The organism is Actinomadura litoris (genome assembly GCF_009733595.1).
GTDB lineage: Bacteria > Actinomycetota > Actinomycetes > Streptosporangiales > Streptosporangiaceae > Spirillospora > Spirillospora litoris.
This window is the reverse complement of the sequence record NZ_WOFH01000018.1, coordinates 56,175-142,086: the sequence shown is the minus strand read 5'-3', so window position 1 is coordinate 142,086 and position 85,912 is coordinate 56,175. Positions and strand designations below refer to the sequence as shown.

At 73.1% G+C, this 85,912-nt stretch carries 88 protein-coding genes, 1 tRNA gene and 1 riboswitch (1 of these 90 running past the window's edge); of the genes, 28 read left to right on the top strand and 61 right to left on the bottom strand.

Annotation, left to right across the window (positions count from 1 at the left end; all coding sequences use genetic code 11):
- Positions 1–795: 795 nt before the first annotated feature.
- From GNZ18_RS37040 to GNZ18_RS36995, 10 genes are all read right to left on the bottom strand, one after another.
- The gene (locus GNZ18_RS37040; RefSeq protein WP_173391000.1) at positions 796–1,143 is read right to left on the bottom strand and encodes a hypothetical protein; all 348 of its coding nucleotides are present in this window, start codon (positions 1,141–1,143) and stop codon (positions 796–798) included.
- A 90-nt stretch (positions 1,144–1,233) separates the two neighbouring features.
- The gene (locus GNZ18_RS41605; RefSeq protein WP_216651567.1) at positions 1,234–2,145 is read right to left on the bottom strand and encodes an LURP-one-related/scramblase family protein; all 912 of its coding nucleotides are present in this window, start codon (positions 2,143–2,145) and stop codon (positions 1,234–1,236) included.
- Positions 2,146–2,541: a hypothetical protein gene (locus GNZ18_RS37030; protein ID WP_216651566.1), complete on the bottom strand. Its 396-nt coding sequence runs from the start codon at positions 2,539–2,541 to the stop codon at positions 2,146–2,148.
- A gap of 1,378 nt (positions 2,542–3,919) precedes the next feature.
- The gene (gene groL / locus GNZ18_RS37025) at positions 3,920–5,548 is read right to left on the bottom strand and encodes a chaperonin GroEL (RefSeq protein ID WP_156221571.1); all 1,629 of its coding nucleotides are present in this window, start codon (positions 5,546–5,548) and stop codon (positions 3,920–3,922) included.
- Positions 5,549–6,067: 519 nt separating this feature from the next.
- On the bottom strand, positions 6,068–6,673 hold the full coding sequence (locus GNZ18_RS37020; protein ID WP_156221569.1) for a DUF4760 domain-containing protein: 606 nt from the start codon (positions 6,671–6,673) through the stop codon (positions 6,068–6,070).
- 229 nt (positions 6,674–6,902) lie between these two features.
- On the bottom strand, positions 6,903–7,163 hold the full coding sequence (locus tag GNZ18_RS37015; RefSeq protein ID WP_156221567.1) for a hypothetical protein: 261 nt from the start codon (positions 7,161–7,163) through the stop codon (positions 6,903–6,905).
- A gap of 55 nt (positions 7,164–7,218) precedes the next feature.
- Complete coding sequence (locus GNZ18_RS37010) at positions 7,219–7,824, bottom strand: nucleotidyltransferase domain-containing protein (protein ID WP_156221565.1); 606 nt, start codon at positions 7,822–7,824, stop codon at positions 7,219–7,221.
- 43 nt (positions 7,825–7,867) lie between these two features.
- Positions 7,868–8,146, bottom strand: a complete 279-nt coding sequence (locus GNZ18_RS37005; RefSeq protein WP_156221563.1) for a MoaD/ThiS family protein — start codon at positions 8,144–8,146, stop codon at positions 7,868–7,870.
- 43 nt (positions 8,147–8,189) lie between these two features.
- Positions 8,190–9,434, bottom strand: coding sequence for a threonine synthase (gene thrC, locus GNZ18_RS37000; protein ID WP_156221562.1), 1,245 nt, complete (start codon positions 9,432–9,434; stop codon positions 8,190–8,192).
- A gap of 16 nt (positions 9,435–9,450) precedes the next feature.
- A riboswitch (SAM riboswitch) is annotated at positions 9,451–9,592 on the bottom strand.
- A 187-nt stretch (positions 9,593–9,779) separates the two neighbouring features.
- Positions 9,780–10,742 carry a cation diffusion facilitator family transporter gene (locus tag GNZ18_RS36995; protein ID WP_156221560.1) on the bottom strand — a complete coding sequence of 321 codons (963 nt, stop codon included), beginning with the start codon at positions 10,740–10,742 and terminating at the stop codon, positions 9,780–9,782.
- A gap of 99 nt (positions 10,743–10,841) precedes the next feature.
- Here GNZ18_RS36995 and GNZ18_RS36990 point away from each other — a divergent pair, with 99 nt between their 5' ends.
- Complete coding sequence (locus GNZ18_RS36990) at positions 10,842–12,326, top strand: alpha,alpha-trehalose-phosphate synthase (UDP-forming) (protein ID WP_156221558.1); 1,485 nt, start codon at positions 10,842–10,844, stop codon at positions 12,324–12,326.
- Here the strand turns inward: GNZ18_RS36990 and GNZ18_RS36985 are convergent.
- Positions 12,309–13,391, bottom strand: coding sequence for a sulfotransferase family protein (locus tag GNZ18_RS36985; RefSeq protein WP_156221556.1), 1,083 nt, complete (start codon positions 13,389–13,391; stop codon positions 12,309–12,311). The genes GNZ18_RS36990 and GNZ18_RS36985 overlap by 18 nt on opposite strands.
- Before the next feature lie 120 nt (positions 13,392–13,511).
- Positions 13,512–14,063: an RNA polymerase sigma factor gene (locus GNZ18_RS36980; protein ID WP_131761458.1), complete on the bottom strand. Its 552-nt coding sequence runs from the start codon at positions 14,061–14,063 to the stop codon at positions 13,512–13,514.
- Positions 14,064–14,118: 55 nt separating this feature from the next.
- Here GNZ18_RS36980 and GNZ18_RS43460 point away from each other — a divergent pair, with 55 nt between their 5' ends.
- Positions 14,119–16,311, top strand: coding sequence for a serine/threonine-protein kinase (locus tag GNZ18_RS43460; protein ID WP_312874956.1), 2,193 nt, complete (start codon positions 14,119–14,121; stop codon positions 16,309–16,311).
- A gap of 241 nt (positions 16,312–16,552) precedes the next feature.
- Complete coding sequence (locus tag GNZ18_RS36970) at positions 16,553–17,134, top strand: PadR family transcriptional regulator (RefSeq protein ID WP_156221552.1); 582 nt, start codon at positions 16,553–16,555, stop codon at positions 17,132–17,134.
- 124 nt (positions 17,135–17,258) lie between these two features.
- Here the strand turns inward: GNZ18_RS36970 and otsB are convergent, their stop codons facing one another.
- The gene (gene otsB / locus GNZ18_RS36965) at positions 17,259–18,068 is read right to left on the bottom strand and encodes a trehalose-phosphatase (protein ID WP_312874955.1); all 810 of its coding nucleotides are present in this window, start codon (positions 18,066–18,068) and stop codon (positions 17,259–17,261) included.
- A 20-nt stretch (positions 18,069–18,088) separates the two neighbouring features.
- On the bottom strand, positions 18,089–18,436 hold the full coding sequence (locus GNZ18_RS36960; protein WP_156221548.1) for a DUF3263 domain-containing protein: 348 nt from the start codon (positions 18,434–18,436) through the stop codon (positions 18,089–18,091).
- Positions 18,437–18,771: 335 nt separating this feature from the next.
- Here GNZ18_RS36960 and GNZ18_RS36955 point away from each other — a divergent pair, with 335 nt between their 5' ends.
- Positions 18,772–19,416 carry a MarR family winged helix-turn-helix transcriptional regulator gene (locus GNZ18_RS36955; RefSeq protein WP_156221546.1) on the top strand — a complete coding sequence of 215 codons (645 nt, stop codon included), beginning with the start codon at positions 18,772–18,774 and terminating at the stop codon, positions 19,414–19,416.
- Between the two features lie 37 nt (positions 19,417–19,453).
- On the opposite strand, the gene GNZ18_RS36950 is transcribed toward GNZ18_RS36955, so the two are convergent.
- The 6 genes from GNZ18_RS36950 to GNZ18_RS36925 all read right to left on the bottom strand — a co-directional run bounded on the left by GNZ18_RS36950 (position 19,454) and on the right by GNZ18_RS36925 (position 26,896).
- Positions 19,454–19,786, bottom strand: coding sequence for an SHOCT domain-containing protein (locus GNZ18_RS36950; protein WP_216651565.1), 333 nt, complete (start codon positions 19,784–19,786; stop codon positions 19,454–19,456).
- 133 nt (positions 19,787–19,919) lie between these two features.
- Positions 19,920–22,070 carry a S8 family peptidase gene (locus GNZ18_RS41600; protein ID WP_216651564.1) on the bottom strand — a complete coding sequence of 717 codons (2,151 nt, stop codon included), beginning with the start codon at positions 22,068–22,070 and terminating at the stop codon, positions 19,920–19,922.
- Between the two features lie 248 nt (positions 22,071–22,318).
- Complete coding sequence (locus tag GNZ18_RS36940) at positions 22,319–23,986, bottom strand: monocarboxylic acid transporter (protein WP_214616541.1); 1,668 nt, start codon at positions 23,984–23,986, stop codon at positions 22,319–22,321.
- Complete coding sequence (locus tag GNZ18_RS36935) at positions 23,983–24,360, bottom strand: DUF485 domain-containing protein (RefSeq protein ID WP_156221544.1); 378 nt, start codon at positions 24,358–24,360, stop codon at positions 23,983–23,985. The genes GNZ18_RS36940 and GNZ18_RS36935 overlap by 4 nt, the downstream gene beginning before the upstream one ends.
- A gap of 99 nt (positions 24,361–24,459) precedes the next feature.
- The gene (locus GNZ18_RS36930) at positions 24,460–26,403 is read right to left on the bottom strand and encodes a TerD family protein (RefSeq protein WP_156221542.1); all 1,944 of its coding nucleotides are present in this window, start codon (positions 26,401–26,403) and stop codon (positions 24,460–24,462) included.
- A 148-nt stretch (positions 26,404–26,551) separates the two neighbouring features.
- Complete coding sequence (locus GNZ18_RS36925) at positions 26,552–26,896, bottom strand: VOC family protein (RefSeq protein WP_156221540.1); 345 nt, start codon at positions 26,894–26,896, stop codon at positions 26,552–26,554.
- Between the two features lie 84 nt (positions 26,897–26,980).
- On the opposite strand from GNZ18_RS36925, the gene GNZ18_RS36920 reads away from it, so the two are divergent.
- The gene (locus GNZ18_RS36920; protein WP_156221538.1) at positions 26,981–27,841 is read left to right on the top strand and encodes a sigma-70 family RNA polymerase sigma factor; all 861 of its coding nucleotides are present in this window, start codon (positions 26,981–26,983) and stop codon (positions 27,839–27,841) included.
- Between the two features lie 8 nt (positions 27,842–27,849).
- Here GNZ18_RS36920 and GNZ18_RS36915 read toward each other — a convergent pair whose 3' ends face one another.
- The 7 genes from GNZ18_RS36915 to paaZ form a co-directional block, all read right to left on the bottom strand.
- A complete protein-coding gene (locus tag GNZ18_RS36915) occupies positions 27,850–28,137 on the bottom strand; it encodes a GlsB/YeaQ/YmgE family stress response membrane protein (protein ID WP_214616539.1) in 288 nt (95 codons plus the stop codon).
- 66 nt (positions 28,138–28,203) lie between these two features.
- Positions 28,204–29,304, bottom strand: coding sequence for a 1,2-phenylacetyl-CoA epoxidase subunit PaaE (gene paaE, locus GNZ18_RS36910; RefSeq protein ID WP_214616538.1), 1,101 nt, complete (start codon positions 29,302–29,304; stop codon positions 28,204–28,206).
- On the bottom strand, positions 29,305–29,802 hold the full coding sequence (paaD, locus tag GNZ18_RS36905; RefSeq protein ID WP_156221619.1) for a 1,2-phenylacetyl-CoA epoxidase subunit PaaD: 498 nt from the start codon (positions 29,800–29,802) through the stop codon (positions 29,305–29,307).
- Entirely contained in the window at positions 29,796–30,665 is an 870-nt protein-coding gene (gene paaC, locus GNZ18_RS36900) for a 1,2-phenylacetyl-CoA epoxidase subunit PaaC (RefSeq protein WP_156221534.1), read from the bottom strand. The genes paaD and paaC overlap by 7 nt, the downstream gene beginning before the upstream one ends.
- Positions 30,666–30,671: 6 nt before the next feature.
- On the bottom strand, positions 30,672–30,956 hold the full coding sequence (gene paaB, locus GNZ18_RS36895; protein WP_156221532.1) for a 1,2-phenylacetyl-CoA epoxidase subunit PaaB: 285 nt from the start codon (positions 30,954–30,956) through the stop codon (positions 30,672–30,674).
- Positions 30,956–31,885 (bottom strand): 1,2-phenylacetyl-CoA epoxidase subunit PaaA, encoded by a 930-nt coding sequence (gene paaA, locus GNZ18_RS36890; protein WP_312874954.1) that lies wholly within the window; start codon positions 31,883–31,885, stop codon positions 30,956–30,958. The genes paaB and paaA overlap by 1 nt, the downstream gene beginning before the upstream one ends.
- Before the next feature lies 1 nt (position 31,886).
- Positions 31,887–33,938 carry a phenylacetic acid degradation bifunctional protein PaaZ gene (gene paaZ, locus GNZ18_RS36885; RefSeq protein ID WP_156221530.1) on the bottom strand — a complete coding sequence of 684 codons (2,052 nt, stop codon included), beginning with the start codon at positions 33,936–33,938 and terminating at the stop codon, positions 31,887–31,889.
- A 143-nt stretch (positions 33,939–34,081) separates the two neighbouring features.
- Between paaZ and GNZ18_RS36880 the strand changes: the two genes are divergently transcribed.
- The gene (locus tag GNZ18_RS36880; RefSeq protein WP_312874953.1) at positions 34,082–34,717 is read left to right on the top strand and encodes a TetR/AcrR family transcriptional regulator; all 636 of its coding nucleotides are present in this window, start codon (positions 34,082–34,084) and stop codon (positions 34,715–34,717) included.
- Here GNZ18_RS36880 and GNZ18_RS36875 read toward each other — a convergent pair.
- The 3 genes from GNZ18_RS36875 to pdhA are packed head-to-tail and all read right to left on the bottom strand — an operon-like array spanning position 34,704 to position 38,190.
- Positions 34,704–35,999 carry a dihydrolipoamide acetyltransferase family protein gene (locus tag GNZ18_RS36875; protein WP_312874952.1) on the bottom strand — a complete coding sequence of 432 codons (1,296 nt, stop codon included), beginning with the start codon at positions 35,997–35,999 and terminating at the stop codon, positions 34,704–34,706. The genes GNZ18_RS36880 and GNZ18_RS36875 overlap by 14 nt on opposite strands.
- Complete coding sequence (locus tag GNZ18_RS36870; RefSeq protein WP_156221611.1) at positions 35,996–36,991, bottom strand: alpha-ketoacid dehydrogenase subunit beta; 996 nt, start codon at positions 36,989–36,991, stop codon at positions 35,996–35,998. Before GNZ18_RS36870 ends, GNZ18_RS36875 begins: the two co-directional genes overlap by 4 nt.
- Before the next feature lie 38 nt (positions 36,992–37,029).
- The gene (pdhA, locus tag GNZ18_RS36865) at positions 37,030–38,190 is read right to left on the bottom strand and encodes a pyruvate dehydrogenase (acetyl-transferring) E1 component subunit alpha (RefSeq protein ID WP_156221528.1); all 1,161 of its coding nucleotides are present in this window, start codon (positions 38,188–38,190) and stop codon (positions 37,030–37,032) included.
- Positions 38,191–38,300: 110 nt separating this feature from the next.
- On the opposite strand from pdhA, the gene GNZ18_RS36860 reads away from it, so the two are divergent.
- Positions 38,301–38,801, top strand: a complete 501-nt coding sequence (locus GNZ18_RS36860; protein WP_156221526.1) for an Lrp/AsnC family transcriptional regulator — start codon at positions 38,301–38,303, stop codon at positions 38,799–38,801.
- 182 nt (positions 38,802–38,983) lie between these two features.
- Here the strand turns inward: GNZ18_RS36860 and GNZ18_RS36855 are convergent, their stop codons facing one another.
- From GNZ18_RS36855 to GNZ18_RS36845, 3 genes are all read right to left on the bottom strand, one after another.
- On the bottom strand, positions 38,984–40,531 hold the full coding sequence (locus GNZ18_RS36855) for a M4 family metallopeptidase (RefSeq protein WP_308165912.1): 1,548 nt from the start codon (positions 40,529–40,531) through the stop codon (positions 38,984–38,986).
- A gap of 326 nt (positions 40,532–40,857) precedes the next feature.
- Positions 40,858–41,415: a DUF4303 domain-containing protein gene (locus GNZ18_RS36850; protein ID WP_156221525.1), complete on the bottom strand. Its 558-nt coding sequence runs from the start codon at positions 41,413–41,415 to the stop codon at positions 40,858–40,860.
- 34 nt (positions 41,416–41,449) lie between these two features.
- Positions 41,450–41,525 (bottom strand) — tRNA-Thr (locus GNZ18_RS36845).
- Between the two features lie 157 nt (positions 41,526–41,682).
- On the opposite strand from GNZ18_RS36845, the gene GNZ18_RS36840 reads away from it, so the two are divergent.
- On the top strand, positions 41,683–42,030 hold the full coding sequence (locus GNZ18_RS36840; protein WP_156221524.1) for a YciI family protein: 348 nt from the start codon (positions 41,683–41,685) through the stop codon (positions 42,028–42,030).
- On the opposite strand, the gene GNZ18_RS36835 is transcribed toward GNZ18_RS36840, so the two are convergent.
- The 8 genes from GNZ18_RS36835 to GNZ18_RS36800 form a co-directional block, all read right to left on the bottom strand.
- Positions 41,927–42,928 carry a DMT family transporter gene (locus GNZ18_RS36835; protein ID WP_156221523.1) on the bottom strand — a complete coding sequence of 334 codons (1,002 nt, stop codon included), beginning with the start codon at positions 42,926–42,928 and terminating at the stop codon, positions 41,927–41,929. The two genes, GNZ18_RS36840 and GNZ18_RS36835, sit on opposite strands and share 104 nt — an antisense overlap.
- A gap of 424 nt (positions 42,929–43,352) precedes the next feature.
- Positions 43,353–44,264, bottom strand: coding sequence for a 23S rRNA (guanosine(2251)-2'-O)-methyltransferase RlmB (gene rlmB, locus GNZ18_RS36830; RefSeq protein WP_156221522.1), 912 nt, complete (start codon positions 44,262–44,264; stop codon positions 43,353–43,355).
- A 148-nt stretch (positions 44,265–44,412) separates the two neighbouring features.
- Entirely contained in the window at positions 44,413–45,810 is a 1,398-nt protein-coding gene (gene cysS, locus GNZ18_RS36825) for a cysteine--tRNA ligase (RefSeq protein ID WP_312874951.1), read from the bottom strand.
- A gap of 64 nt (positions 45,811–45,874) precedes the next feature.
- On the bottom strand, positions 45,875–46,738 hold the full coding sequence (locus tag GNZ18_RS36820; RefSeq protein ID WP_156221521.1) for an alpha/beta fold hydrolase: 864 nt from the start codon (positions 46,736–46,738) through the stop codon (positions 45,875–45,877).
- 2 nt (positions 46,739–46,740) lie between these two features.
- A complete protein-coding gene (locus GNZ18_RS36815) occupies positions 46,741–47,991 on the bottom strand; it encodes an RNA polymerase sigma factor (protein ID WP_312874950.1) in 1,251 nt (416 codons plus the stop codon).
- Positions 47,988–48,344 (bottom strand): YciI family protein, encoded by a 357-nt coding sequence (locus GNZ18_RS36810; RefSeq protein ID WP_156221604.1) that lies wholly within the window; start codon positions 48,342–48,344, stop codon positions 47,988–47,990. Before GNZ18_RS36810 ends, GNZ18_RS36815 begins: the two co-directional genes overlap by 4 nt.
- 171 nt (positions 48,345–48,515) lie before the next feature.
- Entirely contained in the window at positions 48,516–49,280 is a 765-nt protein-coding gene (locus GNZ18_RS36805; protein WP_156221520.1) for a DUF6585 family protein, read from the bottom strand.
- Positions 49,281–49,323: 43 nt separating this feature from the next.
- Complete coding sequence (locus tag GNZ18_RS36800; protein WP_156221519.1) at positions 49,324–50,508, bottom strand: homogentisate 1,2-dioxygenase; 1,185 nt, start codon at positions 50,506–50,508, stop codon at positions 49,324–49,326.
- A gap of 224 nt (positions 50,509–50,732) precedes the next feature.
- Between GNZ18_RS36800 and GNZ18_RS43455 the strand changes: the two genes are divergently transcribed.
- Positions 50,733–51,791: a DUF2637 domain-containing protein gene (locus GNZ18_RS43455; protein WP_156221517.1), complete on the top strand. Its 1,059-nt coding sequence runs from the start codon at positions 50,733–50,735 to the stop codon at positions 51,789–51,791.
- A gap of 117 nt (positions 51,792–51,908) precedes the next feature.
- Positions 51,909–53,126, top strand: coding sequence for a fumarylacetoacetase (fahA, locus tag GNZ18_RS36790; protein ID WP_156221515.1), 1,218 nt, complete (start codon positions 51,909–51,911; stop codon positions 53,124–53,126).
- 78 nt (positions 53,127–53,204) lie between these two features.
- On the opposite strand, the gene GNZ18_RS36785 is transcribed toward fahA, so the two are convergent.
- Both GNZ18_RS36785 and GNZ18_RS42805 read right to left on the bottom strand, forming a co-directional pair.
- A complete protein-coding gene (locus GNZ18_RS36785) occupies positions 53,205–54,389 on the bottom strand; it encodes an MFS transporter (RefSeq protein ID WP_173390998.1) in 1,185 nt (394 codons plus the stop codon).
- Entirely contained in the window at positions 54,386–54,877 is a 492-nt protein-coding gene (locus GNZ18_RS42805; protein ID WP_242891340.1) for a GNAT family N-acetyltransferase, read from the bottom strand. Before GNZ18_RS42805 ends, GNZ18_RS36785 begins: the two co-directional genes overlap by 4 nt.
- Positions 54,878–54,902: 25 nt before the next feature.
- Between GNZ18_RS42805 and GNZ18_RS36775 the strand changes: the two genes are divergently transcribed.
- Positions 54,903–55,421: a CGNR zinc finger domain-containing protein gene (locus GNZ18_RS36775; protein WP_156221513.1), complete on the top strand. Its 519-nt coding sequence runs from the start codon at positions 54,903–54,905 to the stop codon at positions 55,419–55,421.
- Positions 55,422–55,527: 106 nt separating this feature from the next.
- Here the strand turns inward: GNZ18_RS36775 and ispF are convergent, their stop codons facing one another.
- Entirely contained in the window at positions 55,528–55,998 is a 471-nt protein-coding gene (ispF, locus tag GNZ18_RS36770; protein WP_312874949.1) for a 2-C-methyl-D-erythritol 2,4-cyclodiphosphate synthase, read from the bottom strand.
- A gap of 22 nt (positions 55,999–56,020) precedes the next feature.
- Positions 56,021–56,503 (bottom strand): CarD family transcriptional regulator, encoded by a 483-nt coding sequence (locus GNZ18_RS36765; protein ID WP_067459337.1) that lies wholly within the window; start codon positions 56,501–56,503, stop codon positions 56,021–56,023.
- 421 nt (positions 56,504–56,924) lie between these two features.
- On the opposite strand from GNZ18_RS36765, the gene GNZ18_RS36760 reads away from it, so the two are divergent.
- Both GNZ18_RS36760 and GNZ18_RS36755 read left to right on the top strand, forming a co-directional pair.
- Positions 56,925–57,764, top strand: coding sequence for a hypothetical protein (locus GNZ18_RS36760; RefSeq protein WP_214616522.1), 840 nt, complete (start codon positions 56,925–56,927; stop codon positions 57,762–57,764).
- Positions 57,765–57,887: 123 nt separating this feature from the next.
- Positions 57,888–58,928, top strand: a complete 1,041-nt coding sequence (locus GNZ18_RS36755) for a hypothetical protein (protein ID WP_156221511.1) — start codon at positions 57,888–57,890, stop codon at positions 58,926–58,928.
- A 64-nt stretch (positions 58,929–58,992) separates the two neighbouring features.
- Here the strand turns inward: GNZ18_RS36755 and GNZ18_RS36750 are convergent, their stop codons facing one another.
- Together GNZ18_RS36750 and GNZ18_RS36745 are read right to left on the bottom strand one after the other, a co-directional pair.
- Positions 58,993–59,664 carry a winged helix-turn-helix domain-containing protein gene (locus GNZ18_RS36750; protein ID WP_504913435.1) on the bottom strand — a complete coding sequence of 224 codons (672 nt, stop codon included), beginning with the start codon at positions 59,662–59,664 and terminating at the stop codon, positions 58,993–58,995.
- A gap of 94 nt (positions 59,665–59,758) precedes the next feature.
- Positions 59,759–61,018 carry a sensor histidine kinase gene (locus tag GNZ18_RS36745; protein ID WP_214616519.1) on the bottom strand — a complete coding sequence of 420 codons (1,260 nt, stop codon included), beginning with the start codon at positions 61,016–61,018 and terminating at the stop codon, positions 59,759–59,761.
- A gap of 268 nt (positions 61,019–61,286) precedes the next feature.
- Here GNZ18_RS36745 and phoU point away from each other — a divergent pair, with 268 nt between their 5' ends.
- Together phoU and GNZ18_RS36735 are read left to right on the top strand one after the other, a co-directional pair.
- Complete coding sequence (gene phoU, locus GNZ18_RS36740) at positions 61,287–61,946, top strand: phosphate signaling complex protein PhoU (protein ID WP_156221509.1); 660 nt, start codon at positions 61,287–61,289, stop codon at positions 61,944–61,946.
- Between the two features lie 135 nt (positions 61,947–62,081).
- Entirely contained in the window at positions 62,082–62,519 is a 438-nt protein-coding gene (locus GNZ18_RS36735) for a hypothetical protein (protein WP_156221508.1), read from the top strand.
- 55 nt (positions 62,520–62,574) lie between these two features.
- On the opposite strand, the gene GNZ18_RS36730 is transcribed toward GNZ18_RS36735, so the two are convergent.
- Positions 62,575–64,491 carry an AfsR/SARP family transcriptional regulator gene (locus GNZ18_RS36730; protein WP_312874948.1) on the bottom strand — a complete coding sequence of 639 codons (1,917 nt, stop codon included), beginning with the start codon at positions 64,489–64,491 and terminating at the stop codon, positions 62,575–62,577.
- Positions 64,492–64,564: 73 nt separating this feature from the next.
- Here GNZ18_RS36730 and GNZ18_RS36725 point away from each other — a divergent pair, with 73 nt between their 5' ends.
- Positions 64,565–65,437 carry an alpha/beta fold hydrolase gene (locus GNZ18_RS36725; RefSeq protein ID WP_156221506.1) on the top strand — a complete coding sequence of 291 codons (873 nt, stop codon included), beginning with the start codon at positions 64,565–64,567 and terminating at the stop codon, positions 65,435–65,437.
- A 4-nt stretch (positions 65,438–65,441) separates the two neighbouring features.
- Here the strand turns inward: GNZ18_RS36725 and GNZ18_RS36720 are convergent, their stop codons facing one another.
- Genes GNZ18_RS36720 through mshA form a run of 3 tightly spaced genes read right to left on the bottom strand, consistent with a single transcriptional unit; the run spans position 65,442 to position 68,102 of the window.
- Positions 65,442–66,209 carry a phosphoglyceromutase gene (locus GNZ18_RS36720; RefSeq protein WP_156221504.1) on the bottom strand — a complete coding sequence of 256 codons (768 nt, stop codon included), beginning with the start codon at positions 66,207–66,209 and terminating at the stop codon, positions 65,442–65,444.
- Between the two features lie 28 nt (positions 66,210–66,237).
- Positions 66,238–66,783, bottom strand: coding sequence for a type III secretion system chaperone family protein (locus tag GNZ18_RS36715; protein ID WP_156221501.1), 546 nt, complete (start codon positions 66,781–66,783; stop codon positions 66,238–66,240).
- The gene (gene mshA, locus GNZ18_RS36710; protein WP_214616511.1) at positions 66,780–68,102 is read right to left on the bottom strand and encodes a D-inositol-3-phosphate glycosyltransferase; all 1,323 of its coding nucleotides are present in this window, start codon (positions 68,100–68,102) and stop codon (positions 66,780–66,782) included. Before mshA ends, GNZ18_RS36715 begins: the two co-directional genes overlap by 4 nt.
- A 98-nt stretch (positions 68,103–68,200) precedes the next feature.
- Here mshA and GNZ18_RS36705 point away from each other — a divergent pair, with 98 nt between their 5' ends.
- Entirely contained in the window at positions 68,201–68,965 is a 765-nt protein-coding gene (locus GNZ18_RS36705; protein ID WP_156221497.1) for an SDR family NAD(P)-dependent oxidoreductase, read from the top strand.
- Here GNZ18_RS36705 and GNZ18_RS36700 read toward each other — a convergent pair.
- Complete coding sequence (locus tag GNZ18_RS36700; protein ID WP_156221495.1) at positions 68,962–69,771, bottom strand: class I SAM-dependent methyltransferase; 810 nt, start codon at positions 69,769–69,771, stop codon at positions 68,962–68,964. The genes GNZ18_RS36705 and GNZ18_RS36700 overlap by 4 nt on opposite strands.
- Before the next feature lie 80 nt (positions 69,772–69,851).
- Between GNZ18_RS36700 and GNZ18_RS36695 the strand changes: the two genes are divergently transcribed.
- Positions 69,852–70,319, top strand: coding sequence for a universal stress protein (locus GNZ18_RS36695; protein ID WP_156221493.1), 468 nt, complete (start codon positions 69,852–69,854; stop codon positions 70,317–70,319).
- Between the two features lie 7 nt (positions 70,320–70,326).
- Here the strand turns inward: GNZ18_RS36695 and GNZ18_RS36690 are convergent, their stop codons facing one another.
- A complete protein-coding gene (locus tag GNZ18_RS36690) occupies positions 70,327–70,836 on the bottom strand; it encodes an O-acetyl-ADP-ribose deacetylase (RefSeq protein WP_156221491.1) in 510 nt (169 codons plus the stop codon).
- Positions 70,837–71,086: 250 nt separating this feature from the next.
- Between GNZ18_RS36690 and GNZ18_RS36685 the strand changes: the two genes are divergently transcribed.
- Entirely contained in the window at positions 71,087–71,920 is an 834-nt protein-coding gene (locus GNZ18_RS36685) for an NAD-dependent epimerase/dehydratase family protein (RefSeq protein ID WP_156221489.1), read from the top strand.
- A 25-nt stretch (positions 71,921–71,945) separates the two neighbouring features.
- Here the strand turns inward: GNZ18_RS36685 and GNZ18_RS36680 are convergent, their stop codons facing one another.
- Positions 71,946–72,707, bottom strand: a complete 762-nt coding sequence (locus tag GNZ18_RS36680) for a dioxygenase family protein (RefSeq protein ID WP_156221487.1) — start codon at positions 72,705–72,707, stop codon at positions 71,946–71,948.
- Between the two features lie 87 nt (positions 72,708–72,794).
- Here GNZ18_RS36680 and GNZ18_RS36675 point away from each other — a divergent pair, with 87 nt between their 5' ends.
- Entirely contained in the window at positions 72,795–73,277 is a 483-nt protein-coding gene (locus GNZ18_RS36675; protein ID WP_156221485.1) for a MarR family winged helix-turn-helix transcriptional regulator, read from the top strand.
- Here GNZ18_RS36675 and GNZ18_RS36670 read toward each other — a convergent pair.
- Positions 73,218–74,474 (bottom strand): MFS transporter, encoded by a 1,257-nt coding sequence (locus tag GNZ18_RS36670; protein ID WP_156221483.1) that lies wholly within the window; start codon positions 74,472–74,474, stop codon positions 73,218–73,220. The two genes, GNZ18_RS36675 and GNZ18_RS36670, sit on opposite strands and share 60 nt — an antisense overlap.
- Before the next feature lie 80 nt (positions 74,475–74,554).
- Between GNZ18_RS36670 and GNZ18_RS36665 the strand changes: the two genes are divergently transcribed.
- The gene (locus GNZ18_RS36665) at positions 74,555–75,154 is read left to right on the top strand and encodes a CGNR zinc finger domain-containing protein (RefSeq protein WP_156221482.1); all 600 of its coding nucleotides are present in this window, start codon (positions 74,555–74,557) and stop codon (positions 75,152–75,154) included.
- On the opposite strand, the gene GNZ18_RS36660 is transcribed toward GNZ18_RS36665, so the two are convergent.
- Positions 75,151–76,242 (bottom strand): winged helix DNA-binding domain-containing protein, encoded by a 1,092-nt coding sequence (locus GNZ18_RS36660; RefSeq protein WP_156221480.1) that lies wholly within the window; start codon positions 76,240–76,242, stop codon positions 75,151–75,153. The genes GNZ18_RS36665 and GNZ18_RS36660 overlap by 4 nt on opposite strands.
- Positions 76,232–76,870: a TetR/AcrR family transcriptional regulator gene (locus tag GNZ18_RS36655; protein WP_173390999.1), complete on the bottom strand. Its 639-nt coding sequence runs from the start codon at positions 76,868–76,870 to the stop codon at positions 76,232–76,234. Before GNZ18_RS36655 ends, GNZ18_RS36660 begins: the two co-directional genes overlap by 11 nt.
- A 136-nt stretch (positions 76,871–77,006) precedes the next feature.
- On the opposite strand from GNZ18_RS36655, the gene GNZ18_RS36650 reads away from it, so the two are divergent.
- Positions 77,007–77,507, top strand: a complete 501-nt coding sequence (locus GNZ18_RS36650) for a MarR family winged helix-turn-helix transcriptional regulator (protein ID WP_216651563.1) — start codon at positions 77,007–77,009, stop codon at positions 77,505–77,507.
- Positions 77,508–77,522: 15 nt separating this feature from the next.
- Here the strand turns inward: GNZ18_RS36650 and trpS are convergent, their stop codons facing one another.
- Positions 77,523–78,581, bottom strand: a complete 1,059-nt coding sequence (gene trpS / locus GNZ18_RS36645; RefSeq protein ID WP_156221478.1) for a tryptophan--tRNA ligase — start codon at positions 78,579–78,581, stop codon at positions 77,523–77,525.
- Between the two features lie 226 nt (positions 78,582–78,807).
- Here trpS and GNZ18_RS36640 point away from each other — a divergent pair, with 226 nt between their 5' ends.
- The 3 genes from GNZ18_RS36640 (at position 78,808) to GNZ18_RS36630 (ending at position 81,340) form a co-directional block, all read left to right on the top strand.
- Positions 78,808–79,296 (top strand): MarR family winged helix-turn-helix transcriptional regulator, encoded by a 489-nt coding sequence (locus GNZ18_RS36640; protein WP_156221476.1) that lies wholly within the window; start codon positions 78,808–78,810, stop codon positions 79,294–79,296.
- 76 nt (positions 79,297–79,372) lie between these two features.
- Positions 79,373–80,860 (top strand): MFS transporter, encoded by a 1,488-nt coding sequence (locus GNZ18_RS36635; protein WP_156221474.1) that lies wholly within the window; start codon positions 79,373–79,375, stop codon positions 80,858–80,860.
- A 12-nt stretch (positions 80,861–80,872) separates the two neighbouring features.
- A complete protein-coding gene (locus tag GNZ18_RS36630; protein ID WP_156221472.1) occupies positions 80,873–81,340 on the top strand; it encodes a pyridoxamine 5'-phosphate oxidase family protein in 468 nt (155 codons plus the stop codon).
- Between the two features lie 30 nt (positions 81,341–81,370).
- Here GNZ18_RS36630 and GNZ18_RS36625 read toward each other — a convergent pair whose 3' ends face one another.
- Positions 81,371–82,279 (bottom strand): M56 family metallopeptidase, encoded by a 909-nt coding sequence (locus tag GNZ18_RS36625; RefSeq protein WP_156221470.1) that lies wholly within the window; start codon positions 82,277–82,279, stop codon positions 81,371–81,373.
- The gene (locus GNZ18_RS36620; protein WP_308165909.1) at positions 82,276–82,659 is read right to left on the bottom strand and encodes a BlaI/MecI/CopY family transcriptional regulator; all 384 of its coding nucleotides are present in this window, start codon (positions 82,657–82,659) and stop codon (positions 82,276–82,278) included. The genes GNZ18_RS36625 and GNZ18_RS36620 overlap by 4 nt, the downstream gene beginning before the upstream one ends.
- Positions 82,660–82,751: 92 nt before the next feature.
- On the opposite strand from GNZ18_RS36620, the gene GNZ18_RS36615 reads away from it, so the two are divergent.
- The 3 genes from GNZ18_RS36615 (at position 82,752) to GNZ18_RS36605 (ending at position 85,571) form a co-directional block, all read left to right on the top strand.
- Positions 82,752–84,128, top strand: a complete 1,377-nt coding sequence (locus GNZ18_RS36615; protein WP_246251140.1) for a cytochrome ubiquinol oxidase subunit I — start codon at positions 82,752–82,754, stop codon at positions 84,126–84,128.
- Positions 84,125–85,009 carry a cytochrome d ubiquinol oxidase subunit II gene (locus GNZ18_RS36610; protein ID WP_214616500.1) on the top strand — a complete coding sequence of 295 codons (885 nt, stop codon included), beginning with the start codon at positions 84,125–84,127 and terminating at the stop codon, positions 85,007–85,009. The genes GNZ18_RS36615 and GNZ18_RS36610 overlap by 4 nt, the downstream gene beginning before the upstream one ends.
- Before the next feature lie 73 nt (positions 85,010–85,082).
- Positions 85,083–85,571 carry a hypothetical protein gene (locus GNZ18_RS36605; RefSeq protein WP_156221468.1) on the top strand — a complete coding sequence of 163 codons (489 nt, stop codon included), beginning with the start codon at positions 85,083–85,085 and terminating at the stop codon, positions 85,569–85,571.
- A 152-nt stretch (positions 85,572–85,723) separates the two neighbouring features.
- Here GNZ18_RS36605 and GNZ18_RS36600 read toward each other — a convergent pair whose 3' ends face one another.
- Positions 85,724–85,912, bottom strand: the 3' portion of a protein-coding gene (locus GNZ18_RS36600) for an NAD-dependent epimerase/dehydratase family protein (RefSeq protein WP_156221466.1). The gene runs 726 nt beyond the window's last position; only the last 189 of its 915 coding nucleotides appear in the window; its start codon lies beyond the right edge, outside the window; the stop codon is at positions 85,724–85,726.

Below are 85,912 nucleotides of genomic sequence, written 5' to 3'. Positions count from 1 at the left end.
GTGTTAAGCACGCCGCCAGCGTTCGTCCTGAGCCAGGATCAAACTCTCCATCAAGGCCACACGACCACCCAGGGGGCGAACCCCGAGCAGCCAAACCTCAGAAGAAAATCCCAGCAAACACCAACCCAAAAAGGGTTGGCATATTGCCTCAAAGAAATCCCCAGCCCCAACCACCCTCCCGAAGAAGGACGAACAGGGCCACGGGGCGACCCGACCGCATCACGGCCGGGCCGATAAAGGCACTGGCTTTTAACACGCTGTTGAGTTCTCAAGAAACGGACACCCACCGCGCCGAACCCGCTTCCGCGAGCCCCGCTCCGGGGCGACTCCTTTACTTTATCGGATCCGCCCGGCTTGTCAATTTCCGGGCTTTTCCGATAACGCCTTTCCGTTCCGCTCACGCGGCCCTTCCAGGCGGTGAAGCCATTTCACCAGATTCGGCGCGATTGTCAAAATCGAACCGGTTCCGGCCCACCGCCGTACAGCAGACACGACGAAGCCGCGTCGGCTGGTTCGGTGGTGGATTCCCCATCCGGGCCGGCCGCCTTTCGGCGTCCCGCTCCCCGTGGGGCGAAGTGAACAGTATGCCCAGGAGGGTGCGGCGTCAAACCGGCACGCGCGTGTCAGTGCGGCCGGTTCGGTCGTCGACCCCGGTCAGGGGGCGCTTCTTCGGCCGTCCGACCTCGGGTTTTGTCCCGGATCACCCCGACGGAACGCCCCATTCGGCGCGTCTCGAACCATCCGAAGTTTCTTCGAGGATGCTCTCGTGCCCGTGCGATCCGGATCAGGCGCGGCTCACGGTTGCGCGAGGTACCCACCGACGAAGAGGACTCCCTCGGCCAGCACCCACACGACCGCCGCGGTGGTGAGCAGCGCGTCGAGCCGTCCCGGATGGTGGCGGACGGTCCGCGTCGCCCAGGCCGTCACCGCGAGGACGGCCGCAACCGCGGCGACCGGCACGGAGAACACGACCGCGTCCTTGAAGGCGGCACCGCAGCCGGGGTCGTGGGCGTCATCGTCACCGCAGAACGCGGCGTCGCCCCACCCGCCCAGGGCCGAGAAGAACCAGAGCAACGCCAGCACGCAGTTCGCGATCGTCGGGATGGCCGGCGAGATCCACCAGCCGTTCGAGCGTCCGCGCATGGCCTGCACGATCGGAACGTACCTCCGGGCGGGCCGAGCGGGAACCCCTGGGCACGAACCTCGGGCGGCGATGCACGCGCCGGGCCTCGGTCAGGTGATCTCCTTCGACTCGTGGAGGTTCAGGTCCATGACGATCGCCGTTACCGCCGCGATCGTCCGCAGTGGCTCGGGGACGGGGTCGTAGATCTCCGCGCTGTACTTGTCCGCGGTCGTCAGCAGGTGCGTGGCGAGTCCCGCCCACTTCTTGCGCACATGGGCGACCTTGCCGCCCCCGGCGTCGGCGACCTCGAAGTTGTTGCGCGGCAGATCGACCGCGACCGCGCCGATCACCGCGTCGGCTCCGTCGCGGATCACATAGCGGCGGCCGACCCGCTCGGTGACGAAGGTGCCGATGATGTCGCCCTCGGGCTCACGCACCTCGGTGATCTCCCGCCCCCGCCGCTTGTCGATCACCAGCAGCGGCTCACCATCGGGTGTCGTCAGCAGGACGGCGCGCGCGTCCAGGTCCGACTTTCCGGGGAAGACCTGCCGGAAGGCCTCACCGCGCCCCTTCTCGCTGGTCTCACCCGCGATGGCGAGGAGGGTGCCGTCACCGTCGAGCACCTTGTACCGCGACTTGGCGATCGGTCCCCTGCGAGGCTGTTCGATCTTGAGGGTCGAGGAGCTGAACACTTCGCGCACGCGTTCTCCTGCCTTGTCGGTGGCCGGACGAGCCACCTCAATCGTCGCGTATCGGGCGTCACCCATCTTCGCCGCTGCACCCACCCAACCGGCGATCCTGCCAAGCCCGGTCCCCGAGGGGAAGGTCTTCTTCAAGGCGACGTCCCAGCAACCGCGCTCACTCGGAGAGGAAACCTGCCTGGCCTGGCGACATGCCCGCTCGGGTCGGGGCGCGGCAAGCATCTTCTTCCCGTCAGGACCCCCTTTCGAGCACCACCACACGCCCTTGTCCGGTGGAGCCGGATCGCCACCGAGCCGGCCGCTGCCGTCCAGGTGGCTCACCTATGGTGCGTCGTCCCCGTTCAGCGCTCCATCCCCGATGAGCCGGGCGCGATCGAGAAGTCGGCTGACCGGCAGGCCCTCGTCGCGTGAAGTCACCGTTCTCAGAGGGGTGAAGTCCTCGGGCAGGACGTCCAGGAGGCACAACCCGTGGCCTCCCGCAGAAAGCGCGAGCAGCAGCTCGCACCGCAGTTGCCGAGGGACATCGGGCCGGTGGAACAGGTCGTGCCACAACGCAGGCCACAGGTAGTGGTCCCCGTCGGGCGCCGCGTTCGTGCGCACCCACTCCAGGTCCTGGCGTCGGCTGAGGCCGAGATCATGTGCCCGCCCCTCCAGCCTGAGCAACGAAGCCGTGTCGACGGCCTTCAACTCCCGAGGCACAGGCTGGTCCGAGGTCACCACCCCATGCTGCCCAGCCGCTCCCGAGTCCGGAAGCCCTTCCCCGCCGTCACATCCCAGGAATCGGTGGAACAGGCACCAAGCCGCCTGTGACCACCGAAACGAAACCCCAGGAAAACGCACGTGGAGGACGTGCCACGCCCGGCCCATCGCGTCTGGAACGGTGAACGACATGTTCGAGCCCCCGCAGCAGCGCCCCTGCCCCACACTCTAAGGACTGCTACGCGACAGGCGCGAGGTTCCGGCGATGGACGCTGCTCAACGAATGCCGTCGGGAGCATCAAGCTTGGAATGTCGGGGCAGAAGCGAAGCCGGTAGCACTGGCCCGCCCTTGGGACGGCGAGAAGCGACTACCGATGTCGTCCACCGAACGAGGCCGCCACTCCTTCAAGGAGCCGGACGCCCCCGCGTTGTCGACGGCGGCCAGGGCCCGCCGCTTCCTCAAAAGCCCGGACGCCTCTCACCGAACTGCCGCCCACAAGGGGCTCCGACACCAGGGAGGCGCACCGTTGGAGGCTGCACCGTCTACGCCAGCCTCGGCCTCACCGCGTACCGACGCGAGATCCGCCAGGCGACCGGGGGCCTCATGGCGAAGGCGGCGCGGCCTTCGCACTTTCGGCCAGACGGAGAGGACCCACCAAACGCGGGCGCCGCGCTCCCCTGCCTCAGCGCTCCGGCGCACCGGACCACCCAAGCACCGGACCACCAACCCACCGGCACTTCAGGCCATCTGCACACCGGCACATCAGCGCTCCGAATCATCGGCCCACCGGCCCACCGGCGCGTTGGCGCGTCGACACACCAGGGCGCCAGCCCACCCAAGCACTGGGCCACCAGGCCACCGGCGCTTCCGGCTATCTGCACGGCGGCACATCGGCGCTTCGAATGATCCGCGCACCAGCCCATCGACGCGTTGGGGCATTGGGGCGTCGGCCCCATCGAAGCACCGGGTCGACAGGCCACCGGCACTTCAGGTCATCTGCACGGCGGCACATCAGCGCTTCGAATCATCGGCGCGTTGGCGCACCCAAGCACCGGGTCGACAGGCCACCGGGCTATCGGCGCTTCGGGCCATCCGCACAGCCACGCATCGGCGCACCGAACCATCGGCCCGTCGGCGCTCCGGAGCGTCAACACACCGGGGTGCCGGGCCGCCATCGGCGTACCGATGCGTCAACACTTCAGGGCACCGGGCCACCGGCGCTTCGCGGTATCGGGGCGGAGCGTTAGCAGGCCCGGTGGGGCTACGCCTGGGGCGTGCCTCACCGGGCCTGAACGCGGAGCGTTGTGACGCTCGCGCGAGCCCGGCCCGAAGGGACGAGCCGCCGCGAGGCGGGCCCCCTGGGCCGAGATCACGATGAACTCGGAATGGACCTGCTCAGAAGTCCATGCCGCCGGCGTCGGGCATGCCGCCCGCGGGAGCCGGGTTCTTCTCGGGCTTCTCGGCGATGACGGCCTCGGTGGTCAGGAACAGCGCGGCGATCGACGAGGCGTTCTGCAGCGCGGACCGGGTCACCTTGGCCGGGTCGAGGATGCCCGACTCGAACATGTTGACGTAGTCGCCGGTGGCGGCGTTCAGGCCCTCGCCCGGGGTGAGCGAGCGGACCTTCTCCACCACGACGCCGCCCTCAAGGCCGGCGTTGACGGCGATCTGCTTCAGCGGCTCCTCCAGAGCGCGCTTGACGATGTTGGCACCGGTGGCCTCGTCGCCCGCGAGCTCCAGCTTGTCGAACGCCTTGGTGCCGGCCTGCAGCAGCGCGACGCCGCCACCGGGGACGATGCCCTCCTCGACCGCGGCCTTGGCGTTGCGGACGGCGTCCTCGATGCGGTGCTTGCGCTCCTTGAGCTCCACCTCGGTCGCGGCGCCGGCCTTGATGACCGCGACACCGCCCGCGAGCTTGGCCAGGCGCTCCTGGAGCTTCTCGCGGTCGTAGTCGGAGTCGGTGTTGTCGATCTCGGTGCGGATCTGGTTGACCCGGCCCGCGATCTCGTTGGCGTCACCGGCGCCGTCCACGATCGTGGTCTCGTCCTTGGCGATGACGATCTTGCGCGCGCGGCCGAGCATGTCGACGCTGGTGTTCTCCAGCTTGAGGCCGACGTCCTCGCTGATGACCTGGCCGCCGGTGAGGACGGCGATGTCGTTCAGCATGGCCTTGCGGCGGTCGCCGAAGCCGGGGGCCTTGACGGCCACGGACTTGAAGATGCCGCGGATCTTGTTGACGATCAGCGTGGCCAGGGCCTCCGCCTCGACGTCCTCCGCGATGATCAGCAGCGACTTGCCGGACTGCATGACGCCCTCAAGGACGGGCAGCAGGTCCTTGTTGGCCGACACCTTGCCCTGAACGATCAGGATGTACGGGTCTTCGAGAACCGCCTCCATCCGCTCGGGGTCGGTCACGAAGTAGTGCGAGATGTAGCCCTTGTCGAAGCGCATGCCCTCGGTCAGTTCGAGCTCCAGACCGAAGGTCTGGCTCTCCTCGACCGTGATGACGCCTTCCTTGCCGACCTTGTCCATCGCCTCGGCGATCATCTCGCCGATCTGCGGGTCGCCGGCGGAGATGGAGGCGGTCGAAGCGATCTGCTCCTTGGTCTCCACGTCCTTGGCGAGCTTGGACAGCTCCTCGCTCACCCGCTCGACCGCGGCCTCGATGCCCCGCTTGAGGGACATCGGGTTCGCCCCGGCCGCCACGTTCCGCAGGCCCTCGCGCACCAGCGCCTGGGCCAGGACGGTCGCGGTGGTGGTGCCGTCACCGGCGACGTCGTCGGTCTTCTTGGCTACTTCCTTGACGAGCTCGGCGCCGATCTTCTCCCAGGCGTCCTCAAGCTCGATCTCCTTGGCGATCGACACACCGTCGTTGGTGATCGTGGGGGCGCCCCACTTCTTCTCCAACACGACGTTGCGGCCCTTGGGACCAAGGGTCACCTTCACGGCGTCGGCGAGCTGGTTCATGCCGCGCTCAAGACCCCGGCGGGCCTCCTCGTCGAACGCGATCATCTTTGCAGCCATAGGCTCCAGTCCTCCCGGAACAAGGTGGCTAAAAAAGGATCGAGCCGACGCCCGCGACGGACGGCCCCCGCCGACGGCTGCCATTCCGCCGCCGAACTGAGGCCTCATCGCCCCGACCCAGACTGTGAAGCTGTCACTCTCCACAGTAGAGTGCCAACCGTTTTTTAGCACTCTACCCCGCCGAGTGCAAGCGCCACACCTCACCGCCGGGGACAGGTCGATCTACCTGACCCAAGTCGGCCTCACCTGCGATGGCGCCTCATCAAGCCTGGTCAGACGTGTCGAGCCAGAGCCCGATACCGGGGTGACCGTGCCACGGCCTGCTTCCCGAGCGGTGACGGCGTTCGGGCCGGGGGCGAGGAGCGGCCGCCGAGGACGGCGTCCTGGACGACCGCACTGACCCCTGGTCGACTCCCCGGCGGCCCTGAATGCGGGTGATGAGAACGATGCCTAGGCGTGCGTCGATGTCATTGGCGGCCTGAAGGTGGATGCCGAGCATGCGCCGGTGTCGACGGTTGTTCAGGATTCTGAGCCCTGCTGTTGGCGGGCGCGTTCCGCTTGCGCGCGTTCAAGGTAGGTGAGCCGCCAGTGCTTGGGGAGAAGACGCTGCCTGGTCCAACGTCCGCGCCTGCTCCACTGGAGGGCCAGGGTCCCTTGGCCGGGCGGTAATGTTCGCGCGTGGGCGGCTAGCGCTTCGAGGAACGAGAACGTTCCCGCCGAGGGATTCAATTCCTGCTCGCGGACGATGTAGGGGGCGATGGCATCCCACACCGCGGTGACGCGGCGCCGAACCAGGGCGAGCACCTCGCGCTCGTTGAGAATGCCCAGCCCCACCAGGGTCGCGAAGTCCATGTAGTGGTAGACGATGTCATAAACGGCCTCTTGCGCATCCTCGGGGAGGCCGCTGAGGCCGAGGTCGGGAGAGTGCTCCTGAGCGAGCCGTCGACAGACGTACTCGTAGCGCTTGTGGAACGCGGGCGATCGATATTCTGAGAGAAGGGTGAGGAGCGCGGGTGACGCGTTGGCCCTCTCTTGCAGGAGGGACTGCCGAAGGGCGATCAGGGTCGAGAGAATCAACGCGCAGGCGGCGATGATGAGGGCCGCGACGTTCAAGAGGGTCGACAAACCGGTAGCACCTGCTTCCGAGGAGCCGTCCGCGCGTGGCTGCTCCGCGCGGCCTGGGGCGATTGTGGATTGCCTCCCGCGGTGTCGTCACGATGGGGGAAGTCGCTGACCGTTCCCGAACTTGGACGGTGACCGGCTCCGCACGGTTTCTGGCCGGCGCGACCGATACTCGATCCGCGTGACACCGGGCGGTTCGGCGCGGCGGCACGAGCGGCAGCCGGGCTTCGACCTAGTCCCGGGACCAGTAGTGGTCCATGTCGGGCGGGTCGTTTTCAGGGGGTGGTTCTTCGCTCCGGCGGCCGCGCCATGAATTGCGCAGGATTATCGCAGTGATCATTATGAGGCTGCCGCCTACCGCGAAGACGCCCATCCGTATGCAGGCCGGGTCGCCCAGTCCGGTGGCCGCTCCCGCCGCGTAGCCGAGGGCGAAGAGGAAAAGGAGAATCAGCGTCCAGATGAGGAGTTCTGCCATGACGAGCAGGACCTGCATGCTCTGACGCTACGCATCCCGTCGCGGGACCCCTCACGGGCGGGACACCGCCCTACTACGAGGCCAGGCCGGTCGGGCGGTAGAGGACGAGGGGTAGCACCTCCTGTTCCAGGCGGCGGGACAGGCGCAGGCGGTAGCGCGCCTCCAGGCGGTCGCGGGCGCGGATGTAGTGGGTCGCCGCCTCTTCCAGAGTGGGCGGGATGGAATGGACGCCCAGCGGTTCCAGAATGTGCAGGCTCATGCGGAGGAGTTCGCCTCGGACGCGGTCCTTCATTCCATGGCGGCGTTTGCTGACGAGCCACAGCGACCAGTCCCAGAAATGGGCGTCCATGGCGGCGAGGGTGTCGGGACCCGCGCGCCAGGGCGGGTTGGAGCGGCGCGGGACGTCCGGGAAGAGCAGATCGACCTTGGTGGGGCCGGGGAAGATCAGGAGGTAGCCCGCGACGTCGCCGAGGCGGTCCCACTGGGCGGCGAGCGGACGCCAGGGCGCGACGAGGGCGGGCAGGTCGGAGGCGATGCGGCCGAAGTCGTCGGCGGTGACGTGGTAGTCCCAGTCGGACAGTTCGGTCGCGGTGCCGCGCGCCCGGGAGCCGACGAGCTCGATCCGGCGCACCGTGGGGTGCGCCAGGATCGAGCCCTCGATGTCGTCAGCTATGCCCATGCTGGGGCTTTACCCGGGTTCAGCAGGGGAAAAGCCCCGGTCATCAGCCGCCCGCGACGGCGGGGATGATCGAGATCTGGGCGCCGTCGGGGGTGGTGGTGTCGAGGCCCTCGGCGAACCGGACGTCCTCGTCCCCCACGTAGACGTTCACGAAGCGGCGGATCTTGCCGGAGTCGTCGAGGATGCGGGCGGAGATGCCGGGGTAGCCGGCCTCCAGGTCGGCGACGACCGCGCGGAGGGTGTCGCCCTCGGCCTTCACCTCCGCCTCACCGCCGGTGTAGGTCCGCAGGATCGTCGGGATGCGGACGGACACGCTGCTCATGTACTGGCTCCTTCGTTGTCTGGCGCGGTCGGCGGCTTGCAGGTCAGGCGAGGCCCGCGGCGCGGAACGCCTCCAGGGTCGGGGCGATGTTCGCCGACGGCCGGGCGACGGGCGCGACGGCGTCCAGGGTCTTCAGCCCGTCACCGGAGTTGATGATGACGGTCTCGGCGGACGGGTCGAGCGCGCCGCTCTCCACCAGTTTGCCCAGCGTGGCGACCGTGACGCCACCCGCGGTCTCGCCGAAGATGCCCTCGGTGCGGGCGAGCAGCCGGATGCCCTCGACGACCTGCTCGTCGGTGACGTCCTCGACCGCGCCGCCGGTGCGGCGGGCGATGTCCAGGACGTAGGGGCCGTCCGCCGGGTTGCCGATGGCGAGGGACTTGGCGATCGTGTCGGGCTTCACCGGCCGGACGACGTCGTGGCCCGCCTTGAACGCGGCGGCCACCGGACCGCAGCCGGTGGCCTGCGCGCCGAACACGCGGTAGGGCTTGTCCTCGACCAGGCCCAGCTTGACCAGCTCGCCGAACGCCTTGTCGATCTTGGTGAGCTGGGAGCCGGACGCGACCGGCACGACGATCTGGTCGGGCAGCCGCCAGCCGAGCTGCTCGGCGATCTCGTAGCCGAGCGTCTTGGAGCCCTCGGCGTAGTAGGGCCGGACGTTGACGTTGACGAACGCCCAGTCGTCCTGCTCCCCCGCGATCTCGGAGGCGAGCCGGTTGACGTCGTCGTAGTTGCCGTCCACGGTGACGAACGTCCCGCCGTAGACCGCGGTCGTGATGATCTTCTGCGACTCCAGGTCGGACGGCACGAACACCGCGCTGCGGATCCCCGCGCGGGCCGCCGCGGCGGCGACGGCGTTGGCGAGGTTCCCGGTGGAGGGGCAGGCCAGCACCTTGAAGCCGAGCTCGCGGGCGGCGGCGAGCGCGACCGCGACGACGCGGTCCTTGAAGGAGTGGGTCGGGTTGCCGCTGTCGTCCTTCACCCACAGGCGCTGGAGGCCGAGGCTCTCGGCGAGGTTGTCGGCGCGGACGAGCCGGGTCAGGCCGGGCTCGGTGTTGGGGGTGTCGACGACGGACGCCGGGACGGGCAGCAGCCCCCGGTACCGCCAGATGTTGCTAGGGCCGGACTCGATGTCGGCGCGGGTGATCCCGCCGAAGTCGTAGGAGATCTCCAGCGGACCGAAACACTCCTCGCACACGTAGTGCGGGCCGAGGTCGCGGGTGGAGCCGCATTCGCGGCAGACGAGACCGGTAGCGGGTCCGAGGTCAACGGCAGGCGTGAGTCCCATGAGGGCGAGGGCCTTTCTCCCATCTTCCCTGCGCCACCTTGGTCGCAGGCCGGAGTTGGCACCATCTCCCGGCCGGCCCCGCAGGATCGCGAGCGCACGCTAGCCGGGTGGTTGCCGGGGCTTCGTCGGGCCGGTCCCTCCACCCCTCTGGATGAGCGGTATTCAGTTGTGTGAGGGCTGACCTGGAAGACCGGCCCCTCGGCCACTCTGCTTCCTGCACCCCTCTGGATGAGCGGTATTCAGTTGTTGCGAAGGCAGAGCCCCCGCTATGAGCGCTATCGGCTCGTATGCGAACTTTACATGATCTGACCGGGTTCCAGACAGGTGGGTCCGCCGTTGGAGACGTTACCCGGGTGAGTCCTTGATCACGCTGGGGGCGTCCTCGGCCGGGCGGGGGCGCTGGGTCGGGTCGAGGAAGACGTGCCGGACGATCGGCACCCGCTCGCGGAGCCGCCGGTCGATCTCGCCCGCGACGTCCTCGGCCTCGTCGGCGCTGATGGCGTCCGAGAAGTGGACCTTGGCGGCGACGAGCAGCTCGTCGGGGCCGAAGTGCATGGTGAGCAACTCGTCCACGCCGGTGACGCCGTCCGCGCCGACGATCTCGGCGCGGATCCGGCGCAGGTCGGCGGGGTCGGCGGCGCGGCCGATCAGCAGGCCCATGCTGTCGCGGCCGAGGGCGAGCGCGACCGTCACCAGCAGCAGGCCGATGAGGACGGAGGCGAGCCCGTCCCAGAACGAGGAGCCGGTGATCTCGCGCAGCGTCAGCCCGGCGGCGGCGATCGCGAGGCCGACCACGGCGGCGGAGTCCTCGAAGAGGGCGGCCTTGAAGGTCACGTCGGGCGTCCGGCGGACGTGGTCGACGAGGTCGCGGCCGTTGTCGCGGGTCTCCCGGCGCGCCTGCGTGAAGGCCCGCACCCAGGACCCGCCCTCCAGCACCACGCCGAGCCCGAGGACGGCGTAGGCGAGCCACACCTGCGTCCCCTCGCCGCCGTGCCCGGTCATCGTCAGGATGCCCTCGAAGATCGAGAACCCGGCGCCGGCGACGAAGATCCCGAACGCGGCGAGCAGCGACCAGAAGTAGCGCTCGTTGCCGTAGCCGAAGGGGTGGCGGGGGTCGGGGGGGCGTGCGCTGCGCCGCAGTGACGCGTAGAGGAAGCCCTGGTTGAGGGTGTCGGCGGCGGAGTGCGCCGTCTCGGCGAGCATCGCGCTCGATCCCGCGAGCAACCCGGCCACCAGCTTGGTGAAGGTCAGGATGAGGTTCGCGGCACCGGCGACGAGCACGGTCTTGTTCGTTTCGGCCCTGCTCATCCCGACGCGTTACCCGGAGCGGATCCGGCTAACCGAGAGGGAGGTCACGTCCGCGCGGGGTGCTTGGTGGGCGGCGGTCGCGGCTGAGACCCTGCCGTCATGAGCCAAGTGCTGGTGGCGTCGAACCGGGGCCCGGTGTCGTTCTCGCTGTCGGAGGACGGCGGGCTCGTCATGCGGCGGGGCGGGGGCGGGCTGGTCTCGGGCCTCGCGGGGGTCGTGGGCGCGGCCCCCGATCCGGGCCCGCCGCGCTTTCCCGGTCCCGGACGCGGCGACCCGGGCGTGCTCTGGGTGTGCGCGAGCCTCGGGGACGCCGACCGCGCCGCCGCCCGCCGGGCCCCCGAGGGGCGGCTCGACCTGGACGGGCACGACATCGGCGGCGCGGCCGTCCGGATGCTGGACGTCCCCGCCGACACCTTCCACCGCGCCTACAACGGCGTCGCCAACTCGACGCTCTGGTTCGTCCACCACCTGCTGTTCGACACCCCGCGCGTCCCGCACTTCGACGCGAGGGCGCGGCGGGACTGGCAGTCCTACGAGGCGTACAACGCGGCGTTCGCCGACGCGCTCGCCCGGGACGCGGCTCCCGGGGCGAAGGTCGCGATCCAGGACTACCACCTGTCGCTCGCGCCGAGGATGCTCCGCGACCGGCGTCCCGACCTGCGGATCGTGCACTTCTCGCACACGCCCTGGGCGCCGCCGGACTACTACCGCCTGCTCCCGGACGACATCGGCGCGCAGGTCCTGCACGGCGTCCTCGGCGCCGACCACGCCGGGTTCCTCACCGGGCGCTGGGCGGCGGCGTTCCTCGACTGCTGCGAGCGGTTCCTGCCGGGCGCGCGCGTGGACCGGGCGGCCGGGACCGTCACCCGCGCGGGGCACGCCACCCGGGTCGGCGTGCACGGCCTCGGGGTGGACGGGGACGCGCTGCGCCGCCGCGCCGCCGAGCAGGACGTCGTGGAGCGGGCGCGGGCGCTGCGCGACCAGGTGGGCGACCGGCAGCTCATCGTGCGCATCGACAGGACGGAGCTGTCGAAGAACATCGTCCGGGGCCTCGCCGCCTACCGGGAGCTGCTCGTCAACCATCCGGAATGGCACGGGCGGGTCGTCCATCTGGCGTTCGCCTACCCGTCGCGTTACGACCTGTCCGAATACCGCGAGTACACGGCGGCCGTACAGCGGACGGCCAAGCAGATCACCGACGAGTTCGGGACGCCGGACTGGGACCCGCTGGTCCTCCAGGTCAACGACGACTACCCGCGCTCGCTCGCCGCCTACCGCGTCGCCGACGTGCTGCTGGTCAACCCGATCCGGGACGGCATGAACCTCGTCGCCAAGGAGGGGCCCGTCCTGTCGGAGCGGGGGTGCGCGCTGGTGCTGTCGCGGGAGGCGGGGGCGGCGGCGGAGCTGTCGGGCGACGCGCTCATGGTCAACCCGTTCGACGTCTCGCAGACGGCGGAGACGCTGCACCGGGCGCTGCTGATGCCGCGCGAGCGGCGCGCGGAACGCTGCGCGCGGCTGGCCGCCGCCGCGACCGCGCTGCCGCCGCGCCGCTGGTTCGCGGGCCAGCTAGCCGCCCTCGACTGAGACGGCCCTGAGCAGGGACTCCACCGGGCCGGGCTCGTGCCGGCGCTGCCACCGCTCGCGCAGGTCGGCCTTGTGCTGCGCCATCCGGCGGTGCGCGCTCGTCCGGCCGAGGCGGGCGAGCCGCGCGGCGGACGGCTTGGGCAGCCCGCTCGGCTCGTACCCGTACTCGGCCAGCCGCTCGCCGAACGCGGCCTCGGCCAGCGCGATCTCCCACGGTTCGAGCCGCTCGGCCCAGGAGCCGACGTGGTCGGCGGTGATCGAGGCGCGGGCGTGCGATCCGCGCGGCGGCGGGACGGGGAACCCTCCGTGGGCGACCTGCGGGTGGGTCATCGCGGGGTCGAAGTCCTCGCCGAGGAACTCGCAGAGCCGGATCAGCTCGTCGGCCGGGTCCGCGATGAGCCGTTCGTACTGGAGCTCGTAGTAGGCGTCCGGGCCGAGGCGCCCGGCGAGCCGCCGCCCGATGTCGATCGTCTCCCGCCACACCGAGATCGCGTGGTGGACGTCGTGCTCGTACCAGGGCATCTCGCGCAGCGACGCGACGCAGTCCCGCCCGTCCCGGACGAGGTGGACGAACTGCGCGCCGGGGAACATCCGCAGCAGCGTCCCCACGTGCCGGGCGTAGCTCGGGCGCCGGTCGCCCCAGCGCGCCTTCCCGCAGTGGCGCGCGTAGGCGTGGAAGACGAGCGCGAGCGCCGACCCGAGCGTGGGCGGACCGGCGGCGATCTCCTCGGCGACCTCGGCCGCGTCCAGGCCGAGGGCGTGGAACCGCGTCCGCCTGCTTCCGGTGAGCCACTCCGCCAGCGCCCGCCTGTTCTCGCTCTCGCCGAGGTCACCGAACTCGAACCGCGCCGTGTAGGCGGGCAGGACGAACTTCGTCTCGGTGGGGATCGCGATGCGGTGATGCGAGTGCAGCATGAGCCGCAGCAGCGTCGCCCCCGACCGGGGGCAGCCGAAGACGAAGATGGGGCGGTCGGGCGGACCGGGCCGGACGCCGCCCCCGAGCCCCTCCAGGCGGGCGGGACGGACGGGACGGTCGGAGCGGGAGCCGAGCTGGGCTGGAGACATGCTCGGCATGGTGACCGACGCGCCCGCCCGGCGCCCTCCCACTTACGGCATGGTTGCCGGTCGATGACCGAGCCGTTGACGTTCCGCCCCACCGGGTTGGGGCGCGGAGGGGGAAGCGGGTCAGGTGTAGGACTCGCCGAGGGTCTGGCGGACCTGCTTGCGCGCCTCGTGGATGCGGGACTTGACCGTCCCGAGCGGCAGCTTGAGCTGCTCGGCGATCTCCGCGTACTCCAGTTGCGACACGTCCCGCAGGACGAGCGCCTGGATGAGGTCGGGCTTGCGCGCCTCCAGGTCCTCCATGGCGTCGAGGATGTCGACGCGCGAACCGGCGATCACGCTGGTGCGGCGCGGGTCGGGGCGCTGCTGCGGGAGCTCGCCCGCCTGCTCGACCGAGCGGCGTTTCAGCGACCGGTAGGTCGAGCGCGCGGAGTTCGCGACGACGACGTGCAGCCACGTGCTGAAGCGCGACCGCCCCTCAAAGCGATGGATGTTCCGCGCGACCTGCAGCAACGCGTCCTGGCATGCCTCCTCGGCGTCCTGCCGGCAGGGTAGGAACCGGGAGCTGTGCCGCAGCACGTCCGGTTCGATCTTGCGGAGAAGCTCGTTCAGCGCGGACTGGTCGCCCTGGGCGGCCTTGACCGCCAGCTCCTCGGTCCTTTCGTCGAATGCCATGCGGCGCCTCAATGCTCGTTCGCACACTCACCCCGTTTGTTGGGATGATACGGGAGTGTCGTTCCCACCATCAGTCGGCCGTTACCGAATCGATCGCGTCCTGGGTTCGGGGGCGTTCGCCTCTGTATGGCTCGGGCACGACGACGCGCTCGACTCGCAGGTCGCGATAAAAGTCCTGTCCGGAAGCCTGATCGACGACCTCGACGTGCGCAACCGGTTCCTTGAGGAGGCCAGGATCCTGCGCCGGGCCGACTCCGAGCGGCTGGTGCGGGTGCACGACATCGGTGAGCTCCCCGACGGGCGCCCCTATTTCGTGATGTCCTACGCCGACCGGGGGACGCTGGGCGACCGGATGCGAGAGCGGCCACTTCCGGTCAACGAGGCCCTGGCGCTCGCCGAGGAGATCGCCTACGGCGTCGAGGTGATCAACACGCTGGGCGTGATCCACCGGGACCTCAAGCCGTCCAACGTGCTGTTCCAGTCGACCAACAGCGGCGGCGAGAAGCTGCTCATCGCCGACCTCGGGCTGGCCAAGGCGCTCGCGCACGCCTCCGGCGCGTTCACGCTGCCGGTCGGCACGCCCGGCTACATGTCGCCCGAGCAGGCGCGGTTCGGCGGTGGCCTCGACGTGCGCGCCGACGTGTACGGGCTCGGCGCGCTCACCTACCACATGGTCACCGGACGCGCCCCCGGCCCGGCGCCGGTCAAGACGCCGCCGAGCGAGATGCGCGAGGGGCTGCCGCCCGCCGCCGACGAGGTCATCCTGCGGGCGCTGGAGACCGAGCGGGAGAAGCGGTGGCCGACCGCCGAGGCGTTCGCCGAGGCGCTGTCCACGCTGCGCCCGACGGTGCTGCCCGGCGCCGCGGTCCCGCCCGCGTACGCGGCGGCCCCCGTCATCGAGCCGGACGCGACCATCCAGGACTACTACCAGGACGGCACGGTCGCGCAGAAGCAGGGCGGGCAGGCACGGGGCGGGCAAGCACAGGGCGGGCAGGCGCAGGGGGCGCAGAAGCAGGGCGCCGCTCCCGAGCGGCCCCCGGCGCCCGCGGCCGGTCAGGCGCCGCAGACGATATTCGACCAGCCGCCGCCGTCGCCCTCGCCGTCCAGCCCGGACGACGTGCACACGTCCGAGATGCGCGTCCCGCCCAAGCCCGCCGCCGGCGGCGAGCCCGCGACGATCGTCGACCAGCTGGCCGGCGGCCCGTTCGGCGGACGGGTCGAGCCGCCGACCGTCCCCGACGAGGACGAGCACACCGTGACCTACCAGCCGCCCCCGTCTCCCGGCGGTGGCGGCGGTGGCGGTGGCGTTGGCGACGACGTCAAGACGGCCGCGTTCCCCATGCAGCAGGGCGGCCCGCCCCAGAACGCGCCCGCCCCGCACGGGCCGGTAGGCCCGGGGCAGGGCCCCCCGCCTCCGATGCACGGCCCCGGACCCGGCGGCCCCGGCGGGCCCGGACCCGGTCCCGGCGGTGGGTATCCCCCGCCCCCGACCGGTTTCCAGCCGCCTCCCCCAGGGCAGGGCCGGCAGCCGTCCGGCGCGAAGGGCGGCGGCCTGCTCGGCAAGCTGAAGGGCGCGGGCGGCGGCAAGGCGGGCGGCCCGGGTTCCGGCGGTTCGGGCGGCGGCGGGGCACCCAGGAAGTTCGCCACGCCGCTGATCATCACGGCGGTCGTGCTGGTGCTCGCCGTCGTCGGCGGGCTGGCCCTCGGCACGCTGTTCTCCGGTGACGACGGCGGCAAGAAGGGCGGCGGGAAGAAGTCGTCCGCGCTCCCGGCCGACTTCGCCGAGGTCTCCGACACCTCGGGCAAGATCAAGGCCGCGGTGCCGAAGGCGTGGCCGAAGCAGCAGGAGCCGACGTGGTCGCCGTCCACCGTCCGGCTGAACGACGCGCAGCCGCGGCCGGTGCTGCGCGCCACCCCGAACAAGGCCGCCTTCCTCGGCGACGGCGCCGGGCCCGGCGTGTTCATCGGCATGACCACCGACGTCCAGGACGGGAAGCTCCCCCCGCCCACCGCCGCCGTGCACCCGAGGTGCACCAAGTCGGCGCCGGAGAACTACACCACGCCCGACAAGGCCCTCAGCGGGACGATCACGCGCTACACCGGCTGCAAGTCCGGGACCGCGTCGGTCACCGAGGTGGGCCTGAAGGACGCCTCCGGCAAGTTCGGCCTGTGGATCCGCGTCAAGGAGACCGACGGGCGGGCCGCCACCAAGGACATCCTCGACCATCTGAAGGTCACCGGCCCGTAGTCCCGGGCCCCCAGGGGAGGTAGCGGACGTCGTCCCGGGACGTACCGCGCCCCCTCGCGAGCGACGTCGCCCACGTCCCGCATCGGCAGCCGCGAACCGCGTATCCGCGCCGCGCGCGGCGCCTTCGGCATGCCCGGAAACCACACCCCGGAGACGGATGTCAATACTCGTTGTTGCATCGCGAGCGATCTCGATATATCGTTAAGCCATCGCAACCGATACCGACACGAAGGAGCACGCGATGCGAGAGCCCGACATGAGAAGGCGCGGCGGCCACCGGGGCCCCGAGGAGCGCGCGCGCCGCGGCGATCCGTTCGGCGGCTGGGGCGGCTTCGGCCCGGGGCCCGGCCACCGGGGACGCGGCGGCCGCGGCCGCCGCACCCGGCGCGGCAACGTCAGGGCGGCGCTGCTCGCCCTGCTCGCCGAGCGGGCGATGCACGGCTACGAGATGATCCAGGAGCTGGACAACCGCACCGGCGGGGTCTGGCGTCCGAGCCCCGGCTCGGTCTACCCCACCCTCCAGATACTGGAGGACGAGGGGCTCGTCAGCAGCGAGGAGCAGGGCGGCAAGCGGCTGTTCGCGCTCACCGAGGCGGGCCGGGAGGAGGCGTCGGCGCAGACCGTCGCCCCCTGGGACGAGGTCACCGAGGCCGCGGGCGAGAACGTCATGCGCGGGCGCGAGGCCATCGGCCAGCTCCTCGGCGCCCTGCAGCAGGTCATGTCCGTCGGCAGCGAGGCCCAGAAGGAGCGCGCGCTGGACGTCGTCAACGACGCCCGCCGCCGCCTCTACGGGATCCTCGCCGACGACCCCGCGGCCGAGTGAGCGCCGCCGGGGCGAGCCGGAGCAACCACGAACCGCCGTGGCCGTCCTGGACGGCCGCGGCGGTTCCTTCTCTCGCGGCGGGATCGGCGCGGGGTGGCGGCCGGTCGGCCGCGCGACTCCCCCGCTACGGCAGTGAGCCGAGGAGCTCCACGACGCCGGACGGGCCGTCCACGACGAGGTCGGCGCGCTCGGCGAGCGCGGTGACCTCGGCGGAGCCGCTGCACACCTTCACCCCCGGCACGCCCTCCTCGCGCAGCGCGTCGACGGCGGCGAACCCGGCGAGGTCGCCGAGGTCGTCGCCCGCGAACAGCACGCCGGACGGGTTCGCGCCGCGCTCGTCCACGAACGACCGGAACGCGATGCCCTTGTCCGTGCCGGGCGGGCGCAGTTCCAGGACGTAGCGTCCGGGCTCGACGACGAGGCCGGTCCGCTCGGCGAGCGCGGCGAGCAGGCCGCGCAGCCGTTCGAGCGCGACCTCCGGCTCGGCGCACCGCCGCGTGTGCACGGCGATCGCCTGGCCCTTGTCCTCGACGCCGACCTCCGGCGGGGCGCCCGCCGCGCTCAGCACGCCGGGCAGCTTCGCCCGCGCCTCGGCCATGCCGGGCGGCGGGTCGGGCACGGTCAGCGTGCCCGACTCCCAGCGCTCGCGCCCGTACTGGCCGAGCACGACCAGGCCGTCGATGCCCGCGAAGCCGCCGTACTCCACCGCGATCGCGGCGGGACGTCCGGTGACGATCGCGAGCCCGCCGACCAGCGGGGCGAGGCGGGCCAGCGCCGGAGCGGCGCCGGGATGCGCGCGGGCCGTGGCCGGATCGGCGACGATCGGCGCCAGCGTGCCGTCGAAGTCGAATCCGAGCACGGCCCGGGCGGGATGGTCACGGATCGCGTCGAGGCCGCCCGTTCCGGCGGCCGTCACAGACTGGGGAGAGTTCACACCGACCAGTGTTGGTCATGTCAGGGCCGGATGCCGAGTCGGCTCGCGGCGCGCCGCCGCTGCCGCTGCGTCCGCATCCGGCGCAGGCGCTTGACGAGCATCGGGTCGCACTCCAGCGCCTCGGGCCGGTCGATCAGGATGTTCAGGAGCTGGTAGTACCGCGTCGCCGACATGTCGAACAGCTCGCGGATGGCCTGCTCCTTGGCTCCGGCGTACTTCCACCACTGCCGCTCGAAGGCGAGGATCTGGCGGTCGCGCTCGGAGAGGAGGCCGGCCGGGAAGGCGGCTTCGGCCTCCAGGCCGTCGCCTTCCGGGCCGTCGTCTTCCAGACTGTCGTTCACGGGTTGCAGGGCTGCGCCATCGTCCATGCTTCCGTCCTGTTGGGGGCCGTCGCCGGGGGCATCCGCCGCGTGCATGAGGTCCCCTCTGTGGTTACTGATCCCGGGACGTCCGGGTTCGGCAGGGTGCCATGCTAGCCGTCCGCGCCGACAAGTTCCGGCGGTTCGCGCGGAAGAACGGGAGCCCCGTTCAGTGCATCACATCCCCCTTCACCTGGGGCTCTTTCACGCGCTCGTGTCCCATCGCGAACGCTCGTCACAGCAGCCGCCGGGGTCCCGCATAAGGTCGGCGTAAAGAAAGCATGCACACTACATGCGTTAGGGTGGGAGATCGGCGATCACCGGCATGGAACGGGAGACCTGGCATGGCGACGGAGACCTCCGCCACCGAGCGGTCCACCGAACGGTCCACCGAGCGGTCCGCCGGGCACCCCCCGCCCGAGGCCGACCCCGTCCTCGCCGAGATCGGGGTGGCGCTGTTCCACCTCCGCCGCGTCTGGGCCAAGCCCGACCTCATGAAGCGCATCCGCGCCCAGACGTCCGGCGGGCCCGGCGGGCGCCCGCTCCAGATCTCCAACCTGATGGTCGTCAACGCCATCGCCGCGCTGACCGCCGAGGCGGGCGAGGAGCGGAAGAGGCCCGCGCCGGACGAGGCGGACTGCGCGTGCGAGGTGACCGTCGGCGCGGTCGCCGAACGGCTGGAGGTCGACCCGTCGACCGCGAGCCGCCTGGTGGGCCACGCGATCGACGCGGGCCTGGTGTCGCGGCGCCCCTCCCCCGTGGACGCGCGCCGCGCCAACCTCGGCCTGACCCCGGCCGGACGGCGCGTCAAGCAGGTCTCCGAGCGGTTCCGCCGCGCCTACCTCGACGAGCTGATGGCCGGCTGGTCGGAGGGCGAGCGCTCCGAGTTCGCGCGGCTGCTCACCCGGTTCGCCGACGCGGCCGCCGCCCGGGCACCGATGTACCCGGACGGCATCGACCAGATCTTCGAGGAGGCCGGCGCCGAGTAGCCGCGCCGTCGTGCCCCGCACGGCCCTGGCCCCGCCCTCAGCCGCCGTTGCGCAGCGCGGACATGCGCATCAGGTACTCGTCCTCGTCGATCTCCCCGCGTGCGAAACGCTCGGCGAGGATCGACTGGGCCTTGCGCATCGGGTCCGCCTCGTGCGCCGCGGCCGGTGGACCGAAGCCGCGCCATCCGCCCGGCCCCGGCCGCCCGCCGCCCGCCGCGATCCGGCGGCGGATCAGGTAGAACGCCGTGCCCAGCACCGCCAGCCACAGCAGCCCGAACGTGATGGGGAAGATCGGCCAGAACGCGGGCGGGTCGCCGCCGTCGTGCCATGCCGGCGGGCTCGCCGCGACCTGTGCCGCCAGTGTCGTCATCATGGTTCCTCGACCCTTCCTGTGTGCGGATGAGTCGATGCTCGGCGACGGGTCAGGGGGACGTCATCGTCCAGCCGGAGACTCCCGCGCTACGCCCGCCGGAGTAGCGGGACGCGGGGCCGGTGCGCCGGGGTCACCACCAGGGCGGACGGTAGTCCTCGTCGTCGGCCGGGGGCGCGGTCGGCGGGGAGGAGTCGCGCGGCCCCCGCGACTCCCGGGGCTCGCGCGGGTCCTGCGGACCCCACGTGTCGCGCGGATCACGCGGGCCGAGGTCACGCGGGCCGAGATCACGCGGGCCGCCGAACTCGCCGAGATCGCGGGGTTCGAGCAGGTCGCGGGGATCGAGCGGGTTGCGCGGGTCCAGCGGGTCGTGGGGGTCGAGCGGGGGTTCCGCCGGTTCCGGCGGAGCCGCCGGGGGCTGCGCGGGAGGCGCCGCCGGGGGCGCGACGGGCGGGACCATGGGCGTGGCGCCGCCCGCGTCCGGACGTCCGGGATCACCCAGGGCGCTGCGCCGGAACCGCTCCCAGTCGTCGTCGTCCAGCGGGTCGGTGTCGTTGAGGTCCCGCGCGTCCGGCGGCGGGCCGTGATGCTTGCCGTTCGGCGCCACGCCGCTCCCGTTCAGGCCGTGCCCGTTCAGGCCGTGCCCGTTCAGCCCGTGCCCGTTCAGGCCGTGCCCGTTGTGGCCGTTGGCGCCGTTGTGCCCGTTGGCGCCGTTGAGCCCGCGGCGTCCGGCGCGTCCGCTCCCCGGGTACTCCTCCGGGACGAACGGGTGCAGCTCCGACGGCGGCGCGGGAGGCTCGGGGGGCATGTGGTCCGCCTCGTCCGGCATGGGGGGCATCGGCGGGTAGTCCGGGGTGGTGTAGGACTCGTCGAGGCCCCAGGGCTGCACGTCCACCGGCGCGCTCAGCGGCTGCCCGACCGGCTCGCCCATGTCGGCGGGAGCGGGGGCCCACTCGACGCCGATCGGCGCGGGCGGGGCGTACGGGGAGGGCGACGGCAGCCCGTAGTCGGGGACGACGTCGGCGTGGTCGCCGGCGTCCGGACCGCGGCGGCGGCGCCGCAGCCGCCACGCGATCAGCAGCGCGAGCGCGAGCAGCAGCCCGCCCCCGCCGAGCGCCCCGGGGATCAGCAGGTCGGTGCCGTCGTCCTCGGACGCGGCGGACGGCCCCGCCGCCGGAGCGGACGGCTTCGCCGACGCGGCCGGGTTCCGGACACCACGGTTGAGCCGGGACGCGGCGAGCAGCGCCCGGACGGCGTCGACGGTCCCGGCGCACGTCGTCGAGCCGGTCGGGTGGCCGCGGCGCGGCGGGGAGCCCTGCACGAGCGCCTGCCGCACCTGGTCGGGGGTGAGCCTCGGGTAGCGGGCGCGCACCAGCGCGGCGACGCCCGCGACCATCGCCGAGGACGCGCTGGTGCCCGTCCCGACGACGTAGCCGCTGCTGGAGTCGGCGCTGACGATGTCGACGCCGGGCGCGCAGACCGACGCGTGCGAGCGGCGGTTGCTGTCCTTCCACAGGCGCAGCCTCCGGTCGAGCGCGCCGACCGCGATCACGCCCGGGTAGGCGGCGGGGAAGTTCTTGCTGTTGGCCCCGGAGCCGTCGTTCCCGGCCGAGGCGATCAGCACCACGCCCTTGCCGAGCGCGTACTCGATCGCCGCCTCCTGCGACGGCGTGCCGTTGTAGTTCAGGTGGCCGCCGCCGAGCGACATGTTGATGATGTCGGCGCCGTGGTCGACGGCGTACCGGATGCCCTGCGCGATCGCGTTGGGGTCGCCGACGGTCTGCCCGCCGCGGCGCAGCGGGTCGTCGTTCTCCAGGGTGACGCGCACCGACAGGACGCGGCTCTGCGGGGCGACGCCGAGCACGCCCTCCGACTGCCCGGCCCCGTGGCCGTGGCCGGCGATGATGCTGGCCATCGACGTCCCGTGCACGCCCCAGTAGCTGCCGCCGGGCTTGCGCGCGCCGCCGGTGAGGTCGGGGCCGTCCAGGACGCGCCCGGTGAGGTCGGGGTGGCGGCGGTCGACCCCGGTGTCCAGGACGGCGACGGTGACGCCGGAGCCGCGCGTCCACCTCCAGGCCCGCGCGGCGCGCAGGACACCGAGGTGCCATTCGCGGGCGCGGATCTGGTCGGCCCTGGCCGCGTACCGGACGCCGGACGCCGCGCCGTGCACGGACCGGTCGCGTTCCCCGGTGGTGAGCGCCGCCGGTACCGCGACGGCGGCGGCGAGGGTCAGCGCGGTGAGGGCGGCGGTCGTCCGCGCGCCGAGCGACGGAGCGATCCACACCCGTGGTACCGGACGAGCGCGCCGGACACGGCGTCGACCGGCATGGGACACTCCGCGCACCTCCTCCCCGGCAGTCGGCCGTGGTACGCCCGCGGGCCGCGAGGCATCATTCTGCCACGCGAATCCGCTGGGCCCCGGGCACTCGTCGCATTCGGGGACGGTCCGGGCCAGCGCGCACCTTACTCCCCGTCAACATCCTTATCACCGTCCACCCGCGCCTCGCCGGCGTCCTCCCCGGCAGGACGGGCTCAGTGCGAGCCCACGCCGGTCAGAGCGCGGACGGCGAGATCGTCGTAGCGTGCCGGGTCGGCCTTGCCGCGTGTGACGAACGTCCCCACGACCGCGCACAGAAACCCGATGGGAATCGACACGAGACCGGGGTTCTCCAAGGGGAACAGATGGAAGTCGACCCCCTTCGGGAACAGCGACAGGTTCTCGCCCGTCACGGGGTCGACCTTGCCGGAGACGACCGGCGACAGCACGACGAGCACCAGCGAGGCGACCAGCCCGCCGTAGATGCCCGCGACGGCGCCGCCCGGGGTGAACCGGCGCCAGAACAGCGACAGCACGATCGCCGGGAGGTTCGCCGCCGCCGCCATCGCGAACGCCAGCGCGACCAGGAACGCCACGTTCAGGTTCCGCGCGACGACGGCGAGGACGATCGCCAGCGACCCGACGAGGAACGCGGCGAACCGCGCCACCGCGACCTCCTGCGACTCGCGCGGGCGGCCGAGCATCAGCACCTGGCCGAAGTAGTCGTGCGCGAGCGAGGTCGCGGACGCCAGCACGAGGCCCGACACGACGGCGAGGATCGTCGCGAACGCCACCGCGCCGATGAAGGCGAGCAGGACGTCGCCGCCGACCCGTCCGGCGGCGTGCTCGCCGAGCGCCCGCGCGAGCTGCGGCGCGGCGGTGTTGCCCGACGGGTCCTGCGCGAGGATCGCGTGCCGCCCGACCAGCGCCGCCGCGCCGAACCCGAGCGCGAGCGTCATCAGGTAGAAGACGCCGACGAGCCCGATCGCCCACGACACCGACGTCCGCGCGGCGCGCGCGTCCGGCACGGCGAAGAACCGGGTGACGATGTGCGGGAGCCCGGCGGTGCCGAGGACGAGGGCCAGCGCGAGGCTGACGAAGTCGAGCTTGCCGACGACGGTCCGGTAGGTGTCGCCGGGGACGTCGCGCCCGTACCGCTGCCCCGGCTGGAGGAACCCGGCGCCGCTGCCGCTGGCGTCCGCCGCCGAGCCGAGCATCGCGCTGACGTCGAAGCCGAACCGGCCGAGGACCAGCCCGGTCAGCGCCGCCGCGCCCGCCGTCAGCAGCACGGTCTTGATGATCTGCACCCAGGTCGTGGCCTTCATCCCGCCGAACATCACGTAGCAGATCATCAGTACGCCCACCGCGACGATCGTGGTGGTGCGGGCGGCGGCCGCGGACATGCCGAGGAACCGGTGCCCCGCCCGGATGCCGAGCAGCAGCGACACGAGCGCGCCCGCCCCGACCATCTGCGCGAGCAGGTAGAACACCGACACGGTCACGGTGGAGACGGCCGCCGCCGTCCGCACCGGCGCCCGGTCGGGCGCGCGCCGCGCGAGGACGTCGCCCATCGTGAACCGGCCCGCGTTGCGGATCGGCTCGACGAGCAGCAGCGTGAGCACCCACGCGACCAGGAACCCGACCGAGTACAGGAACCCGTCGTAGCCCGACAGCGCGATGATCCCCGCGATGCCGAGGAACGACGCGGCCGACATGTAGTCCCCGGCCAGCGCGACGCCGTTGCGCGCCCCGGAGAACATCCGCCCGCCCGCGTAGAAGTCGTCGGCGCCCTTCGTCGTGGCCCGCGCCCAGACGGTGATCGCGAGCGTGACGACGACGAAGCCGAGGAACAGCCCGAACGTGAGCGTCCGCCCGTCGGTCACCGCGGTTCCCGGGCCTGCTCGGCGGCCGCCGCGGCGGCGTCGGCCCGCAGCCGCGCCGCCAGCGGGTCGAGGCGCCGCCGCGCGTAGCCGACGTAGAGCCCGGCCAGCGCGAACGTCGAGACGAACTGGAGGAGCCCGAGCAGCAGCGCGACGTTGACGTTCCCGGCCACCTTCCGCGCCATGAGCCCCCGCGCGAACCCCGAGAGCGCGACGTAGCCGAAGTACCACCCGAGGAACCCGAGCGCGACGCCCGCCGCCAGCCGCGCGTACCTCCTCCTGAGCAGCACGAACCGCGCGTCGTGCGCGTAGTGCCCGGGACCGGCGCCGCCCTCCCGTTCGGGCCCCCGCCGCGCCGGTCGCGCCCCCCAGACCATACGGTCCCCCCTGACCCGATCATGACCCTGTGTGGCCGTTGCGGTCCCCCATGAGATCAAGGGCCGGGAGGGGCGGCGTGCCACTTGGGGAGAAGCAGATCAATCCTTGCCCGCCACCGAATCCTCGATCGCCCGCAGCACATCGCGGTGGAACCGGTCGACGGCGAGGTCGACGCTCCGGACGAAGCCCGCCTCGTCCGTCCCGCGCCTGGTGCCCATCCCGGTCGGCAGCGCCAGCCGGAACGAGGAGATCTCCACCCCGCCCCGCACGAGCAGCCCCGGCTCGCTCCGCAGGTTCTTCAGCAGGTCGCACGGGCCCTCGGCGGACCCGTCCGCGAGCGCCTCCACGCGCAGCTCGGGCGGCGCGTCCGCGAGCCGCCGCAGCAGCCACTGGACGCGCGTCAGCGACCGCGCCCGCTCGGCCGCCGGGACCTCGACGGAGGTCTCGATCTGCCCCGTCCGCAGGTCGGCCTCGATGCGCACCGGGCCCGCCGCGTTCGCCATCCGCACCTCGGCGCTCATCCGCCCGGTCTCGACCAGGGACGCGACGACGGCCGCCCGGCGCTCCTCGGCCCCGCCGCCGCCCCGCCTGCGCCGCGTCACCGGCGCGACGCCGAGCCCGGTCTCCCCGCTCAACCGCAGGCACAGCTGCCGGACGAGGCGCTCCCAGCTCTCGGCCACCCGGGGCGCGTACCGGTCGCCCGGACGCAGCGTCCCCGCCGTGATCGCGTTGCGCAGCGGCACCCACGCCTGCCCCATGTCCTGGAAGCCCTGGCAGCCCGCGTTGTCGTGCCGCAGGTAGTGCAGCAGCTCACCGAGGAGCCAGGCGTGCGACTGCCCGGCGAGCCCGTGGTGGTGGCAGAGCATGTGCGCCTCGTGCGCGACCTCCGCCCACGACAGGTGCCGCAGCGCTACCTTCCGCAGCTTGCGCCGGTCGACGGTCAGCGGGTGCTCGCCGTCCAGCGCCAGGTCGTTGGACAGCGTGATCACGGTCTCGTAGCCGTTGCGCGCGGCGACGTCCAGGTACGCCTCGACCTGGTCGGCCTTCAGCGGGCTGCCGCCGGTCTTGGTCTCCACGAGGGCCGTCCAGATCCGCCCGGCCCGCGCCACCCGGATCACGCCGTCCGGACGCACCTTGCCCTCGCCGTGCTTGAACGGCGTCTCGACGAACGTCTGGAGGGTCCCGGCGGGCGCGTTGAACCTGGCCGTGAGCCGCCGCCCGAACTCGGGGACCTGCGCCATCACCGCCAGCAGCGTCGAGGTGGCGCGTGCCTCCCGCTCATGGTCGCTGCGCAGGCCGCTGACCGGGAACAGCCGCGCGCCCTGCCAGGCGGGGTGGTCGGCGAGGTCGACCTTCGGCGCCTTCGGCAGCGTGACCCGCCTCTTCGCCGTCCGCACCCGCGCGGGCCGCGGCTCCTTCACCGGCGCGGCCGCCGCCCCGACCCCCGCCTCGGGCGCGGGCTCCGCCTCGGCGGCGGGAATTGCCGGGGCCTCCTCCCCGTCGTCCACGCTGATGCCGAAGTCGCCCGCGAGCCCGGCCAGGCCGGACGCGTAGCCCTGCCCCACCGCGCGGAACCTCCAGCCGCCGCCCCGCCGGTACAGCTCGCCGAACACGAACGCGGTCTCGGAGGCGGCGTCGCCGATGTCGAACCCGAGCAGCGCCGCGCCGGAGCTGTCGTAGAGGGTCAGGCCGAGGTCGTCCAGGTCCCCGAACGTCGCGCCCGCGTACCGGCTCGCCGTGAGCACGACCCGTTCGACACCGGCCGGCATCGCCGCGAGGTCCAGCAGGACGCGGTCCTCGCTGCCGCCGCCGGTCGGCGACTTCCCGAGGAGCTGGACGGTGCCGTCGGGGTGCGCGGGCTGGTTGTAGAAGACGAAGTCGGCGTCGCCCCGCACCCGGCCGGACGCGTCGAGCAGCAGCGCCGCCACGTCCGCCTCCCCCGCGCCGGTCGGATCGGTCCAGCGCAGCGCGGCGGTGACCGGCCCCTCGGCCTCGGTCAGGCTCGACAGTTCGACGTTGGATCCCTTGCGCATCTGCTGCATTCGCCACTCCCCACGACCGCGAGCGTCAGGAAGGCCACCGTGACCGGTCGGTCACGGTCGGGAGCGGCCACAACGAGCATCGCACCGATCACGCCATCCGGCGTCCACCGGTACTGCAACTGGCAGGCATCGGCCATTCACCTGCGGGTCAGGGGGTCTGGGCCAGGCCGATCACGTTGCCGTCGGCGTCGCGGACGGTGGCGATCAGCTTGCCGCCGCCGACGTCCTTGACCTCGTCCTGCGCCCGCGCGCCCGCCGCGAGCAGCGCCGCCACGGTCGCCTCGATGTCCTCGACCTCGACGTAGGGCACCGGGCCCGTCATGCCCTTGCGGTGGCCGTTCGGGTCGAGGCCGATGTCCTGCCCGGCGACCCGGTAGCCGACGTAGAAGGACTCCTCGTAGACGGGCTCCGCGCCCAGCAGCGCGGTGAAGATGGGCGTGGCGCGCGCGATGTCGGTGACGGGGAAGATGATCGTCTGGATGCCCTGGCTCATTGTCGCTCCCTGTGTCGAACGGTTGGCGGGCCCGGCCGGGGGCCGGTCACGGGGACGGCACCCTCCGGGTCGAGAATGTGACCGATGGACGAGCGATCCCTGGCCTCGGCGTTCGAGGAGCACCGGCCGCGCCTGCGGGCGGTGGCCCAGCGCGTGCTGGGCTCGGCCGCCGAGGCCGAGGACGCCGTCCAGGAGACCTGGCTGCGGCTCGCCGGGGCCGGCGCCGAGGGGATCGAGAACCTCGGCGGCTGGCTGACCACGGTGGTCGGGCGGGTGTCGCTGAACATGCTGCGGTCCCGCGCGTCCCGCCGCGAGGACCCGCTCGGCGAGCGGGCGCGCTCGACCGCGGGCGGGACGACGCCGGAGGACGAGGCGCAGCTCGTCGACTCGGTCGGGCGGGCGCTGCTCGTGGTCCTGGACACCCTCACGCCCGCCGAGCGGCTCGCGTTCGTCCTGCACGACATGTTCGCGATGCCGTTCGACCAGATCGCGCCGATCGTCGAGCGGACCCCGGCGGCGGCGCGCAAGCTCGCGAGCCGGGCCCGGGGCCGCGTCCGGGCGGCACCGGACGCGGCGGGCACCGGCCTCGACCGGCACGGCGAGGTCGTCGAGGCTTTCCTGGCGGCCTCGCGGGCCGGCGACTTCGAGGCGCTGCTGTCCCTGCTCGACCCGGACGTGCTCATGCGGGCCGACCGCGCCGGCGTCGCGATGGGCGCCGCGGACCTGGTCCGGGGCGCCGCCGGTGTGGCCGAGACGTTCTCCGGCGGCGCCCACGGGGCGCGCCCGGCGCTCGTGGACGGCGCCGCCGGAGCCGTCTGGACGGTCGACGGCAGGCCGCGCGTCGTGTTCGACCTCACGATCATCGGGGGCCGGATCACCGCGATCGACCTGCTCGCCGAGCCCGAGACGCTCGGGGCGCTCGTCCTGGAGCCGCCGGCGCGCTGACGGCGGCCTCAGTGGGTGCCGGCGCCGCGTCCTCGCCCCCGCTGCTTCCAGCCCGCCACGAGGGCCACGCCGACGACGGCGAGGCCGACCTGGAGGACCAGTTCGATCCAGTCGATGCCGTCGGTGGTCTTCACCCCGACCTTCTGCGCGATCGCGGTGCCGATCAGCGCGGCGATGATGCCGATGGCGACGGTGAGCAGCACGCCGATGGGCTGCCTGCCCGGCAGCAGCAGCCGGCCGAGCGCACCGATGATCGCCCCGATGACGATCGCGGTGATGATCCCTGTGATGGTCACGGGTCCCGCCTCCTCCGAGGTGTAGTAGGGGCCCTTGTGCCCGTTCAGGGCTGTTTGTCACCTGTATCAGCCGTCGTAGTCGATCGTGAGCCGCTCGGTGGTCGGGACGGACTGGCACGTCAGGACGTATCCGGCGGCGATCTCGGCGGGATCGAGCGCGAAGTTGCGGCGCATCCGGACCTCGCCCTCGACGACCCGGGCCCGGCACGTCCCGCAGACGCCGCCCTTGCACGCGAACGGCAGGTCGGGCCGGACGCGCTGGGCCGCGTCCAGCACGGTCGCGTCCCTCGGCTGGGTCATGGTGGTCGAGCGGCCGTCCAGGACGACCGTCACCTCGCTCGACGGCCCGGACGGCGCGCCGCGCTCCCGGACCGGCGCGGGCGGCGGCCCGTCGTCGTCCACGTGGAACAGCTCCTGGTGGACGCGCTCGCGCGGCACGCCGAACTCGCCGAGCAGCTCCCGCGCCCCGGCGACCATCGCGAACGGGCCGCACAGCCACCAGTGCCCGACGTCGTGGACGGGCACGAGCCGCGGCAGCAGCTCGCGCAGCCGCGCCGCGTCCAGCCGCCCGCTGAACAGCTCCGCCTCGCGCGGCTCCTGCGACAGCACGTGCACCAGCTCGAACCGGTCGGGGTGGGCGTCCTTCAGGTCGGCCAGCTCGTCGGCGAACATGACCGTCCCGCTGCGCCGGTTGCCGTACAGGACGGTGACGCGGGCGGACGGGTCCTCCAGCACGGACGCGGCGATCGACAGCACCGGCGTGATCCCCGACCCGGCCGCGACCAGCACGTGGTGCGCGCCGCGAACGCCCGGGGCGTCGAGCGTGAACGTCCCGGCCGGCGCCAGCACCTCGATCTCGTCGCCCGCCCGCACCTCGTGGACCAGCCAGGAGGAGAACAGCCCGTCGGGGATCTCCCGCACGCCGATGCGCGGCGGCGCGCCCGCCGGCGCGCAGATCGAGTAGGACCGCCGCTCCTCCCGCCCCTGGACGAGGCGCCGCAGCGTGAGGAACTGGCCGGGCGTGAACGCGTACTCCTCGGCCAGCTCGTCCGGGACCTCGAAGGCGACCGCGACCGCGTCGTCGCAGAGCCGCTCGACGTCCGCGACGCGCAGCGGGTGGAAGCCGCCGCGCCGCCGCGCGGCCCCCGCGGTGTCCAGGACGGTCACTCAGATCTCCTTGACGTGCTCGAACGGCTCCCCGCACGCGGCGCAGCGGTGCAGGGACTTGCAGGCGGTCGAGCCGAACCGCGACACCTGCGCGGTGTCGGCGGAGCCGCAGCGGGGGCAGGGGACACGCCGGGTCGGGCCGAGGGACAGCGGGATCGGGCCGGACGCCCTGCGCGGCGCGGAGCCCGGCGGTGAGATCCCGGCCTCGGCGAGCTTGGCGCGCCCGGACGCGCTGATCCAGTCGGTCGTCCACGGCGGGTCGAGGACGGTCCGCACCCGCACGTCGCGGTGCCCCGCCTCGGCCAGCCGCGCCCGCAGGTCGTCGCGCATCGCGTCCAGCGCGGGGCAGCCGGTGTAGGTGGGGGTGATGAGGACCTCCACGTGCCCGGCCTCCTCCCGCACGTCCCGCAGGACGCCCAGCTCGGCGAGCGTCAGCATGGGCAGCTCGGGGTCGGTGACGGTCTCCGCCACCGCTCTGGCCGTAAGGGTGCTCACCAGGTCGCTCCCGGGTGTGCGCGGGCGACGCCCTGGAGGTCGCCGAGGAGGTCGTCCAGGGCGGCGGTGTGGGAGCCGTCCCGTCCGGCGAGGGCGGTCGGGCCCGGTTCGGGGAGGGTCAGCGTCGCCTCCGCCAGCACCTGCGCGAGCACGCCGTCGAACTCCTCCCGCACGTCGGACGGGTCCACGCCGACCCCCGCCGCCGCCATCGCCCGCTCGGCCCCGTGGGTCGCGAACAGCTCGCCCGCCCGCGGCCACAGGGCGTCCAGCGCCTCCTGCGCCCGCCCGTGGGAGTACTCGGTGCCGTCGCCGAGGCGGATCGTCCACAGCGCGGCGTGGTCGCGGTGGTAGGCGACCTCCTTGACGCCCTTCGCCGCGATCGCCGCGAGGACGGGGTCGCGGGAGCCGGTGAGGCGGTCCAGCAGCGCGAGCCGCCACGTCGAGAACAGCAGCGACCGTACGGTGCAGTGCGCGAAGTCCCCGTTCGGGGCCTCCACGAACCGCACGTTGCGGAATCCCGACGCGTCCCGGAAGTAGGCGAGTTCGTCCTCGTCGCCCGATCCGGCGGCCGCGGCGGCGCGGGAGAGCAGCAGCCGCGCCTGCCCGATCAGGTCGAGCGCGATGTTGGCGAGCGCGACCTCCTCCTCCAGCTCGGGCGCGCGCGTGCACCACTCCTGGAGCCGGTGCGAGGCGATCAGCGCGTCGTCGCCGAGCATCAGGCAGTACGCGGCGAGGGCGTCGCGGTCGACGCCCTCGGGGACGGACGCGTCGATCCCCGCGAGCGGGTCGTGGAAACCGGTGCCGAACGCCCAGCGGGCCTCGTCGTTGTCCTCGGTGATCGCGCCGAGTGCGTTGTCGAAGGACATCGGACCTCACATGTGCGGGACGTTCTCGGGGATGTCGTAGAACGTCGGATGCCGGTAGACCTTGTCGCCGCTCGGGGCGAAGAACGGGTCCTTCTCGTCCGGGCTGGACGCGATGATGTCCCGCGCCCGCACGACCCAGATGCTCACGCCCTCGTTGCGCCGGGTGTAGAGGTCGCGCGCGTTCCGCAGCGCCATCTCGTCGTCGGGCGCGCGGAGCGAGCCGACGTGCACGTGGTTCAGGCCCCGCTTCCCCCGGACGAACACCTCGTACAGCGGCCAGTCCTTCTCCATCACGCGACCTCCCTCGTCTTCGCCTTCGCGGCGTGGGCGGAGGCCGCCGCGCGCACCCAGGCGCCCTCCTCGTGCGCGGCCCGGCGCGTCGCGATCCGCTCGGCGTTGCAGGGGCCGTCGCCGCTGATCACCCGCTTCAGCTCCGACCAGTCGATCTCGCCGAAGTCGTGGTGCCCGCGCTCCTCGTTCCAGCGCAGGTCGGGGTCGGGAAGCGTGACGCCGAGCGCCTCGGCCTGCGGGACGGTCATGTCCACGAACCGCTGCCGCAGCTCGTCGTTGGTGTGCCGCTTGATCTTCCAGGCCATCGACTGCGCGGTGTGCGTCGAGTCGGCGTCGGGCGGGCCGAACATCATCAGCGACGGCCACCACCAGCGGTCCACCGCGTTCTGCACCATCTCGCGCTGGGCGTCCGTCCCGCGCATCAGCGTCATCAGCAGCTCGTACCCCTGCCGCTGGTGGAACGACTCCTCCTTGCAGATCCGGATCATCGCCCGCGCGTAGGGGCCGTAGGAGCTGCGGCACAGCGGCACCTGGTTGCAGATCGCGGCACCGTCCACGAGCCAGCCGATCACCCCGACGTCGGCGAACGACAGCGTGGGGTAGTTGAAGATCGAGGAGTACTTCTGCCGGCCCTCGATCAGCTTCTCGGTGAGGTCGGTGCGGTCGGCGCCGAGCGTCTCGGCGGCCGAGTAGAGGTAGAGGCCGTGGCCCGCCTCGTCCTGCACCTTGGCGAGCAGGATCGCCTTGCGGCGCAGCGAGGGCGCGCGGGTGATCCACTCCCCCTCGGGCTGCATCCCGATGATCTCCGAGTGGGCGTGCTGCGCGATCTGCCGGACCATCGTCGTGCGGTACCGGTCGGGCATCCAGTCGCGCGGCTCGATCCGCTGGTCGCGCTCGATCGTCTGCTCGAAGCCCTTCTCCGGATCCACGTCAGACCTCCTTCGGCTCGGCGGCCTCGCGCTTGGCCACCAGTGTCAGGACGTCGTACTTCGCGACGACCTCGCCGTCCTGCCGGGTGACCTCGGTGTCCCATCGGACCTCGCCGTAGTCGGCGTTCTCGCGCGGGGTGATCTGCTTGGCGGTGAGCGCCACCGTCAGCTCGTCGCCCGGGAACGTCGGCGCGAGGAACCGCAGGTTCTCCAGCCCGTAGTTGGCGAGGACGGGGCCGGGCTCGGGCGAGACGAACAGCCCCGCCGCGAACGACACCACGAGGTAGCCGTGCGCGACCCGGCCGCCGAAGAACGGGTTCGCCCGCGCGGCCTCCTCGTCCATGTGGGCGTAGAAGGTGTCGCCGGTGAAGTCCGCGAAGTGCTCGATGTCGGCCAGCGTGACCGGGCGGGGGCCGGCGACGACCGTGTCGCCGATCCGCAGGTCCTCCAGGTGCTTGCGGAACGGGTGGACGTCGCCCCGCGCGCGCGGCGAGCCCTGCGTCCAGCGCCCGGTGATCGCCGTGAGCATCGACGGCGAGCCCTGCACGGCGGTGCGCTGCATGTGGTGCATGACGCCGCGCACGCCGCCCATCTCCTCGCCGCCCCCGGCGCGTCCCGGGCCGCCGTGCACCAGCGTCGGCAGCGGCGAGCCGTGCCCGGTGGACTCCTTCGCGTCCTCCTCGTTCAGCACGAGCAGCCGCCCGTGCCAGGGCGCCGCGCCGATCACGACCTGCCGCGCGAAGCCCGGGTCGGCGGTGACGACCGAGCCGACCAGGCTGCCGCGCCCCCGGGCCGCGAGCGCGACCGCCTCCCGCGTGGAGGAGTAGGGCAGCAGCGTCGCGACCGGCCCGAACGCCTCGACCTCGTGCGGCTCGGCGCGCCCGTGGTCGTCGGCGCGCAGCAGGACCGGCGACAGGAACGCGCCGCGCTCGGCGTCGGCGTCGAGCACCTCGACCCGCTCGGGGTCGCCGAACACGATCCGTCCGGCGTCCGTCAGCGCCTTCAGGCTCCGGCGGACCTCCTCGCGCTGTTCGAGCGTGGCGAGCGCGCCCATCCGCACGTCCGGGTTGGACGGGTTGCCCACGGTCACGCGAGCGAGCCGCTCCCCCGCCGCCTGCGCGACGTCGTCGACCAGGTCCGCCGGGACGATCGCGCGCCGGATCGCCGTGCACTTCTGGCCCGCCTTCACCGTCATCTCGGTGACGAGCTGCTTGACGAACAGGTCGAACTCCGCCGTCCCCGGACGCGCGTCCGGGCCGAGGATCGCGCAGTTCAGCGAGTCGGCCTCGGCGTTGAAGCGGACCGACCGACCGGCCACCACCGGGTGCGTCCGCAGCCGCAGCGCGGTCGAGGCCGACCCGGTGAACGCGACGAGGTCCTGCTCGGTCAGATGGTCGAGCAGGTCGCCGGCGTCGCCGCAGACGAACTGGAGCGTCCCGGCGGGCAGGATGCCGGACGCGACGATCAGCTCCACCAGCCGCGCCGTGAGGTAGGCGGTCTGGCTCGCGGGCTTGACGAGGCTCGGCATCCCGGCGAGGAACGCGGGCGCGAACTTCTCCAGCGGGCCCCACATCGGGAAGTTGAACGCGTTGATCTGCACGGCGACGCCCTGGAGCGGCGAGCAGATGTGCCGTCCGGAGAAGGTGCCGCCCTTGCTCAGCGGCTCCACGTCCCCGTCGACCAGGACGGTGTCGTTCGGCAGCTCGCGCTTGCCCTTGCTCGCGTACGACAGCAGGACGCCGATGCCGCCGTCCACGTCGATCCGCGAGTCGGCGAGCGTCGCGCCCGTCCGCGCGGACAGCGCGTACAGCTCCTCGCGGTGCTCGCGCAGGTGCAGGGCCAGCGCCTTGAGCAGGACGGCGCGCTGGTGGAAGGTCAGCTCGCCCAGCGCCGGGCCGCCGACGAGCCGCCCGTGCGCGAGCGCGGCGCCCATGTCGATGCCCGCGGTGGAGATCCGCCCGATCTCCTCGCCCGTCACCGCGTCGGTGAGCGGCGCCCCCTCGTCCGGCGGTATGTGCCAGGCGCCGGACACGTAGCTGGGCAGCGGAGCCATGGGCGAGCCCTCCTCGTCCTCGGAAAACCCTCGGAGTCGTGGAATTACCGACCGTCCGTTCAGTAAGTATCGTACCTCGGTGCCGGGCCGCTGAGAAGGCCGCGCCGGGCCGCCGGGCCGCCGCCTGCTGCGATAATGCCGCGGTGAGCGAGGTGGGCGAGGTGGGTGACGGCCGCGCGACCCGGCGGCGCGGGCGGCCCGGATACGACCGGGAGAGGCTGCTCGCGGTCGCGGTGACGGTGTTCAACGAGCGCGGCTACGACGGCACCAGCATGGACGACCTCGCCCGGCGGCTCGGGATCAGCAAGTCCGCGATCTACCACCACGTCACCGGCAAGGACGAACTGCTCCAACTCGCCGTCGACCGCGCCCTCGACGGCCTGTTCGCCGCCGCCGAGGAGGCCGCCGCCGCGCCGGGCCGCGCGATCGACCGGCTGGAGCACCTGGTCCGCGCCAGCGTCGCCGTCCTGGTCGAGCGGCTCCCGTTCGTCACGCTGCTGCTGCGCGTGCGCGGCAACACCGCCGTCGAGAAGCGCGCGCTTGCCCGCCGCCGCGAGTTCGACCGGCTGGTCTCCGGGCTGGTCGCGCAGGCCGAGGCCGAGGGCGACATTCGCCCCGACATCGACCCCGCGATCACCGCCCGGCTGCTGTTCGGCCTGGTCAACTCGCTCGTCGAGTGGTACCGCCCGCGCGGCCGCGCGGGCGGGGCGCAGCTCGCCGACGCCATCAGCAAGGTCGCCTTCGACGGGCTGCGCAACCCCCGCGCTACAGGTGGGTGACGAGGAGTTCGGGACGCTCGACGCAGTCGGCGACGAACCTCAGGAAGCCGCCCGCGACGCCCCCGTCGCAGATCCGGTGGTCGAAGGTGAACGAGAGCTGCGCGACCTTCCGCAGCCGCACCTCGCCCTCGAACGCCCACGGCCGGTCCACGATCCGCCCGACGCCGAGCATGGCGGCCTCGGGGTGGTTGAGGATGGGGTTCGAGCCGTCCACCCCGAAGACGCCGTAGTTGTTCAGCGTGAACGTCCCGCCGGTGAGGTCGGCGGGGGTGAGGCGGCCCTCGCGGGCGTCGTCGGTGCGCCGCCTGAGCGCCGCCGCGAGTTCGGCGAGCGTGAGGGACTGCGCGTCGCGGACCACCGGCACCACCAGGCCCCGCCCGGTCTGCGCGGCGAACCCGAGATGGATCCGGGACGACTGGACGATCTCCTCGCGCTCGGCGTCCACATGGGCGTTGAGCTGCGGGTATCGCCGCAGGCCCGCCACACAGATCCGGGCGAGCAGCGCCAGCGTGCCGACGCGCGCGTCCGGGTCGGCGCGGCCGATGCGCTCCCTCAACTCCACCAGCGGTGTCGCGTCGACGTCCACCCAGGTGCTCGCGTCGGGGATCTCGCTGCGGCTGCGCACGAGCTTCTCGGCGATCGCGCGCCGCGTCCCCCTGAGCGGGATGCGCACGACGTCCGGGGCCTCCTCCGGCGGCTCGGGCCTGGCGATCGCGGCCTCGACGTCGCGCCGCAGCACGACGCCGCCGGGCCCGCTCGCCTCGATCGCGGCGACGTCGACGCCGTGCTCCTTCGCCAGCCGCCGCACCACCGGCGAGATGACCCGCGGCGCCTCGGCACCCGGCTTCGGGGCGGGCACGGATGCGGGCACGGACACGGGCGCGGACACGGGCACGGGCGCGGACACGGGCACGGGCGCGGTCTCCGGACGGGCGGCGCGGCGGCGCGACCGGCGGGAGGCGCCGTCGCTCGTCCCGTAGCCGACGAGGACGTTGCCGGAACCGGCCCGCTCCTCCTCCCGGTACCGCTCGCCGGCGCCCTCCCGGAGGGTGATCTCGATCAGCGGCGCGCCGACGCCGACCACCGACCCGGCGTCGGCGTAGAGCCGGGCCACGACGCCCGCGATCGGGATCGGGACGTCCACGGCGGCCTTGGCGGTCTCGACCTCGACGACGCTCTGGTCGACGGTGACCGGGTCGCCGACCGCCACCTTCCACTCCAGGATCTCGGCCTCGGTCAGCCCCTCGCCGAGGTCGGGCAGGTTGAAGACCGTCGCGGTCACGCGGCACCGCCCAGGAACCGCGTGTCGGGCTCGTCGTCGCGCTGCAGCCGGTCGAGCGCGTCGAGGATCCGGTCGACGTTCGGCAGGTGGTGGCGCTCCAGCATCGGCGGCGGGTAGGGGATGTCGAAGCCGGTCACGCGCAGCACCGGCGCCTGGAGGCTGTGGAAGCAGCGCTCCTGGACGCGGGCCGCGACCTCCGCGCCGACCCCGGCGAACCCGGCGGCCTCGCTGACGACGACGCAGCGTCCGGTCCTGCGGACGGACGCGACGACCGTGGCGTCGTCGAACGGGACGATCGTCCGGAGGTCGACGACCTCCAGGTCCCAGCCCTCGCCCGCGGCGGCCTCGGCGGCCTCCAGCGCCACCGGCACGCTCGGCCCGTAGGCGACGAGCGTCGCGTCGGCGCCGGACCGGCGGATCGCGGCGCGGCCGAACGGCTCCGCGCGGGCGGGCAGCGCGACGTCCGCCTTGGACCAGTACAGCTTCTTCGGTTCCAGGAAGATGACGGGATCGGGGTCCTCGATGGCCTCGCGGAGCAGCGAGTACGCGTCCGCCACGGTCGCGGGGGTGACGACCTTCAGACCCGGGGTGTGGGCGTAGTAGCCCTCGCTGGAATCGCAGTGGTGCTCGACGCCGCCGATCCCGCCCGCGTAGGGAATGCGGATGACCAGCGGCAGCCCCACCTGCCCGCGCGTGCGGTTGCGGGTCTTCGCGACATGGGAGGCGATCTGCTCGAACGCCGGGTAGGCGAACGCGTCGAACTGCATCTCCACGACGGGCCGGAACCCGCCCATCGCCATGCCGACGGCGAATCCCACGATCCCCGCCTCGGCAAGCGGGGTGTCGAAGCAGCGGTCGTCGCCGAACTTGTCGGTCAGGCCGTCGGTGACGCGGAAGACCCCGCCGAGCGCGCCGACGTCCTCGCCGAAGACGATGACCTGGTCGTCGCCGTCCATCGCGTCGCGGAGCGCCGCGTTGAGGGCCTGCGCCATGCTGGTCGTGCTGGTCGTGCCGGTCGTCGCGGTCGTCGTCACGGCAGCGCCTCCTCTGCTTCCAGCTCGGTGCGCAGCAGCGCCCGCTGCTCGTCGAGCTGCGGGGTCGGGGTGCCGTAGACGTGGTCGAACATCCCGAGCGGGACGAGTTCGGGGTCGGCGTTCATCCGCTCGCGCAGCCGGGAGGCGAACTCCTCAGCCTCCGCCGCGCACGCCTCGACGTCCTCGTCGGTGAGGAGGCCGCGCCGCCGCAGATGGGCCTCCAGGCGCGCGACCGGGTCGCGGCGCCGCCATCGCGCGGCCTCGCCCTCCGTCCGGTAGCGGGACGGGTCGTCGGCGTTCGTGTGGGCCTCAAGCCGGTACGTGCACGCCTCGACGAGGAACGGCCCGTCTCCGGACCGCGCGTGCTCGACGGCGGCCCCGAGCACGGCCAGAACCGCGACCGGGTCGTTCCCGTCCACCCTTTCCGAGCGCACGCCGTAGCCGACGCCCTTGTGGGCGAGCGAGGGCGCGGCGGTCTGCCGGTCCAGCGGCACGGAGATGGCGTACTGGTTGTTCTGGACGAGGAACACGACCGGCGCCTTGAAGACGGCGGCGAAGTTGAGCGCCTCGTGGAAGTCGCCCTCGCTGGTCGCGCCGTCGCCGACGCAGGCGAGCGCGACGCGGCCGGTCCCCTTGCGGCGTTCGGCGTAGGCGAGGCCCGCCGCGTGGACGGACTGCGTCGCCAGCGGCGTGCACTGCGGCGCCGTGTGGTGCCGCTCGGGGTCGTACCCGCAGTGCGCGTTCCCGCGCAGCAGCGCGAGCACCTCGACGGGGTCGATGCCCCGCGCCACCAGCGCCATCGACTCCCGGTACGTCGGGAACAGCCAGTCGTCCTCGTTCAGCGCGAGCACCGCGCCGATCTGGCACGCCTCCTGGCCGTGGCTGGACGGGTACACCGCCAGCCGCCCCTGCTTGGTGAGCGCCGTGGCCTGGGCGTCGAACCGCCGTCCGACGACCATCCGGCGGTACGCGCGGCGCAGCAGCGCCTCGTCCGGCGCCCGGTAGGCGGACCGCCGCCGCACCACCGCGCCTGAATCGGTCAGGAACCGCACCGGCTCCGCCGAGGGAAGCAGCTCCTCCGCCGAGGGGGGTCGCCCCTCCGCCGTGGACCGCCCCGCCGGCGAGGGGAGCGGCGCCTTCGGACGTGGACCCGCCATACGCCCCCACCTCCTCATTTTCCATCGGTGGTAGGAATATGAAACAGGTCGGCCATAAGTCTCAAGAGTCGGCCGGAATCCAGGACGACCTGCCCTCAACCGGAGCCAACATGGACCATCTGTCTTCGGAGAGCGCGGCCTCCCCGACCCCGCCGGGACGATCGGCGGCGTCCCTGGACGACGTCGACCGCGCCCTCCTCCGCGAGCTGACCGCCGACGGGCGGCTGTCGATGCGCGCCCTCGCCGAGCGGGTCAGCGTCTCCCGCTCCAACGCCTACGCGCGCGTCGAACGCCTGATCGAGGAGGGCGTCATCGCCGGGTTCACCGCCCGCGTCGACCCCGTCCGCGCGGGCCTCGGCACCGCCGCCTACGTGCTGGTCAACATCGAGCAGAACTCCTGGCGCAAGGTGTCGGCGCAGCTCCGCGAGGTCCCCTACATCCAGCACCTGGCGTTCGTGGGCGGCGACGTCGACCTCGTCATGCTCGTCCGGACGCCCGACAACGCGTCCCTGCGCGACGTCGTGCTCGGCCGCATCCACGCGGTCGAGGGTGTCCGCTCCACCCGCACCTGGCTGATCTTCGACGAGACCCCGACGCCGCACCACCACTGACCCCGGCCGGCTGCGGAAAAGAGAACACGTCCGGTACGGAGCGGGGCCGTACCGGACGTGTCCGGGGGGACGTTGCCAGACTCGGCCGCCTGCCGGCGGGGGATTCGGCGGCGGTCACGGGCGAGAGCCTTGGGACGTCCCTTTTCGAAAAGCCATTCAGTTGTCGTGCCGGCCGTGCCGGATCAGCAGGCCGGCTCGCCGCTCTGCGCGGGAACGCTCACGGCGGACCAGGCCGACTTGACCGCGTTGCACTCGGCCGAGGAGCCGGCGAACAGCTCCTTGGCGGCCTGGACGGTCGCGACCCGCGCGCGGGCGTGGGTCCAGCTGCTGACCTTCTTGTTGAGGCCGCCCATGAAGATCTGGCCGGCCTTCTGGATGCCGATGCCGGTGACGGTGGAGTTGTTGCAGGTCGGGCTCGTCGGGTTCCCGTTGGTCGGGTTCGAGCCCTCGGCCAGCAGGTAGAACCAGTGGTTCTGCGGGCCGGCGGCCTTGTGCACCTCCGTCCTCGGAATGGAGGAGGAGTAGCAGTTCGGGTCGCCCTTCGCACCCGGGTTGTACATGTTGCGGATCGGGCCCTGGCCGACCAGGTCGACCTCCTCGCCGACCAGGTAGTCGGGCGGGTCGTACTGGGCGGGCTCGTTGATGTAGTGCTCGGTCAGCGCGCCGAAGATGTCGCCGGCCGACTCGTTCATCCCGCCCTTCTCGTTACCGCCGCCGCCGTCGCCGCCCGGGGTGTTGGTGAAGACGGCGTGGCCGTTCTCGTGGCCGACGACGTCGACCGAGGTGGCCTGCTTGTTGTTGGCCTGGTTGTGGCCGAAGTTGGTGTAACTGCCGTTCCAGTACGCGTTGACGTCACTCAGCCCCACACGCGCGGGGAACCCGCGCCCGTTCCCGTTGGTGCCGTTGCGGCCGAGCCATGCCTTGAGCATGTCCCATTCCTTCTGGACCGCGTACAGCACGTCCACGCACGCGGTCTCCAGATTGGTGCCGCTGCCATTGCCCCACGCGCTGTCGGTGCCGGTGTAGGCGGAACCGCCCTGGCCGCCGCACTGGTGGCCGGGACGCTGCGGGTCGGTCATCGACGTCGCGGCCGTACTCAAATCGACCGTGCCGTGGTAATTGCTCTGGTCGTCGGCCGCGTCGCGGACCTCGTCCCAGGTCTTGACGACCTTCCCGGACTTGGCGTCCACCATCACGTGCAGCTTGGTCTCGGCACGCTTCTGGTGACCGCTCACGACCGTCTCGTAGACCAGCCGTCCCGAGCCCTCGGCCAGCACCGTGAGGCGCGGGGAGGAGACGGTGGAGACCCTGGAGACCTTGGCACGCGAGACCCGCGCGGCCTGCGCGGCCGTGACGGTCGCCTTCGTCCCCACGTTGAGCGCCTCGGTCTGGTTGACCGACGAGCTCAGCACACCGCCGGACGCGTTGGTCGTGACGACGAAGTCGCCGCCGTACACCGGCAGGCCGTCGTAGGTGCGCTGGTACTCCACGTGCTGGAGACCGCGCAGGCCGGACGTCACGTTGGTCCGGAAGATCTTGTCCTTGGGCGCGGTCTTGAACGCCGCGGGCTGGGAGGTGACGAAGGTGTCGGCCGACGCGGCGGCAAGAGAGCGGGGGTCCGGCTTGGCCGCCTTCGCGGTACCGGAGGTCGCTCCTGTGGCGGGGGCGGACATCGCCACGGCGAGGCCGACGGCCAGTGCCGTCGCCCCGATCGCGGTCTGGTGTCTCACAGGGATGCTCCTTCGACGGGCCCGCCATCCGAGGGCGCGCGGAGCCGAGGCTTGGGAGCGCTCCGCCGCGTCCTGTCTGCCGGGCGAGGACTGGGGACATGCAACTCATCCGATGAGCTGTCCCGAAGTGCACCCCGCCGCACCGGAACGTGTCAATGCATTCAACGAGACACGAATTTTCACAACTGTGAAATTGAAGGAGAAATAAAGATGATCAATACGCTGAGCAGCGGTCACGCCCGAACTCGGTATTCAGGCCCAACGAAATACGGGGGGCCGCCCGTCCCGGTGAAGCGGAATTTCCCGCGCGGCCGCGCCCGCGGGGGTCAGGCGTCCTCAAGCAGCCGCAGGTGATCGGCCAGTTCGGGAACGGTCGCCAGCACCGCCGGGTCGACGCTCCGCCGGATGAGGACGGCCTCCTCGTCCTCCCGTTGCCCTTCGAGGACGGCGACGACGAACCCGGGTGGAAGCGCCGCGTGAATGCCGCCCCGGCGCGCCGTCGCGGTCATCGCTTTGCAGACCTCGGCGAGCGCGGCGTCGTGCGCCGCCCCAAGCGCGACCATCGCCGCGTCACGTTCCGCATCGCCCGAGGCGGGCACCAGGTATTCCTCCGTCAGGCGGCGATACCACGGCGCCATCTCCTCGGCGCCCAGCACGTCCCACCGCCACTCCGGAGGGAGGAATCGCGTCGAGTACCCGCGCTCCTCGCGCACCGCCGCCTCGGCGTTGACGGCCAGCGCCGAGGGGAGGATCTGCTCGCCGTCCAGATAGGAGAGATGGAAGGCGGCGGCGTACAGCGACTCGCCCGGATTCGCCTCCGCGAGGCCCGCCACGGCGCGGCATCCGCGGTCATGCCAGGCGCTCTGGAAGGCGCCCCAATCCATCCCCGCACTCCCAAGATCGAAAAGGGCCTTCACCTGGAGCCGACGAGGGGACTTGAACCCCTAACCTTCTGTTTACAAGACAGATGCTCTGCCAATTGAGCTACGTCGGCGTGTTCGTCGTGCATCGTAGTCGACTCGGCGGGGGCCTCGCTCGGGGGTTACCGGGTGAGCATGGGCGGGGACGGGGAAGTGACCCCTGGGGACGTCTTCGCGGGGGCGGGGACGGCGCGGCCGGTGACGGGTCGCGATGCGGGACTAGGGGGACCGATGAAGCTCTACGCGCTGAACATGTTCCAGCCGGAGGGGGAGCCGCCGCCACCCGAGTTCCTGGTGGGGGTGATGGCGGAGCTGGCGGAGATCCGGCGGGAGCTGGAGGCGGCGGAGGCGTGGGTGTTCGGCGCCGGGCTGTACCCGCCGGAGGCCAGCACGGTCGTCCGGGCCGAGGCGGAGCAGGTGATCGCCTCGGACGGGCCGTACGTGGTGGCCCCGGAGTACCTCGGCGGGATCACGGTCATCCGGGTCGAGGATCTGGACGCGGCGCTGTGGTGGGCGGCGCGGTATGCGCAGGCGACCCGGCTTCCGATCGAGGTGCGGCCGTTCCGGGCGGAGGTGTGACCGGTGCGGGCAGGGCCGAGCGCCGGCCGAGGGCCTGGCCCGCCACCAGGGCGCCGAGCGCGATCGCGAACCCGGCGGCCTGCCCCGCGGTGAGCGTCTCCCCGAGGATGGTCAGGCCCGCGAGGGTCGCGACCAGCGGGTTGGTGAGGCCGAGCAGGGAGATCGAGGTCGGCGCGAGCCGTCCGATGCCCCGGAACCACAGCGCGTACGCGGTGCCGGTGCCGATGGCGCCGATGTAGGTGAAGCCCAGCACGTTCTCGCCCGTCAGCGTCGGCGGGAGGCCCTCGAACGCGACCAGGAACGGCACGATGACCAGGCCGCCGACCGTGAGCTGCCAGCCGGCCATCACCAGCGGCGACTCGGGGCTGCCCCACTTCTTGGCGAGGACGATCGCCACCGCCATCATCGAGGTCGCGACGAGCATGGCGGCGATGCCGAGCGGGTCGAGCCGGGCCTCGGCCGACAGCGTCAGCAGCGCGACGCCGCCCGTCCCGACCAGGGCGGAGAACAGGACGGCGCGCGCGGGGCGGACCCGCAGGATGGGCAGCGACAGCAGCGCCACGACCAGCGGCTGGACGGAGGCGATCGTGGCCGCGACCCCGCCGGGCAGCCGGTAGGCGGCGAAGAACAGCAGGGGGAAGAACGCGCCGAAGTTGAGGACGCCGAGCACGGCCGCCTTCCACCACCACTCGCCCTTGGGCAGGCGGCGGTTCACGGCGAGCAGGACGAGCCCGGCGGGCAGGGCCCGCATCGTGGCGGCGAGCCAGGGGCGGTCGTCGGGGAGGAGCGTGGTGGTGGTGACGTAGGTGGTGCCCCAACTCGCCGGCGCGAGGGCCGTGAGCGCGAGGTCGCCGAGGTAGCGGCCGCGCTGCCCCCGGGGGGCCGGGACGGCGGTCATGGGATCAACCCCTCATGGTTAATAATCTCAACGTTGAGCCAAATTCGGCTACATCGACGTCAAGTCTCTGAACGTTGAGATTATTTCCGCGACAGAAGGGACATGTGCGACACCAAGCCCGAACGCCCCCTCAGGCGCACCGCGCCCCCACAGGCGCACCGCGGCGGCAGGGGCGGCATCGCTTCAACCGCGGCGTGGTCTCAGGCGCGGCGTGGTCTCAGGCGCGGCGTGGTCTCAGGCGCGGCGTGGTCTCAAGCGCGGCGTGGTCTCAAGCGCGGCGTGGTCTCAAGCGCGGCCTGGCCTCGGGGCGGCCTGGCCTCGGGGCGGCCTGGCCTCGGGGCGCGGCGTGGCCTCAGGAGGCGGCCTGGCCTCAGGAGGCGGCCTGGCCTCAGGAGGCGGCCTGGCCTCAGGAGGCGGCCTGGCCTCAGGTGCGGAGGCGGCTGATCTCGTACAGCGCGATGCCCGCCGCGACCCCCGCGTTGAGGGACTCGGCCCGGCCCGGCATCGGGATCGTGACGAGCATGTCGCAGGTGTCGGCGACCAGCCGTCCGAGGCCCTTGCCCTCCGAGCCGACGACCAGCACGAACGGGCCGGAGGCGACCTCCAGGTCGGCGACCGTGACGCCGCCGGCGGCGTCCAGGCCCGCGACGAAGCAGCCCGCCTTCTGGTAGGCCTTGAGCTGCCGGGACAGGTTCGTGGCCCGCGCGACCGGGAGGGTCGCGAGCGTCCCGGCGGACGCCTTCCACGCGCCCGCGTTGACCCCGGCGGCGCGCCGCTCGGGCACGACGACGCCGGAGGCGCCGAACGCGGCGGCGGAGCGGACGATCGCGCCGAGGTTGCGCGGGTCGGTGATGCCGTCCACCGCGACGATCAGCGGGGACGTGCCGGTCAGCAGGTCGTCGGGGTGCGCGTAGCGGTACGGCCTGACCTGGAGCGCGATGCCCTGGTGGACGGCGCCGTCGGTGAGCCGGTCGAGTTCGTTCTTGCCCGTCTCCAGCAGCGGGATGCCGCGGTCGGCGGCGAGCTGGATCGACTCGCGGACCCGCTCGTCGGTGCCGGAGGTGACGTACAGGGCGCTGCCGGGCACGCGCGCGCGCAGCGCCTCGACCACCGGGTTGCGGCCGGTGACCAGCTCGGGGACCTCGCCGTTCGCGCGGCGGGCACCGGCGGGACGGGTCGCCCGCTGCGGCTCGGCGGACGCGGCGCGCCCGCGCGGGCCGACCGTGGTGGTCCCGGTCCGCTTGGCGCTCTTGACGGCGCGGGCCTTCTGGCGCTTGCCGTGCCAGTGCCGGTCCTCGGCCTTGGGAGTGGGTCCCTTGCCCTTGCGCTTGGCCATGCTGGTACGCCCCTCGCGACGATCGCTGCTCGCTCGCCCTCGTGGCGGGGCGACCCAGATTCCGGGGCGGCACCTGTGCTCACGCCCTCGACCGTCCGATTTTACCCGTGACCCGGCACGCCTCGCGCACCGTGCCGGGCCCGGGACGTCAGGCCCGCTTCAGTTCCCAGCGGGCGCCGTGCGGGGTGTCCTCGACGACGATCCCCGCCTCGGCGAGGCTGTCGCGGATGGCGTCGGCGGCGCCGTAGTCCTTGCGGGCGCGGGCGGCCTGCCGCTGTTCGAGGGCGACGGCGACCAGGGCGTCCACGACGGGACGCAGGTCGTCGCCGCCGGTCTGGTTCCACTGGGCCGACAGCGGGTCGAGGCCGAGGACGTCGGCCATCGCCCGCACGCACGCCAGCCGCGCCCGGACCACCGCCTCGTCACCGGAGGCGAGGGCGCTGTTGCCCTCCCGGACGGTCTCGTGCAGGGTCGCGAGCGCCTGCGGGACGCCGAGGTCGTCGTCCAGCGCGGCGGCGAAGGGGGCGGGCACCTGCCGCGGCACCGTGCCGGGGCCGACGACCTCGGCGGCGCGCGTGACGAACCCCTCGATGCGCTGGTAGGCGGAGACGGCCTCGACCAGCGCTGCGTCGGTGTAGTCCATCAGCGAGCGGTAGTGCGCGGCGGCCAGGTAGTACCGCACCTCGGCGGGACGGGCCTTGCCGAGCAGGTCGGGAAGCGAGACGACGTTGCCGACGGACTTGCTCATCTTCTCGCCGTCCACCGTGAGCAGCCCGTTGTGCAGCCAGTAGCGCGCGAAGGCGTCGCCCGCCGCGCGCGACTGCGCGATCTCGTTCTCGTGGTGCGGGAAGATCAGGTCGACGCCGCCGCCGTGGATGTCGAACTCGGGCCCGAGGTAGCGGGTGGACATCGCCGAGCACTCCAGGTGCCAGCCGGGGCGTCCGGGGCCCCAGGGCGTCTCCCAGAACGGTTCGCCCGGCTTGGCGCCCTTCCAGAGGGCGAAGTCGCGGGCGTCGCGCTTGCAGTCCTCGTTGGGGGTGTCGCCGGCGGAGCGCATGTTCTCCAGCCGCTGGTTGGACAGCGACCCGTACTCCGCCGCCCACGACTCCACGTCGAAGTAGACGTCGCCGCCCGCCGCGTAGGCGTGGCCCCGCTCGATCAGCCGCCGCATCAGCGCGATCATGTCGGGGACGTGCCCGGTCGCGCGCGGCTCGATCGTCGGCGGCACGCAGCCGAGCACGTCGTAGCCCTGGGTGAACGCCCGCTGGTTGCCCTCGGCGATCGCGAACCAGGGCACGCCCCGCTCCGCCGCGACCGCGAGGATCTTGTCGTCGATGTCGGTGACGTTGCGGACGGCCGTCACCTCGTAGCCGGACGAGCGGAGCCAGCGCAGCAGCACGTCGTAGATGACGCCCGAGCGCAGATGGCCGATATGGGGGGTGGACTGCGGCGTCGCCCCACACACGTACATCCCCACGCGGCCCTCTTCCAGGGGCTCGAACGCACGGACGCTACGGGTGCCGGTGTCGTACAGTCGCAAGCTCACAAAGCCAGGTTATTGGATGACCGCGGGCCCGCGGGGCGCTCTGCGGCATGCTCCTGGAACGCGCTCAGCCGCCCGCCGGGGCGAACAGGGCGTTCAGCCTGGTCGCGAACGCCTCGGCCTCGGTTCCGAAGCCGCCGTGGTCGCCCGGCCAGGTCTCGGCCCGCGTCCCGAGGCGCTCGGCGGCGATGTGCGCGGCCCGGTGGGCGGGCTGCCCCTCCGACGCCTCCCCCGCGACGAGCACGATCCGCACGCCGGACGAGCGCAGCGCCGCCTCGTCCAGCGAGGCGCGGGCGAACGTCGACACCTCGTAGGGGAAGAAGAAGTCGGCGTTCTTCTGGAAGCGCGCGAACATCTCCAGCGTCTCCGCGTCGAGATCCTGCGGGGGCCCGGCCTCCTCCAGGGGCGCGGCCTCCTCCGGGGGTGCGGTGTCGTCGCCCTCCCCGCTCGTCAGCGCGCCGAACCTGGCCATGGCGGCGTCCGCGCCGCTCTCCGCGAAGACGTCCTTGACCTCGTGGACGACCGACCGCCAGTGCGGGGCGTCCGGCAGCAGCGTGAAGAACGGCGGCTCGTGCGCGACCACCGTCCGGACCTGCTCCGGGTGCCGCGCGGCCAGTCCGAGCGCGATCGTCGCGCCCGCGCTGTTGCCGAAGACGTGGGCGGGCCCGCCCCCGACCTCGCGGAGGACGCGGGACGCGTCGTCCACGTGGTCCTCGACGCGCTGCGGCTCCGGGGGGCCGTCCAGCGGGCTGCGCGAGTTGCCGCGCCGGTCGTAGGTGACGACCGTGTACCGGTCGGCGAGCAGCCCGGCGAGGCCCGCGTAGCCGGCGGCGTCGTAGATGCCTCCGCAGATGAGCAGGAGGACGGGCCCGGCGCCGCGCACCTCGTAGTGCAGGGTGGCGCCGGGGACCTTCAGCGTGCGCACGTCCATGATCAATCCGTTCCGTTCAGGCCCGCGGCGCGGGACTCCAGATAGCGCTTCTCGGGCAGGCTCGTGGTCGCGCGCGCGGCGGCCCGGTACGCCTCGCGCGCCGCGCCGGTGTCACCGGCCTTCTCCAGCAGGTGGGCGCGGACGGCGTCGAGCCGGTGGTGGCCGGACACGCGCTCGTCGCCGTCCAGGGTCGCCAGCAGGTCGAGGCCGGCGCGCGGGCCGCGCACCATCGCCAGCGCCACCGCCTCGTTCAGCGTGACCATGGGGTTGGGCGCGACGCGGGTGAGCAGCCGGTAGAGCGAGAGGATCTGCGGCCAGTCGGTGTCCTGCGGACGCGCCGCCTCCGCGTGCACGGCGGCGATCGCGGCCTGCAACTGGTACGGGCCCGGCGGCGACCAGGTGAGGGCGTCGGTGATCAGCGCGGTGCCCTCGGCGATGGCGGCGGCGTCCCAGCGCGTCCGGTCCTGCTCGGTGAGCGGGATCAGCAGGCCGCCGGGCCCGGTCCGCGCGGCGCGGCGGGCGTCGGTCAGCAGCATCAGCGCGAGCAGGCCGGCGACCTCGCCGTCGCCGTCCAGCAGCGCGTGCAGGGCGCGGGTCAGCCGGATCGCCTCGGCGGTGAGGTCGGCGCGGTGCAGGTCGGGCCCGCTGGAGGCCGTGTAACCCTCGTTGAAGATCAGGTAGAGGACGTGCAGGACGGCCCGCAGCCGCTCCGCGCGCTCCCCGGCGGGCGGCATGCCGAACCGCGCGCCGGTCGACTTGATCTTCTGCTTGGCCCGGCTGATCCGCTGGCCCATCGTCGTCTCGGGCACCAGGAACGCGCGGGCGATCTGCCCGGTGGTCAGGCCGCCGACGGCGCGGAGCGTCAGCGCCACCTGCGAGGGCGGGGACAGCGCGGGGTGGCAGCACAGGAACAGCAGCGTCAGCGTGTCGTCGCGGTCGCCGGGCTGGTCCTCGCCCGGCTCGGGCCCGCTGGAGGAGGCGGCCGGGTCCCACGCGGCGACCGCCGCCTCGCGGTCGCGGCGCGCGCTCTCGCTGCGCCACTGGTCGGTGAGCCGCCGGGTCGCGACGGTCAGCAGCCAGCCGCGCGGCTTCTCCGGCACGCCCTCCTCCGGCCACTGGAGGGCGGCGGCGAGCAGCGCCTCCTGCACGGCGTCCTCGCAGGCGTCGAACGCGCCGTGCCGCCGGACGAGCACGCCCAGGACCTGCGGCGCCAGCTCGCGCAGCAGGTCCTCGACGCCCAGCGGATCGGTCACATCTCCGTCCCGGCGGCTTCCATGACGGCCCGCACCTCCATGCGCCCGCCGTACCGGACGTCCGGCCACCGCGAGGCGATCTCGACGGCCCGCTCCAGCGTCTCGGTGTCGACGGTGAGGTATCCGGCGAGGTGCTCCTTGGCCTCCAGGAACGGCCCGTCGGTCACGGCGGGCAGCCCGTCCCGCTCCCGGACGACCTTGGTCTGCGACGGGTCGGCCAGCCCCTCCCCGCCGACCCACTCGCCCCGGTCGTCCAGCTCCTTCATGATCGAGTCGACCTCGGCGAACAGCTCCTGGCGCTCGGTCTCGGTCAGTTCCTCGACGAACCCGGGCCGGTTGAAGATCAGCAGCATGTACTTCACGTCGTCTCCTTCGATTCCCATGTGTTCAGGCGTCGCCCGGCGCCCCGAGGGGCCGCCCGGACGGGCCGGGCCGGACGATGTCGTCCCGGACGGCCGGGGCGCACCTGGGGATCGGAGCCGTCCGGCCGTTCTCGACGTCCCCCGCGAAGTTTTCCCGAAAAACTAGCGATGGCCCTCGTTCAGCGCCTTGACCTGCGAGCACAGGGCGGTGAACACCAGCGCGTCCGGCATGTGGCCCGCGATCGCGGCCAGGGCCGTCCGCTCGCCGCGCGTCCGCACCGCGACCACGCCGTTCTCGATCACCACGTCCCGGACGGCGTGCCACGGCAGCCGCTCGCCCTCCTTGCCGACGCCCTCCAGGTCCACGGTGAACGGGCCGAGGCACACCTCCTCGCCCGCCTTCACCGCCGCCAGATGGCGCGGGACCTGGCGGGACGCCGCCTCCGCCGCCACCGCCTCACCGAGGGCGGAGACGTCCGGCAGCTCCTCCCCGAACCGCAGGACGCGGCCGTCCTCGGCGAGGAGCGTGAGCCGCCACCGCGTCCGCCGCCCCCGCCGGACCCCGGCGAGCGTGACCGAGACCAGATCGTCCCAGGTGTAGGAGGCTTCGCCCTCCGGCCCGCCGCTCACCGCCAGACCGCCGCCGAACAGGCTCACCACCCGGTTCCCGTGCCGCAGCGCCGCGCCCCTGGCGACCGGCGCGGCGACGAACGCGCAGGCCGCCGCCAGCAGCGCCGCCGGCACCCCGAGCCGCCACAGCCCCGCGGCCGTGAACACGATCGCCGCCGCGAGGAGCATCACCACCGCCGCGCCCAGCAGGACCAGCCACCCCACGGCGCGCCGGTAACCGCCCCTGCCGTCGAAGGCCCGCTCGAACTCCCCGAGCCGCTCCTCCGCGTCCGCCCGCTCGTCGTCGTCTCTTCCCACCCCTGGTGGCTCCGTGTCGTCTCGTCTCATCCGGTCGCGCGCCTCATCCGGCGGCGCGCGCCCACGTCCACGCGTACTCGGGATCCTCGCAGCGCCGCGCCGCCGCGCCGAGCCGCAGCGGGCGGAAGGTGTCGATCATGACGGCCAGCTCGGTCGAGGTGCCATGCCCCTGCCGCACCCCCTCGACCACCGCCTCCACCGCACCCGGCTGCGGCCCATGCGTGAAGCCGGACGGATGCAGGGAGATCGACCCGATACCGATGCCCGAACCCTTGCGCGCGGAGTAGTCACCGCCCACATAGAACATCATCTCGTCGCTATCCACATTGTGGTGGTTGTACGGGATCGGCACCGCATCATCGTCGAAGTCCAGCGGCCTCGGGCAGAACGAGCAGATCACGAACCCGGGGCCCTCGAACGTCTGGTGGACGGGCGGCGGAGCGTGCGTCCGCTTCACGATCGGCTCGAAGTCGGCGATGGCGAAGGCGTAGGGGTAGAGGCAGCCGTCCCAGCCGACCACGTCGAACGGGTGGTGGAGGTAGGTCAGCCGCGACAGGCCGTCCCGGGTGCGGACGAGGACCGGCACCTCCCCGCCCTCCACCAGCACCGGCTCCAGCGGCCCGCGCAGGTCGCGCTCGCTGTAGGGGGCGTGCTCCAGGAACTGCCCGTACCGCGACAGGTAGCGCCCCGGCGGCCGGACGTGCCCCCGGGCCTCGACCACGAGGGCCTTCACCGGCCCCTCCGGTATCCAGCGGTGGATCGTCCCGGTCGGAATGACCACATAGTCGCCCTCGGACACGTCGAGCGCGCCGTACATCGTCTCCACCCGGGCGCGCCCGGTCTGGAGGAACACGACCTCCGCCCCAACGGAATCGCGGTACAGCTCGCTCGGGCCGCCCGCGCCCGCGGTCGCGGCGAACGAGATCCGTACGTCCTCGTTGCCGAACAGCACCTGGCGGCCGAGGACGAGGTCGTCTCCCTCAGGGAGGTCCTGGGTGCGGTAGGCGCGCGGCCGCAGCGGATGGTTCGGCGCCGGCTCCGCCTCGGCGGACAGCACGCCCTCGCTCCTGGTGATCGCCGTCGGGGCGTGCCGGTGGTACAGCAGGCTCGAATCGGACGAGAATCCCTCCTCGCCCATCAGCTCCTCCGCGTACAGGCCGCCGTCCGGTCGGCGGAACTGCACGTGGCGCTTGCGCGGGATCTCCCCCACGACCCTGTAGTACGGCATCGTCGCCTCCTCCCGGGACGTCGCCGATCCGGGCTCCCGCCGGTCTCCGTACGGCGGTCCGGGTCACCCACCCCTTGCCTCCATACCGTACGTCTCTACCCTTAACGCGCACATGACGACGTTGATCGCGTTGAAGTCAGGGTCAACCGCCCTCGGGGCTGGCTAATCTCGCTGTGGGGACGACCTTGGAGTCCCCTCACGCGTCCCTCCCCGGAACGAGAACCATGCCATCTGATCCCACCCGCCCCGGCGCTCCCCGCTACACGCCGGTGCAGCGGCGGCTGCTCACCGCGACCGCCGGCCTCGTCGTCGCCGCGCTCGCGGGCGGCGCCTACGTGCTGACCTACGACCTGCTGCGCGACCTCGCGATCGAGGGACGCGCGAGCCGCCGCTGGGCGCCGATCTACCCCGCGATGGCCGACGCGCTCACCGCGCTGACGATCCTGTCGCTGGTCATCACCCGGAACGCGCGCTGGTGGACGCGGCTGCTGCGCTGGACGCTGCTGCTCGTGCTGGTCGCGGGGGTCGCGGCGATCTCCGTCCAGCACTCGCTGCGCGGCTTCGACGACCTCTCGGGCGACCCGCTGCGGGTGGGCGTGGCGGTGGCGCCGCACGCCATCCTGGTGATCGCGCTCTGGCTCTGGCTGACGATGTTCAAGCAGATCAGGACGGCCCGCCCGGCCGCCGGGGAGCCGGAGCCCGTGGAGGGCCAGCGCGGCCACGTCAAGGTCATCGAGCCCGCTCCGGTCCCCGAGGCCCGCCCCGAACTGGAGGCGCCCCCCGAACCCGAGGCGCGGCCGGAACTCGAAACCCGGCCCGAGCCGGAGGCACCGCCCGAACTCCGGGCGCCCGCCGCGCCGGAGACGCCGCCCGAGCCCGCCCCCGAGGTCGACCACATCCCCGGCCTCGGCCCGCTCGCGATCGGCCCGCCCGCCACGCTCCCCACCGACGTCGAGCTGGTGCGGGACCCCGCCAAGCCCCCGGCCCGGGAGCCGAGGTCGACCCGCACGACCCGTCCCGACCTGGTCATGCCCCCGCCGCGTCCTTCGGGCACCCACGCGGCGGACGGCGAGGAGCACGACGGTCCGCCCGCCGACCGCGCCGAGGACCCGGACGCCGCCGACGACCGGGACACCCGCCGCGCCGCCGACCCAGCCGCCGACCCAGCCGCCGACCCAGCCGCCGGCTCCGACGGCGAGGAGTCCGACGACCTCCCGATCCTGACCTGGAACCCGCCGCCGTCCGGCAGCTTCCGCAGCTCCCCCGTCCCGCCCGCCGAGTAGCCGCGCGCCTTTCGCGGCTTTTACCGGCCTTTGTGGCTGTACTGTCGGCCGGTCCCGGACGGATCCGGAGGCTCCCGGTCAGATCAGATGCCCGGGCGCGGGGGAAGGTACCTCTCCATGACGACCGTTTCGTGGGTTGAGGTCAGCGAGGAAGGCGGCTTCGGGGTCGAGAACCTGCCCTACGGGGTGTTCTCGCGTCCGGGGGAGCTGCCCCGCGTGGGCGTCGCCATCGGGGAGCACGTACTCGACCTGGCCGGGCTGTCGGCCGCCGGGCTGATCGACGACCGGCGCTGCTTCGCGTCGGGGTCGCTGAACGCCTTCATGGTGGCGGGCCCCGCCTCGTGGCGGGCCAACCGCGCCCGGCTCGTCGAGCTGCTGACCGACGAGGCGCACCGCCCCCGGGTCGAGCCGCACCTGATCCCGGTCGCGGACGTCAAGCTGCTGCGGCCCTTCGAGGTCGCCGACTACGCCGACTTCTACTCCTCCGTGCACCACGCCACGAACGTCGGCCGGATCTTCCGCCCCAACAGCGACTCGCTGACGCCCAACTGGAAGCGGCTGCCCGTCGCCTACCACGGCCGGGCGGGCACGGTGTACCCGTCCGGGACGCCGATCATCCGCCCGGCCGGCCAGCGCAGGACGCCCGGCGAGGCGGAGCCGGTGTTCGGGCCCTCGCTCCGCCTCGACTTCGAGGCCGAGGTCGGGTTCGTCGCCGGGGTGCCCTCCCCGGCCGGACGCGGCGTCCCGACCTCGGCATTCCGCGACCACGTGTTCGGGTTCGTGCTGGTGAACGACTGGAGCGCCCGCGACCTGCAGAGCTGGGAGTCGCAGCCGCTCGGCCCCTTCCTGAGCAAGTCGTTCGCGACGTCGATCTCGCCGTGGGTGGTGCCGGTGGCCGCGCTGGAGCCCGCGCGCGTGACCCCGCCCGTCCAGGACCCGGCCCCGCTCCCCTACTTGCGCTGCGCGGAGCCGTGGGGGCTCGACCTGCACCTGGAGGTGCTGATCAACGGGCAGGTCGCGTCCCGCCCGCCGTTCGCGTCGATGTACTGGACGTCGCCGCAGCAGCTCGCGCACGCCACGGTGAACGGCGCGCCGCTGCGCACCGGCGACCTGTTCGCGTCCGGGACGGTCTCCGGGCCCGAGCGGGACCAGCGCGGCTGCCTCCTCGAACTGTCGTGGAACGGCCGCGAGCCCCTGGAACTGGACGACGGCACCAAGCGCACCTTCCTGGAGGACGGCGACACGGTCACGATCCGCGCGAAGGCGCCGGGCGCGTCCGGCTCGCTGATCTCGCTCGGCGAGGTCACCGGGACCGTCCACCCCACGCCGGCCTGATGAAGCCCCGGCCCACCGCCCTGGCGGGCGCGGCATCGCTTCGCGTGACGGCCGAGGTCGTTCAGGGCGCGCCCTGGACTAGACGGCGCACGGACGGCGCTGCGCGCGTGCCGTGACCGCCAGCGCGACGCCGGTCATCGCGGCGAGGACGCCCCACACCGGCGTGAACCCGCCGGTGGCGTCCCTCAGCAGCCCCAGCAGGGGCGGCGCGAGGATGATCGCGATCTGGTTCACCGACATGGCCAGCCCCAGCGCGAAGCCCGTCTTGCCCGGCGGCGCCGACTCGGCGACGTAGGCGACCCAGGGGCCGTACCAGCCGTATCCGAAGAATCCCAGCCAGACGAACAGGAGGCAGGCCGTCGGCGCCGCCCGTCCGAGCGGCGTGGCCAGCGCCGCCATCCCCGCGACCACGGCGACCATGCAGATCATCACGGACGCGTAGCGCCCGGACCCGACGCGATCGCTCCAGGCCGCCATGCAGATCCGTCCGGCCACGCCCGCACCCTGCGCCACCACGAGCACGAGCGCCGCCGCGCCCGCGCCGAGCTCCGTCACGTCGTGGAGGTACAGCACGGTCAGGACGAGGATCCCGCTCTGCACCGAGATCAGGCTCGTCCCCGACAGCATGATCTTCACCATGGACGGTTCGCGCAGCATCCGCACCCGCGCGGCCAGCGTGACCTTCTCGCCCCGGGGAGCCTCGGGCAGGGGCGGCGCCCGGTAGAAGCCCATGAAGACGGCGGCGCCCGCCAGCGCGACGCACCCGCCGACCACGAGCGCCGTCCGCCACCCGTGGACATCGGCGACCAAGGGCAGGACGGCGGCCGCGAGCGCGCCGCCCAGCGGCAGCCCGGCCTGGCGCAGCCCCATCGCCAGCCCGCGCTGGGACGCATCGAACCAGGACGCCACCGCCTTGCTGCCGCCGGGCTGGGCGGTGCTGTAACCGGCGCCGACGACCAGCAGGACGCCGAGCAGCGCCGCGTAGCCCGGCGCGAGGCTGCCCGCGCCGAGCCCCGCCGCGACCACGCACGCGCCCGCGCCGACGACCCAGCGCTCGTTGTAGCGGTCCAGCAGCTCGCCCGCCACCACCAGCCCGATCAGCGGGGCGAACTGGGCCGCCGACAGCAGGAGCCCGAGCTGCGCGGTGCTCAGGTCCAGGTCCCGCTGGAGCGTGATCCCCATCGCCCCGATGCCCTGCACGAAGAAGCTGGACGCGGCCTGGGCGAAGGTGGCGATGCCGAGAACGACCCACCGGTACCTCACGGACGCCAGTACAGCGCCGGGTCGGGGTGGTCGGTGAAGCCGAGATCGCGGTAGAGCGGCGAACCGTCGTGCGAGGCGAACAGGTCCACGCGGGCGACGTCGCGCTCCCTGAACCAGTCGAGCAGCCTCCCCATGATCGCCCGGCTGTACCCGCGCCGCCGGTACTCCGGGACCGTGACGACACCGACCACGTGCCCCACCCGGCCGTTCCGCGAGTGCGGGCCGGGGAACCACTGCTCGATGGTGCCGATGCCGCACGCGGCGAGGCCGTCCTCACCGTCCACGACGAGGATGTGGGCGTCGTCGTCCTCCAGCTTCTCCTTCAGCACGCGCTCCAGTGCCACGAGCCACTCGTCGTCTCCGTCGGAGGGGTTGAAGTACTCGCCGCCGAGGTTCACGAACAGCATCGCCCGCAACCGCATCAGCTCCGCGACGTCGTCCTCGGTCGCCCGCCGCACCTCATACGTCCTGCTCACAGGGTTTGTCATGGACATAGCATGATGTAATGGGCTTATGCACCTCAACCCTTACGGAGAGGACGCCGTCAACCTGGCCGCCGATCTGGCCAACCGGCGCCCGGCGGATCCGGCGGAACTCGCGGACCGCTGCCGCGCCGCCGGACTGCTGCTGGACGGCCCCGCGACCCCCGACGACCTCGACCGCGTCCACACGGCCCTGGACGCGTGGGAGAAGGCCGTCGACGCCACCGACGAGCGCGAACGCGCCGACCTGGTCAACCGGATGCTCGCGGCGTCCGCCGCCTACCCCCGGCTGACCGACCACGGCGGTACCGGCTGGCACCTGCACTACCGCGAGGAACGGCAGCCGCTCGGCGTCCTGCTGTCCGCGCTGATCTCCGTCGGCACGGCCCTGCACCTGGTCGGGCGCGGCATGCACCGGCTCCGCCGCTGCGCGGTGGCCGGGTGCACCGTGATCTTCGCCGACACCACCCGCACGGGCCGCCGCCGCTACTGCTCGCAGCGCTGCTCCAACCGGGACGCCGTCCGCCGCCACCGCGCCCGCACCGCCTAGCGCCCCGGCGCGGCCGCAAAGGCGGCGGCGCCGACACGGGCCGTTCGGCAGGCCACGCCACGAACACGGCCGTCCGAGGGGCTCGCCTGGGCGAACGCGGCTCTGGTCAGAGGGTGGGGACCACCAGGGCGGTGGCCATGGCGGCCAGGCCCTCGCCCCGGCCGGTGAGGCCCAGGCCGTCGGTGGTGGTGGCCGAGACCGTCACCGGAGCGCCCGCGAGGGCCTCGGTGAGGACCTTCTCGGCCTCGGCGCGCCGTTTGCCGATCTTGGGACGGTTGCCGATGACCTGGATCGAGACGTTGCCGATGGTGAATCCGGCCTCGGCCGCGAGCCGGGCGACCTCGCGCAGCAGCGTGACGCCGGACGCGCCGGACCAGCGCGGGTCGGCGGTGCCGAAGACCGCGCCGAGGTCACCGAGGGCGCAGGCCGACAGCAGGGCGTCGCAGGCCGCGTGCGCGGCGACGTCGCCGTCGGAGTGCCCGGCGAGGCCGTGGCCCTCGCCCGGCCATTCGAGCCCGGCGACCCACAGGGGGCGCGGCTCCGACGAGAACGGGTGGACGTCGGTACCGACGCCCACCCGTGGAAGCCGTGCGCTCAACTCAGCTGGCCAGGACCTCGTCGAGCAGGGCCTCGGCCTTGTCCTCGTTGGTCTTCTCGGCGAGCGCGAGCTCGCTGACGAGGATCTGCCGGGCCTTGGCGAGCATGCGCTTCTCGCCCGCCGACAGGCCGCGCTCCTTGTCGCGGCGCCACAGGTCGCGGACGACCTCGGCGACCTTGTTGACGTCGCCGGAGGCGAGCTTCTCAAGGTTCGCCTTGTACCGGCGCGACCAGTTCGTGGGCTCCTCGGTGTATGGTGCGCGAAGCACCTCGAACACCTTCTCCAGACCCTCCTGGCCGACGACGTCCCGGACACCCACGTCCTCGACGTTCTCGACCGGGACCTGCACTGTCAGGTCGCCCTTGTCGACCTTCAAGACCAGATAGGTCTTTTCCTCACCTTTGATGGTGCGAGTCTCGATGGCCTCGATCCGAGCAGCCCCATGGTGGGGGTAGACGACGGTGTCGCCGACCTGGAAAGTCATGTGACAAGTACCCCTTCCGCTAAGACCAGGGTAGCACGGAAACGAGCGTGGCTGAACCGGCCTTGAGCGCATATGCGCAGGTCAACCCCCTTATTGGGGTATTGACAAAGCCCTTTAATGGTGCATCTCGCCCCTGTTCCGCGTACGCAGGGTGACCAGAACACCACCATGATCCCGGCGAACCGCCTCTACCGGCAAGACCCCCTCGGGGCAAGAGTCCAGGGAGCCGTGTGCCCGCGGATCCGCCCCCGATCGGCCCGGCGGTCCACCTCTGATCCACCCGCCGATCCCCTGCCGATCCCCTGCCGATCGCGCGGAAGCGTCCCATACTGGAGGTGAACATGCCGGGCCGCGCGGGTACGAAGCGCCCGGAGGGGTCCGAAAGGGGCGCGGCGGGCATCGAAGGACGGTGAGATAGCGCGTGAGGCCAGACGGCGACCCGGAGCCCGATGACTACGGGCTCCCCCGAGTGGACGTCGTGGTGCCCGATGACGCCCGTGAGCTGGAACGCGACATGGTCGCCTACCGCCGGGAGGAGCGCAGGCGGCGGCGCAGGGAGCGGTGGGCGCGCCTCGGCCGGCCGCTGACGCGGTTCGGGGTGGCCATCCCGATCATCGCGGGCGCGCTGCTGGTGGCCCTGCTGAGCGGCGCGCTGATGACCGCGTTCGGGCCGCGTCCGGCGCCGCGCCCGCCCGCCGCGCAGCTCGCGCCGCGTCCCACGGCGGGCGTCGGGCGCGTCGGCGGCCTGCTGCCCGCCGGGACGATCGACCGGGTCGACCGCGAGCGCGCCGCGAAGCCGATCCGGGACCTGCGGCCCGGCGTCATCGGCGTCGTCCCGCCCGGCTACCGGTGCGACCCGCTCGTGGCGGAGCTGGCCGGACGGGCGAACGAGTACAACGTCAGCTTCTGGCTCGTCGCCGACCCGCGTCCCGCGGGCAGCACGCACGGCGTCTCGATCAAGGAGCTGAGGTCCTGCGCGGGGACGGCCCACAACGGCACCGTGACCCTCCTTGAGGACCGTCGGGGCGTCCTGGCCGGCGCCTACCTGCCCGCGGCCTCTCCCTCCCCCACCCCGTCCGCGAGCACCTCTCCCAGCCCGACCGGCAGCCCCTCCGGGAAGGCCGCGCCCGCGCCGCCGCCCTCCGACGCGCGGATGACCGCCGTGTTCGTCCAGCCGGACGGCGTCGTCAACGACGTCGTGACCGCGCCGAAGGCGGGGCAGGAGCTGATCGAGAAGGTCAAGGCGTTGCAGTCCGGCTGACATTTCACCGCCGTCTACGGACCCCGAGGCGGGGTCGGCGTGCCCGCGCCGCTACGCTTCCCCTGGCGTGTCTCACGCCGTTCCCACCACATTCCAACGCCATTTCGCGAGGAGAACGACGCCGTGATCCGAAACAGCCGTCGAGTGGCCGTGCTCGCCGTCGCGGGCGCCGTCGCCATCGCACCGGTGCTCTCCGGCTGCGGCGCCGGCAGCGAGCCGCAGTCCGCGGCGCCGACGCAGCTCACCGAGGCCGTCAACGTCACGGTGCCCAAGGACAAGCCGCAGGCCGCGCAGATCGACATCCGCAACATGTTCCTGCTGGGCCCGAAGCCCGACATGACGTTCGGCCAGGGCAGCTCGCTGCCGCTGTACGCCACGATCATCAACCAGGTGAAGGGGCGCCAGGACAGGCTCCTGTCGGTGTCCTCGCCCGACTTCGGCCAGCAGCGCATCACCGGCGGATCGGTCGTGCTGCCGCCCGCCCTCCCGTCCGGGCAGGGCAGCGCCGTCCAGCTCGTCGGCCAGGCGCCCGCCGCGTCCCCCACGCCGGAGGGGACGCAGAAGCCGGGCAAGAAGAAGAAGGCGAAGCCGGGCACCACGCCGACGGACGGCGCGACCACCGAGCCCGCCGCCCCCGGCGCGACCACGGAGCCCGGCGCGACGACCGAGCCCGGCGCGACCACGGAGCCCGGCGGCGCGTCCCCGAGCCCGGGCACGTCCACCGGCCCCGGCGCCTCCGCGTCGCCCGGCAAGGCGCCCGACGCGAGCACGACGCCCGGTGGGCCCGCGGCCGAGCCGACCGTCCAGGTCCCCGGCGGCAAGGCGCCGCTGGTGGTGCTGGTCAACCCGAGCAAGCCGCTGATCGGCGGCGAGCGCGTCCAGCTGCGCCTCCAGTTCGAGCAGGCGGGCGTCGTGGACGTGGCGGTGCCGGTGATCCCGCAGCAGGGCGAGTACGCCCAGTACACGGCCGTGTCGGCGGGCACCCCGGTGCCCGGGGCGACCGCCCCCGCGCAGCCGTCCGAGGGCGCCCACTCCAGCGCGCCCGCCGAGCCCGGCGGCGAGTCCCCGGGCACGGGCGGCGAGGGCGCCACGCCGGGCGCCACCACGTCCCCGTCGCCGGGCGGCGAGAGCGGGACCCCGGCCGGCCCCGAGGGCGGCCACTAGCCCCCCGCGAAGCACGCGAAACGGCCCGTACGGCAGTCACCGTACGGGCCGTTCTCCGCTCCGATCAGGGCTCGAACTTGTAGCCCAGGCCGCGGACGGTGACGATGTAGCGCGGCGTGGACGGCGTCGACTCGATCTTGGCGCGCAGCCGCTTGATGTGGACGTCGAGGGTCTTGGTGTCGCCCACGTAGTCGGCGCCCCAGACCCGGTCGATGAGCTGCATGCGGGTCAGGACGCGGCCCGCGTTGCGCAGCAGCACCTCCAGCAGCTCGAACTCCTTGAGCGGCAGCTGGACGGGGTCGCCGCCGACGCTGACCACGTGCCGCTCCACGTCCATGCGGACCGGTCCAGCCTCCAGCGTCGCCGGGGTCAGCTCCTCGACCTCGCCCTGGCGGCGCAGGACGGCCCGCATCCGGGCGACCAGCTCGCGGGTCGAGAACGGCTTGGTGACGTAGTCGTCGGCGCCGAGCTCCAGGCCGACGACCTTGTCGACCTCGCTGTCCTTGGCGGTCAGCATGATCACGGGGACGCTGGACTTGGCGCGCAGCTCCCGGCACACCTCGGTGCCGGGCAGGCCGGGGAGCATCAGGTCGAGCAGCACGAGGTCGGCACCGTTGCGCTCGAAGATGTCCAGCGCGTCGGGGCCGGTGGCCGCGACGGCGACCTCGAAGCCCTCCTTGCGCAGGTTGTACGACAGTGCGTCGCTGAACGACTCCTCGTCTTCCACGACGAGCACGCGGGTCACGGTGTTGCCTCCCGGGCGTTTTCCAATGAGGACCCTTCGGCGGGGCGGCGCGGCCCCCTCTGAACAGTGTTCATCGCGCCGTTCCTCAGGGGTTGTGCGGTGCTGGGCGGGCGATCGACGCGCCGCCCTCGGGGCGGATCCGGGGGGCCGGCTCGGACGTGCCGGCGATGTCGGCGATGTCGGCGGCGGGGGCCAGGCCGGGGGCGGAGGAGTGCAGCAGCGGGAGCCGGATGGTGAACGTCGATCCGGACCCCTCCTTGCTCCACACCGTCACCTCGCCCCCGTGCTTGGTGGTCACGTGCTTGACGATCGCGAGACCGAGGCCGGTGCCGCCGGTCTGGCGCGAGCGCGCGGGATCGACCCGGTAGAAGCGCTCGAAGATGCGCTCCACCTCGCCGCCCGGAATGCCGATGCCCTGGTCGGTGACGTTGATCTCGACATGCCGATCGTCGCACCTGCGGGTCGAGACGACCACCCTGGTGTGCTCGGGGCTGTAGGCGACGGCGTTGTCGATCAGGTTGCGGAGCGCGGTGATCAGCAGCTCCTCGTCGCCGCGCACCTTGAGGCCGTCCTGGCCGCCGGTGGCCAGCTCGATGTCCTTGGCCGCGGCCTTGATCTGGCAGCGGTCGATCGCCTCGACGGTGATCTCGTCCAGGCCGACGGGGTGCAGCTCGGGCAGCGGCTCGTCGCCCTGGATGCGCGAGAGCGTCATGAGGTCCTGGACGAGGTTGGTGAGGCGCACCGACTCGTGCTGCATGCGCCCGGCGAACCGGCGCACGGCCTCGGGGTCGTCGGCGGCCCCCTCGACGGTCTCGGCCAGCAGCGACAGGGCGCCGACCGGGGTCTTCAGCTCATGGCTGACGTTGGCGACGAAGTCGCGGCGGATCGCCTCGGTGCGGCGCAGCTCGGTCAGGTCCTCGGCGAGGACGAGCACGAGCCCGTGCGACCCGAGCGGCGCGACGCGGACGGCGAACCAGCGCCCGTCGGCCCTGCCCCGGCCGCGTCCGGGGCCGACCTGGATCTCGGTCTCGCGGATCTCCCCGTCGCGGCGGACCAGGCGGGCCATCGCGAGCAGCTCGTCCAGGACGAGCCGGTCGCCGCTGACCATGCCGAACGCGCGCGCGGCCGAGCTGGCGCGCAGCACCCGATCCTCGCCGTCCACCACGACGGCCGAGGACCTCAGGACACTGAGCACCGACGCCACCCCGGGGGGCAGCGCACCGATCGGCGCCGCCGGGGGCACCGCACGCTGGGCTCGCTCGCTCACGCGCACCGCCAATCCAGTAGCGAGCCCGATCGCGAGCCCGGCAAGCCCGGTCAGGCTCGCGACAATCTCGACCTCCACACCACGGATCGTAAGCGGCGTTGCCCCATGTGCCGCCCCATCGGCCCAGGCCAACAGGCCTCGTTCGCCGAAAGTTCACCTTCATATGTGGTTTGGTTCACGCTGGTCAGGCAGGGTATTGCGTGGACGAGTCCGCCCGTCTGCCAGGCGAGGCGCCCCCTTTCGTCCCATTCGCCCCAAATGAAACTCCGTTCGGCCTCCGCTCGAACACCTGCCTTGAACACCTCGCTTCGAACCTGGCTTCGAACTCCGCACAAGGGATGCTGAATTGCGCGACGCCTACCACGAGGAGCTCGACTCCCTCTCCGACAAACTGGTGGAGATGACCCGGCTCGTCCGGTCCGCGATGGCGCGCGCGGTCACCGCGCTGCTGGACGCGGACGTCCGGCTGTCCGAGGAGGTCATCAGCGGGGACGAGCTCGTCAACAAGATCGACGCTGAGATCGAGGAGACCGTCTTCGACCTCATGGCGCGCCAGCAGCCGGTGGCGGGCGACCTGCGCACGCTGATCACCGCGCTGCGGATGAGCGGCGACCTGGAGCGCATGGGCGACCTCGCGGTCCACATCGCGCGGACGGCGCGCCGCCGCCACCCCGAGTCCGCCGTCCCGCCCGAGCTTCAGGCGACGGTCCTGGAGATGGGCCAGATCGCCGAGCGGATGATCGCCAAGACCGGCAGCGTGATCGCGTCCCAGGACGTCGAGATGGGCCTGGAGCTCGACGCCGACGACGACCAGATGGACCGGCTCCACCGCCGCCTGTTCGACATGCTGCTGTCGCCCAAGTGGAAGCACGGTGTCGAGCCCGCCGTCGACATCACCCTGGCCGGCCGCTACTTCGAGCGCTTCGCCGACCACGCGGTGCATGTGGCGGAGAACGTCGTCTACCTCGTGACGGGCCAGCGCCCGGAGGAGATGACCGACACCTGAGCCGGCCCTTCCCCACCCCGCACATGAACAACCCGCCGCGGCTTACTCGGGGAGCCGCGGCGGGTTCTTGCTCTGCGCGCCCCCCGTCAGCGTCGCAGGCGCACGACCGCCCGGTGCCCCTCGATCGCCACCGTAGTGATCTTCAGGCCGTTCATCCGCGAGGTCATCCCCGGCGCCTGGCCGCTGAAGGTGATGCTCCCGTTCTCCGAATCGGAGACGAAGGTGACCCCGCCGCCGCCGACCTCCGTGACCTGTATCGTCCCCAGCCCCGTCGCGGGCGGCGCGGGGATCTCGTCGTGGGGCTTCACCAGGACCTCGCACGAGCGTTTCGCGCACACCCTGAACCGCCTGCCGTCACGGGCGTGTAAGGGCCGCCCGGTACTCGGCGGGGAACTGGGCGTCGAACTGGACGTCGAACTCGGCGCGGCCGACGGCGTGCCGCTCCGGGGGGTGCTCGGCGCCGGTGTCGGCGTTTCGGCGCGCCCTTCGGCGTCGCCGCCGCCCCCGCACCCGGCGGATGCCAGCAGGAGGGTCGAGATGATGATCGCGCGTCGGTGCATGGCCCAATACTGAACGTGAGCGCCCGGGACCGGTCCCGAGGTCGGCCGAACTCCTGGTGATCGCCCGATTACGGTCGTTGCGAACGTCGGAGGGCGCCGGTCAACGCGGCCAGGTGGTCCGAGACCGGGCCGAGGGTGACGAGGCCGCTCGCGGCACCGGCCAGCTCCGCGGCGGCGGGGGCGAGGGCCTCGCGGGCGCGGCGCATCAGCCCGCGGTCATCCAGGGCCACGGCGGCGCGGGCGGCCAGGCACCAGAGGGCCTCCTGCATGAGGTCCCGGGGCGGGTCCGGGACGCGGCGGAGCGCGTCCGCCGCGTCCCCGGGGCGGGCCTGCGCCAGCAGCACCAGCGGACGCGCCCAGGGCTCGTAGGGGCCCCAGTCCAAGGGCTCGGTCGGGGCGGGCCGATCGTCCAAAACGCGCAGGGAGAGCAGGGCCAGCGGGACGAGCCCCCGCTCCAGGCCCGGCATGCCGCAGCCGTCCAGGAGCGCGGCGGCCTCCCGGTAGGCGGCCTCGGCGGGCCGTCCGGCGGCGGCCGTCCGCAGCGCCCGGTACCACCCGGTGAACACGCGGACCAGCGGCCGCTCGTGCCGGTCGGCCAGGCCCTCGGCGGCGGACGCGTGCCGGTCGGCGGCCGGGAGGTCCGCCATGCCGGAGCACGCCTGGAGCCGGATGAGATGCCCGAGGATCTCGAACGCGGTCAGGCCGTGCCGCTCGGACAGCGCGACCAGCTCGGCGCCGATCCCGTCGCGGCGCGGGGCGAGGCCCGTCCTCTCGAAGGACTGCATGAACACGGCGTTGAGGGCGAAGGCCAGCAGCGCCGGGTCGTCCAGCCTGCGGGCGATCGCCTCCGCCTCGCCGGCCGCCTCGGGGCCGCGCGCCGACCGCGTGCCGCGCGATTCGAGGGCGACGGTGGCGAGCAGGCGCGCGCGGGTGGCGTCGCGGCCGGGCGGGAGGGCGGCCAGCGCGCGTTCGGCGGCGGCCACCACCTGGCCGGCCTGGCGCGGGTCGTCCGAGCGCGTCCAGATCGCGGGGACGTCGTAGGAGCCGATCACGCGTGCGGTCAGCTCCGGGTCGCCCAGGTCCTCGGACGCGCTGATGGCCGCCATGCGCTGCTCGCGGGCCGCCGCCAGGCCGCCGCCGCCCGCGAGCGCGAGGGTCCGCAGCAGGCCGACGGTCGACTCAAGCCGGTCCCGGGAGCCGGACGCGACCGTCCGGTCGTAGGCGGTCGCCGCGCGCGCCCAGACGCGGGCCGCCGCGTCCGGCTCGGTGAGGTGGTCGGCATGCCGGAGGATGTCGGCTTCCAGTTTCCGCAGCGACGGCCCCGGCTCCACCCCCAGCCGGTCGACGAGAAGCCCGCGCGCCCGTCGCAGCACGGCCAGCGCGTCCCCCTGGCGCCCAGAGCGGTAGAGGGCCAGCGCCAGGAGGCGCCACGCGTCCTCACGCAGCGGGTGGACGGCGACGTGCGCCTCCAGATCCGGAACCGCCTCCGCGGGCGCCCCTCCCGCCAGACGCGCCTCCGCCAGGCGCTCGACCGCGTGCAGGCGAAGCTCGTCCAGCCGGGAGCGTTCGGCACGCGCCCAGGGCTCGTCCGCGAAATCGGCGTAGGCGGGACCGCGCCACCAGCCGAGCGCCTCCTCCAGACGCTCCGCCGACCCCTCGCCTACGGCGTGCTCGAAACGCCAGGCGTCGACGTCATCCGCATGCAGCGCGTACCCGGGCCCCTCGGTGACCAGGACGCGCGGCCGGGCCCGCGGCGGCCGCTCGGGTTCGAGGGCGCGGCGCAACGCGGCGACGAACGTCCGGACGGCGCTCACCGCGCCCGGCGGCGGGGCCGTCCACAGGTCGTCGACGAGGACGCCGACCGGCACGACCCGGCCCCGGGCGATGATCAGGCGGGCCAGGACCGCGCGGTGCCGCGGCCCCCGCAGGTCGATCGCGTCCCCGGCGTCGTCCCAGGCCACGACCGGCCCCAGCACCCCGAACACGCCTCCACCGTAGCGCTCATCGGATGCTCATCCGCGTCCAGCAGGCTGGGGTCGCCAACGGAAGGGAATCACCATGGTCATCACCGGTTTCGAGTACCGGCGCGTCCCGGTCGCCGACGGGGTCGCGCTGAACGCGGCCGTCGGCGGGACGGGCAGCCCGATCGTCCTCCTGCACGGCTTCCCGCAGACGCACCTGATGTGGCGGCACGTGGCCGCCGACCTCGCGGCCGACCACACCGTCATCTGCCCGGACCTGCGCGGCTACGGCGCCAGCGACAAACCCGGGGAAACGAGCCCGGACGTCTACTCCAAGCGCACCATGGCCACCGACATCGTCGAGCTGGCCCGCGCCCTCGGCCACGAGCGCTTCGCGCTGGCCGGGCACGACCGCGGCGCGCTGGTCGCCTTCCGCGCCGGGCTCGACCACCCGGACACGGTCACGCACCTGGCCTGCCTCGACGTCCTGCCGACCCTCGACATGTGGGACGCGATGCGCGGCGCGTCCGCCGCCGTCGGCTTCCACCTCTACCTGATGGCCCAGCCGCCCGGCCTCCCCGAGACGATGATCGGGGCGAGCCCGGACGCCTTCTTCGGCCATTTCCTCGACGTGTGGTCGAACGACCCGTCCGCGATCCCGCCCGACGTCCGCCGGGCCTACCTGGAGGCGTGCCGCGCGGCGGTCCCCTCCATCGTGGCCGACTACCGCGCGTCCGCCGGGATCGACATCGCCCACGACCGGACCGACCTGGCCGCGGGCGCCGAACTGCGGATGCCGGTCGCGGTCGTCCAGCAGGACTGGGGCGCCGCCCTCGGCTTCGACGCCGCCGCCCTGTGGCGGGCCTGGGCCCCCGACCTGCACCACCGGACCGTCGCCCACGGCCACTACATGGCCGAAGAGGCCCCCGCCGAGATCACGAAGACCCTCCGGACCCTCCTCGCCCGCTGAAGGGCTACTTCTTCTTGGGTTTCTGGGAGGTGGCGCCCTGGTTCTTGACGGCCTCGATGGCGGCCCTGGCGGCGGCCGGGTCGAGGTACTCGCCGCCGCGCTTCAGGGGGGCGAAGTCGTCGTCGAGTTCGTAGACGAGGGGGATGCCGGTGGGGATGTTCAGGCCGACGATCTGCTCGTCGGTGACGTCGTCCAGGTGCTTGACCAGGGCGCGCAGGGAGTTGCCGTGGGCGGCCACGAGGACGGTGCGGCCGGCGGCGAGGTCGGGGACGACCGCGTCGTACCAGTAGGGCAGGAGGCGGTCGACGACGTCGGCGAGGCACTCGGTGCGCGGGATGAGCTCGGAGGGCAGCTCGGCGTAGCGCAGGTCGTTGACCTGGGAGAGGGGGTCGTCGTCCTTGATCGGGGGCGGCGGGGTGTCGTAGGAGCGGCGCCAGGTCATGAACTGCTGCTCGCCGAACTCCTCGCGGGTCTGGGCCTTGTTCTTGCCCTGGAGGGCGCCGTAGTGGCGCTCGTTCAGGCGCCAGGAGCGGCGGACGGGGATCCAGAGCAGGTCCGCGACGTCCAGCGCGATGTTGGCGGTGCGGATGGCCCGTTTCAGCAGCGAGGTGTGCACCACGTCGGGGGTGATGTCGGCGTCGAGCAGCAGATCGCCGCCCTTGGTCGCCTCGCCTTCGCCCTTCGCGGAGAGATCGACGTCCACCCAGCCGGTGAACAGCCCTTCCGCGTTCCAGACGCTTTCGCCATGCCGCAGCAGTACCAACGTCGCCATGACACCAGAGCCTAGCGGCCGGGGGTTCCTAGTCGCGGTTGGCGGGGTCGGCGAACGAGGCGAACGCCCGCAGGTTGGCGAGGCTCTCGCCCCGGCTGACCCGCCAGTCCCACTCGCGCCGGATGGAGGACTTGAACCCGCGTTCGAGGGCCCTGTCGAAGTTGTCGTCGGAGTAGGTGAGGACGCAGCCGAGGAGGCGGTCGATCTCGTCCTCGGTGACGGAGGCGAGGGGGACCTTCCCGACGAGGTGGACGTCGCCGACGTCGTCCAGGGCGAACGCCACCCCGTACATGCGGCCGTTCTTCTCCAGGAGGAACCGGTAGAAGTCGGCGTGGTTCTCGTCGGGGCGGCGGCAGAAGAACGCCTCGACGTGCAGGCTGTGGTCGCCGACGATCAGCCAGGTCATCGTGGCCAGCTTGTGCTGGCCGGGGAGCTTGACGAAGAACGCCCTCTCGCGCGGCTCGTCGTATTCGAGTCCGGCGCCGTCCAGGGCCGCGCGGACGGTCTCCACGGTCGTCACGCTGTTCCCCTGCGGGGGGACGACCCCACGCGCCCCCCGGTCCGCTTCGCTCATGCTGTGGCCTCCGCCGTCAGGCGCGGCGTACTCACGGGCTGGAGTGACATGGCACCGGTATACACCTCGATGAGGCGGTCCACGGTGACGTCCCAGCCGAAGTTCTGCGCGTGGCGGACGGCGCCGCGCGCGAGGCGGGCGTGCCGGCCCGGCTCAGTGTGGAGGCGGCTCAGGGCGGCGGCGTAGTCGGCGGGGTCGTGGCCGTCGATCAGCAGGCCGGACTCGCCGTCCGCGACGGCGGTGCGCAGGCCGCCGACCGACGCGGCGACGACGGGGGTGCCGCACGCCTGCGACTCGACGGCGACGAGGCCGAACGACTCGTTGTGGGACGGGACGACCGTGACGTCGGCGGCGCGGTACCAGTCGGCGAGGACGGGTTGCGGGCTCGGCGGCTCGAACCGGACGACGCCCGCGATGCCGAGCGCGGCGGCGAGCGCCTGGAGGCCCTCGGGGCGGGAGCGTCCGCTGCCGCTCGGGCCGCCGACGACGGCGACGACGAGGCGGGAGCGCAGGGACGGGTCGTCCGCGAGCATCCGGGCGGCGGCGCGCAGCAGGACGTCGGGGGCCTTCAGCGGCTGGATCCGCCCGACGAACAGCAGGACGTAGGCGTCGCGCGGCAGGCCGAGGCGGCGGCGCGCGGGACCGGTGCGGTGCGGGAGGAGGCCGGTACTGGCCAGCAGCGGCGACTCCGGCCGAAACCGGGACAGGTCCACCCCCGGGCTGACGGTCGCGACGCGGGCCGGGTCGGCGCCGTAGAGGCCGATCAGGTCGCGGGCCTCCTCGCCGGTGTTGGCGACGAGCTGGTCGGCGGAGGCCACGACCTGCTCCTCGCCGAGCACGCGCTCGTCCGGCTCGGGCTTGTCGCCCTCGGCGAGCGCGGCGTTCTTGACCTTGGCCATCGTGTGCATCGAGTGGACGAGCGGGACGCCCCAGCGCCGCTTCGCCGCCCATCCCGCCTGGCCGGAAAGCCAGTAGTGCGTGTGCAGGAGGTCGTAGTGGCCGGGGTCGTGGGACGCCTCGGCGCGCAGCACGCCGGAGGTGAAGCCGCACAGGTGGCGGGGCAGCTCGCCCTTGTCCAGCTCCTCGAACGGGCCCGACACGACGTGCCGGACGAGGACGCCGGGCGCCAGCTCGGCGACCGGGGGCAGGGCCCGTGATGTGGCGCGGGTGAAGACGTCCACCTCGATCCCCCGGGCCGCCAGCCGCCGCGCGACCTCGACGATGTAGACGTTCATGCCGCCCGCGTCACCCGTACCCGGCTGGTCAAGGGGGGAAGTATGAGCACTGACCGTCGCAACTCGGTTGATACGACGCGACACCGGACACCACCTCCGACAGTGCAACCTATCCCCCGGTTCGGCTGTTCCCGGCCACCCCGGGCTGCGGGGAGCGCGGCGGAACTGGAAGGCTTGGGCGCATGCGTAAGACGGCGGTGGTGACGGGAGCAAGCAGCGGGATCGGGGCCGCCACGGCGCGGCGCCTGGCGGCGGAGGGGTTCAACGTCGTGCTCGCGGCGCGGCGGACGGACCGGCTCGACGCGCTGGCCAAGGAGATCACCGAGACCGTCCCGGGGGCGGGGCGGCTCGCCCCGGTCGAGCTGGACGTGACGTCGCAGGCGTCGGTGGACGCGCTCGCGGCGGCGGTCGGCGGGACCTGCCACGTGCTGGTCAACAACGCCGGGGGCGCGCTCGGCCTGGACAGCGTCGCGACCGCCGACCTGGACGACTGGCGCGCGATGTACGACACGAACGTCCTCGGGCTGGTGCGCGTCACGAAGGCGCTGCTGCCCGCGCTGGTCGGGAGCGGCGCGGGGCATGTGGTGAACATCACCTCGCTCGCGGCGCACGAGCCCTACGAGGGCGGGGGCGGCTACAACGCGGCCAAGCACGCCGCGTACGCGGTGAACGAGGTCATGCGGCTGGAGCTGGTGGAGCAGCCGGTCCGGGTCACCGAGGTCGCGCCGGGGCTGGTCAGGACGGAGGAGTTCTCGCTGGTCAGGTTCCGCGGCGACGAGGAGAAGGCCGCCAAGCCGTACCAGGGCGTCCCGGAGCCGCTGGTGGCCGACGACGTCGCCGACTGCGTGGCGTGGGCGGTCACCCGTCCGCCGCACGTGAACATCGACCGGATCGACGTCCAGCCGCGCGTGCAGGCGGCCGCGCACAGGCTGCACCGCGAGTCCTAGCCGACGGACGTCCACGGCAGCGTGACCTCGCCCAGGCGCCAGCGGCGGCGGCCGCCGTAGGGCGGGGCCGTGAGCACCGGGTGGGTCAGGGCGAGCAGCCGCACCGCCTCGATCCAGCGGGCGCGGGGACCGAACGCCGAGTGCGGCGCCGCCGTCGCCCAGCAGCGGTCGAACGCCGCGAGCAGGTCGTGCACGGGCTCGCCCGGGACGTTGCGGTGGATCAGCGTCTTGGGCAGCCGCTCCGCCAGCGCCGAGGGGCGCGGCAGCGTCGGCAGGTGGGCCGCGAACGTGATCGTCCGCGGGCCGTCCCGGGTGAGCGCGACCCAGACGGCGCGGCGGCCGATCTCGTCGCAGGTGCCCTCGACGAGGACGCCGCCGGGGGCGAGGCGGGCGCGCAGACCGTCCCAGGCGCGCCAGGCCGCCGCCTCGTCGTATTGGCGGAGCACGTTGAACGCCCTGATCAGGACGGGTTGCCGCGGCACCGGCAGCTCGAACCCGCCGCGCCGGAACGACAGGCCCTCGTGCGGGCCCGTCGCGTCCAGGAACGCCTCCCCCGCCGCGACGCGTGCCGGGTCGATCTCGATCCCGGTGACCTCCAGCCGGGGCGCGACCGCGCGGAGCCGCGCGTACAGCTCGAACGTGGTGACCGGCGACGCGCCGTATCCGAGGTCCACGGCCAACGGGTGTTCCCGCATGCGCAACGGGCCGACTTGCGTGGCGGCGATCCAGCGGTCCACCCGCCGCAGCCGGTTGGGCGCGGTGGTGCCCCGCGTGACCTCCCCCTGCGGCTTGCGCGTCCCGACCATCCGCCGATTCTCCCGTGAGACGTTTCCCACTGTTCCCACCGAGCCGCGTTAACCAGCCTTTTTCTGGACATGCCATCCGTATGACAGTTCTCATCGCCTTCGACGGTTCTGACGACGCGCGCACCGCGATCGAGTACGCGGCGCGGCACGTCCGCCCCGAGCCGACCGTGATCCTCACCGTCTGGGAGCCCCTGCTCATGCAGATCGCGTGGGCGCCGCTGGCCGCCGCCGCGCCGGTGCCGAGCACCGAGGTGGAGGACGGGCAGTACGCGGAGGAGAAGCAGGCGGAGAAGCTCGCGCGGCAGGGCGCCGAGATCGCCGCCGCGGGCGGGCTCACCGACGTCACGCCCCGCGCCGAGCGCGGCACCGGGCCGATCTGGGCCACGATCGTGGACGTCGCGGACGAACTGGACGCCTCCCTGATCGTCACCGGCTCGCGCGGCCTCGCGGGCGCGCGGTCGGTGCTGCTGGGCAGCGTGTCGACGCGCGTCCTGCACCACGTGCACCGCCCGACGCTCGTCGTCCCGCCGAAGAAGGACGAGGACTAGACGGGGACTAAGTGCCGACGGCGCGCTCGAACGCGGTGTAGGCGTCCGGGGTGAACAACACGAAACGGGTGTCGGAAACCTGGGTGGGCGTCGATCGGACGGTCTCGACGGCGATCCTGGCGGCGTCGTCCATCGGCCAGCCGTAGATCCCGGCGGAGACGGCGGGGAAGGCGACGGAGGCCGCGCCCAGCTCGTCGGCGACGCGCAGCGACTCCCGGTAGCAGGAGGCCAGCTGGCCGGAGCGGTCGTCGGACGCGGAGTACACGGGCCCGACGGTGTGGATGACCCATCGCGCGGGCAGCCTGCCCCCGGTCGTGGCCACGGCCTGGCCGGTGGGCAGGCCCCCGCCGTAGTGCGAGGCGCGCAGCTTGCGGCACTCGTCGAGGATCGCGGGGCCGCCCCTGCGGTGGATGGCGCCGTCGACGCCGCCGCCCCCGAGCAGCGAGGAGTTCGCGGCGTTCACGACCGCGTCGACCTGCTGCTCGGTGATGTCGCCGCGGACCAGGCTGATCTTCATCTCGGCGCTCCTCGCTCGCCACGGGTGGGGAGAATTATCCCCCGCGGGTCACACGAAACGCACGGCGGCGGCCGACGGCGGTACGCTCGTGGCGGACGGCGCTCCGGGGGCGGTGCGCGCCGTCCGCCCCCCGCCCGCCCGCAGCCGTGGGATCTCCACCCCTGGGGCCGGGCGTGACCAGGAGAGAAGCCACTGCCTATCCTGCCGTCGAGACGACTACAAAGGCGTGAAAGTCGTGGAGGTTACCCCCTTGAAGATCCTTCTCGCCGGTGCGACCGGAGTCGTCGGCCGCCGGCTGACACCGCTGCTCGTCCAGGCGGGCCACGAGGTCGCCGGGACGACGCGCCACGAGGCGCGCGCCGCGTCCGTCCGTGAGGGCGGGGCCACGCCGGTCGTCATGGACGCGCTGGACGCCGCGTCGGTGCGCCGGGCCGTCGAGACGGTGCGCCCGGACGCGATCATCCACCAGCTCACCGATCTCAGCGGGGAGGACTTCACGGCCAACTCCCACCTGCGGATCAAGGGCACCCGCAACCTGGTCGACGCGGCGCTCGCCGCCGGGGTCCAGACCATGATCGCGCAGAGCGCCGCCTGGCTGTACGTCGCGGGCGCCGCCGCGGCGGTCGAGACCGACCCGCTAGACCCGGCGCTGCCGCCCTCCCCGGGCGTCGTCGCGCTGGAGGAGGCCGTCGGCGAGATGCCGCGCGGCGTCGTGCTGCGCTACGGCGCGCTCTACGGCCCCGGCACCTGGTACGCGCCGGACGGCGCGATCGCCAAGCGGGTCCGCGCCGGGAACCTGCGGCAGACGCCCGCGTGGACGTCGTTCGTGCACGCCGACGACGCGGCCGCCGCCGCGCTCGCGGCGGTGGAGTGGCCCGCGGGCGCGGTCAACATCGTCGACGACGAGCCCGCCACCACGGCCGACTGGCTGCCGGTCTACAGCGCCTCGCTCGGCGCGCCCCTCCCGGGGACGGCCCGGCACGCCGCCGCCATGGGGCGCCCGGTGTCCAACGCCAAGGCGCTGAGCCTCGGCTGGAAGCCGCAGGTGCCGTCGTGGCGCACGGGGTTCGCCGCGCAGCGTTGACCCCCTTACGGGAACGTGACAAGCGTCAGCCGAACTGGAACGACCGCTTCGCGAGCCCGAACCAGTAGCCGTCGATGACCGCACGCCGCTCGGCGGGCGTGTCCGCGTCGGCGCCGAGGGCGACGAACAACGGGGCGAAGTGCTCGGCACGGGGGTGCGCGACGCGCGCGGCGGGGGCCTTGGCGCGGAAGTCCAGCAGGGCGTCGATGTCGCCGCCCCTGACGGCGCGGTCCGCCCAGTCGTCGAACTCCGCCGACCACGCGGGCGGCGCCGCGTCCGCCCCGGGGGCCAGCTCACGCAGGTTGTGCGTGGTGAAACCGCTCCCCACGATGAGGACGCCCTGGTCGCGCAGCGGCGCGAGGCTCCGGCCGACCTCGAACAGCCGCTCGGGCTCCAGCGAGGGCATGGACATCTGGAGCACGGGGACGTCGGCGTCCGGGAACATCTCCACCAGCGGGACGTAGGCGCCGTGGTCGAGCCCGCGCTCCTCGTCGCGCCGCACGCCCGGGACGAGCTTCTCGACGTCCTCGGCCAGCCCCGGCGCGCCGGGGGCCTCGTAGCGGACGCGGTAGTAGTGCTCGGGGAAGCCCCAGAAGTCGTAGACCAGCGGCAGCGTGCGGGTGGCGCTCACGGTCAGCGGCGCCTCCTCCCAGTGCGCCGACACCATCAGGATGGCCTCGGGCCGGGGCAGCCCCGCCGACCAGCGGGCGAGTTCGGCGGTCCAGACGGCGTCGTCGGCCAGCGGCGGCGCGCCGTGGCTGAGGTAGAGCACCGGCATGCGGCTCATGGGGTCCCCCCGTGGTTCAAGTACTTGAGAGTTCAACTATAACCCGGCTTTGCTTGAATCTTCAAGTAACCAGGTAGTCTGACCCGTATGACCGGAACGCGGTGGCTCGACGCCGACGAACAGGAGACCTGGCGTGCCTTCCTGTGGACCTCGCGCCTGCTCAACGAGGCCCTCGACCGCCAACTGCAACGCGACTCGGGCATGCCGCACACCTACTACATGATCCTCGCGATGCTGTCGGAGGCGCCCGGACGCGCGCTGACGATGACCGAGCTGGCGGCGATCGTCCGCTCGTCCCCGAGCCGGCTGTCGCACGCCGTCAAACGGCTGGAGGAGGACGGCTGGGTGCGCCGCGTCAAGGACGGCGCCGACCGCCGCACCACGATCGCCGAGCTGACCGACACGGGCATGGCCGTGCTCACCGAGGCCGCGCCCGGCCATGTCGCCGAGGTCAGGCGCCACCTGTTCACGCCCCTGACCCGCGACCAGATGCTCCAGTTCCGCGAGACGCTACGCGCGCTCCTCGACTCCCTGGACCCCGCCCGCGAGGCCCCCTGCGCCGACGGCTGATCCGCGGCGCATCGCGACGAGGTGCCGGGCGAGCGCGAGCACGGCCAGCACGGCGACGAGCAGGCAGACGCCGTTCCAGCCCAGCCCGGTGTAGGCGCGGACGCCGAGCCAGGACCCGGCGCTGCCACCGAGGAACGAGCAGGTCATGTAGGCGGTGTTGAGCCGGCTGCGGGCCTCCGGCCGGAGCGCGAAGATCCGCGCCTGGTTGGCCACCTGGCCGGCCTGCACGGCCACGTCGAGCAGCAGCAGCGCCAGCGTGACGCCGACCAGGCCCGGGACGCCGCCGAGGCCGCCGGTGGTGAGCAGCGCCGCGGCGGCGACCGTGCCCAGCATGCACACGAGGCCGACCGGGTCGGAGCCGTGCCGGTCGGTCAGCCGTCCGGCGATCGGGGTGGCGAACATGCTGGCGGCCCCGACCAGGGCGATCACCCCGACCGCCGAGGCGCCCATGCCGTAGGCCGGGCCGGTGACCAGCAGCGCGAGGCTCGTCCAGGCGGCGCTGAACCCCGCGAAGACCAGCGCCTGGTAGAGGCCGGAGCGGCGCAGGTCCGGTTCGGTGCGCAGCAGCCGGATCGTGGTGGCGAGCAGCGCCGGATAGCGCTCGGTGGACGAGGGCGTCGTCGCGGGCACGGCGAACGCCAGCACGACCGCCAGCAGCACGACGACCGCGGCGGCGACCAGGTAGGGCGCGCGCCAGCCGAGCCACTGGCCGAGCCCGCCGCTGAAGGAGCGGGCCAGCAGGATGCCGCCGATGAGCCCGCTGAGCAGCGTGCCGGTCACCGCGCCCCGGCGCCGCTCGGGCACCAGCCCGGCCGCCATCGGAATGATGATCTGCGGGACGACCGTCGCGACGCCGATCAGGACGCTCGCGGCCAGCAGCAGCGGCAGCGCGGTCGCGAGGCCCGCGACCAGCAGGCCCGCCGCGGTGACGGCGAGCAGCGTGACGACCAGCCGCCGGTGCGCGAGCCGGTCCCCCAGCGGGACCAGCAGGAACACACCGGTCGCGTAGCCGAACTGGGCCGCCGTGACGACCGCGGCCGCCGCGCCCCGGGACACGCCCAGGTCGTCGGCGATGAGCGGGCTGATGGCCTGCGGGAAGTAGATGCCCGCGACGCCGACGCCGCAGGTCAGCGCGAGCAGCGAGATCAACCGGCGCGAGGGGCCGGCCTGGTCGGGGCGGGGGGAGCCTGACGGCATGGGGGTCCTCTCGAAAGTGAACCGGTTTAAGTGGTTCAGAAAGGTACCAGTCAAACCGGTTCACGAGTAGGGTCGGCCCCATGCCCTCCTCGCCCTCGGGTTTCCGCGCCGGTTCCGGGCGGCTGTGCCTGGACTTCATCCGCACGCTGCGCCATCGCGGCACCGGCTCCGCGGCGGAGGAGCTGCCGGATCCGATGGCGCTGGCCGCGTGGGTGAGCCGGTTCGGCCCGTGGGAGTCGGTCCCGCCGGACGCGGCGGACGGGCGCGACGCCGAGGCCCGGGAGCTGCGCGAGGCGATCCACGCGCTGATCGCCGCCGCGCGCGGGCCCGCGGGGGTCGGCCCGTCCGCCGACGCGCCCCGCGAGCTGGTCAACCGGGTCGCGGCGCTCCCGGTCCCGGCGCCGCGGCTGGACGGCTCGGGACGCCCCTCCTGGCACGCCGAGGACCCGGTGCAGGCGGTGCTCGCCCTCATCGCGCGCGACGCCGTGGACCTGGTCGGCGGGCCGGCGCTCGACCGCGTCCGCGAGTGCGCCGGCGCCGACTGCCAGGCGCTGTTCCTGGACACCTCCCGCCCCGGCACCCGCCGCTGGTGCTCGATGAACACCTGCGGCAACAGGGCCAAGAAACAGGTCCTGCGCGACAGGGCGAGCACCGGCGGGCGGGGCGCCGACCCGGGCTAGAGCTCGACGGTGTGCGTGGCGGCGTCGGGGTGGGCGGCCGCCAGCAGGCGACCGGCCTCCTCGGCGAGCGCCGCCTGAGCCGGTTCCGGCACGGGCGAGAAGGGCATGAGGCGCAATGTCGCCGCCCCGCGCTTGCGCTCCATCTTCCACATGCCGTGGACGAAGCCGTCCACGAGGAACGTCGCGCGGATGATCCCGTTGACCGTGAAGACCCGCTTGCGGTGCTCCTCGCTGATGACGCGCGCCCGGTCGGCGTGCGAGAGGAGCAGGTTGTCGAACTCCGGGACGAACCGCACCGGCGCCGGGGTGCCCGGGTCCGGACGCGGCGCCTCGGGCAGGTCGTACAGCACCCGGCCGCTCTCGTCCCGGAAGGCGCGGAGCTTGGGCAGCACCCGCTCGACGACCTCGCCGAGACGCGTCAGACCCGACCAGTGCTGGACGTCCTGGACGGACGCGGGCCCGAACGCGCCCAGGTAGCGCAGCACCATCTCGTCCAGGGACGGCTCGGGATGCGGTTCGCCGAGCCAGCTCTCCAGGGTCGTGTGGCGGGCGAGGCCCGAGGCGCCCCAGACGCCGCGCGGCGGGACCTGCACCAGCGGCAGCGAGCACCGGACCGCCCAGACCAGCAGGTCGGCGTCGAGGTCCGGCCAGCGCTCGGCGAGCAGCGCCCGCAGCTCCTTGTCGGAGCGGGGGGCCTCCTCCAGCAGCGTCCGCGCGCGGGCGACGACGGGCGCGAGGTCGAATCCGCGCAGCGGCACGGCGCGCGGGCTCTTGAGGTAGTTGTCCAGCACCACCTGGGTCAGCGGCCGCAGCGCGCGGGCGTCACGGGCGCTGACCAGGTGCAGTGTGCCGCGCATCAGGACGATCCGCGCCGCGCGCCGGTCGGTCATGAGCGCGGACAGCTCGCCGAAGTCGAAGCCCTCCAGGCGGCTCCACAGCCCGACGTAGGGCGGGTTCGGCGCCTGGGACTGCATCCCGACCAGGTGCTCGATCGCGTCGAGCGCGGGCATCGGGTGCCGGTCGAGCAGCAGTTGCCGCGCCAGCAGGGCCCGGTTGAGGGCGCGCCGGCCGAGGACGTCAGTCGTCATAGCGGCCTCGCAGCTCCTGCCAGGTGGGCGGCGGGCCGGGCAGCTCGTCGGCGCCGGTCAGGCGCAGCGCGTCCAGCATCAGGGCGAGGTAGCGGTGCTGCAACCGGTTCATCCGCGCGTCGTCGCCGATCCGGATCGTGTGCAGGTGCTCCAGCAGCACGGAGATGTCGCCCACCTCGATCTCGGGACGCAGCACGCCCGCCTCCTTCGCCCGGGTGAGCAGCCGCTGCGTGGCGAGGTGGATCTCGCGGCCCTTCGCGCTCATCGCCTCGGTGACCTCGAAGGTGCCCGCGAGCCGCATGGTGAGGGACCCGGCGCCGATGTCCAGGCAGCGGCGCATGAACCCGGCGAAGGCCGCCCACGGGTCGCCCTCGTCGGCGAGGGCGGCCTCGACCTCGGCGAGGTAGCGGTCCATGCCGTCGTCGGCGAGCCGCTGGAGCAGGTCCTCCTTGCTCTTGTAGCGGCGGTAGAGCGCGCTGATCCCGACCCCGGCGTGCTCGGCGACGGCCGAGATCGGCGCGCCGGGATCGGCGGTGAACACCGCCCGCGCCGCGTCCCGGATCAGCTCGTCGTTGCGCGCCGCCTGCGCCTTGCGCCCGCTCATGGGCGCCCGTGTGGAGGTCTCCATACCGCCAGCATACGGGAACGAATGATTCCGTTCTACTGTAGGCCCGGAAAGCGCGCCCGCTTGGAACGTGCCTACCAGCGTGACCAGGAGCGGGACGGCCCACCCGCGTCCACCGGCGTGGATTAGCATCGCCGCCATGACCGATGCCGAGTCGCTCCCCGAGCCGCTCCCCGGGACGCTGACGTTCCAGCTCGTCGTCCTGGGCGCGATCGCGACCGACCGGTTCGCCGACGCGCTCGCGCCCCTGCGCCTGAAGCCCAAGCACGCCGGGCTGCTGGCGGTGGTCAGCCGCGGCCTCGCCGCGTCCCAGCTGGAGGTCGCGACGACGATGGGCGTCGTGCCGAGCCTCGTGGTGTCGCTGGCCGACCACCTGGTCGGGCTCGGCGCGATCGAGCGCGTCCGCGACCCGGCGGACCGGCGGCGGCAGGTGCTCACGCTCACCGGCGAGGGGCGGCGGCTGCTGGAGGAGTGCGCCGCCGCCGCCCGGTCGGTGGACGACCAGCTCGCCGCCTCCCTCCCCGCGCGCGAGCGGGGCGACCTGGCGCGGTCGCTGAGCGCGCTCGCCGCCCCGGCCGCCCCGGGGGGTGCGGGGGGCCGCCCCGCCGCGAGGAATCGGTCCGGGGTTCCCACCCGCTGAGCCCGGTGCGCGCCCTCAGGTCGCCATGGCGGCCCTGACCTCGGTCAACGTGCGCTCGGCGAGCGCGTTCGCGCGGGCGTCTCCCTCGGCCAGGACGTCGCGCAGGTACGCCCGGTCGGCGGCCAGCTCGGCGCGGCGGGCGCGCAGCGGGCGCAGGAACTCGTTCACCGCCTCGGTCGCCGTCCGCTTGAGCTCGGCGGCGCCGCCGGAGCCGATCTCCTCCGCGACCTCGTGCGGGTCGCGCCCCTGGCACAGCGCGGCGAGCAGCACGAGGTTCGACACCTCGGGACGGGTGCCCGGGTCGTAGGCGATGTGCCGCTCCTCGTCGGTCACCGCGCGCCTGATCAGCCTGGCCGTCTCGTCCTCGGTGGCCGACAGCGCGATCGCGTTGCCGCGGCTCTTGCTCATCTTCCGCCCGTCCGTGCCGAGCAGCAGCGGCGTCTCCGACAGCAGGGCGTCGGGCACCGGGAACACCGGCGCGTACCGCTCGTTGAAGCGGCGCGCGATCGTCCGGGTGATCTCCTGGTGCGGGAGCTGGTCGCGGCCCACCGGCACGAGGTTGGCCTTGCAGAACAGGATGTCGGCGGCCTGGTGGACGGGGTAGGTGAACATCAGCCCGCTGACCGCCGCCTGGCGGGAGCCGGCGATCTCGTCCTTCACCGTCGGGTTGCGGCTCAGCTCGGAGATCGACACCAGCGACAGGAACGGCAGCATGAGCTGGTTCAGCGCGGGCGCGGCGCTGTGCCGGAAGATCGTCGCGGTGGACGGGTCGACGCCGGCGGCCAGGTAGTCGGCGACCAGCCCCTCGACGTGCCCGGCGAGGTTCTCGACGATGTCCCGGTCGGTGAGCACCTGGTAGTCGGCGACGAGGACGAACAGCTCGACGCCCGCCCGCTGGAGCCGGACGCGGTTGGCGAGCGTCCCGAAGTAGTGCCCGAGGTGCAGCGCGCCGGTCGGCCGGTCGCCGGTCATGATCCGGAACGCCGCGGGGTCGGCGGCGACGCGTTCCTCCAGCTCCAGGCGCCGTGACTCGGCGTCGGCGGGCTGCTCCGGGGCGGTGCCGGTGGTCTGCATGGGGGTTCTCTCCTCCTGTCGGGGGGCGTCCGCCCGGCCGGCCCGCCGTGTCGCGGAGAAGAGAGAGGGCCGTCCAGCGGACGGCCCGGGGCGTGTGTGGGTGTCGGCCGTCCTAGGACGGCCACCAGCCCAGACACGTGGTGCGGTTCACGCCGTCAACCATAGCCCATCAAATGGAGCTGCTCATAGATAATCTGGAACGGAACCAAATGGGTATCCTGGCGGTATGACAGCCCTCGCCCCCGCGAACACCGAACCGGACCTGTCGTTCTTTCTCGACCACACCACGCACGTGCTGAAGACGCAGATGACCGCCGCGCTGGCCGAGGTCGGGCTGACGCCGCGCATGCACTGCGTCCTCGTGCACGCGCTGGAGGAGGAGCGCACCCAGATCCAGCTCGCCGAGATCGGCGACATGGACAAGACCACGATGGTCGTGACGGTGGACGCGCTGGAGAAGGCCGGGCTCGCCGAGCGCCGACCGTCCTCCACCGACCGGCGGGCCCGCATCATCGCGGTCACCGAGGAGGGCGAGCGCGCCGCCGCCCGGGGCCAGAAGGTCGTCGACCGCGTCCACGGCGCCACCCTCGACGCGCTGCCGGACGCCGACCGCGCCGCCTTCATGCGGGCGCTGCGCGTCCTGGCCGAGGGCCACCTGAGCACGCCGGTCGAGAACCCGCAGCCGGTGCGGCGCGCCCGCCAGCGCGCGAAGTAGGCCGACCAGGAGATCTATGACAAAATAAGACCGTCAAGGATCGTCTGTTACGGAACTATCTGCTACGGTCTCTCCCATGTCCTCCAGACACGGGTCCACCGACCGCGGGCAGACCGCGGCCTCCCCCTCCTTCCTGCGCTCGCGCTGGGCGGCGCTCGGCGTGCTGTCCGCGACCATGCTCATGACGATCCTGGACGGCAGCATCGTGACCGTCGCGATGCCCGCCATCCAGCGCGACCTCGGCTTCTCCCCCGGCGGGCTGAGCTGGGTCGTCAACGCCTACCTGATCCCGCTCGGCGGGCTGCTCCTGCTCGCCGGGCGGCTCGGCGACCTCCTCGGCCGCCGGACGCTGTTCCTCGCGGGCAACACGCTGTTCACCGCCGCCTCCGTGCTCGCGGGCGCGGCGAACGGCCCCGGCCTGCTGGTCGCCGCCCGGTTCCTCCAGGGCGTCGGCAGCGCGCTCGCCTCGGCCGTCGTGCTCGGCATCCTCGTGACGCTGTTCACCGACCCCCGCGAGCGGACCCGCGCCATCGGGATCTTCAGCTTCACCGGCGCGGCGGGCGCCTCCATCGGCCAGGTCCTCGGCGGCGTGCTGACCGACGCGCTGAGCTGGCACTGGATCTTCCTCATCAACCTGCCGATCGGCGTCGCGACGGTCCTGCTGGCGCTCCCGGCGCTGCCCCGCGACCGCGGCGCGGGCCTGTCCGCCGGGGCGGACGCGGCGGGCGCGCTGCTCGTCACCTCCGGCCTCATGCTCGGCATCTACACGGTCGTCAAGGTCGAGCGGTACGGATGGCTGTCGGCCCACACGCTCGGCCTCGGCGCGGTGTCGCTCGTTCTACTCGCCGGGTTCGCCGCCCGCCAGGCCACCGCCGCGAACCCGCTGATGCCGCCGCGCTTCCTGCGCTCGCGCACGGTGTCGGTCGCCTACGCCGTCCAGTTGCTGACCTTGTCGGCGATGTTCTCCTTCCAGGTCGTCGTCGCGCTCTACATGCAGAAGGTGCTCGGCTACGGCGCGCTCGACACCGGCCTCGCGATGCTCCCGGCGGCCGTCGCGATCGGCGCGGTGTCGCTGCTGGCCTCGCCCCGGCTGGTCGGACGGTTCGGCGAGCGCGCGGTCCTCGTCGCCGGGCTGGTGCTGCTGGCCGCCGCGATGATCTGGCTGACGGCCGTCCCGGTGGACGCCGACTACGTCACCGACCTGCTGCCGGTGTTCGTGCTGGTCGCGGGCGCGGGGCTGGTGATCCCGGCGCTGACCGGGCTCGGGATGTCCAGCGCCGGGCCGCAGGACGCGGGACTCGCCTCGGGGATGCTCACCACCGTCCAGCAGGTCGGGATGGCGTTCGGCGTCGCGGTCCTGACGACGCTCGCCGCCGCCCGCACCGAGCGCCTGCGCGCGGACGGGCGTCCCGAGCCCGCCGCCCTCACCTCCGGCTACCACCTGGCCTTCGCCGTCTCCGCCGGCCTCCTCGTGGTCGCGCTCGCCCTCACCCTGTTCGCCCTGCGGCGGCGGCCGGCGCCGGCGCCGCGGGAGAGCGAGACCCCGACGTCCGTCACCATCTGAAAGAGAAGGATCATGACCGAATACGGCCCCGGACAGGGACCAGGCCCGAAGCCCGTCAGCGCGGACGACCTCGCCCGCGTGCTCGGCGAGCAGACGTTCGCCGTGCTCGCCACGAACCGCGCGAACGGCCACCCGCACCTGTCGACCGTCGTCTACACGTGGGACCCTGCCGAGCGCGTCGTCCGGATCTCGACGACGGCCGACCGCGTCAAGGTGCGGCAGCTCCGCAAGGACCCCCGGGCCGCGCTGCACGCCTCCACTCCGGACCACCTGGCGTTCGCGGTCGCCGAGGGCACGGCCGAGCTGTCGGAGGTATCAGCGGAGCCCGGCGACGCGGCCGGACGGGAACTCCTGGCCATGACACCGGGCTTCGACGACCCGAACGACGAACGCCTCTTCCTGGAGCAGATGGTCAAGGACCGGCGTCTCGTCATCCGCCTGCACGTGAACCGCCTCTACGGCACGGCCATCGCCGACTGAACCCGGCTGCTGATCCCGGATGGGCGGGCCTCAGTGCGGCAGGATGATCAGCAGCAGCGGGAGGCCCGCGACGACGGGCACGGCGACGGTGGCGGCGAAGCGGGTCCGCCTCGGCAGCGGCTGCGGCTCCAGCAGCCGCCTGACCCGGGCCATCACCGGGATGTCGTCGGCGGACGCGACGCCCAGTGTCCCCGACGGCGCCGCCGCCGGGCGCGCCGCCGCGAACCGCAGCAGCGCGGTGGCCAACTCGCGCGGCGGCCGCCCCGACCGGGCCCGGTCGTCGGCGGCCATCTCGATCAGCAGCTCCACGGCGTCCAGACATCGCCCGACCAGCCGGAACTGCGGGAACACCTGGCGCAGCGAGGCGAAGGGCAGCAGCACCAGATCGTGCCGCTCCCGCGCGTGCGCGCGCTCGTGCGCGAGCACGGCGGCCAGCTCCGCCTCGTCGAGGAGCTCCATCGTCCCGGCGCTCACCACGACCTTGGACGACCGCACCCCCGGCACGCAGTACGCGGCGGCGCCGGGGTGGTCCAGGACGAGCGTCCCCGGGACGGTGGAGTCCGACCGCGAGACCAGCGCCAGCAGCGCCCGGTGCCGCCGCCGCGCGCGCACGACCCGCACCACCGCGTACATCAGCATCGCCAGCAGCACGCCGGTGAGGCTGACGGCCGCGAGCAGGGCGGCCATGTGCGGCGCGTCCAGCCGGGCGGCCTGGTCGTCGAGCAGTCCGGGCACGCCGCCCGCGACCCCCCGGCCGTAGGGCAGCAGCGCGACTCCGAGGAGCGCGCCGATCGTGGCGACCCCCCAGCACAGCCCGAGGGCCTGCCAGAGGGCGATCCCGGTGCGCGGCGTCCGCCACGTCCAGCGGGCCCCGGACAGCAGGTGCGCCCCGCCGACGGTCCCGAGCGAGATCAGTGCGAGCAGGGCGGTGCCGGTCATACCGGATGTTCCTTGCCTGTGAGCCCGGCGAGGGCCTCGCGGATGACGTCGATCTCGTCGCTCGACACCGAGCGGACGAAGTGGGCCAGCGCCGCGTCGCGGTCGCCGGTCTCGTTCAGCGCGCCGAGCATCAGCTCGGTCACATACCCCTCGCGGCTGGCGACGGGTTGATAGCGCCAGGCCCGGCCGTCGCGCTCCCGTTCCAGGAAGCCCTTCTTGGCGAGCCGGTCGAGCACGGTCATGACCGTGGTGTGCGCGAGGTCCCGGTCACCGGCGAGCGCACGGCTCACATCGCGGGCCGTGGCCGCCTGGACACCGGCGTCCTCCCGCGCCCACAGAACCTCCATGACCGTGCGTTCAAGCTCTCCGAGACCCTTCACGCAAGCCAGGGTAACCGATTGAGAGGCATGTCACCACGGCAGGTAGTACTACAAGCTTTAGTACTACAGCTCGTAGTACTACGTTTGGTCGTATGAGCACCGTCGCGCTCCTCACCGACGCGGTCGCCCCCCACGCGGGTGCCGCGTCCCCGGCCGACTACATGGCCGCCCGCCAGCAGATGGCCTTCACACTGGGCTTCCACATCGTGCTGGCCTCCATCGGGATCGGACTCCCCGCGATCACCCTGCTCGCCGAGTGGCGCTCACTGCGCACGGGCGACGCCGTCTACGCCGAACTCGCGCGCCGCTGGATGAAGGCGGCGGGCGTGCTGTTCGCGGTCGGCGCGGTGTCAGGGACGGTCCTGTCGTTCGAGATGGGCACCCTCTGGCCCGGCTTCATGGACAAGTACGGGCAGGTCTTCGGCACCTCGTTCGCGCTGGAGGGCATCGCCTTCTTCATCGAGGCGATCTTCATGGGCGTCTACCTCTACGGCTGGGACCGGCTGTCCCCGCGCGCCCACTTCCTCACCGGCGTCCCCGTCGTGATCGCCGGGCTGCTGTCGGCGGCGTTCGTCCTCACCGTGAACTCCTGGATGAACCAGCCGCGCGGGTTCAAGCTCGTCGACGGCGAGGTCACCGACGTGGACCCGCTCGCCGCGATGTTCAACCCGGCGACGCCCGTCCAGGCCGTGCACCTGATCCTGGCCTCGCTCATGGTCTGCGGGTTCATCGTCGCCTCGGTCTACGCGGTCGGCCTCCTGCGCGACCGCAAGGCCGGACGCGACGACCGCTACAACCGGATCGGGTTCGCCATCCCGTTCTCGCTCGGCGCGGTCTGCGCCCCGCTCCAGGTGATCGTGGGCGACTGGGCGGTCCGGTTCGTCGCCGACAACCAGCCCGCCAAGTTCGCCGCCATGGAGGGCGTCGAGCACACCCAGGCCGGGCAGCCGTTCCGGTTCGCGGTCTTCGAGGTCCCGAACGCCCTCTCGCTGATGTTGAGGTTCGACGCGCACGCGACCATGCGCGGCATGGACTCGATCCCGGTGGACGACCGCCCGCCCGCCGAGGTCGTCCAGACCTCCTTCGAGATCATGATCACGATCGGCGTCCTGCTGCTGGCCCTCGCGACCTGGTGGGGTTTCGCCTGGTGGCGCCGCCACCACTCGCCCGGCCTGCCCTGGCGCCCCTGGTTCCTGCGCGTCGCCGCGACGGCGGGCGTGCTGGCCGCCGTCGCCATGGAGGCCGGATGGACGACCACGGAGGTCGGGCGGCAGCCCTGGATCGTCTACGGCGTGATGCGCACCGAGGAGGCGATCAACCCCAACCCGGGCCTGCGCTACGGGCTCTACATCGTCCTCGTGGTCTACGCCGTCCTCACCGCCGCGACGATCAGCGTCCTGCGCCGCATGCGCCACACGCCCCCCGTCGCCGCCCCGTCCGACGAACCGGAACTGGAGCCCGCACCGTGACCGACGCCGCGATCGCCCTCATCCTCGCCGGGCTCTCCGCCTACCTGCTGTTCGGCGGCGCGGACTTCGGCGCCGGGCTCTGGCACCTGGTGTCCCGCCGCCGCGCCGACAAGGACGTCATCGAGCACGCCATGGGCCCGCTCTGGGAGGCCAACCACGTCTGGCTGATCTTCGTGATGGTCATGACCTGGACCGCGTTCCCGCCCGTCTTCGCGGACGTCATGTCCGCGCACTGGGTGCCGCTGTCGCTCGCCGCGCTCGGCATCGTCGCCCGGGGCAGCACGTTCGTGTTCAGCAAGGCCGACCCCGACCAGCGCTGGTACCCGTGGCTGTTCGGCGTCTCCTCCGTCCTGACCCCGTACTGCCTGGGCTCGGTCGCGGCGGTCGTCGCCACGGGCGGCTCGTCCTGGCTGAGCCCCACCGGGCTGTACGGCGGCGTCCTCACCACCGCCCTGTGCGCCTACCTCGCCGCCGTCTACCTGATCTGGGACGCCCGGCGCCTCGGCGACAACGACGCCTCGCTGCGCTTCCGCGGCTACGCCCTGCTCTCCGGCGCCGCCGTCGGCCTGTTCGCCCTGCCCGGCGCCGCCGCGCTGGGCGTGCGGTCCCCGATGATCTGGCTGTCGGCCCTCGCGGGGACGGTGTCACTCGTCCTGCTGCTGCGCCGCGCGTACCTGTCCGTCCGCGTGACGGGCGGGCTGGCCGTCGTGACCGTGCTGTGGGGCGCGGCCGAGATGTCCGGCCTGGACCTGGACGGCGCCGCCGCGCAGGACGCCGTCCTGCGCGCCGTCTTCATCGCGCTGGGCGTGGGCGCGCTGATCCTCGTCCCGTCCATGACGTGGCTGTACGTGCTGTTCCAGCGGCAGCCCCGCTCCCCCTGAGCCGGCGGTGTGCCGGGACCACGGTCGGCAGCCAAGCCCCGGCACACCGCTCCCCCGCCTACCATGGCCCGGCATGGCGGACCTGTACGAAATGCTGCTCGTCGCGGAGCTTCCCGCGGACCTCCCCGAAGCGGAGCTGGCCGAACTGCGCTGGCACCTCGGACTCGGCCCGGAGCCGGACCGGTTCGCCATCGTCACCGACGGCCTTCCCGTCGTCACGGCCGACGACGAGGGCGAGCCCCTCCCCGAGGCGCTCTGGACGGTGGAGCACCTCCCCCTGCTGGCGGGACGCGGCGCGGCCGACCCCCGGATCGGCGGGGCGCTGTTCTCCGGACTCGTCCGCCGCGAGGGGCCGCGGGACGCGAACTGGGCGCTGACCTCGCGCCAGGTCCTTCACCCCGACGATCGGGACCAGCTCGCCCAGCTGCTCGGCTGGCTGCGGCGGCGCGCGGTCGGGCACCGGGGCGCGCCGCCGTGCCTGACCTGCCACCTGCGCCACCACGAGGACGGCCCGGCCCTGAAGCCGGTCGCCCTGGACGGCGCGGAACCGCTCATGTACTAGGCCGCATCCGGCCAAGCCCGCGCGAACCCTGATCCGAGCGGCCCCGCCCGGCGAATACCGGGCGTTCAATACGCCGGCGGTTGGGCCGCCGGGCCCGTCTCCGTCTCCACCCCGCGGGAGAGCCGGGGGGACGGGCCCGGCGCGTGGGCCTTTCAGGCGCCGCGGACGAGCTCGCGCCGGATCCAGTCGGTGACGGACGCGTGCTCGGGCCGCCAGTCCAGATCGGCGCGGGCGGCGGCGTCGCGGACGCGGCTGTTGGAGCCGAGCGCGTAGACGGCCGGTTCGTAGCCCCAGGCGGCGATAGCGGAGTCGATGTCCCAGGGCCGGGCGGGCTCCTGGCC

What these genes read in the sequence shown, in the direction of transcription:
- GNZ18_RS37040 (WP_173391000.1), bottom strand. Translation starts at nt 1,143, where the DNA reads ATGCGCGGACGCTCGAACGGCTGGTGGATCTCGCCGGCCATCCCGACG.
- groL (WP_156221571.1), bottom strand. Translation starts at nt 5,548, where the DNA reads ATGGCTGCAAAGATGATCGCGTTCGACGAGGAGGCCCGCCGGGGTCTT.
- GNZ18_RS37015 (WP_156221567.1), bottom strand. Translation starts at nt 7,163, where the DNA reads ATGCAGGTCCTGCTCGTCATGGCAGAACTCCTCATCTGGACGCTGATT.
- GNZ18_RS37010 (WP_156221565.1), bottom strand. Translation starts at nt 7,824, where the DNA reads ATGGGCATAGCTGACGACATCGAGGGCTCGATCCTGGCGCACCCCACG.
- GNZ18_RS37005 (WP_156221563.1), bottom strand. Translation starts at nt 8,146, where the DNA reads ATGAGCAGCGTGTCCGTCCGCATCCCGACGATCCTGCGGACCTACACC.
- thrC (WP_156221562.1), bottom strand. Translation starts at nt 9,434, where the DNA reads ATGGGACTCACGCCTGCCGTTGACCTCGGACCCGCTACCGGTCTCGTC.
- GNZ18_RS36995 (WP_156221560.1), bottom strand. Translation starts at nt 10,742, where the DNA reads ATGAGCAGGGCCGAAACGAACAAGACCGTGCTCGTCGCCGGTGCCGCG.
- GNZ18_RS36990 (WP_156221558.1), top strand. Translation starts at nt 10,842, where the DNA reads ATGAGCCAAGTGCTGGTGGCGTCGAACCGGGGCCCGGTGTCGTTCTCG.
- GNZ18_RS36985 (WP_156221556.1), bottom strand. Translation starts at nt 13,391, where the DNA reads ATGTCTCCAGCCCAGCTCGGCTCCCGCTCCGACCGTCCCGTCCGTCCC.
- GNZ18_RS36980 (WP_131761458.1), bottom strand. Translation starts at nt 14,063, where the DNA reads ATGGCATTCGACGAAAGGACCGAGGAGCTGGCGGTCAAGGCCGCCCAG.
- GNZ18_RS36970 (WP_156221552.1), top strand. Translation starts at nt 16,553, where the DNA reads ATGCGAGAGCCCGACATGAGAAGGCGCGGCGGCCACCGGGGCCCCGAG.
- GNZ18_RS36960 (WP_156221548.1), bottom strand. Translation starts at nt 18,436, where the DNA reads ATGGACGATGGCGCAGCCCTGCAACCCGTGAACGACAGTCTGGAAGAC.
- GNZ18_RS36955 (WP_156221546.1), top strand. Translation starts at nt 18,772, where the DNA reads ATGGCGACGGAGACCTCCGCCACCGAGCGGTCCACCGAACGGTCCACC.
- GNZ18_RS36950 (WP_216651565.1), bottom strand. Translation starts at nt 19,786, where the DNA reads ATGACGACACTGGCGGCACAGGTCGCGGCGAGCCCGCCGGCATGGCAC.
- GNZ18_RS36935 (WP_156221544.1), bottom strand. Translation starts at nt 24,360, where the DNA reads ATGGTCTGGGGGGCGCGACCGGCGCGGCGGGGGCCCGAACGGGAGGGC.
- GNZ18_RS36930 (WP_156221542.1), bottom strand. Translation starts at nt 26,403, where the DNA reads ATGCAGCAGATGCGCAAGGGATCCAACGTCGAACTGTCGAGCCTGACC.
- GNZ18_RS36925 (WP_156221540.1), bottom strand. Translation starts at nt 26,896, where the DNA reads ATGAGCCAGGGCATCCAGACGATCATCTTCCCCGTCACCGACATCGCG.
- GNZ18_RS36920 (WP_156221538.1), top strand. Translation starts at nt 26,981, where the DNA reads ATGGACGAGCGATCCCTGGCCTCGGCGTTCGAGGAGCACCGGCCGCGC.
- paaC (WP_156221534.1), bottom strand. Translation starts at nt 30,665, where the DNA reads ATGTCCTTCGACAACGCACTCGGCGCGATCACCGAGGACAACGACGAG.
- paaB (WP_156221532.1), bottom strand. Translation starts at nt 30,956, where the DNA reads ATGGAGAAGGACTGGCCGCTGTACGAGGTGTTCGTCCGGGGGAAGCGG.
- paaZ (WP_156221530.1), bottom strand. Translation starts at nt 33,938, where the DNA reads ATGGCTCCGCTGCCCAGCTACGTGTCCGGCGCCTGGCACATACCGCCG.
- GNZ18_RS36870 (WP_156221611.1), bottom strand. Translation starts at nt 36,991, where the DNA reads ATGGCGCAGGCCCTCAACGCGGCGCTCCGCGACGCGATGGACGGCGAC.
- pdhA (WP_156221528.1), bottom strand. Translation starts at nt 38,190, where the DNA reads ATGGCGGGTCCACGTCCGAAGGCGCCGCTCCCCTCGCCGGCGGGGCGG.
- GNZ18_RS36860 (WP_156221526.1), top strand. Translation starts at nt 38,301, where the DNA reads ATGGACCATCTGTCTTCGGAGAGCGCGGCCTCCCCGACCCCGCCGGGA.
- GNZ18_RS36850 (WP_156221525.1), bottom strand. Translation starts at nt 41,415, where the DNA reads ATGGATTGGGGCGCCTTCCAGAGCGCCTGGCATGACCGCGGATGCCGC.
- GNZ18_RS36840 (WP_156221524.1), top strand. Translation starts at nt 41,683, where the DNA reads ATGAAGCTCTACGCGCTGAACATGTTCCAGCCGGAGGGGGAGCCGCCG.
- GNZ18_RS36835 (WP_156221523.1), bottom strand. Translation starts at nt 42,928, where the DNA reads ATGACCGCCGTCCCGGCCCCCCGGGGGCAGCGCGGCCGCTACCTCGGC.
- rlmB (WP_156221522.1), bottom strand. Translation starts at nt 44,264, where the DNA reads ATGGCCAAGCGCAAGGGCAAGGGACCCACTCCCAAGGCCGAGGACCGG.
- GNZ18_RS36820 (WP_156221521.1), bottom strand. Translation starts at nt 46,738, where the DNA reads ATGGACGTGCGCACGCTGAAGGTCCCCGGCGCCACCCTGCACTACGAG.
- GNZ18_RS36810 (WP_156221604.1), bottom strand. Translation starts at nt 48,344, where the DNA reads ATGCTGCTGATCTTCAACCGGCCCGGGTTCGTCGAGGAACTGACCGAG.
- GNZ18_RS36800 (WP_156221519.1), bottom strand. Translation starts at nt 50,508, where the DNA reads ATGCCGTACTACAGGGTCGTGGGGGAGATCCCGCGCAAGCGCCACGTG.
- GNZ18_RS43455 (WP_156221517.1), top strand. Translation starts at nt 50,733, where the DNA reads ATGCCATCTGATCCCACCCGCCCCGGCGCTCCCCGCTACACGCCGGTG.
- fahA (WP_156221515.1), top strand. Translation starts at nt 51,909, where the DNA reads ATGACGACCGTTTCGTGGGTTGAGGTCAGCGAGGAAGGCGGCTTCGGG.
- GNZ18_RS42805 (WP_242891340.1), bottom strand. Translation starts at nt 54,877, where the DNA reads ATGACAAACCCTGTGAGCAGGACGTATGAGGTGCGGCGGGCGACCGAG.
- GNZ18_RS36775 (WP_156221513.1), top strand. Translation starts at nt 54,903, where the DNA reads ATGCACCTCAACCCTTACGGAGAGGACGCCGTCAACCTGGCCGCCGAT.
- GNZ18_RS36765 (WP_067459337.1), bottom strand. Translation starts at nt 56,503, where the DNA reads ATGACTTTCCAGGTCGGCGACACCGTCGTCTACCCCCACCATGGGGCT.
- GNZ18_RS36725 (WP_156221506.1), top strand. Translation starts at nt 64,565, where the DNA reads ATGGTCATCACCGGTTTCGAGTACCGGCGCGTCCCGGTCGCCGACGGG.
- GNZ18_RS36720 (WP_156221504.1), bottom strand. Translation starts at nt 66,209, where the DNA reads ATGGCGACGTTGGTACTGCTGCGGCATGGCGAAAGCGTCTGGAACGCG.
- GNZ18_RS36715 (WP_156221501.1), bottom strand. Translation starts at nt 66,783, where the DNA reads ATGAGCGAAGCGGACCGGGGGGCGCGTGGGGTCGTCCCCCCGCAGGGG.
- GNZ18_RS36705 (WP_156221497.1), top strand. Translation starts at nt 68,201, where the DNA reads ATGCGTAAGACGGCGGTGGTGACGGGAGCAAGCAGCGGGATCGGGGCC.
- GNZ18_RS36700 (WP_156221495.1), bottom strand. Translation starts at nt 69,771, where the DNA reads ATGGTCGGGACGCGCAAGCCGCAGGGGGAGGTCACGCGGGGCACCACC.
- GNZ18_RS36695 (WP_156221493.1), top strand. Translation starts at nt 69,852, where the DNA reads ATGACAGTTCTCATCGCCTTCGACGGTTCTGACGACGCGCGCACCGCG.
- GNZ18_RS36690 (WP_156221491.1), bottom strand. Translation starts at nt 70,836, where the DNA reads ATGAAGATCAGCCTGGTCCGCGGCGACATCACCGAGCAGCAGGTCGAC.
- GNZ18_RS36680 (WP_156221487.1), bottom strand. Translation starts at nt 72,707, where the DNA reads ATGAGCCGCATGCCGGTGCTCTACCTCAGCCACGGCGCGCCGCCGCTG.
- GNZ18_RS36675 (WP_156221485.1), top strand. Translation starts at nt 72,795, where the DNA reads ATGACCGGAACGCGGTGGCTCGACGCCGACGAACAGGAGACCTGGCGT.
- GNZ18_RS36670 (WP_156221483.1), bottom strand. Translation starts at nt 74,474, where the DNA reads ATGCCGTCAGGCTCCCCCCGCCCCGACCAGGCCGGCCCCTCGCGCCGG.
- GNZ18_RS36665 (WP_156221482.1), top strand. Translation starts at nt 74,555, where the DNA reads ATGCCCTCCTCGCCCTCGGGTTTCCGCGCCGGTTCCGGGCGGCTGTGC.
- GNZ18_RS36660 (WP_156221480.1), bottom strand. Translation starts at nt 76,242, where the DNA reads ATGACGACTGACGTCCTCGGCCGGCGCGCCCTCAACCGGGCCCTGCTG.
- GNZ18_RS36655 (WP_173390999.1), bottom strand. Translation starts at nt 76,870, where the DNA reads ATGGAGACCTCCACACGGGCGCCCATGAGCGGGCGCAAGGCGCAGGCG.
- GNZ18_RS36650 (WP_216651563.1), top strand. Translation starts at nt 77,007, where the DNA reads ATGACCGATGCCGAGTCGCTCCCCGAGCCGCTCCCCGGGACGCTGACG.
- trpS (WP_156221478.1), bottom strand. Translation starts at nt 78,581, where the DNA reads ATGCAGACCACCGGCACCGCCCCGGAGCAGCCCGCCGACGCCGAGTCA.
- GNZ18_RS36640 (WP_156221476.1), top strand. Translation starts at nt 78,808, where the DNA reads ATGACAGCCCTCGCCCCCGCGAACACCGAACCGGACCTGTCGTTCTTT.
- GNZ18_RS36635 (WP_156221474.1), top strand. Translation starts at nt 79,373, where the DNA reads ATGTCCTCCAGACACGGGTCCACCGACCGCGGGCAGACCGCGGCCTCC.
- GNZ18_RS36630 (WP_156221472.1), top strand. Translation starts at nt 80,873, where the DNA reads ATGACCGAATACGGCCCCGGACAGGGACCAGGCCCGAAGCCCGTCAGC.
- GNZ18_RS36625 (WP_156221470.1), bottom strand. Translation starts at nt 82,279, where the DNA reads ATGACCGGCACCGCCCTGCTCGCACTGATCTCGCTCGGGACCGTCGGC.
- GNZ18_RS36615 (WP_246251140.1), top strand. Translation starts at nt 82,752, where the DNA reads ATGAGCACCGTCGCGCTCCTCACCGACGCGGTCGCCCCCCACGCGGGT.
- GNZ18_RS36605 (WP_156221468.1), top strand. Translation starts at nt 85,083, where the DNA reads ATGGCGGACCTGTACGAAATGCTGCTCGTCGCGGAGCTTCCCGCGGAC.